Here is a 115,343-nt window from a genome sequence, read left to right as displayed (position 1 = left end):
TTTTGAAAATGAACACACAAATTACTTCACATCATGAAACGAGAAATCAATAATCAAAGATAGAGGTTGGGACATAATCAATTGTCTCAACCTTCTTTAACGTATTGGCAGTAGATGTCTGAATTGAAAGTGCGCTTATATCAAGCTTCTTTCAATCCTAGCCATCCTTGCCGGCGGGGCCCCAACATAGAGAATTTCTTAAAAAGAAATTTTACAAACAATGCAAGTTGGGAGAGAGACAACGAAAATAATTTTGATAAATTATATTTCTGTCTCACTCCCTCATACCTTAACAATACAAATTAAATCTCCGAAATAGCAAGCATAAGGAACTAATAATTAAATAAAACGTATGAATAGAGATGATCCAACAAATAAATGACAGTTAAAAAATGATCGCAACATGTGATAGAATATATGAAGAAGAGGAGGATCATGCATGGAAGTTACATTTTTCGGTACGAGTGCAGGGCTACCGACTAAAGAGAGAAATACACAATCCATCGCTTTAAACTTAGAACCATATTCAAATTCAGTATGGTTATTTGATGTGGGCGAAGGAACGCAACACCAAATCTTACATCATTCTATTAAGTTAGGAAAGGTAGACCATATCTTTATCACTCATATGCATGGCGATCATATATTTGGTCTTCCTGGATTATTAACAAGTCGTTCTTTCCAAGGTGGGGAGAATAAACCGCTAACTTTAATCGGACCTAAAGGAATTCAAAATTACATAGAAACTTCTTTAAAATTATCCGAATCACATCTCAATTATCCAATTACGTACATCGAAATAAATCAACAATTTACATATCATCATGAAGGGTTTACGGTTAAAGCCGAATTGCTTAATCATGGTATCACGTCATACGGTTATCGTATTGAAGCACCCACAACACCAGGTACCATTGATGTGGAAGCATTAAAAGCGATAGGATTAGATCCTGGACCTAAATATCAAGAAGTTAAGGTTCAAGATACTTTCGAACATAACGGTTTAATGTATCAATCATCAGATTTCAAAGGTGCAGCCAAACCAGGTCCTGTCGTAGCAATATTCGGTGATACGAAACCTTGCGACAATGAATATATTTTAGCTAAAGATGCTGATGTCATGATTCATGAATCAACTTACATTGAAGGTGAAAAGACACTCGCCAACAACTATCACCACAGTCATATAGATGATGTATTCGACTTAATCAAGAATGCGAATGTAAGAAAAAGTTTAATCACACACATTAGTAATCGTTATAACATTGAAGAAGTTGAATCTATTTATGAAGCATTAAATAATCAATCAGATGTACCAAATTTTTATTTTGTTAAAGATTTTGATACTTATAAAATATAAAACAAACGCTTTTCTCATCAAACCTTTATAATAGAGAGAAAAGCGTTTTTCTAATTTATTCTGATTCTTTTTTAGATAATTCAACGCTTCGATTTACGGCTGCTCCTAAACAATCTTCAAACATAGATACAATATCATATTGAGATAGGGCATCTAATCCTGCTTGTGTCGTACCACCTTTAGACGTGATATTCTTTCTCAATTGTTCCATGCTTAAATCAGAACGTTCAATCATCTTACTTGTACCGATAATTAAATTACGTATCGATTCTTCAACTTGATCTCTTTCTAAACCTAATTCAGTACCCGCTTTAACATATTGTTCAAAAACGTGATATAAGAATGCTGGTCCGCTTCCTGTAATCGCTGTTACTTGATGTAAATGGTCTTCAGAAACTTCAATCACAGAACCAAATGCGTTAACCAATTCATTCACTTCGTCTTTTGATTTAGGACCAAAGTTGTTAGAGAAACTAATACCTGTAACAGAATGACCAACTTGTGCATTCGTGTTCGGCATAATACGTGCTAAAGGATTATTAGTATTCAACTGTTCTCTAATATAATCAATAGAAAGTCCTGCCATAATTGAAATAAAGCGATTGTCTTCTGTAATGTCATCTCTAATTCTTTCCGCTAAAGCTTCGAAATCGTGAGGTTTTGTTCCTAAAAATACATAATCCGCATCTTTTAACAATTCTGCATCATCATAGCTATAATTCACACCTAATCGTTCCGCAAAATCTTTTAAAGCTTGTTCATTTGATTTATTCGTTAAATAAATATCGTCAGCACCTAAATTACTTGAATTAATAATTCCAGTAAAAATAGCTTGTGCCATATTACCTGCACCATAAAATACAAGTTTCATTTTAACCACATCACCTTCGTCATTTTTGATTATTGTTTTATCTTGCCTTAAGATTATAAGTACATATTAACACATATCTTAATCAAGTAATATCTCACGTTCAAGCCCTGATATTACTTGATTTTTCTAATAAAAATTAGCGCAATAAACATGAATTAAACATTTAAAAAGGACGATGAAAATGATTGGTAAACATTACATAGTTACAGGTGGTACGAGTGGGTTAGGATTAGACATAGTTAAACAACTTCTAAAAAGGGGCGCACATGTAACTGTTCTAGCTAGAAATATAGAAAAGTTTAATCAAATTGATTTTCAAAATGATCAGAAGAATGTAGAAGTCATTCAATGCAATTTACAACATAGGGAAGACATTTCGCAATTAGAAGGTAAAATCAAAACGCTTGTTGACGGGCTCATCTACAGTTCTGGATTAGGCTACTTCAAATCCATCGATAACTATTCTGCAGAGGAAATGATTGAAACGTATGATGTCAATCTGATTGGTTTTAATTTGTTATACAAAGTTTTACGACCTCAATTTATTCAACATGCACATATTATCGGAATATCCAGTCAAGCTGCGTTTGTAACACAAGCGAATGCGGCACATTACGGCGCATCTAAAGCAGCATTCAATGCCGTGTTAAATGCTTTACGCATTGAAGAGCCGCAATTTCATATCATGAGTGTCAATCCTGGTCCAATTGATACACCTTTCCATGAAAAGGCAGATCCGACACTTTCATTTTTTAACAAATATAAGTATATCATGATTGATTCAGAACAACTGGCTACACGTATAGTGGAAGGCATATTAAAGAACAAAGCGGAAATTAACCAACCTGCATGGATGCATCAATTATTGAAATTCTATCAACTTGCACCTCGAACACTTGAAAGGTTATTGCCTAAATTCTTCAAAACCAAAGAATAGGCGCACAATCACCGTTCTTAAAATATACAAAAAGCGAAGACGTTCTTATGTCATGTGCACACAAAAGTAATATTTTTAATTCTACTCAGTGCGTTCATAACGGAACATCTTCGCTTATTAATTTATCTATTTTAAATGTTGCGTATATTCTATATTTTTCACGCGGTCGCGTGCTGATTTGATTTGGTCTAAGCTCACATCTTTATTAAAATTACGCACATTTTCTTCTAATTGTTCAACACTGCTTGCGCCCACAATAATTGAACCAAGTGCATCGTGAGAAGTTAAATATTTGAAAGAAAGGGCACTTAAATTACTTTCAATTTCTTTAACAGATGCAATGACTTCACCTAACTCATCATGCGTATAATCAAAAATACCATCTTGGAATTTCTGGTCTAATGCATTCACACTATTAGATGTCAATAAACCTTTAAATACAGGTCCACGTGCAAGCACTTTAACTTGTTTCTCATGAACAGCATCTAAAAGATTTTCTGGTCGATTATCAATTAAATTAAATTGTGACATTAATGTTTCGATTTGACTATGCTTTAAATAGTAATCTATGACATTAGGTCGGATAGAAGAAATTCCATACGCACGAATGATACCTTCTTGTTTTAATTCATCAAATGCACTAATTGTTTCATCTAATGGATCATCAATAGTACCACCATGTAATTGGTATAAATCGATATGATCTAAACCTAATCGTTGAAGTGAACCTTTAACACCTTCTTTAATATGTTTCTTAGAAGGATCCCATGTTATGTTTCCATCGTCAGTTAGTCGATTGCCGACTTTCGTACCGATAACGATGTCATCACGATTTTGATATTTCTTTAATGCTTTTCCTACAATTTCTTCATTGATACCTTGATCATACATATCCGCTGTATCAAAATACGTGATTCCATTTTCAATTGCGCTTTCAATGATAGGTTGTGCTTTTTTATAATCTGTACCTAGACTCATACAACCTAATCCTAGTTCAGAAATTTCGATGCCACTTTTCAAAATATTTTTTTGCAAGTCCATTCTCCTTTCGATACACTTTAACTGACGCATTCAGTTTACCAATTAATAAATATAAATAAAAGGGACGTGTTTAAATATGAGATTAAATGAAAAAACGATTGATAGAACCGTAATATATAATGGGAAGATTATCGATTTAGAAGTACATGATGTTGAATTACCCGATGGCAGTACCTCTAAACGTGAATTAGTGTATCACAACGGTGCAGTTGCTGTATGCGCAGTTACACCTGAAAATGAAGTGCTCCTAGTCAAACAATTTAGAAAGCCTGCAGAAAAGCCTTTACTCGAAATACCAGCTGGCAAACTTGAAAAAGGCGAAGAACGAGAAGAAGCAGCAAAACGCGAACTACAAGAAGAAACGGGCTACATTGCATCTGATCTTGAATTCGTTACAGATATGTATGGTTCTCCAGGATTTTCAAGCGAAAAATTATCAATCTATTTCACAGATCAACTCACTGAAGGAGAAATGAATTTAGACGAAGATGAATTTGTAGAACTACATAAAGTGTCTATTGAGAATGTGAAAACAATGCTAGAAAACAAGGAACTTGAGGATGCTAAAACAATTATCGCTTTACAGCATCTATTATTAAATTATAATCATTCTAAATAAGTATCGTAATCTCTTGCTTTTTATTGAGAATATTGATATTTTATTTAGTGAATCATAGATTAAATTAAAATGATTATAATTCTTAGTAGAGGAGTGAGGCTTCCGTGGAAGAACGTTTAAATCGCGTGAAGCAACAATTACAGCAATCATCTTATAAATTAACTCCACAACGAGAGGCGACAGTTAGAGTATTAATTGAAAACGAGAAAGATCATCTTAGTGCTGAAGATGTCTATTTAAAAGTAAAAGATAAAGCACCTGAAATTGGTTTAGCTACTGTATATAGAACTTTAGAACTCTTAGCAGAACTTAAAGTTGTAGATAAAATCAATTTCGGTGACGGCGTGGCACGCTTCGATTTACGTAAAGAAGGGGCTAAACACTTCCATCATCATTTAGTTTGCATGGAATGTGGGAAAGTAGACGAAATCGATGAAGACCTTTTGCCTGAAGTTGAGAATCGTGTGGAGAATGAGTTTAATTTTAAAATTTTAGATCACCGACTCACTTTCCATGGTGTTTGTTCAGATTGCCAAGCGAAAGGTAAAGGCTAAGACCTTTCATTTTCATAATAAGCAATGCGTATTTAATTAAGTTTGAAAGAAGCCACCGCTTCAATAGAGGTGCTGACATGAATACAATTATCGAAGAATATTTAAATTTCATCCAAATCGAAAAGGGTTTGAGCAGTAATACGATTGGTGCGTACCGTAGAGATTTAAACAAATATAAAACGTATCTCGAGGAACGAAAGATTACACATATTGATTTCGTAGATCGCCAAGTGATTCAAGAATGTTTAGGTCATTTAATCGATTTAGGTCAATCGTCGAAATCATTAGCACGTTTTATCTCAACAATAAGAAGCTTTCACCAATTTGCATTAAGAGAAAAATATGCAGCGAAAGATCCTACAGTTCTTATTGAGACACCTAAATATGAGAAGAAACTTCCTGATGTGCTAGAAGTACAAGAAGTTTTAGATTTACTAGAAACACCTGATTTAACTAAGAATAATGGCTACCGTGATCGTACGATGTTAGAACTTTTATATGCGACAGGGATGCGAGTATCTGAAATTATTCAATTGGAAGTAGAAGACGTTAATCTAATGACGGGGTTCGTTAGAGTCTTCGGTAAAGGAAATAAAGAACGTATTGTTCCTTTAGGTGATGCTGTAATTGAATATTTAACAACTTATATCGAAACGGTTCGCCCTCAATTATTGAAACAAACAGTAACACATGTGTTATTTCTCAATATGCACGGTAAACCACTATCTCGTCAGGGTATTTGGAAAATGATTAAACAAAACGGTATCAAAGCCAATATTAATAAAACATTAACACCACATACATTACGACATTCGTTTGCTACGCATTTACTTGAAAATGGCGCAGATTTAAGAGCTGTACAAGAAATGTTAGGTCATTCCGATATTTCGACCACACAATTGTACACTCACGTCTCTAAATCACAAATTAGAAAAATGTATAATCAATTCCATCCAAGAGCATAGTCTTAATTTAAAAGACCAATAAACGTATTGATAACATCACATCATCAAACGTTTATTGGTCTTTTAATGTATGATAAGGTTGTTGCAATTTTTTATGACGAAGTTGTTTCGCTTCTTCCCGAGCTTGAATAACTTCAGAACGGTCTCTTTTCAAATGATGGTGAACAATATACGGCTCTGATATGACAAATGATGTAAAAATATAATTAGGATATACCTTTTTGATATATTGATTAAAGGATGTCTCTAAAGGCAACTTGACTGGGACAAATGGTTGATTTTCCCTTAAAGATGTTATTTGATGTCGAATTAAATTTTTATAATCGTGGATGTCGAGATGTAATTGTTCTGAATCTGCAGCATTGCTAATGACAGAAAGAGATTTTTCATAAGATTTCAAAGCACCTTTATGATTACCGCGTCGATAATGATAACAAGCTGTCGCAAAGAGGATTAAACTCACGACGGCGTCATTTTTAGAAAAAGAGGGATGCGATTTCCAAGCTTCTTCTAAAATATCATGACACAGAAAGTAATGTTGGTTCTTATGAAATTGATAATAAAAATGAATTAACGCATCTTCCATAATCATTCACCCATAATTTAAAAGTTATATGTATTCATGCTATAATATTTGTGTGAAATATGCACTTAAGATGCAACATGAGATAGAGGTAGATACGATGTATGAAGTAAAACTCGATGCATTTAATGGGCCGTTAGACTTGTTATTGCATTTGATTCAAAAATTTGAAATTGATATTTATGATATTCCTATGAAAGCTTTAACCGAACAATATATGCAATATGTACACGCGATGAATCAACTTGAAATTAATATTGCAAGTGAATATTTAGTCATGGCGTCTGAACTTTTAATGATTAAAAGTAAGTTATTACTGCCTCAAACAAGTGTAGAAGATGACATAGAAGAAGACCCGCGTGAAGATTTAGTAGGACGCTTAATCGAATATCAAAATTATAAGGAATATACAGAAATATTGAATAAGATGAAAAATGAACGTGATTGTTATTACACTAAGTATCCTACTGATTTATCTCATTTAGAAACAGATGAATCTTGGGATCCTAATCAAACGATTGATTTAACAGAACTCATCGTTGCATACCAAAGAGTAAAAAATAGAGTTGAGCTTAATACACCTAAATCGGTCGAGATAAAAAAAGAAACATTTACGATTCAACAAGCAACTGAACAAGTTACAAATCGTTTGAAAGAACATGAATCATTTAATTTCTTTAGTTTGTTCACGTTTCATGAACCTGTGGAACAAGTGGTCACACACTTTTTAGCCATTTTAGAAATGTCTAAATCTGGCATCGTTAATATTAATCAACAACATCAATTTGAAGACATCGATATCATTAGAGGAGTGAATTACAACATTGGATAACCAAGGAATATTAGAAGCATTACTTTATACTTCTGGTGACGAAGGATTAGACCAAAAACAATTAATGGAGATATTAGATGTAAATAAAAATGAACTTGAAAATTTAATTCAATCTTATCAATCTTCGGGTTTGGTTATCCAAAAATTCGGTACGACGTATGTTTTAACAACAAAAAAAGATGCTTCTTCATACATTGAACAATTAATTGAGCAAAAATCTAAAATGAAATTATCCCAAGCTGCAATGGAAACACTATCCATTATCGCTTATAACCAACCACTTACACGTAGCGATATTGAAATGATTAGAGGTATTAATTCTGACGGTGCAGTCAAGACGCTCATTGCAAGAGGATTAGTAGAAGCTAAAGATGTCGATCATTCTAGGAGTCATCATTTAATTACGACGGATTTATTCTTAAATGTTTTTGGAATAGAAAATCTTGAAGCATTACCAACTACTGAAGAGGATGATGAAGAAATGGACGAATTCTTCAGTAATTTAGTCAACCAAAAAGGAGATTCAAATGAGTAAAGAACAAGAGAGATTACAAAAGAGGATAGCGAATAGCGGGTATACGTCACGACGCAAAGCTGAAACACTCATCACTGAAGGAAAGGTTAGTGTTAACGGTCAAGTCGTTACTGAATTAGGAACAAAGGTCTCTAATTCAGATACTGTAGAAGTTGAAGGCATAAAAATAGAACAAGAAGATAAAATGTATATTCTATTTTATAAACCTACACAAGTCATCACGAGCGTTTCAGACGATCGTGGTCGCACGGTTGTAACAGATTATTTTGATGATATTGAAACACGTATTTATCCAGTAGGTCGTTTAGATTATGATACATCTGGAATTTTACTTTTAACTAACGATGGGGAATTTACAAATTTAATGACACATCCTCGTTATCACATCAAAAAGAAATATGTCGCTAAACTCAAAGGTTATTTAATGAGAGAAGATGTCAAAGAACTAGAAAAAGGTATCCAGTTAGAAGATGGATTTACACAACCTGCTCAAGTTAAAATCAAAAAGCAAGATAAAGAAAAGAATACAACCTTAGTTGAAATTACAATTAGCGAAGGAAGAAATAGACAAGTGCGTCGCATGTTCGAGCATTTTGGTCATCAAGTGAATAAATTAACACGTATTCAATTCGGGCCTTTAGATTTGAAAGGTTTAAATGCTGGTGAAGGACGCGTCTTAACCCCACACGAAGTAAAAACGTTAAGACATTTAGCGGAAAATGGTAAATAAACACAAATAATATGTTTTTACCAATAAGTTTGAGATTTTTTTCACAAAGTTTTATCTATCAATCACTTAATCTGTTCAACCTATGCTATAATAACAAATGAATTTGAACAGCATGTGTAGGAGGTATAAAGTATTATGGCTAACGAAATTTTAATCGTTGATGATGAAGACAGAATCAGAAGATTACTTAAATTATATTTAGAAAGAGAATCTTTTGAAATCCATGAAGCAAGTAATGGGAAAGAGGCTTATGAGCTTGCGATGGAGAATAACTATGCGTGCATTCTTTTAGATTTAATGCTTCCAGAAATGGATGGTATAGAAGTTGCTTCTAAACTAAGAGAACATAAAGAAACGCCTATTATTATGCTTACGGCTAAAGGTGAAGAGACAAATCGCGTTGAAGGATTTGAATCTGGTGCTGACGACTACATTGTTAAACCATTTTCACCACGAGAAGTCGTATTAAGAGTAAAAGCTTTATTAAGACGTACACAGTCCGCAAACTCTGAACAAAGCGAACCACATGCACGAGACATTATCGAATTTAATCATTTAGTTATTGATAATGACGCACATAGAGTACTTGCAGACAACGAACAGGTGAATTTAACACCTAAAGAATATGAATTATTAATTTATTTAGCTAAGACACCAAATAAAGTGTTTGATCGTGAACAATTACTTAAAGAGGTTTGGCATTATGAATTTTATGGCGACTTGCGAACAGTGGATACACACGTTAAGCGTTTGAGAGAAAAATTAAATCGTGTGTCTAACGATGCAGCTCAAATGATACAAACTGTTTGGGGCGTCGGTTATAAATTCGAGGTTAAAGCCAGTGATGAACCGACTAAATAGTGTAGTTATAAAACTGTGGTTAACTATTATTTTAATAGTGGCGACAGTTTTAATTTTATTAAGTGTATCCTTAATCACATTTATCCAATATTATTTCACGCAAGAAACTGAAAATTCTATCAAAGAAGATGCCAAAAGAATTAGTTCACTCGTAGAGAAATCAAAAAATAAATCTCTTGCCATTCAAAACTGTCAAAAGTTAATAGATGGGCCTGGTGGACTTATTATTATGAAAGATTTTAATGATAAGCCAGCATCATCGTATAATAATACTAAAATTCAAATGCTTAAAGAAATTAAGCATAACGATAATTTTAAAAAGGTCTTCCAAAAAGGTGAATTTGAAACTCAAAATGTCACTATAAAAAATCATGGTGATACTCAGTCTTATATTCTCCTAGGTTATCCGATGAAAGCTCAAAAAGACGCACACGGTAAACATAGTGGTGTATTTATCTATAAAGACTTAAAATCTATCGAAGATACGAATAATGCTATTACAATTATCATCTTAATTACAGCTATTATCTTTATTGCTGCAAGTACCATTTTCGCATTTTTCCTATCTAATAAAATTACGAAACCACTTCGCCAATTAAAAACACAGGCTCAAAAAGTTTCAGAAGGTGATTATAGCCATATCTCATCAGTCAAAACCAAAGATGAAATAGGTGATTTATCAAGAGCTTTTAATAATATGAATTATGAAATTCAAGAACATATCGAAGCATTATCATCTTCTAAAAATATTAGAGATAGCCTTATCAATTCCATGGTTGAAGGGGTACTAGGCATAAATGATCAACGTGATGTCATAATATCAAATAAAATGGCTGATGATATCATCCATAACATTGATGACTTTTCAAAAGAATTAATCGAAAAACAAATCGAACAAACGTTTAAATCTGAAGGTACAGAATTCCAAGAAATAGAAATTAATACGAGATATTACGTCTTTATCACAAGTTATATTAATCGTATTCAACCTAATGGCAGAAACGGTATCGTGGTGATTATCCGAGACATGACAAATGAACATAACTTGGATCAAATGAAGAAAGACTTTATCGCAAATGTCTCTCATGAATTACGTACACCCATATCATTGTTACAAGGTTACACTGAATCCATTGTTGATGGTGTTGTAACTGAACCAGACGAAATACGAGATTCTCTTGCTGTCGTGTTAGATGAATCTAAGCGTTTAAATCGTCTTGTCAACGAGTTACTCAACGTTGCACGCATGGATGCAGAAGGTTTATCAGTAGAGAAAGAAGTGCAACCTATTGATGACCTTTTAGATAAAATGAAAGCCAAATACCGAATGCAAGCTGAAGATTTAGATCTCACAATGGAATTTAATTCAGGCAATGATAATCAGTTGTGGGATTATGATATGGACCGCATGGACCAAGTTCTAACTAATCTGATTGACAATGCATCTAGATATACGCAACCTGGTGATACCATTGCAGTAACTACTGCCAAAGATAATCGTTATAACATCTTATATATTAGTGACACTGGAACGGGTATTGCACCCGAACATTTACAACAAGTCTTTGACCGCTTCTACAAAGTTGACGCTTCCCGTAAACGCGGTAAACAAGGTACAGGTTTAGGACTCTTTATTTGTAAAATGATTATCGAAGAACATGGGGGCAAAATTGAAGTTGAAAGTGAGCTAGGTAAAGGCACGACATTTATTATTAAATTACCTCAACCACACATTGAAAATAACTAAGCAGAGTCGTTGAGTTTATGGATTTTATCGTGTAATATAAATTTTAAATAAAATCATTATAAATATTCATCTTCGGGGTAGGGTGTAATTCCCAACCGGCAGTAATTTAAGCCTGCGACGAAGTGAAGTCAGAAACATATATTTTACTTCACTTCTTGATTCAGTGAAAATCTGAAGCCGACAGTATAGTCTGGATGGGAGAAGATGGAGGTTTTTTGTTGTGCAAATTTCCTCCTTTTCTGTGCAAGATGAATGGAAGGAGAAAATTGAATATGCAACAAAATAAACGTCTAATTACCATTAGTATGTTAAGTGCGGTTGCGTTTGTGTTAACTTTCATTAAGTTTCCAATACCTTTCTTACCACCGTATTTAACATTAGATTTTAGTGATGTTCCAACATTACTTGCTACATTCATTTTAGGACCGCTCGCAGGTGTGATCGTGGCTCTCATTAAAAACATCTTAAATTTTCTATTTAACATGAGTGACCCAGTAGGTCCAGTAGCGAATTTCTTAGCAGGTGTAAGTTTCTTGTTATCTGCTTACTATGTTTATGTGAGAAAACGTACCTCACGATCATTAATAAATGGATTAATTGTTGGTACCATTGTGATGACAATTGTATTAAGTATCCTCAATTATTTCGTGTTACTTCCTTTATATGGAATGATCTTCAATTTAGGTGACGTTGTGAAAAACGTCAAAATTGTGATTGTTTCTGGAGTGATTCCATTTAATATTATCAAAGGTATCGTCATTTCAGTTATCTTTGTTTTACTATATAGACGTCTTAAAAATATTTTTAAATAAAACGCATGCTCTCTATGCTAAGTTAAATCAACGTTTCTTAGTTTAGAGAGCATTCTTTATATACATATATTGATTACATCATCAGTAAGATAATAGATAAAATTTTTAATTAACTAAAAAAGCTCGAATCCTTAAACAAAATTAAGAATCCGAGCATATCTATTATTCAAATTTAAGCGCGTCACCATCAAATGGTTCGTCTTCAATTTTAATTGAGTCTGTTGGACAACCTTCTAATGCGTCTTCCATATCTTCGTACAACTCTTCTGGCACTTCTGCAGTACCTTGGTTATCATCAAGGATTACGAAAGCAATACCTTCGTCGTCGTAATCATAAATATCTGGAGCTGCTGCACCACATGCACCACATGCGATACATGTATCCATATCAACGATTGTATATTTAGCCATTTTCATTCGCCTCCTTTGATAAAAATGCTACACTAGTATTGCTAATACAATTGTAGACATCGACATTTTTCATTTCAATATATTCGTTTTATAGAGTGAGGTTTTAATTTGAACCATATATTATTTTATGCCATTAATCATGCATATAACTACAAAACAAATAAAAGCATTTATAATATTTTAATAGGCAAGAAGTCTCATCAAACGTTTTTTGATGCTTCGAGCCAACAACTTTTGTCATTATATCATAGTTTGCCCAATTTAAAATATCCTACTTTTGAGCGATTTATACTCCAAATGGATGATTTTGAAAGTAAATTTACAATTAAAACAAATTCTCGTTATACATATGATAGTTTAATTCAAACATTTAGTTGTATACAACTGCTTATTCAAACTTTATCACATACACGTAAACAATCTTTTAAATTTGTACCCGCAGTTCAAAACACTTTTATTCAACAAAAAGTTAAACAACTATATAGTCACATCAAGACAAATCATTTAGAAGAAGATTTGATCAAAGAAATTTACTTACTTTTCGAGACAATTCAAAAGAAGCACAACACGAATTATCTTCATTATTATTTACAAGGTTACGATGAACCTATGTATACAAGACAACAAATTAGTCTAATCGAAGAGATGAAGCAATCTGAACTATTTGAAATTGAAATGGTTCAACTTATTGATTTAATAGAAGAAATTGAACATGAGTTAAGATATCCAATACTGTCCCAAACTGTGATTTTACCACCATTGTTAAATCAAACCTATTTAAGTTATCAAAAACTGCGTACTGGAGTAACTATGAAAGAGATTGCTGAACGTCAAAATGTTAAAATTAATACAGTCGAAGACCATGTATTAGAAATTTTCATCAAAGGTTACCAAAAAGATTATTCTACTTATATAGAAGAAACGAGACTCAAACAGTTTGTGTCGTATTATAATAATCATAAAGGATTAAGATTAAGAGAATATAAGAACGAATTTGAAGATTTGACTTATTTTCAAATTAAATTAGTGATTGTAGGTATTGAGCGAGGCGATTTAAATGCTAGAGGATAAACTGAAAGACTGGTTTGGATTTAAAACTTTCAAGCCCGGCCAAAAAGACATTATACAAAGCGTCTTAGAAGGCAAACATACATTAGGCATACTTCCAACTGGCAGTGGGAAAAGTTTATGTTATCAATTCCCAACATATCTTATCGAAAAGCCAACGCTAGTCATCTCACCACTTATTTCACTGATGGATGATCAAGTGATGCAAATGAAGTTAAACGGTGAATCGCAAGTTGCCTATATACATTCTGGAATGGACGAAGTTGAAAAAAGAAATAATATCAAACGGCTTCCGCAAAGTCGCTTTATATATTTGAGTCCAGAATACATATTACAACCACAAAACTTTAAATTAATTTCCCGTATTGATTTTGGTCTTATTGTGTTAGATGAAGCACATTGCTTATCGGAATGGGGATATGATTTTAGACCTCATTATGCATTAATTGGTCAGATTATCTCACATTTTAAGCAAGCTCGTGTGCTTGCATTAACTGCAACTGCACCACCTCATCTAGATGAGGATTTAACTCAAATACTTAATGTGAAACTTAATGTGATTAAGACAAGTATGAGTCGCGAGAATATTTCTTTACAACATAGAAATTTTAATGATGATGATGAGAAAATAGAATGGCTTATTCCATTTTTAAATTATTCGGGCCCTACAATTATCTACATATCTTCTAAGAAAAAATGTTTAGAACTCGCAAATTTAATATATGATGCAGGATTTTTAACAGGGATTTATCACGGAGATTTAAGTTATCAAGAACGACAGACCGTACAACAACAGTTTTTAAACAATGACATACCCGTTATCGTCGCAACAAGTGCATTTGGAATGGGCATTAATAAAAAAGATATACGCACCGTGATTCATTTCCATCTTTCTTCAAGTCCATCAAACTATTTACAAGAAATTGGTCGTGCTGGGCGAGATGGTAAATTGAGTCAGGCCATAAGTTTATATCAACCTGATGATCGCTTTTTATTAGAAACTTTATTGTTTACAGATATGATTACTGATGAAGATATTTCAATGTTTGAATTAGGTGATTTCTTACCTCCTGATAAGAAAGAAATCTTGGAAACGTTGTATCGACAATTTTCTGTGAGTGAGCTTAGAAGTATTTTCAAAAAGTCATATCAACGTAAACGTTTAGGCTATATGCGTATGCTTGGATATAAAGATATAGACCAATGTCGTCGCCACTATTTACTGGAATTCTTTAATGAACATCCAGACAAACCAAATCAATGTTGTGATAATGATACCGATTTGGAGGAAATTAAAAATTTTAATCGTAAAAAAGTGAAAAGAAAAATGACTTATGAAGAAAAACTCAAAAATTTGTTTGAACCCTAGCTATCGCTTTACTTAAAGAAATTTATCAAGCTATAATTAATGTGTAATACCAATATAAATGTGTTAAATAATTTTAAAATTCATACATATTCACGTGATGACGTGGGTATAGAAATGGTAACGTTAATAATTTCATAAAACAAAGAAAGGATGATGCTTGTGTCTAACAATAATTTTAAAGATGATTTTGAAAAAAATCGTCAATCTATTGATCCAGAAGAACACAATAATCGTACAAATGAAGAACAACAAGATGAAACAAAAGAAAATGTAGAGGATAAATCAAATCAACATTTTCCTCCAAGAAACGCGCAACGTCGTAAAAGACGCAGAGATGTTGCAACAAATCATAACAAACATGAAGATGATAATAACGAACACTCACAAAATAGCAATAATTCATTAGATGACCGTTATGATGAAACTTCATTACATAATGGTGAAAATGATAATTACGACACAGCATCTCGTTCTAATGATAATGATGCGCACGCAAACCGTTCTAGTAACGATAAGCAAAACGAACAAGGCGCTCAAGATGATAGACTTGTTAGTGGTAAAGATGCAACAATTGCTGGAGGTGCTGCTGGAGCAGGAGCTACTGGAAAGGCTTCAAAAGAGGCTAACAAAAAATCTGGAGCTCGTCCTGGCCCGAAAGTAAATGAAGGCCATAATAATGACCTTACAGACGATCATGAACGTCGCTCTAATAATCATCACGAAAGTAGCGATGAAAACGCTACGCATGATTCAAAAGATGATAACCATTCTTCTAATAAAGGCAAAAAAGCTGCAGCAACTGGCGCAGGTGTAGCTGGCGCTGCAGGCGTGGCTGGTGCAGCTAAACATCATCATGATAAAAAAGAAGAAAATCATTCTGATAGAAATACGAGCCGTGAACAGCATCATGACAACGAAAATGACCGTTATAGAAATGATGAAACGACACATGATAATCATGAACATGATAAAAAGTCTGGCAAAGGTAAGAAAACTGCCGCTGTAGGTGCTGGGGCTGCAGGTGCTGCCGGAGCTGCTGGTTTAGCGAAGCATGAACATGATAAACACAAAAATGGTGACAAACGTGGTGATCATAGACAACACGATGATAGAAACCAACATAGAGATGAACAACGTCGTCAACATCATCACGAAGATAATCATGATGGTAAGAAAAAAGGTGGATTAATGAAAATATTATTACCACTTATCGCCGCTGTACTTATCCTTGGTGCCATTGCTATCTTTGGCGGTATGGCATTAAATAACCATAATGATAGTAAAAATGATGATAACAAAGTTTCTGATCAAAGTAAGAAAGATTCAGACAAGAAAGATAATGACAAAGATAAAGCAGCTAGTGACAAAGATAAAGACAAAAATAAAGATAAATCATCTTCAGATAACAATTCATCAAACTCAAATAGTAATGCATCTGGATCAGATGAAAATGGTAATAACTCAAATAGCGATAACCAAAACGGCACAACTAATAACCAAAACCAAGGTACTCAAAACCAAAACAATCAACAAAACAATGGTAATGCAGCACAAGGGAATAATGGCCAACAAAATAAACAAGGTCAACAATCACACACTGTAAATGGACAAGAAAATCTATATCGTATCGCAATCCAATATTATGGTAGTGGTACTCAAGAAAATGTTGACAAAATTAAACGTGCAAATGGATTAAACAGTAATAACATCCATAACGGTCAAACATTAGTTATTCCTCAATAAAACGATTTTAATCGATAATGATTAACGTCCTCTTAGTTCACGCTGAGAGGGCGTTTTTTATATTGCATGAAATTTTCCTGATTTTATACAATTCATGCTTAGCTAAATTAAGTAATAACTGATATAATGATTTGGTGATTAAAGGAGGGCAAATCATGCAAAGAGTTGAAAGCATTATTATTGGTGGTGGCCCATGTGGTTTAAGTGCTGCGATTGAGCAAAAGAAAAAAGGTATCGAAACGTTAGTTATTGAAAAAGGGAACGTTGTAGAATCAATCTACAATTATCCAACACATCAAACTTTCTTTTCATCAAGTGACAAATTAAGCATTGGTGATATTCCATTTATTGTTGAAGAAAGTAAACCAAGACGTAATCAAGCACTCGTTTATTACAGAGAAGTAGTGAAACATCATCAATTAAATATCCATCCATTCGAGGAAGTTTTAACAGTTAAAAAGATTGATAACAAATTTACAATCACTACGACAAAAGATGTCTATGAATGTAAATTTTTAACAGTTGCAACAGGTTATTATGGCCAACATAATACTTTAGAAGTTGAAGGTGCCGAATTACCAAAAGTATTCCATTACTTTAAAGAAGCACATCCTTACTTCAACCAAAATGTTGTAATCATTGGTGGTAAAAATTCTGCTGTAGATGCTGCACTAGAATTAGAAAAAGCAGGCGCAAACGTGACAGTCATTTATCGTGGAGAAAGATATCCCAAGGCAATTAAACCTTGGATATTACCAAATTTCGAGTCATTAGTTACTCATGAAAAGATTACAATGGAATTTAACGCGAACGTGACTCAGATTACTGAAGATACAGTCACTTATGAAAAGGATGGCCGTACAATTGAAATCGATAACGATTACGTGTTTGCAATGATAGGTTATCATCCTGATTATGAATTCTTAAAATCAATCGGAATTGAAATCAATACGAACGAATACGGTACAGCACCAGTTTACAATCGTGAGACGTATGAAACGAATGTAGAAAACTGTTATATTGCAGGTGTGATTGCTGCAGGAAATGATGCAAATACTATTTTCATTGAAAACGGTAAGTATCATGGTGGAATCATTACTCAAAGTATTCTTAGTAAGAAACAAACACCTCTAGAAACTTAAGTTAAATCATTTACACATATCAATTCGTTTAGGTATAACAAATCCCTCAGAAAGTTTTAATATTTTCTGAGGGATCATTTTTATTTATTCCATACATTTTATTATTATAGTTGCCATGATTTTTCGTAATTATACAAATTAGAATTTATTCTTCAAAGTATGCTTTAAGTTTCTGATGATTCATATCTTGACTTAAACCAACTAATAATTTAAGTCGTGCTTTAGGTCCGTTTAATCCATTTGAAAAGATGACTCCCTTTTCAAATAAATCAAAACCACCACCTTCATAAGCATATACTGGGCTAACAATACCATTAAATGATCTTGAAACAAGTACAATCGGGATGCCCTTATCAAGACAATGCTGAAGTCCAGATAAACATGTCGCAGGGAGATTTCCTTGTCCGAGTGCTTCAATAACTAAACCATCTATTTCTTGATTAGCATAGAAATCTAATAAGTCACTTTCCATTCCCATATAGGCTTTGATAAGTGGCACTTTAAGTTGATGATTAATTGATTTAAAGGAAGTTTGTCGATATGGATGATTATGAAATTGCACTCGGTCTTTTGTTAATACACCAAGCGGACCATGATTAGGACTTTGGAATGTATTAATATTTGAAGTATGCGTTTTCGTTACATTTCGCGCTGTATGAATTTCATCATTAAAGACGACCATGACTCCTTTTCCTAAAGCAGCATCTGAAGAGGCAACTCTAATTGCTGAAATAAAATTATATAAACCATCTGACCCAATTTCATTAGACGATCTCATTGCACCGGTAATAACTACAGGCTCATCAATATCTAATAATAGGTCTAATAAAAAGGCCGTTTCCTCGAGTGTATCCGTCCCATGAGTAACAACATAGCCATCATAATCATTATTATTCACGCATTGAATAATCGTTTCTCTAAGTCGTGTGACATTCTTTGTCGTCATGTGAGGAGAAGGCACATTGAGTAAATGTGTTTCTTCAACTTCAGCATATTGATTAATAATATCTTGATGTTGGGAAATAGGATTTTCCTCGTTGGTAACAACTTTGTTTGTAGCATCTTGTGACATACTAATTGTACCGCCAGTATGTATAACAAGGAGTCTTTTCATAATCTTTCCTCCTATTAATTTTTTACTTTTTTATGATAAAATAAGATTTACAAAACAACAAGGAAGGTTAATTAATAATGAGTTCAATCAATATTGCATTAGATGGACCAGCAGCTGCAGGTAAGAGCACAATTGCGAAACAAGTTGCCAGTCGTCTAACTATGATATATGTTGATACAGGAGCAATGTATCGTGCCATTACATATAAATATTTACAAAATGGCAAACCTGAAAATTTCGATGAATTAATTCAAAATACTGAATTAGAATTAACTTATGATAAAGAAAAAGGTCAAAGAATAATTTTAGACGGTCAAGATGTGACAGACTACTTAAGAGAGAATGACGTCACAAATCATGTTTCTTACGTTGCTTCAAAAGAACCTGTACGTTCGTTTGCAGTTAAAATTCAAAAAGATTTAGCTGCTAAAAAAGGAATAGTGATGGACGGCAGGGATATTGGTACTGTCGTGTTACCAAACGCCGAACTCAAAGTTTATATGATTGCATCAGTTGAAGAACGTGCTGAACGCCGTCAAAAGGAAAATGAGTTACGTGGTATTGATTCTAATTTAGAACAACTTAAACAAGAAATTGAAGATCGCGACCATTATGATATGAATCGCGAAATTTCTCCGCTGAAGAAAGCAGACGATGCAATTACTTTAGATACAACCGGGAAATCAATTGAAGAAGTTACAAACGAAATTTTAGAAATGGTTGAAAACTTAAAATAAATTTAAAGCTTAAAGACTATGATAGTGTATCTTATTGGTACGTCATCATAGTCTTTTTAAGCATATCGGTTTAATTAAGTATTAATATTATATATAATTAACTTGGAAAATAAGATTTGCATCTGTGATTAGTTACTAACTATATTTTTTCAAAATTATAATTTAACATATCTTAATAAGTGATGGTCATTCAAACTATATAGTCGAGTAAAATTACGTGTTTAAAAATGATGCATTTCAATTCGTTAATAAACTATATCAATTTTAGGTAATGAACCAAATGTTGACAGAAGCAATTTTAAGATAAAGTAAACCATGTTAAGATTGCCCGTTTGAAAGTAGAATTTCTTGACAATTCTGTCAGTTTATAAGATGTTATAATTATGTAGTGTTTAAGGAGGCAAACAAGATGACTGAAGAATTCAATGAATCAATGATTAATGACATTAAAGAGGGTGACAAAGTCACTGGTGAAGTTCAACAAGTTGAAGATAAACAAGTTGTTGTGCACATTAATGGAGGTAAGTTTAACGGTATCATCCCAATTAGCCAACTTTCTACTCACCACATCGAGAGCCCAAGTGAAGTAGTGAAAGTCGGCGATGAAGTTGAAGCTTACGTCACTAAAATTGAGTTCGATGAAGAAAATGACTCAGGTGCATACATTTTATCTAAAAGACAACTTGAAACTGAAAAATCATATGAATACTTACAAGAAAAACTTGATAATGATGAAGTGATTGAAGCTGAAGTTACTGAAGTAGTTAAAGGCGGCTTAGTCGTAGATGTTGGTCAAAGAGGATTCGTACCAGCTTCACTAATTTCAACTGATTTCATTGAAGATTTCTCTGTATTTGATGGACAAACAATCCGCATTAAAGTGGAAGAATTAGATCCTGAGAACAATAGAGTCATTTTAAGCCGTAAAGCTGTAGAACAAGCTGAAAACGATGTTAAAAAAGCATCGCTATTAGATTCACTTAGCGAAGGCGATGTGATTGATGGTAAAGTGGCTCGCCTAACTAACTTCGGTGCTTTCATTGATATTGGTGGTGTGGATGGTTTAGTTCACGTATCCGAATTATCTCATGAACATGTTCAATCACCAGAAGAAGTGGTATCAGTTGGTGACGAAGTAAAAGTTAAAGTTAAATCTGTTGAGAAAGATTCTGAACGTATTTCATTATCTATTAAAGATACTTTACCAACACCTTTTGAAAATATTAAAGGTAAATTCCACGAAGATGACGTGATTGAAGGTACTGTAGTACGTCTAGCTAACTTTGGTGCATTTGTAGAGATTGCACCTGCAGTACAAGGCTTAGTTCACATTTCTGAAATCGATCATAAACATATCGGTTCACCAAGTGAAAAATTAGAACCAGGTCAACAAGTAAATGTTAAAATTTTAGGTATTGATGAAGAAAATGAACGAATTTCATTATCTATCAAAGCAACATTACCTAAAGAAGATGTGATTGAAAGTGATGAATCCACAACTCAATCTTATCTAGACAACGATAACGATGAAGACAATCCAACTTTAGGTGATGTTTTCGGAGATAAATTTAAAGACCTTAAATTCTAATAGTAATAATTAAATTTCTTGTATAATGTATGTTACAAACTCCAATTAAGTCTTAGAACAATGAATGCGTTCTTTGAACATTAATTGGGGTTTTATTTTTTAAAATTTAAAAACAACAATATACATACTCACATATCATCAATGCGACTTACTCCAGTTTTGAATACGCGCATTCATGTGATAAAATTATAGAGATTAAGAAAGAGAGGAAGTTACCTTATGACTAAACCTATAGTGGCAATTGTGGGTAAACCTAACGTTGGGAAATCTACAATTTTTAATAGAGTGGTCGGTGAGCGTGTATCAATTGTTGAAGATACTCCAGGCGTAACACGAGACCGAATTTACTCGTCAGGTGAATGGTTAACTCATGAATTTAATATCATAGATACAGGTGGTATTGAAATTGGAGATGCACCTTTCCAAACACAAATACGTGCACAAGCAGAAATCGCGATTGATGAAGCGGATGTTATCATTTTTATGGTAAACGTAAGGGAAGGTCTGACTCAAAGTGATGAAATGGTTGCACAAATGTTGTATAAATCTAAGAAACCTGTAGTTCTAGCAGTGAATAAAGTCGACAATCCAGAAATGCGAAATGATATTTATGATTTCTATTCATTAGGTTTCGGAGATCCGTATCCCATTTCAGGCTCACACGGCCTAGGCCTTGGGGATTTATTAGATGCTGTGGTGGAGAACTTTGGCGAAGAAACTGAAGATCCATATGACGAAGATACAATTAGATTGTCTATTATTGGTAGACCTAATGTGGGAAAATCTAGTCTAGTTAATGCAATTTTAGGTGAAGAACGTGTTATCGTTTCTAATGTTGCAGGTACGACGAGAGATGCAGTCGATACAGAATATACATATGAAGATCAGGATTATGTATTAATTGATACTGCCGGTATGCGTAAGAAAGGTAAAGTTTATGAATCCACTGAAAAGTACTCCGTTTTACGCGCATTAAAAGCAATCGAACGATCAAATGTAGTCCTCGTTGTTATAGATGCTGAACAAGGGATTATCGAACAAGACAAACGTGTAGCAGGATATGCACACGAAGAAGGTAAAGCTATCGTCATTGTTGTAAATAAATGGGATACAGTTGAAAAAGATAGTAAAACGATGAAGAAGTTTACTGAAGACGTTAGAAATGAATTTCAATTCTTAGATTATGCTCAAATTGCATTCGTTTCTGCTAAAGAGAGCTTACGTTTGAGAACACTTTTCCCATATATCAAGGAAGCAAGTGAAAATCATAAGAAACGTGTACAAAGCTCAACACTTAACGAAGTGGTAACCGATGCAATCTCAATGAATCCAACACCTACTGATAAAGGTAGAAGATTAAATGTATTTTACACGACGCAAGTTGCGATCGAACCTCCAACATTTGTTGTGTTCGTCAACGATGTAGAATTAATGCACTTCTCTTACAAACGTTACTTAGAGAACCAAATTAGAGATGCATTTGGATTTGAAGGAACACCAATCCATATTATTCCTAGAAAAAGAAATTAATCAACAAAGGGGATTTAAAGATGACAAAGATTACAGTATTTGGTATGGGTAGTTTTGGTACTGCACTAGCTAATGTCTTAGCACAAAATGGTCACGATGTATTAATGTGGGGTAAAAATAACGATAGTGTAGAAGAATTAAATACACACCACATGAATAAGAACTATTTAAAAGAAGCAAAATTAGAAGAATCTATTCAAGCGACGACAGATCTTAAACAAGCTACACAATTCTCAGATATTTTTCTTATGGCATTACCTACAAAAGCAATGAGAGAAGTCGCTTCAAACATAGATGAAATGCTTGAATCGAAGAAAACATTTATCCATGTTGCTAAAGGTATTGAGAATGGGACGTTCAAACGTGTATCTGAGATGTTAGAAGATTCTATTTCACCAGAGCATAATGCTGGTATTGGAGTGCTTTCTGGTCCAAGTCACGCTGAAGAAGTTGTAATTAAACAACCAACAACTGTAGCAGCATCTTCTAAAGATGAGAAGATTAGTGCTTTGATTCAAGATTTATTTATGAATGACTATCTTAGAGTCTACACAAACAACGACCTTGTCGGCGTAGAACTTGGTGGTGCACTAAAAAATATTATTGCTGTCGCAAGTGGTATTGTTGCAGGTATGGGCTTTGGAGATAATGCTAAAGCCGCATTAATGACACGAGGTTTAGCAGAAATTAGTCGCTTAGGCGAAAAGTTAGGCGCTGACCCTATGACTTTCTTAGGCTTAGGGGGTATAGGCGATTTAATAGTTACATGTACGTCAACACATTCTCGAAATTTCACACTTGGTTATAAATTAGGCCAAGGTAAAACAATGGACGATGCATTAAAAGAAATGAACATGGTTGTTGAAGGGGTTTACACTACAAAATCTGTTTATCACTTAGCTAAAGAAGAAAATGTAGATATGCCAATTACAAGTGCATTGTATCGAGTATTATTCGAAGATGTACCTGTTAAAGATAGTGTTAAAGAATTAATGGGAAGAGATAAAAAAGCTGAATAATTAGTGTATTATTACTATTTTTGAGCGAATATTTATAAATTTAATTGCAAATCGCGTAAAATCAACGTTTCTGTTGTATAAATCGTTGCGATGACAGTAATCAGTGTGTTAAAGTCATAGCATAATGATATCAAGCATATCATTATAAAACCTCAGGAGGTGAATTCATAATGAATAAAACTGATTTAATTAATGCAGTTGCAGAACAAGCAGACTTAACTAAAAAAGAAGCTGGTTCAGCAGTTGACGCTGTTTTCGAATCAATCCAAAACTCACTTGCTAAAGGTGAAAAAGTACAATTAATCGGTTTCGGTAACTTCGAGGTACGTGAACGTGCTGCTCGTAAAGGCCGTAACCCTCAAACAGGTAAAGAAATTGACATCCCTGCAAGTAAAGTACCAGCATTCAAAGCTGGTAAAGCATTAAAAGATGCTGTTAAATAATTTTACTTACAAAAAGCCCCTCAGGGGCTTTTTTAATTATTTTAGAACGTCTAATTTTTAAAAATTTTAGGCGTTCTTATGCATTAGGCATCAGACTAATGTAATCCTTTTTACATTCTTTATATAGGCGTTCCAATTATATAACATTTAATCTGAACCTATGAAGGCCCACAATGTAATAGGTTCATTTTTTTACATAACTAAAGATAAATGTGATTTTTACAACCTAACATATAAATAGATGCGTAATTACTACAAAAGAACAACTCCTATAGATTTTATTTTCATACATATAATGTTACTATTAGTTATGATAATATCGTGAGGTGTGAACATGGAAACGACAATAAGCAAACTAAACAGACAAATAGAACATAAGCTTAAAGGGATTAATGATTATGAATCAATACATATTAATTCATCTTTAAGTGCTTTATTAGATTCATATCAAATTCCTGAGATAGCTAAACTTGCTTGCCTCACTATTGACACTTCAATGCGTCATTTAGATGATATTACTAAAAATAACTTATCAAAGAACGCAATTTTAATAGGTGATTTATTAAGTGCTCATTATTATACCTTGCTAGCAGAAATGGATGATCCTTCATATCAATTAAATATGAGTAAAGCTATAGTAAAAGTGAATGAGCTTAAATCTTCGCTTCATCAACACGCCCTGCCTAAACGAGACATGAATGAAGCTATCATCGATATTGAAGTGCTATTCCCATATATTACGATTTCTCATTTCAAAGATGACGTTGATAAATTCGTTTTATTTGAAGACTTAACTTCAAAATATGATGGTTATTATCCATCATATTTAAAACAATATACGAAAGATGCAATTGATCAATTTTTCAAAGATATTAATCAAAGCTATACAAAAAGAAGAGGTAATGAACATGGCTGAAAATCAAGCAAAAAAAGAACAAGTACATACAGTATTTCAAAATATTTCGCAAAAATACGATAGATTAAATAATATTATTAGCTTTGAACAGCACAAAGTTTGGAGAAAACATGTGATGAAAGACATGCGTGTCGAAGAAGGTAGCAAAGCCCTAGACGTATGTTGTGGCACAGCAGACTGGACAATTGCGCTAAGTAAAGCAGTAGGTGACAGCGGTCAAGTGACTGGTTTAGACTTCAGTGAAAATATGCTCGAAGTTGGTAAGGAAAAAACGGCTTCATTAAATAACGTTGAACTTGTACATGGTGATGCGATGAATTTACCATTTGAAGACAATACATTCGATTACGTGACTGTAGGATTTGGACTTAGAAACGTCCCTGATTATTTAGGCGCATTAAAGGAAATGCACCGTGTGCTTAAACCAGGCGGTAAGGTCGTATGTCTTGAAACAAGTCAACCAACATTACCAGTATTTAAACAAGTTTACAGTCTTTACTTTAAATTTGTTATGCCTATTTTCGGAAAAATGTTCGCAAAATCAAAAGAAGAGTATGAATGGTTACAACAATCGACATTTAATTTTCCTGATAAACAAACGTTGAAACGTTTATTCTTTGAAGCAGGATTCAACAATATCAAAGTACGTAGCTTTACAGGTGGCGTTGCTGCAATGCACCTTGGCTATAAAGAAAAAGATTCTACCAAAGGTGATTAACGTGGCAAAGTTAAACATTAATAACGAAATTAAAAAGGTTGAAGACCGTCTACAACATGCGATTAAAAGTTCTGATCAAACTTTAGAGGATGCTGCTTTCCATTTATTATCTTCAGGTGGTAAAAGGGTTAGACCTGTTTTTGTTATTTTAAGCAGTCAATTCGGTGATAGTAAAGACACTTCAGAGAATACGTATCGCGTTGCCGTAGCTTTAGAACTTATTCATATGGCGACTTTAGTTCACGACGATGTTATAGATAAGAGCGACAAGAGACGTGGACGTCCTACGATTTCTAAGAAATGGGATCAAACGACAGCCATTTTGACAGGTAACTTTTTACTTGCTTTAGGTCTTCAACATTTATCTGAAATTAAAGATAGCCGTGTACATAACATCATCTCTAAATCTATCGTTGATGTATGTAAGGGTGAATTGTTCCAATTCCAAGATCAATTTAATAGCGACCAAAATATCACTAATTATTTGCGACGTATCAACCGTAAAACTGCGTTGTTGATTCAACTAGCCACTGAAGTTGGCGCTCTAACTTCTAATGCTTCAGACGAAGTGGTTCGTAAATTAAAAATGATTGGTCATTATATTGGAATGAGTTTCCAAATCATTGATGACGTATTAGATTTCACAAGTTCTGAAAAGAAATTAGGCAAACCTGTAGGGAGTGACCTCATGAATGGTCATATTACTTTGCCTGTACTTTTAGAAATGAGAAAAGATCAAGCGTTCAAACAAAAAGTTGCTGATTTAAACCCTGAAAGCCCACAATCAGCATTTGATGAATGTATCGAAACGATCAGAACATCACAAAGCATTGAAGAGTCAAAAGTTATAAGCGAAAAATATTTAAATAAAGCAATTAAGCTTATTGACGAGTTAGAGGACAACCCAAATAAAGCACTATTTAGAAAATTAATTAAAAAAATGGGCAGTAGAAATAAGTAAGTTCTGTGACAAGAGTTGAAAGCGTTTTACTATCCTGTTACTATGGAAAGGTGGCAGGATAAATTGCTTATCTTGTTAAATAGGATTTATTACCTATACATATTTCGGTAAATGAATGAAACATATTCACAGGGGGAAGCACAAAGTGGAACGTACATTTTTAATGATTAAACCAGATGCAGTACAAAGAAATTTAATTGGAGAAATTGTTTCTAGAATTGAAAACAAAGGGCTAAAACTTGTAGGCGGTAAACTAATGCAAGTTCCTAAAGAATTAGCTGAAAAACACTACAGTGAACATGAAGGAAAACCTTTCTATGAAAAGTTAATTTCATTTATTACTTCAGCTCCTGTATTTGCAATGGTGGTAGAAGGTGAAGACGCTGTTGCAGTATCTCGTCACATTATCGGTAGTACAAATCCTTCTGAAGCAGCACCAGGCACTATTAGAGGTGATCTTGGTTTAACAGTAGGAAGAAATATTATTCACGGTTCTGATTCTGTTGAATCCGCACAACGTGAAATTAAATTATGGTTTAGCAGTAATGAAATTGCTGACTACACTTCACCAAGAGAAGATTGGTTATACGAATAAAAATTTATATAAATGAATTTCATTTTATCCACATAGAACTGATTTAACTTATGTTAAGTCAGTTCTTTTTGTGTTTTCTTTTGGAAAATATAATTGACGATGAGAACTTCCAAGACTTATGTTGTGTGAATGAATATGATAATATATTAAACATATTACAATTTAATGCAATAAAGAATAGAAAGGAGTGTGCGCTCATGAGATACCTCACTTCTGGTGAATCACATGGTCCACAACTTACAGTCATCATTGAAGGTGTACCAGCTAATTTAGAAATTAAAGCTGAAGATATTAATAAGGAAATGTTTAAACGTCAAGGCGGATACGGACGAGGACGACGCATGCAAATCGAAAAAGATGCAGTCGAAATTGTATCTGGTGTAAGAAACGGTTTTACACTTGGTAGTCCAATCACTTTGGTCGTCACTAATGATGATTTTACACATTGGAGAAAAATAATGGGCGCCGCACCAATCAGCGATGAAGAACGAGAAAACATGAAGCGTACAATCACGAAACCAAGACCTGGCCATGCCGATCTTGTTGGGGGAATGAAGTATAATCACCGTGATTTAAGAAATGTTTTAGAACGTTCATCCGCAAGAGAAACTGCAGCACGTGTTGCAGTCGGCGCTGTGTCTAAAATTTTACTAGAACAACTAGATATTCATATGTACAGTCGTGTTGTAGAAATCGGTGGTATTAAAGACGAAGGGCTATATGATACTGAGACGTTCAAAGCAAATATAGACAAAAATGATGTACGTGTGATTAATGAAGACATAGCACAACACATGCGCGACAAAATCGATGAAGCGAAGAAAGAAGGAGACTCCATCGGTGGCGTAGTCCAAGTCATGGCAGAGAATATGCCTGTAGGTGTGGGAAGTTACGTTCATTATGATCGTAAACTAGATGGCCGAATTGCACAGGGTGTCGTCAGTATTAATGCCTTTAAAGGGGTCAGTTTTGGTGAAGGATTTAAAGCAGCTGAAAAACCTGGTAGCGAAATACAAGATGAAATACATTATGATAGCGAGAAAGGTTACTATAGAGGCTCTAATCATCTCGGAGGATTTGAAGGCGGCATGAGTAACGGAATGCCTATTATCGTCAACGGGGTAATGAAACCAATTCCTACACTGTATAAACCTTTAAATTCTGTTGACATTAATACGAAAGAAGATTTCAAAGCGACAATAGAACGATCTGATAGCTGCGCTGTCCCTGCTGCAAGTGTAGTTTGTGAACATGTGGTTGCTTTCGAATTAGCGAAAGCTTTACTGGAAGAATTCCAATCTAATCATATCGACCAATTAAAAGCTCAAATTGAAGAACGTCGCCAATTGAACATTGAATTTTAACCCCACCATGCTAATAGAGGTGATAAGATGAAACTTGAAACAACTTATGAAAATAACAACTATCCAATTATAATAGAACATCATGCCATTAAATATCTGGACACATATATTAAAGATTATGACAAAGTATTCTTTATTATTGATGACAATGTGTATCATCAATTTTCCGAAAAAATCAATAGCCTGATTTCTAAACATCACGCAGAACACATCATCATACCTGCTGGTGAACAATCTAAAACATTTGCACAATATCAACAAACGATTGAATCATTATTAAGCAAACAGCTCACACGTAACACATGTATCATCGCATTAGGCGGCGGTGCAACAGGGGATTTCGCCGGATTTATTGCAGCTACATTATTGAGAGGTGTTGGATTTATCCAAGTTCCGACGACAATATTAGCGCACGATTCAAGTGTCGGAGGTAAGGTGGGCATTAACTCGCAGCACGGTAAAAATCTGATAGGCGCATTTTATCGTCCAAATGCCGTCATCTATGATTTAGATTTTCTAGAAACTTTGCCTTATAGCGAAATATTGAGTGGATATGCAGAAGTTTATAAGCACGCCTTACTGAATGGTAAGGAAGCAACCGCTCACATCGAGCACAACTTCAATACCCACGACGATTTATCATCTTTGAAGAACTTAGACGACTACCTATTCAAAGGCATTCAAACGAAATTAAACATTGTCGTTGAAGATGAAAAAGAAAAAGGTACAAGAAAATTCCTTAATTTAGGGCATACTTTTGGTCACGCAGTTGAATATGAACATAAAATACCACACGGTCATGCTGTAATGATTGGTATTTTATATCAATTTATCGTTGCAAATGAGTTATTGGGTACAAACTATGATGTTCAACACTTTATCAATTACATGCAACGTTTGGATTATCCTTTAGACATCATATCTCAACTTAATTTTGATGACACATATCGCTTCATGTTACTAGATAAAAAGAACAATAAAGAAGGTATCCAAATGGTTTTACTTCAAGATTGGGGTAAACCCACTGTTGTTCATGTTGATAAGGCAACACATATTAAAGCATTTCATGTATTACAATCATATATAAGGTAGGTGAACAACATGTCCACAAGCGAAATCATTGATATTCACGGCCCACTGAAAGGTGTAATTGAAGTTCCCGGCGATAAATCTATGACACATCGCGCGATAATGCTCGCCTCTCTAGCCACTGGACAAACAGCAATTTTTAAACCTTTGTTAGGCGAAGATTGTCGCAGAACCATGGAAATCTTTAAATTATTAGGCGTTTCTATCACTGAAAATGAGGACACAATCGTTATCGATTCACCTGGTTATCAACATTTTCATACGCCACATCAAGTGTTATATACTGGTAATTCTGGTACAACTACACGTTTACTCGCTGGGTTACTCAGCGGATTGGGTATCGAGAGCGTACTTTCAGGTGATGTTTCAATTGGTAAACGTCCAATGGATAGGGTGCTTAAACCACTATTAAAAATGAATGCACGTATATCAGGAGTAGAGGATAATTACACACCTTTAATTATTAAGCCATCAACCATTAAAGGTATCGATTACCAAATGGAGGTTGCGAGTGCTCAAGTAAAAAGTGCGATTCTATTTGCGAGTATCTTTTCAAAAGAAGCAACGACAGTAACTGAAATTGATATAAGTAGAAATCATACTGAAACAATGTTCGAGCATTTCAATATACCAATCAAAGTCAATGGCAAAACAATACAAACATCTCCAAACGCCATCCAACATATTAAAGCAAAGGATTTCCACGTCCCTGGAGATATCTCATCAGCGGCATTCTTTATTGTTGCAGCACTCATTACTCCAGGTAGCGACATCACAATTCATAATGTTGGCATTAACCCTACACGTTCAGGTATCATAGACATCGTTGAACAAATGGGAGGAAACATTGAACTCAGTCATGTCACTGAAGAAGCTGAACCCACAGCATCGATTCGCGTGAAATATACACCGAATTTAAAGCCATTGACGATTGAAGGCGATATCGTTCCAAGAGCGATCGACGAACTACCTGTAATTGCGTTATTGTGTACACAAGCTTCAGGTACATGTATCATCAAAGATGCAGAAGAATTAAAGGTCAAAGAAACGAATCGTATCGATACGACTGCAGATATGCTAGGTATGTTAGGATTTCGTTTGCAACCTACAAATGATGGTTTGATTATACATCCATCTGAATTTAAAGCGAGTGCAACAGTTGATAGTCAAACAGATCACCGTATTGGCATGATGTTAGCAGTTGCTTCACTTTTAAGTTCCGAGCCTTTAACCATTGAGCAATTTGATGTTGTCAATGTCTCATTCCCAGGTTTCTTACCAAAATTAAAGCTTTTAGAAAATGAGGGAAAATAAACCATGGAAGATATCTATAAATTAATAGACGATATCAATCTACAAAAATTAGACAATTTAGACTCTCGTGTGAATGAAGCATTAAGTTCTAACAACGACGATGCATTATTCATTCTTGGTGAAACCCTCTACAATTTCGGGTTAACACCTCAAGGTTTAGAAGTTTTTAGAACGTTGTATCATAAATATCCAGACGAAAGTGAGTTACTCATTTACTTTATCGAAGGACTCATGTCTGAGAATCAAACAGATGAAGCATTAGAATATTTAGCCGAAGTAGAAACTTCTACAGAGAAATTAATGCTCGAAGCTGATTTATACCAACAAATCAATATGTTAGAAGTCGCGATTGATAAACTTCAAGATGCATTAGAACTTGAACCAAACGATCCGATTATTCATTTTGCTTTAGCGGAATTACTTTATTACGATGGCCAATATTTACGAGCTACAACAGAATATGAAACTGTTTTAGAAACTGGTGAATATCAAGTCAATGGTGTAAATTTATTTTCAAGAATGGCTGATTGCAGTTTACAAAGTGGTAACTATACGGATGCCATTGGTTTATTCGATGAAATCAGTGAAGAGGAAATGGTTTCAGAAGATTATTTCAAGAAAGCTATTGCATATGAGAAGAATGACCTCACCCAAGAAGCAATTAAAATTATGAAGACTTTACTTTCTAAAGATCCAGACTTTATACAAGGGTACTTCTATCTTCAATCTCTCTACGAAAATGAAAAGAATTACCCTGATGCGATCGAAACTGGTAAAGAAGGGCTTCGACTTAGCCAATTCTATAAAGAACTGATGGTTTCTACAGGGAGCTTGGAAATTGAACATGGCGATGCCAATGAAGGTGTCGAATTATTAAAACAAGCATTAGAAGTTGACAATGCGTACCATGAACCGTTATTAATCTTAAGTGATTTATATCGCAGCGAAGAAGATTACGAAGCGATTATTGAACTTCTCACTTTCGTGGATGAAGAAGATTTAGACCCAGTATTTATGTGGCATTTAGCGTATGCATATGGTCAAGAAGAAAGAGACAAAGAAGCGCAACATTTCTTTGAACTCGCATATCCGACATTACAGACACAATCAGAATTCTTAGGTGACTATTACTTCTACTTATTAGAAATCGGTCACAAAGACGAAGCGAAAGCGATTTTAAATCAATTATTAGACATTGATCCTAGTAATGAAACTTGGCATGATGAAGCTATGAGAATGCAATCGTAAGTAGAGTGGGTGAATATAAATGAATGAATCGCTCATACGAATGAAACAAAGCTTTCTAGAATACCTGTTGTTTCATTATCGATTCAAATCGAGAATTACCGTTTGGGTGTTAAACTATTTGAAAGCCAATCATGATAAACTCAATTTGGTACATTTTGTAAATGACAAAATTAAACAGCATCATACATTAGAAATTGCAGAAGTGAACACACACGCTTCTGCAATTCAATTTACGACAGAAGATGAAACGTATATTAATACAAATGAAATCTTTGATTATATCGCAAACCATACTATTCGTTTAGATATTCAGATTCATTTTGCAAAAAATCACCAAGAACCACGTCTGGATGATTTAATATTAGCGCAACTCATGCATTCGCCTAGTTATTCTTCTTATGTGCAAGATTTATACGCCATTTCTATGAATCAAAGAAAGCAAACGTCACTAATTGAGAATATTCAAGATAATATCGATTTAAGTTTACAAATGAATGAACCTGAGCGGTTTTATCAGCTCACACAAATACTAAATGCCTTAAAAGCAAGACATGTGGATTCAACTTATGAGGAAGAGCGATGAATACGTACAAGTGGATATGGGAGACTAGCCTTTACCAAAGATGGATACTTATCATACTGCTCATATGTAATATATTAGGAACCATCTATGGATATGATTGGTATAGCGGACAACTATTTATCACTCCAAACTATTTCAAACCATTTGTACCAGATAGTCCTACAGCTTCACTATTTTTGTGTATATCCATACTCTTCATGCTTTTTAATAGAAATATAGCTATGATTGATGCTTTAGCATTTGTGACACTGTTTAAGTATGGTGTATGGGCTGTGATTATGAATATTTTAATGATTGCAGAACAAGGCGAAGCTACAATCAATGGTGTGATGCTGATACTTTCACATGGCATAATGGCGTGCGAGGCAATCTATTTTTATCCGAGATTTAAAGTGACTATTTTGGGTTTTATTGTTAGTTTTATATGGGTGTGCATCAACGATGTCATAGACTATGGTTACGGACAGTTCCCGTACTATGATTTTATTGCTTCACATACAGCACAAATCGGGGTATTATCAGTATGTCTCAGTTTCATTGCTTTAATTTTATATTTATTTTTAAAGCGATTTTTGAAAGTTAAAATATTTGATTAAACATTAATTTGACAGTAAAATAATACTAAAGGAGAGTGAGTTTATTGTCTTTAATATCTATGATTATATATTTCGTAATATTAATGGTCATCCCAATGTGGGCTCAACACAAAGTTAAATCTAATTATGAAAAGTACTCACAAGTGAGATCCACAAGTGGTAAAACTGGACGAGAAGTTGCTGAGGAAATTCTACATGCGAATGGCATTTACGATGTCGATGTAGTTAAAGGTGACGGATTCTTAACAGACCACTATGACCCTAGTAAAAAAGTTGTTTGTTTATCTCCTGCAAACTACGATAGACCTTCAGTTGCTGGTACAGCAATTGCAGCCCACGAAGTTGGACACGCAATTCAACATCAACAAGGTTATGCACCATTAAGATTTAGAAGTGCATTGGTACCTCTAGCAAATATCGGTAGTTCATTAAGCTACATTGTTATTATGTTAGGTATCGTGTTAACTGCATTCGGTAGTGTATTTGGTTCAACTGCACTTTGGATTGGTGCTGGGCTAATGTCACTTGCAGTATTATTCTCAATCGTGACATTACCTGTAGAGTTTAACGCAAGTTCTCGAGCTATGAAGCAAATTACTGCGTTAAATATCGTAAATGAGAAAGAATACAAACATGCTAAGAAAGTGCTTTCTGCCGCTGCAATGACTTATGTAGCTTCTACAGCAGTAGCATTAGCTGAACTTGCACGTATTATTTTACTTGCAAGATCAAGCGACTAATTAAATACGAACATTTCAACCTGGTTGAGTTTACATTCCGATGTAACACTTGCCAGGTTTTTTTATTTTTCAAAATAACAAATGATTCTAAATTGCACTTGAAATGCATCAGCCACTAAATTGTAATATACTATATGAGAAACGCATTAAAGGGGATTGTCATTTATGAAATCGATGGAGCAAATGCAAAGGGAAGTCGACGAATATATTAGTCAATTTAAAGCTGGTTATTTCTCACCACTCGCAAATCTTGCAAGAATGACAGAAGAAGTTGGAGAATTAGCGAGAGAAATTAATCATTATTACGGTGAAAAGAAAAAGAAAGATTCCGAAGCTGACAATTCAATTAAAGCAGAATTAGGTGATAACTTATTTGTATTATTATGTATCGCCAATTCACTAGGTATAGACATGACCGAAAGCTTTAATGAAACAATGGATAAATTTAATACACGTGATAAGAATCGTTTCGAAAGAAAATAAGTTAAGTTAAAGAAAGGATGGGCGCAAATGAAAATTGGTATTACTTGTTACCCGTCCATGGGAGGCTCTGGAATTATTGCTACAGAGCTAGGCATCAAATTGGCAGAACGCGGTCACGACATTCATTTTATTACTTCAAATATTCCTTTTAGAATTCGCAAGCCATTGCCAAATATTACTTTCCACCAGGTTGAAGTAAATCAGTACGCTGTTTTCCAATATCCACCTTATGATATTACTTTAAGTACGAAAATATCAGATGTTATCCAAGAGTATGATTTAGACATCTTACATATGCATTATGCTGTACCACATGCAGTTTGTGGTATTTTAGCGAAACAAATGTCAGGAAAAGATGTCAAGATAATGACGACACTTCATGGTACCGACATAACTGTTCTCGGTTACGATCATTCCTTGAAGAATGCCATTAAATTCGGTATTGAAGAAAGTGATATTGTAACAAGTGTAAGTCGTTCACTCGCACGACAAACCTATGAAATTATAGATACAGATAAAGAAATTGTACCGATATATAATTTCGTTCGTGAAAATGAATTTCCAACATGTCACAACGAAGAATTAAAAGAAAGTTATGGTATCGCACCTGAAGAAAAGGTCTTAATCCATGTTTCAAATTTCCGAAAGGTCAAACGTATCGATACCATTATTGAAACGTTTGCGAAAGTACGTGAACGTATACCAAGTAAATTAATTTTACTGGGTGATGGTCCAGAATTATTAGATATGCGTCAAAAAGCGCGCGATCTTGATGTAGAAGAACATGTGTTATTCTTAGGCAAACAAAATGATGTCAGCGCATTCTATCAATTATCTGATCTTGTGCTACTTTTAAGTGAAAAGGAAAGCTTTGGCCTTACATTATTAGAAGCAATGAAAACAGGTGTATTACCGATTGGTACAAATGCAGGCGGCATTAAAGAAGTGATTAAACATGAAGAAACTGGTTACATCGTGGATATTGGTGATAGTGAACAAGCAGCACAATATGCAATACGATTATTAGAAGATGAGGCACTCTATACAGAAATGCAATCACGTATGCTTGATGATATACGTGACCGCTTCGCTTCAGAATTGATTACTGATCAGTACGAGCACTATTATCAAAAAATGTTAGAACAAGGTGAAAACTGAGATGAGATACGAGTTATTTGAACGTGCTAAACCTATCTTAAATCAAATACAACAACACGGCTTTGATGCTTACTATGTTGGTGGGTCTGTGCGCGATTATTTAATGGGACGTGAAATTCATGACATAGATATCACGACCAGTGCTACGCCAGATGAGATTGAAGATATATTTGATAAGACGATACCTATCGGGAAAGAACATGGCACAATTAATGTCGTTTATAACGATGAAAATTATGAAGTAACCACGTTCCGTGCCGAAGAAGACTATGTCGATCATCGAAGACCAAGTGAAGTACATTTCGTACGTGATTTATATCAAGATGTTCAACGTCGCGACTTCACTATTAATGCCATCGCCATGGATGCGAATTACAAGACATATGATTACTTTAATGGGGAAGGCGATATCAAAGCAAAACAGATTCGTACTGTAGGGGTAGCCCGAGAACGCTTTGAAGAAGATGCACTTCGTATTATTCGAGGTCTTCGCTTTCAATCTCAGCTTAATTTTCAAATAGTTAATGAAACGTTTGAAGCAATGGCCACTCAAATCTCAGATATTCAATATTTATCAATCGAGCGAATTGTTGTTGAATTAAAAAAATTAATCAACGGAATCAATGTTTCTGAAAGTTTTAAAAATATGAAAGAGATTCAGGCATTTAATTATATTCCGTTTTTCAAGGCGTTCAATATGAATAAAGTGTTCATAAACGAACCGCTGTCCTTTGAAATCTGGATTGCATTGATGTTAGCACAACAACCAATTGAAGACTCACTCAAAGCACTTAAAATTAGTAATCAAGAAAAATCTAATATCCAAAATTTTGTCAATCTCATCAAAATCTTGCCAAAGGTAAAATCTAAACAAGATTTAATTACAGTCGTCTATGATTACAATCTGAGTGACATAGAATGCGTATTAACAGCAAATGACACATTAAAGGAAAACGGTTTAGAAATTGCCAATCCTTTAATAATCAATGCGACATCAATCAAGGAAACCGATGCACAATTACCAATCCACACTCGAAAGGAAATGGACGTCAATGGGGGAGATATCATCAAACACCTCCAAGTCAAATCAGGACCTTGGTTAAAAGATGTATTGAGACAAATAGAACTTGCGATTATTACACAACAAATGAATAACACTAAATTAGAAATACTGGAATGGGTGGATGCGAATGTCAAAGTATAGCCAAGATGTTGTAAGAATGTTATATGAGAATCAACCAAATCATATTTCCGGACAATATATCGCCGATCAGCTTCATATATCTAGAGCTGGCGTTAAGAAGATTATCGATCAATTAAAAAATGACGGTTGCGATATTCAATCTGTGAATCACAAAGGACACCAACTGAATGCCTTACCTGATCAATGGTACAGCGGTATTGTTCAACCAATTATTGAAGAATTAGATACCTTCGATCAAATTGAAGTGTATAGCACAGTAGATTCTACACAATTAAAAGCGAAACAAGCACTCGTTGGGAACAAAAATTCATTTTTAATCTTAAGTGATGAACAAACAGAAGGGCGAGGTCGCTTTAATCGCAATTGGAGTTCTTCAAAAGGAAAAGGATTGTGGATGTCCCTAGTATTACGACCTAATGTTCCATTTGCACTCATACCTAAATTCAATCTCTTTATTGCATTAGGCATTCGAGATGCGATTCAACAATTCTCTAATGATCGTGTGGCAATTAAATGGCCAAATGATATTTACATAGGCAATAAGAAAATTTGTGGTTTCTTAACTGAAATGGTTGCTAATTATGATGCTATAGAGGCCATTATTTGTGGTATAGGTATTAATATGAATCATGTTGAGGACGACTTTAATGAAGAGATTCGTCATAGAGCCACAAGTATGAGAATGCATGCTGACGATAAAATAAATCGGTATGATTTTCTTAAAACGTTACTTTATGAGATTAATAAACGTTACAATCAATTCCTAAATCAACCATTTGAGACGATTCGAGAAGAATACATTGCTGCGACAAATATGTGGAACCGTCAATTGCGCTTCACAGAAAATGACCATCAATTTATAGGTGAAGCCTTTGATATAGACCAAGACGGATTTTTACTTGTGAAAGATGATAAAGGTAACTTACATAGGTTAATGAGTGCAGATATAGATTTATAAATGATAAAGACAAGGAGAGAGCGCTATGGGAATAGCAACATATGCAGTTGTAGATTTAGAAACGACTGGTAATCAGTTAGATTATGATGAAATCATTCAAATCGGGATTACTTTCGTACGTAATCATCAAATTATTGATACGTATCATTCAATGATTCGCACTGATCTGGAAATCCCACCATTTATCCAAGCCTTAACATCGATTGAAGAGGAAATGCTTGCGCAAGCACCATATTTCAATGAAGTGGCTGAGGATATATACAACCAAATTAAAGATTGCATTTTCGTTGCTCATAACATTTCGTTCGATCTTAATTTTATTAAAAATGCGTTCGACAATTGCAACATTCAATTCAGACCTAAAAAGGTCATGGACACGCTTGAATTGTTTAAAATTGCATTCCCGACAGATAAAAGTTACCAATTGAGCGAACTCGCACAATCTCACAATATTCCATTAACCAATGCACATCGAGCTGATGAAGATGCAACGACGACAGCTAAACTGATGATTAAAGCATTTGAAAAATTTGAAAATTTGCCTTTAGATACGCAAAAGCAACTTTACTATCTAAGTAAAGATCTGAAGTATGATTTATACAATATTTTGTTTGAAATGGTTAGAAACAATCAATCCAAACCACTAGATGAGAAATTTGGGCAATTTGAACAAATTATCTATCGTAAACAAGTTGACTTGAAAGGGCCAGTCACACGTTTCGACGGTTCACTTAAGACGCTTTACACTAAAGCCATAAAGGCACTCGGTATGACATACAGACCTCAACAACTTTACTTATCTGAGATTATTCTTGATCAACTGATGCATAGTGATAAAGCAATGATTGAAGCACCACTAGGTAGCGGTAAATCACTGGCATATCTTCTTGCAGCACTCATGTACAATATAGAGACAGGCAGACATGTCATGATATCTACCAATACCAAGTTGCTACAAAGCCAATTACTTGAAAAGGATATCCCTGCACTTAATGACGCACTTAACTTTAAAATTAATGCATCACTAATCAAAAGTAAAAATGATTACATTTCATTAGGCCTAATTAGTCAAATACTTAAAGACGAAACAAGTAATTACGAAGTAAGTATTTTAAAAATGCAATTATTGATTTGGATCACAGAAACAGCGACAGGCGATATTCAAGAATTAAACTTAAAAGGCGGACAAAAAATGTACTTTGATCAGAAGATTGAAACGTATGTTCCAGTTCGCCATGACATTCATTATTATAACTTTATTAAGCGCAATGCTCAGAATATACAAATAGGTATTACAAACCATGCACATTTAATACATTCAGACGCTGAAAATTCTATTTATCAACTTTTTGATGATTGTATTATTGATGAAGCTCATCGCTTACCTGATTATGCACTTAACCAAGTTACAAACGAGTTGAATTATTCAGATATTAAATATCAATTAGGTTTAATTGGTAAAAATGAAAATGAAAAACTTCTTAAAGCTGTTGATAAACTTGAACAACAACGTATATTAGAGAAACTTGATATCGCACCAATTGACGTCTTCGGATTAAAGACAAATATCACTGAAATTCATGATTTAAACGAACAATTATTCAATACGATCTATGAAATCATTCAGTCTTCTGAAGTCTACGATGACGATGTTCATAAATACCATTATGTCTATCAATTTGAAACTGACAATATTTTAAAAGATTTACATGCGATTATTGATAAACTGAATAAGACGCTTGAAATTTTTAATGGTATTAGTCATAAAACAATCAAATCTATTCGTAAGCAATTGTTATATCTCAATGACCGATTTAAACAAATTGAACAAAGTTTAAAAGATAATCATACAAGTTATATTTCAATTAAAAACTTGTCTCAAAAGTCTACCATTCGCTTATTAGTCAAAGACTATGAAGTTAAAGATATTTTAACAAAGCAAGTGCTTGATAAATTTAATTCACTTACATTTATCTCAGGTACGTTAACATTTAATCATTCATTTGATGCCTTCAAAAATTGGTTTAATGATCATACAGAATTTAACACTTACGAAGTTTCAACTTCGATGACAGCAGCGAAAAATACCAACGTATTTATTCCTACTGATGTTGCATCATACAATTATAAGAACATCGAAGACTATGTTGCTTCAATTGTGGATTATCTAGTGGAATATGTATCCATCACCAATTCAAAATGTCTTGTCTTATTTACAAGTTATAAAATGATGCATATGGTACAAGACATGTTAAATGAATTACCTCCATTTGAAGACTACGTAGTACTAACTCAACAACAAAATCAAAATTATAAAATTGTTCAGCAATTTAACAACTTTGATAAAGCGATATTGCTAGGTACTTCAACATTTTTCGAAGGCTTTGATTTTCAAGCAAATGGTATCAAATGTGTCATGATTGCGAAATTACCATTTATGAATAAACATAATACGAAATATTGGCTTATGGACACTGAATTCACGTCGACATTCAAAGAATATGTGCTTCCAGATGCTGTGACACGCTTTAGACAAGGCTTAGGACGTCTGATTCGCCATGAAGATGACAAAGGACTTATTGTGTCATTTGATGATCGACTCGTGAATAGTAATTTCAAAAATTTCTTTGCCCAAACCTTGGAAAATTATCGTCAGAAAAAAGGGAATATCAAACAATTTAATAAATTAGTCGGACAAATCCAAAAGTCCATGAAAAAGAAAAAATAAATTTGAATTTCTATTGAGGCATACATTTTCAGCAAAAGATTCAAAAAGTCAACATGTAGAAGTTAAACGGAGATTTTGTTAAAATAAATGAGTATTAAAAAAGAATAGAAAAATAGGAGTTTAGTTATGAAGACTACGATTAAACAAGCAAAACAACATCTTAACCAAGAAGTGACAATTGGTGCTTGGTTAACAAATAAACGCTCTAGTGGTAAAATCGCGTTCTTACAATTACGTGATGGTACTGGATTTATGCAAGGCGTTGTAGTGAAATCTGAAGTGGATGAAGAAACATTCCAATTATCTAAAGATATTACGCAAGAATCTTCACTCTATGTGACAGGTACAATTACTGAAGATAATCGTTCAGATTTAGGATATGAAATGCAAGTGAAATCAATTGAAGTGATTCATGAAGCACATGACTATCCAATCACGCCTAAAAATCATGGTACTGAATTCTTAATGGATCATCGTCATTTATGGTTACGTTCTAAGAAACAACACGCCGTGATGAAAATTAGAAACGAAATTATTCGTGCTACTTATGAATTCTTTAATGAAAATGGCTTTACTAAAATTGATCCACCTATCTTAACAGCAAGCGCACCTGAAGGTACGAGCGAACTATTCCATACTAAATACTTTGATCAAGATGCATTCTTATCTCAAAGTGGTCAATTATATATGGAAGCAGCAGCCATGGCTCATGGACGTGTCTTCTCGTTTGGTCCGACTTTCCGTGCTGAGAAGTCCAAAACACGTCGTCACTTAATCGAATTCTGGATGATTGAACCAGAAATGGCATTTACAAATCATGCTGAAAGTCTTGAAATTCAAGAACAATATGTGACACATGTCGTACAATCTGTACTTAAAAATTGTGTTTTAGAACTTAAAGCATTAGATCGTGATACAACTAAATTGGAAAAGGTATCAACACCATTCCCAAGAATTTCTTATGATGATGCCATTGAATTCTTAAAACAAGAAGGCTTTGACGATATTGAGTGGGGCGAAGACTTTGGTGCACCTCATGAAACAGCTATCGCAAATCATTACGATTTACCAGTATTTATTACGAACTATCCAACGCGTATTAAACCATTCTACATGCAACCAAACCCAGATAACGAAGAAACTGTACTATGTGCAGATTTAATCGCACCAGAAGGTTATGGCGAAATTATTGGTGGTTCTGAACGTATTAATGACTTAGATTTACTAGAAGAACGTATTAAAGAACACGAATTAGACGAAGAAAGTTATAGCTATTACTTAGATCTTCGTCGTTATGGTAGTGTACCTCATAGTGGCTTTGGTCTTGGTTTAGAAAGAACAGTCGCTTGGATTTCAGGTGTCGAACATGTACGTGAAACGTCACCATTCCCACGATTATTAAATCGTTTATACCCATAATAGAAGCGAATTTTGCGCTTTATTTTAGAAGGATTAGCAGAAACGTCCAGTCAATTCATACGGCTGGGCGTTCATTTTAAATAGGAGGGAAACGCACTTGGATTTGTTTCAACTTAAAACGCGTCCTGTCGTTATTCGAAGAGAATTGTTGGATCACTATGCAGAATTAGGTATGGACGAACAAGATTTAGTCATCTTAATCAAACTCATTTATGCTTCAGAGACGTCTAATAAACAACCCTCTATAGAAACACTTCAACAAGGGTCTTCGATGCAACCGCGTCAAATCACTTCCGTCATCCAGAATTTAATTCAGCGTGAACTGTTGGAATTAAATGTGAGGAAAGATGAGGAAGGGAAATTCACAGAATATATGAATTTGGACCCATTTTATGAAAAGTTAAGTCAAATACTGAAAAAGCAAAATTTAGATCATCAAGAATCTGATAGTGTAGAACAATTTAAACAATTATTTCAATTGATGGAACAATCTTTCGGCAGACCACTTTCGCCATATGAAATAGAAACTTTAAATCAATGGATTGATGTAGACCAACACGATTTATCTGTGATTCAAGCAGCGTTAGACGAAGCACTTAGTCAGAATAAACTAAGCTTTAAATACATTGATCGTATCCTATTAAACTGGAAAAAGAACAATGTCAAAACAGTAGATGACTCAAAAAAAATAAGAGAACAATTTTATCAAAATCAACCCAAAATGAAACATGTTGTAAAAAAAGTACCTAAATTTGATTGGTTAAATGGAGAGAAGCCAGATGATAAGTAAGAAAAAAGGTTTAGAAATGATAGACGTCATCGCTGATATGTTTCCTGATGCTGAATGCGAATTAAAACACGGTAATGCATTTGAACTCACCATTGCTGTATTATTATCTGCTCAATGTACGGATAATCTAGTCAATCGTGTAACGCGCACGCTTTTTGAAAAGTATAAAACACCGGAAGATTATTTAAACGTCAGTGATGAAGAATTACAAAATGATATTCGTTCCATAGGTTTATATCGCAATAAAGCTAAAAATATTAAAAAGTTATGCCGTTCTTTACTAGATCAATTTGACGGAGAAATTCCTCAAACACATAAAGAATTGGAAAGTTTAGCTGGTGTAGGACGTAAAACTGCGAATGTAGTGATGAGCGTCGCATTTGGCGAACCCTCTTTAGCTGTCGATACACACGTAGAAAGAGTATCTAAACGTCTAGGTATTAACCGCTGGAAAGACAATGTAAGACAAGTTGAAGATCGTTTATGTGACATCATTCCTCGCGAACGATGGAATAAAAGTCATCATCAACTCATATTCTTTGGAAGATATCATTGCTTAGCCAGAAAGCCAAAATGTGATATTTGTCCTTTGTTAGATGATTGTCGCGAAGGGCAGAAACGTTATAAAGCAAGTTTGAAAGAAGCGTGATTCCATGATTGAAAAAAGTGATTTCGAACAACTTGAAACACAATTAGATGCATATGCAAGTCAGAAAAAATTAAAATCACAAGAAGCTCAACCAGTTATTGATGATTACTTTGAAATGATATTGAATTACTTTAAACAAATTAACGAAATTGACCACATCAACTTTGATAAGCTTAGCGAATATCCTGTAGTACCAATGAATTTTGACGAACGTTATCATTATATGGTCGCAAGAAAATATCATTTTATGGGGTATCGCCAGATGAAAACGTTAAAATCTGAGTTGATTAAAATGAATGCATCTTATCAAATAAGAAAGAAACGACAAAACAATAAATAGTAAATAAACCCTCACTTATGACTAAAAGGCATTAAGACCTATAAAGTGCATAAATGAGGGTTTTTGTATACAAAAAGAGGGAGAGGGACAGAAATATAATTTAGCTAAATTATTTTCGTTGTCCCTCTCCCAACTTTCATTGATTGTAGAATTTCTTATAAAGAAATTCTCTGTGTTGGGGCCCCGCCGGCAAGGATGGCTAGGATTGAGAGAAGCTTAATTTAAGCGCACTTTCAATTCAGACATCTACTGCCAATATGTTAAGAAGGCTAAGACAATTAATTATGTCCCAGCCTCCTTTTTAAATGAATTATGATGCTTTATCATCAAAAATTGCATTTAAGTTAAATAGTCGTGTCAGTGCATTACCTGAGCTACTTTGAGATGAGCCGTTAGTATTGCCTGAACTACTGTTAGAGCTTGATGATGAACCGTTGCTTGAACTTGAAGAAGAAGTATCGCTATCTCCGTGAACACTGCGGTTCGTAGTGTTATTGTCAGGGTGTCCTGCAACAGATAAGTTATCACCATCGCTACCATTAACATCTTTAGGTTTCTTGAAGTCTTCGCCATCTTTAGAAGAAATATCTGACATTACATCTTGGAAAAGATATTGTGGATATTCTTGTTGAGAGTGGCCGACAAATGAGTTAGTACCGTATTGTTTAACTTTATTGAAGCCCATCCATACTGACATTGTGTATTGAGGACTAAATCCGTTAATCCATACGTCTTTAGCTGCACTATCTGGTAGGTTATATTGTTGATAAATTTCAGCACCATACGTACCAGTACCAGTTTTCGCACCTAAATTAACTCCAGAAACACCGTGTCCATACGCTGAACCGTATGCTTTAAATGTACCTTTTAAGATTTCAGCTAACATGTAAGCTGTATAATCTTTCATCGCTTTGTGACTAGAATGATCATATTCAATCGTGTCACCATCGTGAGTAACAACTTTTTGAATAGAGTGGGCATTGTTATAAGTACCACCATTAGCAATTGCAGCGAATGCAGAAGCTAATTGAGTAGGTGAGAATTCAGAAGATGAACCACCGAGTACTTCTGATGGACCTATTTTACCACTATAATCTAAGCCAACTTTTGAAGCGAATTTCTTAGGTGCATCGTTTCCTGCTGATTTTTTAACTTGTTGCCAAGTTTTAAGGGCAGGAATGTTGAAACTTTGACGTAAAGCATCATAAGCAGATACATTACCATGACTCTTAGTGTCATAGTTTCTAAATTCTGAGCCATCAACCCAATATGATGATTCGTCTTGAATCGCATGGTTTGTAGCCCATTGCATGTTTTCAATAGCTGGTCCATAAGCTAAGAATGGTTTTAATGAAGAACCAGTAGGGTGTGCATCAGTAGCTTGGTTACGTTCAACTACGTTTTTGTAATTACGTCCACCAGATATAGCTACGAGTCCACCAGTTTTACTATCTAAGATAGTTGCACCGACTTGTTGGTCATCATTTTTATAGTAGTTAGAACCACCATTATCAATACGATCTTGAAGCGTTTTTTGAACATCTTTGTCCATGTTAGTGTAAATCTTAATACCACTTTGTAAGACATTACCTAAGTTTTTGTCTTTGAAGTATTTGTTGTTCATTAATTCTGATTGAACAAAGTTAACATATGAATCATACTCTGTATCTTTTTCATTACCGTTAACTTGACGTTCTTTCTTAGTACGTTCAACTAAGTTCGCTTTAAGATTGATCTTCTTAGCATCAGCATATTGCTTGTCACTAATTCTATGATGTTTATGCATTAAGTAAAGAACTGTATCTTTACGATCGTTAGCTTCTTTTGGATTGTTATAGATGTTATAAAGGTTTGGAACCTGTGGTAAACCTGCAAGATAAGCTTCTTCAGCTAAGTTTAAGTCCTTCAAGTCCTTGTTGAAGTAATACTTAGCAGCAGCTTTAACACCTGTTACACCGTCAGAATAGTAAATTTTATTCAAGTAAACTTGGAAAATTTCATCTTTACTATATTCTTGTTCAAGACGGTAGGAGAGGTAAGCTTCTTGAGCTTTACGACCGATAGATTTTTGTTGCGTTAAGAATGAGTCTTTAACAACTTGTTGTGTTAATGTTGACGCACCTTGAGCACCGAATCCACCAGTTAAGTTTTTCCCAACAGCACCAAATAAACGTTTATAATCTAGCGCACCATGATGATAGAATCGATTATCTTCTGTAGCTAAAACGGCGTATTTCATATTTTTAGGCACGTCTTTAATGTTGACGTGTTCATGACGTTGGCCGTTATCCAATGTTTTAACCAGATCTCCATTTTTATCGTAAATCTTAGCTGGAATTGGATCTTCTAATTTGGACTCGGTAAAAGCTGGTGCTTTCCATGCATAGTAAGCAAACAACAAGATACCAAGTAGCAACAGAACGAAAAAGGCGATAATCATAAAGCCAATGATCTTGATGATCGTTCTCTTAACATTCCTATTCTTTTTTCCGTCGGACTTCCCACCAGTTTTACTATTATTCTTTTTAGGTTGAGAAGACCCTTTATTTTCCGTCATACGCGGTCCTCACTTTCATCTAATATCAACTTATCAACTGCTTTGAGGTAATCCAATCTTGGTTGATATTGATAAGGAATATGGTAACCATTTTTCCGAATTTCTTCAACAGTAATCGATTTTTTAATTTCTTGGATGTATCTTTCCCAATAAAATTCAAATTTTGAATAAGGCAAAATATAGACTTCATCAAGCGTTTTAAAACGTATCATAAGAAAAACAATTCCCTTTTGAAGATATGTATTTTTCATATGTTCAACTTGATGCGAGTGAATATTATTTAATGGAAAAGAAGTTTTATTCTTCGTTTCCTTTGCCTCAAAATCGATATAATAACCATTATAAACACCGTTATAATCAGTTGTTGAAGGTGTACGAAAATAAGCTTCATTTATCACAGCCTTGCTTCGTTTAGGATAGTGAACATTCACTATTTGAACGGGGGTAGGCTTTTTATGAATGACTGCTATGCCACTCTTAAGATAATAAGCATTAGAGTGCTCAATATCTTTTTCCAGTGACATCCCGCGTCCACCGTATTCAATGTTACTTGAAAATGGCGATGGGTTGCGTCCGTCCAAAGACTTATTTTTAGAGTATGGTTTACCATTAGGATAATTCATTATATTCACCACACAAGTTTGATTAAAAAATAACTGCTATATAATAAGAAAAGATTCAATCAAACTCTAGTTTTTGAATGTATATGTCATTAAACAAACATACATCATTCACTATTTTAACGTGATTAAGTTATTCTGTCACGGTTTCTTTCACAAATGAAAGATAAATGTAACCTTTAAGTTATTCAATTTTTATAATTTAAATGACGCTCTCAATAATTTTTCAATTATCATTTTCCAACATCTATTAACATTCCATCGCAAAAGAAAACATTCAATGAAATTATTAATGAGTTTGTCGACATAATAAAATTAATTATATGGACTGATAGAGAACCTTATAAAACAAGAATTCGCCATTGCTTAACGGAGTATTGACGGCGACACGCCTGCAGGAATAGCATGTGTCTTGAGACAACTTGTTAGTCAGTTGATTTTTAAAAGACAGGCTACGCAGTAGCTGATTGATATTGAGCTCACAAAATGGCTCAACATCTAATCATCCTTGCGGGGGTGATAATACGAATTCTTAAATTCTAGAATTCTGTATCACTCCCAAGCCATGCCCGCGGCAAGGGAGCAAAGCAATACGAAGTATTGTTGTTTCAGCTTAGTCGACAAAAAAGATAATCAATAGTATTAGAATATATATTTACATGACTTACGCTTTCATGTTGTGTTAAATTAATTTTGTAGGAGGCATCCTTATGCAACATTTAATAGAACAACTCATCATAGAAATCACTGAAATGAATCATCGTTTTGAAAGAGTTAAATCATCAGAGATAGATTACGATTTTTACGACGTCGTACAACCTTACACCGAATCAATCGATAGCAAACTCGATGATTTAAAAAATTATGATAAACAGATAATTAATATGCCGTATATGACACCAACAAAATTCAATTTACTCATATCTAATATTCAATCTTTATCTGTAGAATGTCATTTTAAACGTACAAGTCGAAAACTTTTCACTGAGAAAATCAAAAGTGTACAGTACGATTTAAAAAATATTTTAACGCATCATGTTTAATGAGGGTGAATATGGTTAAAACTGTTTATGTTACTGGATACAAATCTTTTGAATTAAATATATTCAAAGATGATGCTCCAGAAGTTTCATATTTAAAGAAATTCATAGCACATAAATTAGAACAATTAATAGATGAAGGTCTAGAATGGGTTCTGATTCAAGGACAAATGGGTATTGAATTATGGACTGCTGAAGTTGTAATTGAACTTAAAGAGAGTTATCCAGAATTAAAGTTAGGAATTATTACTCCTTTTCTCGGCCATACGAATAGATGGAATGAACAGAATCAGGCCAAGTACACATCCATAGTGCAGCAAGCTGATTTTACGGAAAGCATTCATCATTCAGAATACCAAGGTCCATATCAGTTCAAACAAGCTGATCAATTTATGCTAGATCATACAGACTATACCATTCTAATTTATGACGAAGAACAAGAGGCCAGCCCAAAGTTCTTCAAAAGGATGTTAGTTGAATTTATGGAAAAAACAAACTATACTTGTGATATTGTGACGTTTGATGAACTCACTGACTTCATCAACGACTTGCAGTGGTCTCAAGATCAAAGTTTCGAATGAGGTGGAAAAAGATGTCAGATGTTTCATTAAAATTATCAGCAAAAGATATTTATGAGAAAGACTTCGAAAAAACTATGGCTCGTGGCTATAGAAGAGAAGAAGTAGACGCTTTTTTAGATGATATTATTACAGATTATCAAAAAATGGCAGACATGAATAATGAAGTTGTTAAACTATCAGAAGAAAATCATAAACTAAAAAAAGAACTTGAAGAATTAAGACTTCGTGTTGCTACAACAAGACCACAAGAAAATAAAAACTTTTCTTCTAACGGTGCCAATAACTCATCAAACAATGTAGATATTTTAAAACGTATTTCTAATTTAGAAAAAGCGGTATTCGGTAAATAATCAAATTTATTTACTTATCGACTTAAAATTGTGTTATAATCGCAAAAGTGATATTTCGGGTAATCGCTATAGCAATATAGAGGAAAGTCCATGCTCACACAGTCTGAGATGACTGTAGTGTTCGTGCTTGATGAAACAATAAATCAAGGCATTAATTTGACGGCAATGAAATAACCTAAGTCATTTGATATGGTTAGAATAGTTTGAAAGTGCCACAGTGACGTAGCTTTTATAGAAATATAAAAGGTGGAACGCGGTAAACCCCTCGAGTGAGCAATCCAAATTTGGTAGGAGCACTTGTTTAGCGGAATTCAACGTATAAACGAGACGACTTTCATACGAACGTGAAAGTATGTAGACAGATGGTTACCACCGACGTACCAGTGTAACTAGTACACGTTATGAGTACAACGGTACAGAACATGGCTTACAGAAATATTACGACTAGTTTAGCTCTCCCCATTGTGATGGAGAGCTTTTTTAATTTTAAAAATTACCATTAAACATCTCAACGACATCAATCAACGCAGACATTTTCCTAAATAACAGTAAAATGATTACAATAAATTGAAAGTATTAAAATTGATATATAAATTTGATAAAATACAGACAACACGTATAAAGGAGTAAAGACATGTTTCAATTATTAGCAGTGTGCCCAATGGGACTTGAAGCAGTTGTAGCTAAAGAAATACAAGAGCTTGGATATGATACACAAGTCGAAAATGGACGCATCTTCTTTGAAGGAGACGAAACAGCAATCGTCAAGTGCAACTTGTGGTTACGAACGGCTGACCGTATCAAAATTGTCATGGGCCGTTTTGATGCGAAAACATTTGACGACTTATTCGAACAAACTAAGGCGTTACCTTGGGAAACAATTATCGACAAAGAAGGTAACTTCCCAGTGCAAGGACGTAGCGTTAAATCAACATTACACAGTGTACCTGATTGCCAAGCCATTACTAAGAAGGCAATTGTGGAACGCCTTAAGAAAGCTTATCAAGAAAAAGGTTGGCTTAATGAAACTGGCGCCAAATATCCAGTTGAAGTAGCGATACTTAAAGACAATGTGTTATTAACAATTGACACATCAGGATCTGGACTCAATAAACGTGGCTACCGCTTGGCACAAGGTGAAGCTCCGATCAAAGAAACATTAGCTGCGAGTTTAATTCGTTTAGCAAATTGGAAGGGAGATACGCCACTTATCGATCCTTTCTGCGGTTCAGGTACCATCGCAATTGAAGCATGTTTAATTGCTCAAAACATTGCGCCAGGATTTAATAGAGACTTTGTATCAGAAGAGTGGAATATGATGCCACCAAATATTTACGATAAACTACGTGACGAAGCTGATCAAATGGCTGATTATGATAAAGAAATAGAAGTCTATGCTTCTGATATCGATCCAGAAATGATTGAAATTGCGAAACGTAACGCTGAAGAAGTAGGACTCAGTGACATTATTCAATTTTCAGTTAAAGATGTGAATACGTTAACCATTGATTCTGAAGGACCTGTAGCCCTAGTAGGAAATCCACCTTATGGTGAACGTATCGGCGACCGTGAAGAGGTTGAAGAAATGTATCGCTATATCGGAACGTTAATGAAAGAACATCCTTACTTATCTACTTATATTTTGACAAGTAATAAGGAATTTGAATATTTAGTCAATCGTAAAGCGACGAAACGCCGTAAATTATTTAATGGATATATTGAATGTACGTATTATCAATATTGGGGTAAAAAACCTGAATCTAAATCATAAGGTTTACATTTTGTTCTTTTCGTGTAATAGTAATAACCTTGAAAATCAATTCATTCGCACTCTTATCGCTACTGTAGTACAGTTGAATAAGAGTGTTTTAATTTTTTAAAAAATAATAATATAAAATAAATAAGACGACCAGAAAGGGGAATATCAATATGAAAACTGTATTAATTATCGGCGCTAACGGTAGAGTTTCTATCGAAGCTACTAAAATTTTTCTTGAAAACTCTAGCTTTAACGTAGACTTATTCTTAAGAAATGCACATCGTATCCCTGACTATGCTTCTAATAGAGTGACAGTGTATGAAGGAGATGCCAAAAATAAAGAAGATCTCGAAAAAGCTTTAAATGAAGTTGATGTTGTATTTGCAAGTTTATCCGGCTCTTTAGATAAACAAGCTGAAACAATTGTCCAAGCTATGGATAGTAAAAACGTTAAACGTTTAATTTTCGTTGCAGCACCTGGCATCTATGATGAATTACCAGAGTCATTTAATGAATGGAATAAACAACAATTTGGAGAAAAATTAAGTCTCTATCGTAAAGCTTCTGATATTATTGAAAGCTCAGATTTAGACTACACAATTATTCGTCCTGGTTGGTTAACTGATAAAAATGAAAATGTCTTTGAAATTACAACAAAAGACGAAACATTTAGAGGTACGGAAGTTTCAAGAAAAAGTATCGCATCATTAGCTGTTCAAATCGCTAAAAATCCAGAACTTCACTCAAAAGAAAACATCGGTGTGAATAAACCTGGAACAGAAGGCGATAAACCCGCATGGTTTGAATAATAAATCTAGCATTTTAACATAGGTTTTATTCAGCCTATGTGATAAAATTTAAAATATCATAACTTTTGAAAATTAGGGTTTGTCATTGAGACTAACCTAATTTTTTTAATTTTTTTCACTTAATAAACCAAGCGTTATCTTTTATCGATGGAACTAAAGGGGATTCAAACACATGGATAATACTGAACAATTAGACATTTTATATAAATTAAAAAAAGAAGTAGAGAAATCAAATAATGATGCATTAGTTAATACAATTAATCAGGTTATAAAAAAGGTATATCTCAATCAATTTACCGCTTCGTTTGTGGGGCACTTTTCAGCGGGCAAATCAACATTAATCAATTTATTACTTGAACAAAATATATTACCAAGTTCACCTGTACCAACGACAAGTAACACGGCGATTGTTTCAGTTGCTGACGAGCCAGGGATCATCGCAAATCTACCGCATCAACAATACACAAAATTAAAAACGTATGACGAAGTGAAACAAATGAATCGTCAAAATGTCGATGTAGAATCAGTTGAGATTAATTTCCCATCCGACAAATTTAACAATGGATTCACGCTTCAAGATACACCAGGTGTAGATTCCAACGTCGCAACACACCAATCTAGTACAGAACAATTTATGTACACAAGTAATATTTTATTTTACACAGTTGACTATAATCACGTGCAATCTGCATTAAATTTCAAATTTATGAAACGCATTAACGAAGTAGGGATTCCTGTCGTTTTCGTCATCAATCAGATTGATAAACACAATGAGGAAGAAATTACATTCGACACATTTAAAGCACGTGTTGAGAAATCAATCAATGATTGGGATATTCATCTTACTGATACATACTACGTCTCTAAATTTGATCATCCGGAGAATCAAATTGATGAATTATCCAACCATCTCGTTGAAATGGATAATAACCGTGAATCTGTAGAAGATTATGTTCATCGTACGGTCGAATTCATTACTGATGCGCAACTCGCTTATATTCAAAATGAAATCCAAGATATTCTCGACACATTGGACATCGAAGAAGAGGGTTTCGAGCAAGCCTACGTTAAGTTCCAACAGAATCAAGAAGTGAGCGAAGAAGCACAACTCTTAAATGATGACGATAAATTGCTCAATTATTTGAAACAAAAGCGTAAAGATATTCTAGAGAATGCGTATATTATGACACATGACATGCGCGAATCATTGAGATCTTACTTAGAAAGTAAGTCTGATGATTTTAAAGTTGGTGGACTGTTCAATAAGAAAAAGAAAAAAGAAGAAGAACAAGAACAGCGTTTAAATAAAGCCACTGATGAACTACAAGATAAAGTCGATCAACAAATTCGTCAGCCTCTTCGCGAAGATATGTCGTTCTTAACGCGATTCATCAATAGCAGTGAGGTCAATGAACATATTTTAAATCAGGATTATCGTATTCAACCCAAGCTTATTTCTGATTTATACCAACCGCAAACAAGTATTAGTAACACTTATGTTTTAACATTCTCAGATGAAGTGGTAAAAGCTTTAAATAAATTCATTGAAAATGAATCCAACCCAATCTTTAAAGAAGCAGTGAACCATGCGCACGCTAGCGAACTCACTACTGATGACAATGAAGATAAACAAGAATATGAAAAGTTCATCGAATTAAAAAACTTAAAAGAGTCGCTGACAACGAAGAACTATCAGCATTATTACATTCATTTAGATGATTCTCTTGATAGATTAATCGGAAGAACTGAAGCGAATTTCGAACTTAAAGAAGAAAACTCGACAGCTTATCATCAAAAGCATGAAAAAAGAGAACAAGTTGAGGCAGAAACAGCTAATCAAGTTGATATTCAAAATGCACTTGAAGTTGTCGAAGACGTTCCACTCTTCGATCGAACTAAAAAAGATATTAAAGATACGATGCATCGTCTCAATCACCAAATCACTAAAATTGGTGTGTTTGGTACATTTAGCGCAGGTAAAAGTAGCTTAATCAATGCATTACTCGGTGGACAATACTTAGTAAGTTCACCTAATCCAACAACTGCCGCTACTACAGAACTGTCATATGGCGATGAAAGTCAAATTACCCTAAAATCTGCCGACCAATTACTCGAAGAAATTAACAACGTACTAGAATATTATGATACATCGTTCGATTCTTTAGAAGCTTTCATTCATAGTGATTTGAAGAAATTAAAAGCACAACTTGAGAAGAATCAACTTGCATTTATAAATGCGGTTGAGCAGCATTACGATATGTATCTAGATATGCTTAATGAAGGCGAAGTTCACACCGTTTCTCAAGATGATGTTAAAAAATGGAGTGCCGAAGACGAATATGCGACATTCGTTAAGACCGTCCATCTTAATCTGCCACTCGAATGGCTCAAAGGTAAAATCGTCGTCGATTCGCTCGGTTTACATTCAAATAACCAACGTCATACTAATGAAACTGAACAAATTCTTACATCATCAGATTTAATTCTATATGTAAGTTATTTCAACCATTCATTCACTGATAATGACAAAGCCTTTATCGAACACATGAAAGATATGAATCAATTAAATGAGAATCAAGCCTTTAAGATGGTTATCAATGCGGTTGATTTAGCTGAAAATGAGGACGACCTTAACGCAGTACATGATTATGTTGCTGATGCACTAGGACAAGTGAATCTACATTCTGAAATATTTAACGTCTCAAGTCGTAAGGGGCTTAAAGAAGGCGATCAAGGCATAGACGATTTACGAAATAGTATCCAACGTTTCGCTGATGTAGAATCTAAAACCATTTTAGAACAACAAATGGTTCATCAAATTCAACAAATGAATGATTCATACAAAGAAATGATAGAAGAATTCCATAACAACAAAGATCAAATTGCAGCGAGACAAAATAAATTATCACAAATTAAAGATGAAGATAGACTCAATCAACAATTAATTAATACTACGTCACAACATACGTCTAATGAAGTGGAAGAACAAATTTACCATTTAAATGGTCGCTTAAAATTACAACTTCTAGATGAAGTTAAATCGGTTTACAACAGTCAAATGACTCAAAATAGTGACTTTAATGAAGAAAAGAAAATTTCATCTAAAACGTACTTAGACCAAATTCATCAACGTCTATATCTAGAACAATCATTAATTACTGAAAGAAATAAAAAATATTTTAATACACAATTAGAAGAACAAGTTGCTCCTATAATTAAGAAGTTGAATAATATTCACGTGTTAGTTAAGGCGGATTTCAATATAGAACCTGATGTAGAAGAAGCACCATTTTTAAGAATAGATTTAAACGAGATGGTCGACGCACTTCCGAAACAATTAACCAAACGTAAATTATTAAATCCAAATTCACAACGTGACATTCAAGAACAAATTTCAGATACGACATTGAAATTATTGCAAAATGGCATGAGCGCGTTTAAACAACAACTTGATAGTTATGTACATCAAATGTCTCGACAAGCCGAAGATCAATTTAAAGAATTAGAACAACATATTCAAGAACAAATTGATGAACTGTTATCATTCAAACTTGATGATTCACTGATTCAACAACTTGAAACAAAATCAAAACAACTAGACGAAATCTTATAAAGAAGAAAGAAGGACGCTTTAATGGAACAAAGAGTATTACTCGTAGATGGAATGGCGCTACTCTTTAGACATTTCTATGCGACAAGTTTACACAATCAATTTATGTACAACTCCAAAGGGATACCGACAAACGGCGTTCAAGGGTTCGTTAGACATATTTTTAGCGCGATTAAAGAAATCAACCCTACACACGTTGCAGTATGTTGGGATATGGGACAACAAACCTTCAGAAATGAAATGTTTGAAGGTTATAAACAAAATCGACCAGCTCCACCTGCAGAACTCATTCCTCAATTCGATTATGTCAAAGAAATCTCTCAACAATTCGGTTTCGTTAATGTGGGTGTCACTAATTATGAAGCGGACGATGTGATTGGCAGCCTTGCTAAAGAATACTCAGAACATAATAATGTTTATATCATCACTGGAGATAGAGACATTCTTCAATGTATTAATGATAACGTAGAAGTTTGGCTAACTAAAAAGGGATTCACGATTTACAATAGATATACGTTAAATCGTTTTAGAGAAGAATACGGATTAGAACCGAAACAATTAATAGATGTTAAAGCATTCATGGGAGATACAGCAGATGGGTATCCAGGTGTCAAAGGTATAGGAGAAAAGACAGCAATCAAATTAATTCAAAATCACCATACAGTTGAAAATGTAATCGAAAATATTTCAAAGTTAACACCTGCACAACAGAAAAAGATCAATGATAACATTGATAATCTCCATCTATCTAAATCATTAGCAGAAATCCATACACAAGTTCCTATTGAAACAGAAAAGTTATTCGAAGAGATGACATACGCACATGAATTAAATGATATCTTGTCGATTTGTAACGAACATGAGTTATACGTTTCTGGAAAATATTTAGCTAGCAATTTTTAAAATATAAACCAAATGATTCGTTGGAAATTTTTTCCGATGTATCATTTGGTTATTTTTTTACATTTTAATGCTAATCACCAACAACATTAACTTTTATTTTATAAAAGTTATGTGAATTAATTTCACAATCCTATATTAAAATGATATTATTATTTAGAACGAATAAAATATTGTTCCAGACGCTATTGTGATAAATGAGAGGGCATACCGATATCAAATTAATTTTGAAATGTCGTCAATTGCTCTTTTTTATTGAGCGCAATTTGAACGATATCATTTCATTTAAGCAACTTCGAAATACTCATATGCTCAGATTCGACTATCACATTAAACACCAAAGACAAAACATCAAGAAGAGGAGTGGACAATAGCTTTGAATAATCGAGACAAACTACAAAAATTTAGTATTCGTAAATACGCAATTGGAACATTTTCTACAGTCATTGCGACACTAGTGTTTGTTGGTTTCAATCCTGGACAAGCACATGCCAATGAAGTGAGCCAAAATCAAAAGGTAATCGAACAACAAGAAGACTCGCAAATTGATGAAGACAATTCAAATTCTAAAGCTCATCAATTATATAGCCAAGTTGACAATAATCAAAGTCGTTCCAGCGAAAACAATCAACCAAACGCACTTGATAAAACGACATTAACAAATAATGACGAAAATCAAAACGCAATACAACGTCTTGAATCAGAGCAAGCATCGACAAATAGCGATGAAAACAATATCAATAACCAATCTTTACTTTCTCAAGAAGATTTAAGAATTAACAAAGACGTGATTCATGCTAAGAAACAAGAAGAGGAAGAAAAAGAAAATCAAGATTCTTCTAAAAAAGATAACCATAAAATGATTAAGCAACAATTAGCTGAAAAACGTGCTAATAAAGATGATAAAAACAAAGATTCTGTTAAAAAGAAAGCAAAAAATAGACAAGCTCAATCACCAATTGATAGAAACAGTCTCCAAGCTTTATTAGACTTTTCATATCATGAATACAAAATGATTGATAGAGACAAAGCAAACGCAACTGAATTTAATAAAGTGAAAGCTACATTTGATAAAGTAAATGAATTATTAGGTAAGGAAGATAACGCTACATCAGATGAGCTTACTTTAGTATATCAAGAGTTAGTACAAGCAATAGAATTGGCACGTACATTACCACAACGTTCTATAGATAGTAATACTCTTAAACGTTCAACTCGAGGTGTCAACTCTGACAGAGCTGCAAGAGGTAGCGTCTCATACCAAAATGCCTACACTGAATATTATGTTTCTTCTGATGATGATGGTTCAGGCTATCCACCTGGAACATTTTTACATGCTTCAAATAAAGGTGCACCATATTATTTACCTACAACACCATATAATTTGTTGCATGCTTCAGACGTTAGAAACATTGCTTACATTACTACTAAAAGATTAAAAAGTGGCTATCAATGGGACGTATTATTTAACCTTGGACACTCTAACCATGAAAATATGATTTATTGGTTTGCGATACCTCGTGATCAAACACCTACGGGTCCAGTAACCTTAACAATTATAAATAAAGACGGACGTGCCACTTCATATGATGGCTCTGGTTCTGGGTCAGGTAAGCCTTTACCAAAATTTTGGGAAACTGCAGGTGGCATAAATCCTAGTGTGGCAAATTATTTTAGACATGGTGCAGCACACGGTTATCAATTTTACAACACTCCATATTATCAATTAAACAAATTCTGGGATTTCGCTCGGGGTAGTGATGAATTTGCGCCAAATTCATACTTCAACAGAAACGGCGCGTCTAGCACAGCTAAGTATTATGGTGATGAAAACTATGCTTTTCTTAATGGCGATAGACCTGAACAAGGACAAGGCTTAGATTCTATTTATTGTTTTATAGGTAAAGGAGATGTAAGTTATCGCATATCCTTTAAAACATCTGGATTGCCAACTGAACGTTTATATTATGCGGCAGGTGGACGTGCATTAGAATTTAATCAGCTTTATAACTATAATCAATTATATGTTGAACCAATGAATGTTTATCAAGAAAGAATTAAGTCTTTTGTAGAAGTTAAGAATCGTACAATGCATTTAGGTAACACTGAATATACTTATGATCCAACACTAGGTAAATATGCTAACCGAGCTATCTTGGATAGCGACGGAGATCATACAACTGATTATGCCGATGATCCGTTAAGTTACGTTAAAAATATTAGTGACACTATAATGGGATTCATGCCTCCAAACGCCCAATATAATAGTTATCGCGTATTCGGAGTCAATGATTTAAATCCAGTAGAAATTGAAAGCTTATTCGCACAAGATAAACTTGAAGAAGCTGCACGTACAGGAAACCCAATTAAATTGATGATTGGCTTTAATGCTCGAGACAGTTCTAGTAATCCTGAAACTTTAGTTCCAGTAAAACTATACGTTAAACCACAATTACAACAAAAGATTAGTTATTGGCATAACAACGAAGGTATGAGTATTGATACGTATAGTGAATCACGTAAAGTAGGACATCCTGTTTATCAAGTAATGGCAGGTGATATGCATAATAACTCTGTAGAACAACAAGAAATACGTATCAAACTTACAAGTAATGAACCGATAAAAGATAATGATTGGTTAATATATGGTTATCCACGTACATTAAGATTGGAGAAATCTACTGGAAGAAATAATAATGCAAAAGAGAAAAACTTCTCTTTAGTAGGAACTTTAGAGCCTGGCGATTACTTCATAACTGTAAAGTTAGGAGATAAAGAAGAACAATTTGAAGTAAGAGCTAAACCATATCCTCCAACTATAGTCACAACTGCCTTACAACTTAAAGGTAAGGCAGGACAAAAACCTGATATTGTAGTAACAAACGTTCCACCTCAAACGAACGCGAAAGTTTTATTAGTAGTAGGTGGCGTTAATGGTCGAACTGATGCTTATTCTGACCCATATACTAAACCTGAAGGGTACACTGTAATTGCTAGAGCAGACGCGACAAGTCATGGAACAGTTACAATTACATCTAAAGATTATTTGCAAGGACTTCCACGCTCTGGAGAAATTAAAGCAATAACTTACTTTGATGACAATGTTCAATCGAACTTCAGTAATGCCATTACGTTAATAACTGATGAAACACCACCTACAATTGGAGAACCTGTAGTTTTGAAAGATAAATATTATAGAGATAATCAAGTGCATTTCACTATTCCTGTTAGTGATAATCAAGATGGTTCTGGTGTAAATCAAGTGACAATAGAAGGTCTTCCTTCTGGATGGACACATTCCTTTGTCAAAGCTCAGAATGGTCAAAGTGGCACTTTAACAGTAAGTGGAACGATAAGTCACGCTCAAGCATTGAATAGTACTATTAGATTAAGATTGTCTGCTTCAGATATGGATAATAATGTTACAAAGGGCGATCAAATTAAAACGATTAATATCAATGTAAGTAGTTTAGCGGTTGATTTCCCTCCATTACCTTTAACTAATGGTAATAGAGTTGTTGTAGTTAATCCGACTATTATCAGTAATGATGAGAAAGCTATCGCGAAAGATCGTTTAGCTAGACAAAATGCAAGTAGAAATAATGTCTTAGCAGTAGCTAACACTTTCCAACCACAAGATAATGGTAATGTATTAGTAAATTATAAAGATGATTCTCAAGCAACGATGAATGAAGGTAATGTATATACTTACGAACCTATTCGCAAAAATCAGTTTTCCGAAAGTGGAATTACAGATAAAAAAATAGCAACGATTTACGTTGCTAAAGGAAGTAGATTTAATATTGGTAAAGACATGAGAAACTATTTCTCATTAAGTAATGGTCAAGATATACCTAATGTGCCATTTACTGTAATGACACCTGCTGATCCATTACCGACACCAGAACAAGTATCGCAATTCGGTGATGAACCTCATCAATATAGAGTTATGGCATTCAATGCTTATAACAAAAGTATAGAAAATTTATATATCCGTATAAAAGCAATTGACATCGTAGCACCAACCGGAAATCATAGAGTATTCCGTGTCAATCCTATTAAACTTAGCGATGAGGAAGTACAAGCAGTTAAACAAGCCTTTGTAGATGCCAATCCTAAATTACATTTACAAACATCAGATATTGATGTTTCGAATCCTACAAACGGGACTGGTGTGAGCACTGTAACTGTATCTGTTCATAAAGACCAATATACTAAGACATTTACTTCTTCAGCTAACGACATGAATTTCTTAAGATGGCCTAATATCAGAGAAGATTATTCAATATCTTGGTCTAGTGATAAACTACCAAACCGAAACACTGATGGCGGCTTTTCTTGGTCACCTGATCATAAATCAATAATTTATCGTTACGATGCAACAAAAGGAATTGCAATCAATACAAACCAAGTATTAAATTTATTTACTGCAACGACTACAGTTCCAGGGTTGAGAAATAACATTACTGGTAACGAAAAGATTTTAGCAGAAGAAGGTGGCACACCAAGTTACAAACCGAACGGTTATTCATCACAAATTAATAGTGATGATAGACAACGTAGCTTCACTAAAGATGGACAATTTATTCAAGTTTTAGATTTAGTCCAAACAGGAACAGGATTCGGCAATGCCGTTGTCAACCATTCTAATATTGTTTATAACCAAAGTAATTCTCAAGTTGTAAATGGAGAAGTTCCTGCAGCAAACGGGGCAGCTGCTTTTCAATTAGAAAAAGTAATAAAATCGAATTATGTATCAGAAGGTATTATGGGTGTTGTATATAAAACGCATCTATTTTTAACACCATATGGCGCTAAACAATATATCGAACGCACTGGCAGTACAATGGATACCACTACTAATGTCTACGATGTATATTTTGTACCTAGCGATAATGTTAAACCTACAATCACGTTTGGGGATTATTCTCATAATGAAGTATATTCAGGCGAAACATTTAAAAATACAATGAGCGTCTCTGACAATTACGGCGTTCAGTCGGTATCTATTCCAAACGACAGCGGAATAAGAGTGACTATATCTAACAACAATACTCAAGTGAGTGGCACAGCGCCTAATGTAACTTCAGTTACAAATAAATTAGTAAAAGTTACTGCTATAGATAAAAGTAATAACCAAACTACTGAACAATTTAATGTTCTGTTAAAGCCTTTAAAAGACAAATATCGTTTAAGTACAAGTTCAACAAACCAACATCCAGTTAGATTAAATAATATTCAAAACGGCGCAACACTATCACCAGCAGAGAGACAATCCGTAATAGATTCTGTATCAGTGAACAATATCGCGCCAAGAAGAAGCTATATCACCGAACCAGCTAATGAAGTTCAATCAAAAGAAGTTAGTAATGTAATTAGACCGAGAAATGATGCTACAGTTACTGTAACAGTGACATACAAAGACGGTACAACAAGTCAAATATCTGTACCTGTTAAGCACGTTTTACCAGAAGTCGTATCAGAATCAAGATACACGGTTAAGGGTCAAAATTTCCCACAAGGTAAAGGAGCAGAACCTAGAGATTTCTTTAGATTACAAAATGGAAACACATTTAACGCAAGAGTAAACTGGGTTGGAAACAATGCTCCAAACATTAATAGCAATCAAATCGGTGTTGATATTCCATTACATGCTGAGATTTGGTTTGATGGTGAAACTACGCCAATAGTGAAACAGACGAGTTATAAAATAGTTAAATCTGAGCCAAAGAAAATTTTCGAAACCACTATCAATGGTCAATTTGTTAATTCTAATGACAATCCAGGTAACGCAGGTTCATATATAAAATCTATTAATAACTCATGGCCAAACGGTATGTATTTCGATTGGGCTCAAGGCTCAAGTGCTCCAACTTCAAATACACCAGGAGCTTTTGTAAGAACTGCAACAGCTATTTATCCAAATGGTGAAAGAGAAGATGTGAAGATTCTTTTTAAAGTCCAACCTAGTAAGCCACAAATAGATGCTAATAGTGTCATTGCTAAAGGTGGATTATCTAATCAACAGGTCATCGTAAGAAACGTGCAAGATAATGTAGATGTAAAACTTTATCAAGCAAACGGTAGCGTTATACCTAATACTACGTCTGTAATAGCAAATGGTACGGCAACTATAACAGTTCAAGGAACTCTACCAACAGGTAATATTTACGCTAAGTCTTCTATTACAACTAATAATCTAACTTATGCAAAAAGAACAAATAATGATGTTTCAGATACAACTGAAAACGTTACTGTAACTTCAGAGAATAGCGATCAGGTTAATGTAACTGTTGCAATGGAAGCCAAAAACGGTGGTATAAAATTAGTTAAAGGTATAGATTTTAACTTTAATAATTTTAATAATTTTATTAGTAATGCACCTGCTAACTCTCGTTTTGCATGGGCTCAAAGTCCTGATACATGGAAAGGTAATATTGGACAATCGAATAAAACAGTCAATGTCACATTGCCTAATAACCAAGGAACAAGAACTGTAGATATACCAGTCATGATTTATCCATCTGTGACTGCTAAAGCTCCAGTAAGAGATAAAATAGGTCAAAATTTAGAACGTGGTACAGATGTCTATAATTACATTGAATTCGAAGATGGCAAACGATATAACGGAACGGCTACCTGGAAAGATAATCGACAACCAGATAAAAACGTAGCTGGGGTTCAAAATTTAACTGCGCTTATTAATTATCCTGGAATTACAACTCCAGTAGAAGTTCCAGTCAAAGTATGGGTTTATAACTTTGATTTCGCTCAACCAGTTAACATAATAGAAGTTGGTGATACTTTCCCTAAAGGTACAAGTGCTGCAATGTACAAACATTTAGAAAATGGCGAAGGTTTGCCAATGGATGGATTTAAATTTTATTGGAATCCAGAAACTGGTACTAGCTCAAACCAATGGCAATCACTAGCATATACAAGCACTCCATTCGTTAAAACAGGAAGATATGATGTGCTTGATTCAGGTAATCGTGATTTCCAAACATCGCAACCAGGTAAATTCATTGTAAAAAATGGCACTCCTAATCCACCTATTATTACTGAATCTAATGCAGGTGAAATTACAATCACGCCAGGAGCGGTCAGACAAATCCCGATTAAGGGTAGTGGCTATTATGCTCAATCAAATGCTGATAAAATCGTAATTAATAGAAATGGCAGAAAATTAACTACTTTCATTAAAAATCAAGACGGACGATGGGAACTTTTAACAGGTGAACCAGATATTAGAGGCCTATCGGCAAAAGATGACGGAAGCGCCATTTTAATAAATCGAACTGCTATCTCTGAAGGCGATACAATCCAAGCTATTGCGACTGAAGGTTCAGGGGAGATAATCAGTAGTCCTGCAGATAGTGGACCGTTTATTGTTAAAGCACCACAACCAGAGAAAGCTACTGCTAAGATTTGGCAGAACGGAACTTTTGAAGTCACACCTGATAATGCTACAAATACTTTTAACCCAACAAAAAGGATAGAAGTTAGCTACACAGAAAAAATAGGTAATAATGAAGCAAACAAAACGTTTACTATCACTAAAAATAATAATGGTAGCTGGTCTATTAATAACAAACCAAGCTATGTAACATTTAACCAAAGTAACGGTAAAGTTATCTTTGATGCTAATACTATTAAACCTGACTCACAAGTTACTATTACTTCTAAAGCAGGTAATGGTAATACGGAAAGTACAAATCCAAATATAGTTTCTGCGCCAGCGTCCCATTCTGTGACTATCAGAGAAATTATAAAAGAACAAGGACAAAGTGTAACTAATGCAGATGTTAATAACGCTGTTCAAGTCGAAAATAAACGTATAGCAAGTATTAAATCAGGTACAGCATTACCTTCAAATCTAGCTGGTGGTAGTACAACACATATTCCAGTAGTGATTACCTATAATGATGGAAGCACTCAGGAAATCACTGAAACTATTAAAACAAAAGTAAATAAAACTGAATTAATTAATGCTCGCAACCATTTGGACGATACTATAAGTAAAGATAATAAAACGCCTGCAAGTATAAGTAACTTTGAACAGGCAATGGAAAGAGCGAAAGCACAAATAAATCAAGCGAAAGCTGAAGCGGATACTGTGATTAACACTGAATTTGCTACACCGCAACAAGTAGCTGAAGCATTAAATCGAGTTAAAGCAGCTCAAGCTAAAATTAATGAAGCTAAAAACTTATTACAAACTAGAGCTGATAATAGTCAATTAATAAGAGCAAAAGATCAATTGCAACAGACACTTCAACCAGCTGCCTCAACAGAAGGTATGACTCAACAAAGTGCTCAAAACTATAATTCAAAACGACAATCTGCTGAACAAGCAATTCAAAATGCTAATTCTGTAATCAACAATGGAGATGCAACTTCTCAACAAATTACTGAGGCTAAAAATAAAGTAGAGCAAGCTCAAAGAGAATATGTTGAAGCTAAAAATGGTTTAAGAGCGGATAAATCTCAATTAGAAACGGCATATCATCGATTAACGCAAAATGTAATCTTAACAGATAAGAAACCAGCATCTGTAACTCGTTATAATCAATCATTAGCAGGATTTAGAAACGAATTAGATACTGCTAAAAACGAGGCTAATAGCGTTCTACAAAATACTAATCCTTCTGTAGAACAAGTGAGAAATGCGTTAAATAAAGTTAATGCAGTACAACCAAAAGTTAATCAAGCTATAGCTTTATTACAACCAAAAGAAAATAACTCTGCTTTGGTTCATGCTAAAAATCAATTACAAAATGCTGTGAATGAATCTGACCCTACTCGTGGCATGACATCTACCACTGCAAATAATTACAATACTAAGAAACGAGAAGCTCAAGCCGAAATTCAAAAAGCTGATCAAATCATTGCAGACGGAGATGCAACTGCTAAACAAATTTCTGATGAAAAAAATAAAGTTGAACAAGCATTGCAAGCTTTAAATAATGCTAAAAGAGATTTGCGTGCTGATAAGTCACAATTACAAAATGCTTACAATAAGTTAACAGAACAAGTGAGCACTAACGGCAAAACACCTTCAAGTATTAAAAAATATGAAGCAGCGCGTAAAGCGATTGAAACTCAATATAATGATGCTAAAAATGAAGCTGAGCAAGTGCTCAGAAATAACAATCCAAGCGTAAACGAAGTTACTCAAACTCTTGAAAAAGTGAATAATATTCAATCTAGAGTAAATGAAGCCGTTCACATGCTTCAAAACAAAGAAAATAATAGCGAGCTAGTAAGAGCAAAAGAACAATTGCAACAAGCTATTAACAATCAACCTTCAACTACTGGCATGACTCAAGATTCTATAAGTAATTACAATTCTAAACGTCAAGAAGCTCAAAATGCAGTATCTCATGCAGAAACTGTAATCAATAACGGCGATGCTACTGCTCAACAAATCTCAACTGAAAAATCTAAAGTCGAACAAGCTTTAACGGCTTTAAATGATGCAAAACATCAACTAACTGCTGACACGACAGCTTTACAAACAGCAGTCAATCGTTTAGACAGAAGAGGCGACACTAACAATAAGAAACCGAGTAGCATAAGAGCTTATAATAATGCTATTCAATCAATACAATCACAACTGGATAATGCTAAAAATAATGCAAATGCTGTGATTCAAAAACCTATTCGCACAGTGAATGAAGTGGACAATGCATTACAAGAAGTTAACCGAGTTGAACGTGAATTAAGTCAAGCTATCAATCAACTTCAACCTTTAGCTAATAATGAGGCACTTAAAGCAGCAAGAACTCAACTTGAAAATAAAATAAATCAAGCAGTTCAAACTGATGGAATGACGCAACAATCAGTCAATGCATATAATCATGCTAAACAAGAAGCGCAAAGCGAATCTAATACAGCTCAAACGTTAATCAATAACGGCGATGCTACTGATCAAGAAATTTCTTCAGAAACTGAAAAAGTAAATCAAAAATTTAAAAATTTAGAGAACGCCATAAATGGATTAACTGTCAATAAAGCTCCGTTAGAAATCGCAAGAAATAATATTCAGTATAATATTATCCATGCGTCAAGCACTGAAGGTATGACATCACAGTCTGCTCAAGCATATAGACAAAAGCTCCAAGAAGCTAGAAATGAAATTACTAGAATTAATCATGTGCTTGATAATCATCCTGATGTCAATGCAATTAGAACTAATGTAGCTTCAGCAGAACGAATGAAGAATGAATTAATACAAGCTAAAAACAATTTACAAGTAGATACTCAACCTTTAGAAAATGCTCAAAGAAATATCCAAAGTGTTATCGATCAAGGTTCTAATACAGATGGAATGACAGCGGATTCTGTAAATGATTTTAATGACGCATTAGCAGCTGCTATAATCGAAAAAACTAAAATCAATAAGTTACTTAAAAATAAAGATTCGATTACTGTAGATAAAGTTAAACAAGCTGTAGCTGAAGCTAACGACGTAATTAAAAACTTAAAAGACGCACGTGCTTCACTACTTCCAGATAAAAGTGATCTTGAAGCTGCTAAACAAGCGCTTGAAAATAGTATTAATCATCCTACAGACACAGAAGGCATGACGCAAGAATCATTACACAACTATAACGAGAAACTAAATGCTGCTCGAGAAGAACTAAATAAAGTGAAAGGTATTTTAAATAATAACCCTACAGTAGCAGTTATTAGATCTACTACTAATGAAGCAAATAACGTTAAAGCGGCTTTAGATGAGGCAAGAACTCAGTTAGTTTTGGATAGACAACCATTTATTAATCATATTAATAGTGAGGATAGTCTTAATACGCCTCAAAAAGAGAACTATAAAAATCAAATTAATAGTGCAACGAATCACCGCGAGTTAGTAAGTATCCAAAGTAACGCTGATACGCTTAATCAAGCTATGAAAAAGTTAAAAGAAAGTATTGCCGATTACGAACAAGAAAAATTAAAAGAAAACTATATAGATGCTTCAGATAACAAACGTCAAGCGTATGATAATGCTGTAAATGCAGCTAAAGGAATTATCAACCAAACTCAAAGTCCAACTATGAGTAGTGATACTATTAATCAAAAAGCGAACGACGTTAAACAAACTAAAGATGCTTTAGATGGTAACCAAAGATTAACAGCCGCGAAACAAGAAGCAGTACGTCATCTAAACGACTTACATGATTTAAACGAGGCACAACGTCATGCGCTTACTACTGAGATTAATAATTCTAATAATATTGCAGCTGTAAACCAAGCTAAAGATAAAGCTAACACTGTAAACACTGCAATGACCGGATTAAAACATAGCATTGCTGATAATGAACAAGAGCTTCGAAATGGCAATTATATTAATGCTGATAAAGACAAACAAGATGCCTACAATAGTTCAGTAAATAGCGCTAAACAAGTTATTAATCAATCAAATAACGATTCAGCACAACTTGATCCAGCTGAAATTAATAAACTTACACAAAAAGTTAATGCATCTAAACAAGAATTGAATGGGAATGAAAAATTAGCAGAAGCAAAACGAGAAGCTAACACTACAATCGACGGATTAACTTATCTCAATGATGCACAACGTGCGAAAGCTAAACAAAATGTTGGCAACGCTACAACAAGAACAGACATTGCTAGTCAATTAGGAAATTACACTAAATTAAACAATGCGATGAAAGAATTACGCGATAGTGTTCAAAACGTTAACCAAGTAAAAACAGGTAGCAATTATATTAATGAAGACAATGGTCCTAAAGAATCATATAATCAAGCAGTAACAAATGCTCAAAACATAATCAATGCTCAATCTAATCCTGAAATGAGTTCGGATGCTATTAAGCAAAAAGCGCAAGCAGTGACTACTGCTCAAAATAATTTACACGGTCAACAAAAATTAGAAGAAGCTCAACGTAATGCAAATAGGGAAATAGATAACTTATCTAACTTAACTACTGCTCAAAAATCAGCCGAAAAAACATTAATTAATAGCAAACAAACAAGAACAGAAGTTCAGAACCAACTTAATGATGCTAAAGCTTTAAATGGTTCAATGGGTACATTAAAAGAACTAGTGAATAAACAATCAGAAGTTCAAGGATCAAGTAACTACATTAATGAGGATGAATCAGAAAAAAATGCGTATAACAATGCAATTTCAACGGGGCAAACAATCATTAATAAAACGAATGATCCAGTACTCGATAAGAATAATGTTGATGAAGCAATTAGAGATATTAATAATAAAAAATCTGCACTTCACGGTGAACAAAAATTACAAACAGCTAAAACAAATGCAACAAATGCAATTAACACATTGTCAGATCTCAATAAACCGCAAAAAGATGCTTTAAAAAATGAAATTAATGCTTCTAATACACGAACACAAGTAACTTCAGAACAAACAAAAGCGAATGGCATTAATGAAGCCATGCATAAATTAAGACAAAACATTGCTGACAACGAAAATGAAATAACTCAAAGTAGTTACATTAACGCAGAACCTGAGAAACAAAACGCTTATACAAATGCTGTGAACGCCGCAAACGCGATTATTAATGAGCAAAATCCAACTTTAGATGCAAGTACAATAAATCAAAAAGCGCAAGAAGTATTAACAACGAAAAACGCTTTAGACGGAGAAGCACAACTTCGCAAAGCGAAAGAGAACGCTACTCGTGAAATTGATGGCTTAAATCAACTTACACAAGCTCAAAAAAATAAAGAAAAATCATTAGTTAACGAAGCACAAACGAGACCAGCAGTTGCAACGCAGTTAAGTGAAGCTAAAGAACTAAATAAGGTTATGGGGCAATTAAATAGCTTAATTAATAATCAAAATGAAATTAAAGGTAGTAGTAAATACATTAATGAAGATTCCGCTCAACGAAATGCTTATACAAATGCGATTTCACACGCTGAATCACTAAAAAACAGAACGCAAACTCCAGAATTAGATAAATCTGTAATTCAAGGTGCGATTAATAATATTAATACAGCTATTAATAATTTAGATGGGGAAGCTAAACTTGCTAAAGCTAAACAAGATGCCAAAGCAACAGTTAATGGACTAAGCGGTTTAACAAACGCTCAAAAAACAAATGAAAATAATTCCATTGGTAGTGCAACAACTCGAGATCAAGTCGCAACTATTTTAAATAATGCTCAAGCGTTAGACCAAACAATGCAAACATTACGAGGACTTGTGAATGCCAAAAATCAAGTTCATTCAACAAGTGACTTTATTAATGAAGATAGTCAACAACAAAATGCTTATAACAGTGCTATTGCAAATGGTGAAGCAATCATTAGTGGTCCACAAAATCCTACAATGGACAAATCAACAATTGAACAAGCCATTAATCAAATTAATGCTGCTAAAAATAATTTACATGGTGTCACTAAACTTCAAAATGATAAAAATGCTGCTAATCAAGCAATTGCTCAATTAGGATCTTTAAATAATCCACAAAGAACTGGCGAAGAAGCGTTAGTAAATGGTGCTCAAACTAGAAATGACGTTACAGCTCACCTCAATAATGCTAAAGCGTTAAACGAAGCTATGAAAAAGCTTAAAGAAAAAGTTGCGGAAAAAACTAATGTTAAACAAAATAGTGATTACATTAACGGTTCATCTGAACATCAAAACGCATACAATCAAGCATTACAGAATGCCGAAGCAATCATTTATCAAAATAGTAATCCTACATTAGATAAATCAGAAGTTGAACAAAAATTACAAAGTTTAACTCAAGCTCAAAATGCACTTGACGGTGTACAACAATTGGCTAATGCCAAACACTCGGCGACTCAAGATGTGAATGGTTTAACAAGTCTCAACGATGGCCAAAAACGTGAGTTAAATAAATTAATCAATGCTGCGGACACACGCACTAAAGTTCAAGAAGAATTAACCAAAGCTACTGATTTAAATAGTGCTATGAAAGCTCTAAGAGATAGTATTCAAAACGTCAATGAAGTTAAACAAGGTAGTAATTATGTAAATGAAGATCAAACTGAACAACGTAATTATGATAACGCTGTTACTAGTGCTCAAGGCGCTATAAATAACAATAGCAATCCTGTGTTAGATAAAGGTTTAACTCAAACTGTTCACAACACTAAAGATGCCTTACATGGTGCTAATAAATTAAGCCATGATCAACAAGCAGCAGAAACTGAAATTCGTGGTTTATCTAATCTTAATAAACCTCAAAAAGACGCTGAAATAGCCAAAGTTAAAGCAGCATCAACTCGTGATAGCGTAAGAAATATTCTTCAAGATGCTAAAACTTTAGACACAGCTATGCACGGTTTAAGAGAAAGTATTAAAGATAAATCTGATATTAAAAATAGTAGTAAGTATATAAATGAAGACCAAGAAGAGAAACAAGCTTATGACAATGCTGTTAATAACGCTCAAAAAATTATTGATGAAACAACAGCTACATTAAGTCCTGATACAATTAATAATTTAACTCGTGCAGTAACTCAAGCTAAATCTGATCTTAATGGTGATACTAAACTTCAACAAGAGAAAGACCAAGCTAAACGAACAATTGCGCAGTTACAAAACTTAAATGATGCACAAAAACATATGGAAGACGCATTAATCGATAACCAACAAACACGTGTTGAGGTCAAACATGATTTAGCCGAAGCTCAAGCTTTGAATGGTTTAATGGGAACATTAAAAGAAAGCATAAAAGATTATTCAACAATTACTGGTGATGGTAACTACATCAATGCTGATCCAGCTAAAAAACAAGCATATGATAATGCGGTTAAAAAAGCTCAAAAAATTATAAATGGAACAAACCAACCAACTATAAATAAAGACGATGTCTCTAACGCAACTCAATCAGTAAAAACTACAAAAGATGCTTTAGATGGTAATCACAGATTAGAAGAAAATAAACAAAATGCAAATCGCGAAATAGATAATTTATCTAACTTAACTCCTGCTCAGAAAACAGCTGAAAAAGCATTAATTAATAATAAACAAACACTAACAGAAGTACAGTCTCAACTTGATAAAGCTAAAGCTTTAGATGGTTCAATGGGCACATTAAAAGCATTAGTGAACAAACAATCAGAAATTCAAAGAACAAGTAATTATATTAATGAAGACCAACCAGAGCAATCTGCGTATAATAACTCAATATCAATGGGACAAACAATCATTGATAAAACGACCGATCCAGTACTTGATAAGAATAATGTTGATGAAGCAATTAATAATATTAATACTAAAGAATCTGCACTACATGGTGAACAAAAATTACAAACTGCTAAAACAAACGCAACAAATGCAGTTAATACTTTAGCAAATCTCAACAAACCTCAAAGAGATGCTTTGAAAAATGCTATTAATGCTTCTAATACACGAACTCAAGTAAGTGCAGAACAGGCAAAAGCGACTGCCATTAATGATGCTATGCAGACATTAAGACAAAATATTGCTGACAACGAAAATGTAAAAACTCAAAGTAATTACATTAATGCAGAACCTGAGAAACAAAACGCTTATACAAATGCTGTGAACGCTGCAAATACGATTATTAATGAACAAAACCCAACTTTAGATGCGAGTACAATAAAACAAAAAGCGCAAGCAGTACTAACAACTAAAAATGCTTTAGACGGTGAAGGACAACTTCGCAAAGCTAAAGAGGACGCTAATCGTGAGATTGATGGTTTAAGTCAACTTACACAAGCTCAAAAAAATAAAGAAAAATCATTAGTTAACGAAGCACAAACGAGAACAGCAGTAACAACACAATTAGACAAAGCTAAAGAACTTAATAAAGTGATGGAGCAATTAAATAACTTAATTAATGGTCAAAATGCAATTAAAGGTAGCAGTAAATACATTAATGAAGACCAAGCTCAACAAAATGCTTATACTAATGCGATTACTAACGCTGAAGCACTTAAAAATAGAACGCAAAATCCAGAAATAGATAAATCTGCGATTCAGACTGCGATTAATACTATTAATACAGCTATCAATAATTTAAACGGTGAAACTAAACTTTCTAAAGCTAAACAAGATGCTCAGGCAAAAGTTAACAATCTTAATGGTTTAACAAACGAACAAAAAACAAGTGAAAATAGCTCTATTGGCAACGCAACAACTCGAGATCAAGTCACAAATATTCTCAACGGTGCTCAATTGTTAGACCAAACGATGCAAAGATTACGAGAATTAGTAAATGCTAAAGACCAAGTTCATACAACAAGTGACTATATCAATGAGGATGCTCAACAACAAAATGACTACAATAGCGCTATCGCAAACGGCGAGGCAATTATCAGTGGTCAACAAAATCCTACAATGGACAAATCAACAATTGAACAAGCCATTAATCAAATTAATGCTGCTAAAAATAATTTACATGGTGCTAGTAAGTTACAACGAGATAAAAACCAAGCTAATCAGGAAATTGCTCAATTAGGATCTTTAAATGATGCACAAAAATCTGGCGAAGAAGCATTAGTGAATGGTTCTAATACAAGATCAGATGTAGCTACACAGCTCGATAAAGCTAAAGCATTAAATGATGCTATGAAAGAACTTCGAAACAAAGTTGCTGAAAAAACATCTGTCAAACAAAGTAGTGATTACATTAACGATTCATCTCAACATCAAAATGCATACAATCAAGCATTAAAAGATGCCGAAGCAATCATTAACCAAAACGGTAGTCCTACATTAGATAAATCAGAAGTTGAACAAAAATTACAAAGTTTAACTCAAGCTCAAAATGCATTACAAGGTTCACATCTACTTGAAAATGCTAAGAATAACGCTGTTACTGAAATCAACAAATTAACAGCTTTAAACGATGCACAACGTCAAAAAGCGATTCAAAATGTTCAAGCACAAACTACAATTCCAAACGTTAACCAACAATTAACGACTGTTAAAGAATTGAATAGTGCAATGCAAGCATTAAGAGATGCAGTTGGACAACAAAATGACGTGCATCAACAAAGTAATTATTTCAATGAAGATCAACAACCTAAACAAAATTACGATACCGCTATTCAATCAGGTCAAGAAATCATCAACAAATCTCAAGACCCAGTAATGAATAAAACTGAAATTGAACAAGCGACTAATCGCATTAATTCAACTAAAGATGCTTTAGATGGCGCTAATAAGTTACACAGCGATCAAGAAAGTGCTAATAGACAAATAGATGGATTATCTAGCCTTAACCCAGCTCAAATCACAGCTGAGAAACAATTAATTAACCAAGCGACAACTCGTACAGATGTGGCTCAAAAATTAGCAGCAGCTAAAGAATTAAATGATGCTATGAAAGCTTTAAGAGATGGCATTCATAATAAAGATGACATTAAACGAAGTAGTGCTTATGTCAATGCAGATCCAACAAAAATTTCTGCATATGACCAAGCTTTACAAAATGCTGAAAATATAATCAACGCTACACCTCAAGCAGAACTTAATAGATCAACAATTGAACAAGCATTAACTAGAGTTCAACAAGCTCAAAATGCACTTGACGGTGTACAACAATTGGCTAATGCCAAACAAGCAGCGACTCAAAACGTCAATGGTTTAACAAGTCTCAACAATGGCCAAAAACGTGAGTTAAATCAATTAATCTATGCTGCAAACACACGTACTAAAGTTAAAGAAGAATTAGCTAAAGCTACTGCTTTGAATAATGCTATGAAAGCTTTAAGAGATAGTATTCAAAATGTTGATGAAGTTAAACGAGGTAGTAATTATGTAAATGAAGATCAAACTGAACAACATAATTACGATAACGCTGTTACTGGTGCTCAAACTACTATCGATAATAACAACAAACCTGTGTTGGATAAAAATACAATCGAAAGTTTAACTCAAACTGTTAACAACTCTAGAGATGCTTTACATGGGTCTAGTAAATTAAGTCGTGATCAACAAAATGCAGAAAATGAAATTCGTGATTTAACGAGCCTAAATGAACCTCAAAAAAATGCAGAAATAGCTAAAGTAAAAGCTGCAACTACACGCACTGATGTAAAAAATATTCTTCAAGATGCTAAAACTTTAGACACTGCTATGCACGGATTAAGAGAAAGTATTAAAGATAAATCTGAAATAAAAAATAGTAGTAAATATATAAACGAAGACCAACCAGAGAAACAAGCTTATGACAATGCTGTTAATAACGCTCAACAAGTTATTGACGAAACAACAGCTACATTAAGTCCAGATACGATTAATAATTTAACTAACACTGTGACACAAGCTAAATCAAATCTTCATGGTGATACTAAACTTCAACAAGAGAAAGTTCAAGCTAAGCAAACAATTGCTCAATTACAAAACTTGAATAATGCTCAAAAAGGCTTGGAAGATACTATGATTGATGGCGAGTCAACGCGTACTCAAGTACAACATGATTTAGCCGAAGCACAAGCTTTAGACGGTTTAATGGGAGCATTAAAAGAAAGCATAAAAGATCATTCTAAAGTAACTGGTAATGGTAATTACATCAATGCTGATCCAGCTAAAAAACAAGCATATGATAATGCGATTCAAAACGCTCAAAATATTATAAACGGAACAAATCAACCAACTATAAATAAAGGCAATGTATCTAACGCAACTCAATCAGTGAAATCTACAAAAGATGCTTTAGATGGGGATCATAGATTAGAAGAAGCGAAAAATCATGCTAACCAAGAGATTACGAACTTACAAAACTTGAATAATGCTCAAAAAGAAGCTGAGAAAAATGCGGTTAACACTTCACCAACACTCGAACAAGTTCAACAAAACTTACAAACTGCACAAAATTTAGATAGTGCGATGGGCGCTTTAAAACAAAGTATTGCTAATAAAGATCAAGTAAAATCTGAAAGTAAATATCTCAACGAAGACCCAACTATAAAAGCTAACTATGACAATGCAGTTCAACGTGCCGAAAGCATTATTAACGCAACTCATGACCCTGAATTAAATAAAGCTAACATTGAACAAGCAACACAAGCTGTTCAACAAGCCGAACAAGCACTTCACGGTGTTGAAAAATTAACTCATGATAAAACAACTGCATCAAACGAATTAGACGGTTTAACGAACTTAACTGATGCGCAACGTGAAAAGTTAAAAGAACAAATTAACAATTCTACTAGTCGCGATGATATCAAACAAAAAATTGAACAAGCTAAACAACTTAATAATTTAATGGATCAACTTAAACAACAAGTTGGTCACAAAGACGACGTTCATTCAAATAGTAATTATTTCAATGAAGATCCTGATAAGAAAAAAGCTTATGATGATGCGATTAAACGTGCAGAAGAGATCATTAAAAATTCAACTGATCCTAATTTGAATCCACAAGATATCACAAATGCACTTAATCAAATTAAACAAGCAAAAGATAATCTTCACGGTGATGATTTGCTTCAACATCAAAAAGATACTTCAAATCAATCAATTGATAACTTAAATCATCTTAACCAACCTCAAAAAGATGCATTAAAACAAGCTATCAATGGCGCTACAACAAGAGAACAAGTAGCAGAAAAATTAAAAGAAGCACAAGCACTTGATGAAGCAATGAAACAACTTGAAAACCAAGTAAGCAAGGATCCTTCAATTACTTCAGGAAGTCCATTTGTCAATGAAGATACTGACAAACAAAAAGCTTATAATGATGCAGTACAAGCAGCTAAAGATTTAATAAATCAAACTTCTAATCCTACTTTAGACAAACAAAAGGTAGAAGAAGCACTACAAAAAATTCAAAATGCTGTAAACGAATTAAAAGGTGAGCAAAAATTAACTCAATCTAAACAAGATGCGAATGGTCAACTCTCTCATTTTAATAATCTGACTGATGAGCAAAAGGCGCATTTCAAACCATTAATCGATAATGCTCAAACTAGAGGAGAAGTAGACAAACAAATCGCTTTAGCTAAACAGTTAAATGATGATATGGGTACCGTTAAAGGACAAATCTCATACAAAGATAAAGTTCATCAATCAAGCGATTATATTAATGCTGATCAATCTAAAAAAGAAGCTTTCGATAACGCTATCAAAGAAGCAGAAGATTTACTTCATAATAATCCTGGAATATTAGATCATAATACGCTTCAAAACATCATTAATAAAATTGAAGAAGCTCAAAATGCATTAAATGGACAAGCGAAATTTGACCAAGCACAAAAAGAAGCTCTAAAAGAACTAGGTCATTTAAATAGTCTAAATGCACCTCAACGTGAAACAGTTAAAACGAATATCAATCAAGCAACTACGTTAGATGGATTAGCTCAAGAATTACAAAAAGCCAAAGATCTTAATAACGCTATGAAAGCGATGAGAGATAGCATTGCTAACCAAGAACAAGTTCGTCAAGGTAGTAATTATACAAATGAGGATCATACGCAACAGCAAGCATATGATGATGCAGTAAATAACATCAACCGTATTATTACAGAATCTAATGCTACGATGGATCCTCAAGCAATCAATCAGGCTACTCAAACGTTAACTGACGCGAAACAAGGTTTACACGGTGATCAAAAACTTCAAGACGATAAAAATAATGCGAAACAAGAAATTGACAACTTAACTGGTTTAACAAATGCTCAAAAACAAACGCTTAATGACGCTATCAACCAGTTGACCAATAGACCTGATGTAAAACGAAAATTAAGTGAAGCTAAATATCTAAACGGCAAAATGGAAGAGTTAAAAGCTATTGTGGCGAAAGCTCCTTCAGTTAGACAAAATAGCAATTATATCAATGAAGATCCTGCTGAAAAAGAAGCTTATGATAATGCAATTAATAAAGGTCAAAAAGTTATTGATGCAGCGAACAATCCAACTACGGATTCAGTTGTTATCAGTAAAATCATTCAAGAAATAAATAGTGTTGAACAAGGTCTCAACGGAGCTCAGAAACTTAGACAAGATCAAGCAGATGCTATCAACAAAGTTTATGGTTTAGATACTCTGAACCCAGCACAAAAATCTAAAGAAGTACAAGATATACAAGCTGCTACAACTAGACCTGCTGTCACTCAACAATTGGAAGATGCGAAAGCCTTAAATCAGGCTATGGAACAACTTAAACAAAGTATTGCTGATAAGAATAAAACGCTAAACTCTAGCAATTATATTAATGAAGATCCTGAGAAAAAATTGGCTTACGATAATGCACTAAGCAAAGCAGAGCAGCTACTAAATCAACAAAACGATCCAACAATGGATAAAAATGAGATCAATGCTGCAACTCAAAAAGTTAAAGAAGCCAAAGACGCACTTCATGGCGCTGAGAAATTAGCTCAAAATCAAACTGAGTCTAATGCTACTGTTAATCAATTACCAAACTTAAACGATAAACAAAAACAAGCTTTAAATGACTTAATTAACAGCGCGCCTAACAAACAAAAAGTTGCTGAAATCATTGCACAAGCAAATGAACTCAATAATGCAATGAAGAAACTAAAAGATTTAGTAGATGAGCAACCTCATGTTCATCAACAAAGCAATTACTCTAATGAAGATCCTAATGTTCAAAACGTTTATGATAATGCGATTCAAAATGGTCAAAATATTATTGATGGAACAACAGGCGAACCTTTAAATAAAAATCAAATCGATAACGCAATTCAAAATATCGAACTTGCTAAAGGCGATCTTCACGGAGAACAAAAATTACAACATGCTCAACAAGATGCGAATAATGAAATTGATCATCTTTCAAATCTAAATAATGCACAAAGACAAGGCGAACATAACGAAATCAACACTGCACCATCAAGAACTGAAGTAGCCAACGATTTAAATAATGCTAAAGCGCTAAACGAAGCAATGCGTCAATTAGAAAGCGAAGTTAACCATGCAAATAATATTAAACAATCAAGTGACTTCATTAATGAAGATGAAGGCCCACAAAATGCATACAATAACGCACTTCAAAAAGCGAAAGATATTATCAATGCAGTACCAGATGGTACTTTAGATAAAGCTAGAATTGAACAAGCATTAACAGAATTACAGCATGCAAGAGAAGCTTTACACGGAGAACAAAAACTTCAAGAAGCAAAAGATCAAGCCAACGCTCAAATTGACGGATTAAATGCGCTAAACTCTGGTCAAACTCTTGCAGAGAAAGACTTGGTTAATCAAGCTAAGACTAAACCTGCAGTTCAAGAAGCGCTTGAAAAAGCTAAAGAACTCAATGAGGCGATGAAAGCATTAAGATCAGAAATTGCTAAAAAAGATCAAGTTAAAGGCGAAAGTAAATACATTAACGCTGATAATAATAAGCAATCAACGTATGATAGTGCACTTAATCGCGGTTCACAAATCATCACAACAACTCAACCGCCAGAACTTGATAAAGACGCAATTAATAGAGCAACTCAAGCTATTACCAACGCTGAAAATGAGTTAAACGGTCAAGCTAAATTAACAGAAGCAATTTCTAACGGTAAGCAAGAAGTTAATAACTTACATGGCTTAACACAAGCTCAAAAAGACAAAGAACATGAATTAATCAATCAAGCACCAACTAAATCACAAGTAGCAGAAATCATTAATAATGCTAAACAATTAGATAATGCTATGAATCAATTACAACAAGCCATAAATAATGCAAATCCAACCAAACAAAGTGGTAATTATATCAACGAAGATCCTGCCCAAAAAGAAGCGTACAACCAAGCGATTCAAAAAGCTAAAGATCTAATCAATAAACAACCACCTACAATGGATAAACACGAAATTGATCAAGCATTAGATAATATTAACCAAGCTCAAAATAACTTGAATGGTAATAAGAAACTATTCAATGAACAAAATGAAAAAACAGATCAATTAACAAATCTTAATAGCCTTACAAACGGTCAACACGATGCATTAGTTAATGACATTTTCAATGCGCCAACGAGAGAAGAAGTTGCAAAACGCTTTGAAAAAGCTGAACAATTAAATAACACGATGAAAGCATTGAGAGATGCTATCAAAGATAATCAACAAGTGCTTCAAAGCAGTAATTATAAAAATGAAGACCCTGCTCAACAAAATGCTTACAATCAAGCAGTAGCTAAAGCCTTAGATATTGTCAATGATAGACCTACGCCAACTTTATCAAATGAAACTGTTCAAAAAGTTGTGGATGAAGTGACTCAAGCTAAACAAAACTTACGTGGCGAACAAAAACTGGCAGACGATAAAGCAAATGCAGAAAGAACATTGAATCAATTAACGCATCTCAATCCTGCACAACGTGAAGACTTAGAAAATCAAATTCACAATGCGACGATTCGACCAGAAGTTCAAGATGCAGTTAACTTAGCTAACCAGCTTAATGATGCAATGAAGAAATTAAAAGATGCGCTTGATGGTAATGAAACGCTTAAACAATCTAGTGATTACATTAATGAAGATACAAATGAAAGAGGCAACTACGATCACAATGTTGAAAAAGGTAAAGAAATAGTTGACCAACAAACAAACCCAACGATGTCACCAAGCTATATTAATGAAATTACAGATAAAATTAATAACGCTAAAAACGATTTACATGGTTCTCAAAAACTTGAAAAAGATAAACAACAAGCAACTGAAAATATCAATCAAATGACAGGTTTAAATCAAGCTCAAAAAGATCAATTAAATAAAGAAATCCAACAAGCTCAGACTAGACCTGACGTTGAACGTGTCATCATTAAAGCAAAACCATTAAATCAATCAATGGAGAATTTACGTCAAAGCATTAAAGATGTGGATAATGTAAAACAAACAAGTAATTACATTAATGAAACTCCAAGCGTTCAAAACAATTACACTAGCGCTGTAGATCAAGCGAAACAAATCATTGATCAAACGTCTAACCCAACGATGAACCCATTAGATATTAATCGTGCTATAGCTAAGGTTCAAACAACCAAAGATGATCTTCATGGCGAACGTAAACTCGACAATGATAAACATACGCAAACGTATGCAGTTAATCATTTAGATCATCTTAACCAAGCACAAAAAGATGCTTTGGCACATGAAATAAATCAAGCAACTACCGTCACTGATGTAGATAATATTTACAACAAAGCTAAAGCGTTAGATGATGAAATGAAGAAACTTAAAGACATCGTTGCACAACAAAATAGCGTAAGACAATCAAGCAACTATATCAACGAGGATAGCGCTCCTCAACAAGCATATAATGACGCTATTAACGATGCACAAGCTATCATTGATCAAACGACTAATCCAACAATGTCTCATGATGACATTGAAAATGCGATTAATAAAATAAAAGAAAAAGTTGCAGCATTAGATGGAGAACATAAATTACAACAAGCAAAAGAAAATGCAAATAACCTCATCGATAGCTTAAATAATTTAAATACACCACAGAAAAATGCTGAAAAAGCACTCATCAATAATGCAAAAACAAGAGACAAAGTGACTGAACAAACTCAAGTGGCACAAGAGCTCAATAATGCAATGGGCGGTTTAAGAAACAGTATTCAAGATCAAGGATCTGTGAGACAAGATAGTAAATATGTCAATGAAAATTACGACAAACAACAAGCATATAATAGTGCTGTACGTGATGCAGAATCTGTCATCAATGAACAAACTGCAACATTAAACAAAGATACGATTACACAGTTAACTCAAGCTGTTAACAAGGCCAAAGACGCATTAAACGGTGTTGAATTGCTCAATGCAGATAAACAAGCTGCACAACAATCACTACCTAAATTGAGTCATTTAAATCAAGCGCAACAAGATGCTTTCAATACTCAAATCAACAATGCACATACACGCTCTGAAGTTCAGCAAATCATTGGTCAGGCTCAAAACCTAAATAATACGATGAAATCATTAGAAGATAGCATCCAAGATAAAGACCAAGTGAAAAAATCTGGTAACTATATCAACGAAGATCCTAATGAACAACAGGCTTACGATAATGCAGTGACTCAAATTGAGAATATTCTTCACCAAACATCTCAACCAACAATGTCCGTTGATGATATTAAAAATGCGATTAATCATATCAAAAACGCTAAAGACCAACTTGCAGGACAAAGTAAACTTGATAAAGCAAAAGATCAAGCAGATAAAGAATTAAGTAAGCTTGTCGATTTAACTTCATACCAAAGCAGTAACGTAGGAAATCAAATTTACACTGCTAAGACAAGAACTGAAGTTGCTCAAGCATTAGAAAAAGCAAAAACTTTAAATGATGCAATGAAAGCTCTAAATGACGTATATAAACAAACATCTAAAGTCATCCATAGCAGTCAATTCATTAATGAAGATCAACCAGAGAAAGATGCATACAAACAAGCGATTAAAGATGTTGAGGCAGTCATTTATAAACAAACAAATCCAGAAATGGATCCGACAGTTATAAATAATTTGACTCACCAACTTGAAAATGCACAAAACAATCTCCATGGTGATCAAAAACTTGCCCAAGCAAAACAAAATGCTACCGACACAATAAATGGTTTAACACATTTAAATGAAGCTCAACGCGAAGCAATCATTAACCAAAATACAAACGCAACAACACGTGAACAAGTGAAGAAAAACTTAGATAATGCGAAAGCACTCGATCAAGCAATGGCATCAGTGGATAATGTAGTTGCAAATAAAAACAACGTTTTAAATAGTAGTAAATATTTAAACGAAGATCCTAAGTACCAACAACCTTACGATCAAACGATTGCGGCTGCCGAACAGTTAGTCAACCAAACTACTAACCCAACACTTGACCCTAATCAAGTTGAAATCATTAAGAATAGAGTACTCACTGCTGAAGATAATTTACATGGAGTTAAAAAGTTAGATTCTGATAAAGCTATGGCGAAATATGACATTGCTGACATGAAAAATCTTAATGCCGCTCAAAAACAAGCAATCACTCAATCAATTAATAACGCGACATTAAGAACAGAAGTTAAACAGCTTCTACAACAGGCTAAAGATCTTAATTCAGTAATGAAAGACCTAAAAGACAAAACGAAACAAACTGAGGCTGATAAAACTTCACCAAACTATACTGAGGCCTCAGATGATAGAAAAGAAGCGCTAAATCAAGCACTCGCTGATGCGAAAGCAATAATTGATAAAGCACATGGATCAAATGCTACGCATGACGAAGTTCAACAAGTTCTAGACAAGCTTACTCAAGCGAATCAAAATCTCAATGGTAATCAACGTGTAGCTGAAGCTAAAACTGATGCAAGTAACACTATCGATCAACTTAAACATTTAAATCCGAGCCAACAACAAACTGCCAAAGATAATGTAGAACAGGCAACGAAACTTGCTGAAATTGATACAGCTAAAGCCAATGCTCAAGTATTAAACAAATCAATGGGTCAATTACAACAATTTATCAATGATGCTCAATCAGTTGAAAACAGCGATAATTACAAACAAGCAGACGATAGTAAAATTTCAGCTTATGACGATGCTCTAGAACAAGCTCAAGCTATAGTTCAAAAGAACGCAACTGAAGATGAAGTTAAACAAGCAATTCATCAAATAAGTCAAGCTAAAAATAACTTAAATGGTATTGCAAGACTCGATGAAGCTAGACCTAAAGCATTAGATTATATAAACTCACTTGATAAAATAAATAATGCTCAAAAAGCTGCCTTAATCGATAAGGTTAACCAATCACACGACCTTATAGAAATAAACCATCTCGTTGATGATGGAACGAACTTAAACGATATAATGCATGATTTAGCACAAGCAATCATCGATAATTACGCACCAACAAAAGCGAGCATTAATTACATTAATGCTGATAGCCAACTTAAAGATAACTTTAATCAAGCGATCAATAACGCTCGTGACGTACTTAATAAAGCAAAAGGTCAAAATCTAAACTTTGAAACAGTAGATTCACTTAAAGATGCTATTTCAGAGACGAAAGATGCGCTTAATGGTATAGAACGACTCAAAGCTGCTAAAGCTAAAGCGGACAAATTCATCGAAAGTCTCGCACATATCAATCAAGCTCAACTTGCACATGCACTCAAAGAAATCGCTAATTCAGATACATTAACGAAATTAGCTCGCATCGTCGATAAAGCAAATGTTTTAAATGAAGCTATGCAAGCACTGAAAGACGAAACCACTCGGAATGCAGCTCCTGTTCAATCTAGCTTAAATTACATTAATGCTGATGAGGATCTCAAAGATCAATTCGACCATGCATTAAGTAATGCTAGAAAAGCGCTCGCCAAAGCTACAGGTAAAAACTTAGATGAAACTGAAATTGAAGGGCTTAAACAAGCGATTGAAGATACTAAAGATACACTTAACGGGGAACAACGTTTTGCTGAGGCTAAAGCGAAAGGTCAACAGTACCTACAAACTTTAACTCATTTAAATGATGCGCAACGTAATATTGCTGAAAATGAAATAAAAACATCAGAAGACCTCACTTCATTAGCTGAGACAATTTCAAACACTACTAACTTAGATGAAGCAATGAAAGATTTACATGAAACATTAGTAAATAATGCTACACCTGTTCATGCGAGTGTTAATTACGTCAATGCTGACGATGATTTAAAACAACAATTTGACACAGCACTTCAACAAGCTAGAAATACGCTTGCTAAAGCTACAGGTGAACCAGCTTCAATCGATGAAGTTCGTGGACTTTCACAAACAATTGAAGACACTAGAGATGCACTAAATGGGGAACAACGTTTGGCTGAGGCTAAAGTTAAAGCTGAAAAGGTACTAAACACATTTAAAGACCTAAATAATGCGCAACGCGAAAGCTCTATGTCTCAAATGAAAGCTACAGATAATCTACAAGATTTAACGCAAATTGTTGCGACAGCTTCTGATTTAAATGATGCTATGAGAGATTTAAGAGATAAATTAAAATCTACAGTTAATCCGGTTAAAGCAAGCATCAATTATGTCAATGCTGACTATAACTTGAAACGTCAATTTAACAAAGCAGTTAAAGATGCAAGAGAAGCACTAAGTAAAACAAAAGGCGAAAATCTTAACGAAAGAGATATACAAGGCTTATCACAAGCGATTGATGACACAAAACAAGCATTAAACGGTGAACAACGTCTTACTGAAGCTAAAACAAAAGCGGACATATTCATTAAACAACTTGATGCGCTAAATGATGCGCAAACTGACGCTTTAACTCATGATGTTAATGCTTCTGACAACATTAAAGATATTACTCAAATTGTTAATGACGCTTCAGATTTAAATGAAGCTATGAAGACTTTACAAGATACTGTAAATCAACTAGATCAACCTACAAAGGACAGTATCAATTATCAAAACGCTGACGAAGACTTAAAATTACAATTCGATCATGCTATACAAGTCGCTCATGATGTACTGAACAAAAAAGATGGTTCTAACTTAGATATCGATATTATCAATGGAATGACTCAGGCAATTAAAGATGCTAAGGAAGCTCTAAACGGTGAACAACGCCTTAACGATGCTCAAACTAAAGCGCACAAAGCCATTGACGATACACTCAAACATCAACTTGATGAAATTAACAAAGCAAATGCGACTGACGAGTCTAAAGCACAAGCTAAGAAAGTAGCTGAAGATGCAGCTAAAGAAGCGCATACAAATATTGATCATGCAAATTCTAACAATGCTGTTCAAACCGCTAAAAATGACGGCACAATAGCTATTAACAATACGCATGCTGATGAATTACCTAAAGCTAAAATTGATGCGAATAATGAAATTGATCAAAAAGTAAAAGATATTTTAAATAATATAGATCAAAATCCTAATTTAACTGCTAAAGAAAAAGACAAACTTAAAGCTGATTTAGAACATGCAGTTAACGACATCAAAAAACGTATTGACCAAGCAACTGATAAACAAACGATTTCAGACGAAAAAGCTAAAGTCGATCAATTGCTTAAAGATACACAAGCAATCATCACTGCAAAAGAACAAGCGAAACAAGCAATTAAAGAGTTAGCACAACACAAACGTGACGCTATCAAAAACAACCCTGACTTAACAGATGTTCAAAAGGCACACGCACTCGCCGAAATTGATAAAGCAGAGCAAGAGGCACTTAAACAAATTGAACAAGCAAATTCTGTCGATAATATTAAACAAACCAAAGATGACGGTCTCAATAACATTGCTCAAATTACAATTTGGGATACTGACCAAGCACCATTAACACTTCATCGATCAGAGTTAAGCCTACAAGATGCACTCGTCACAGGAAATGTTGTTGTCCATAGAGATGAAACGATTACGATGAATGACATTAAACACGCATTAACTTTAACTGACGATCTCAAAGTGAAAATTATTTCACTACCAAATACTGATAAAGTTGCCAATGATTTAACTGCAAAAGTTGAAATTACACTTGCCAATGGTTCACAAGTGATTGTCGATGTTCCAGTAAATGTAATCGAAAAAGAACTTCAAGTTGCTAAAAATGAAGCATCTCAACAAATCAACCAAGTTACACAACAAAAACTTGATGAAATTGATAAAGATCAATCATTAACTGAAAAACAAAAAGAACAAGCAAAAGCGGAAGTTCAAAAACTTAAAGAACAGGCACTTAACAACATCAATCAGTCTACAACCGTAGCAGATGTTGAGAAAATCCAACAAAAAGATAAAGATGACATTCACCATTTTGATTCTAAACAATTTATTTTAGACAAAGCTAAAAAGGACAATAAAGCTAATGTTCAGAAAGCAACTGAAGAAGGCGTTAAAGAAATTAAACACATTACAGATTTAACACCAGATGAACAAGCGAAGTTTGTAAAACAATTACAAGAACTTCAAACTAAAGTGAATGATAAGATTAAAAATGCTAAAGATTTAGATGAATTAAAACAAATCATCAAAGATTTCAATACACAACGTGATCAAATCATTGCTCAAGCTCATTTGTTAGGTGAAAAACATAAAGCAGACCGTAAATTAGATAATGTTGTAAATAATAGAACACAACAAATCTTAGACAATATGTCTGCTACTCAATACCAAAAACAATTAGCTATTAGTCGCATCAAACAAATTCAACTTGATACAATGAATGCAATTCACAAAGCTAAAACAATTGCAGAAGTTCAAGAAGCTTTATTAAATGGTATTCGACGTATCTTAGCTGTAGGATTTGATAATTCATTCGATTCTATATCTAATCAAACAAATGCGCTATCTCATAGAAATCTGTTTGACGTTAGATTGAAAGACCAAGATGTACAAAGCCATATTGGTCAAACTGAAACTTATAAAGAAGTATTAAGTGGTGCCGGCGTTGAACCAGGTAAGAAAAAACATAAAGAAGATGGACCTAAACATGTTAATCATCATGATGATAGTTTCATCGACAGAATAATCGATGATTTCGGTAAAGCTGTAGGATTTATAACTCTCACTGGTTTACTTTCTGGATTCTGGTTAGTATTTGCTAAAAGACGTAAAAAAGAAGAAGAGGAAGAAGAACTTAGAGATAACAAAGATTATCAAATTTCTGATTCTGAAAAAACAACACCACTCGTAGTAGCTAAACGTAAAAAAGATAAAAATGAAGAAACACAAATAGATGAAGATGATAAAAAGGGCATTCCTGTTGCAAAACGCAAAAAAGACAATAAACAGGAAAATAAAGAAGTAAAACAACAAACAAAGAAAAAAGTTCAAACTTCACAACCTAAATCCAAATCTTCTTCATGCACTTCATCCAAAGGTAAAACGACTAAAAAAGCTACAAACCAAGCTACGAAAAAAGGTGCGAAAAAAAACTCAAAAAAATAAAACTAAATAACAGAGAGAAATAAATAAACAGGTTATAGGGAGTCATTCCTATAGCCTGTTTTTTATGCTTATTTAGTTAATTTATATAACGCTTGTTGTGCATATTGATTCGCTTCTTTATTTTGTTCTCTAGGCACCCACTTAACAAACATTAACTCAAAACTTTGCTCTAAAATTTCCATATTATCAAAATAAGGTTTAAATTTAGCATTTTTAACGCGACCACTATTCACGCTATCCTCAATTAATTTAGAATCTGTATAAAGTAAGGCATTAATAACATTTAATTCTCTAGCATGTTCCAGCGCATGCAACATCGCTGCCCATTCTGCACTGTGATTATCCATTTCTCCTAAATCATGGGTGAAAACATGTCGTTCTGATTCTTCCTTCACAACGATTGCGCATGCACTTCGTCCTGGATTACCTTTCGTTGCAGCATCAAAATATATTTTTGCCATCTCGTTTACACCTTCATTCCATAAATTTATTTTTATTGTAGCAAATCTTCAAATGATAGAGTCAAAAGATAATCATTAAAGCCATACGAAATATAGCATCATCACGAGATTACGCATTATCTTTCTCCCACGTTCCGTTTACTCTTTTTAATTTAAAAAATAAAAACTGTCGACTAAGTTATAAAACAAAGTCAACAGTTATTTTTAATAGCCTTTATCAAGTTTTTGAATCTTACCTTTGCGATAGAAAGATTTAGCAATGTATCCAAACGGTACATTGAATATAGTTGAAATAAGTTTTAATAGGTAAGTAGTTATAAATATTTCGAATACTGCTATGCCAGGTAATGTACCCGCAAATGCAATAATAACGAATAATGCTGTATCAATAATCGAACTTAACATTGTACTTCCGTAAGCTCTGATGATAAACGTTTTATCTGAACTAAATATCTTTTTAATCAGTGAAAAGATAAATACATCAACATGTTGACCGATGATATACGCAACAATAGAACCTAGAGCAATTCTTGGAACTAAATCAAATATTGTCTTAAGCGCACCCTGCGCAGTATCTTCAGGTGCTGGAATAAAATGTAATGACATTTGCATAACAATAATCATCACTAATGTTGATGAAAATCCTAACCATACAGCACGTTTAGCAACTTTTCTACCATAAATATCATTTAAAATATCAGTTGCTAAATATATGGAAGCGAACATGACATTCCCAAGTGTCGCTGAAATTCCGAATATATGAATCGTTTTAATAACTTGAATGTTAGCTATAATCGTTCCCATTGCGACCCAAGCAATTAAACCGTGTTTCCCAAAACATCGATACATGAGAACCATTAAGATAAATGTAACAATAAATGAAGCTACACCAAAAATTTCATTAAACATCTTACTTCCTCCTAAATTTTGTTAAAGCGGGTGTTTAGAAACCGCAAAAAAACAACTTACTTAGTTTACTCGAAATATAAAAAATATGCAATAGGGTAACAAAAAATTACAAAATACAAACTTCTATGCTTTCATATGAACCCTATCTGAATTTCGTTTCAAAACGAATCATTAAATACGAATTGATTATTTCAAATTACCACACTTTCAATGCTATAATACAACCATGCAAAATATGTGATGAATCATTTAAAAAGTTTATAGCTAAAGGAAGTGGAAGCTATACTCACTTATTCAGAACAAAAAGCGATTAACAAAATTGATCGACTAATGAACACTTATTGCTATCAATGTCCATTAAAGTCTCATAATAGAAAGACTGAAGGTAAGACACAGGCACATCATTTTTGCATTAATGAGTGTTCAGTAGGTAAACAAATTAAACAAATCGGGAACGAGCTACAATAGGAGGACATCTTTATGGAAATCGTAGCAATTTCAGAAACACCTAATCACAATACAATGAAAATTTCTTTGAGCGAACCACGCCAAGATAATTCATCAACAACATATACTTCTGCGAAAGAAGGCCAACCAGATTTCATCAATCGATTATTTGAAATTGACGGCGTTAAATCCATCTTTTATGTGATGGACTTCATCTCAGTTGATAAAGAAGATGACGCAAATTGGGATGATTTACTACCGCAAATTCAAGACGCTTTCAACGAATAATAGTTTGTTTTAATCAAAAAGGGGGCCATACAGATGGAAATTGTTCGTGTAGAGCCTACGCCCAGTCCCAACACAATGAAAGTTGTATTATCTGAAAAGCGTGAAGATAATCAATCGAACACCTATACTGAAGTACAAAATCATCAGCCACAATTTATTAATGATTTACTTCAATTAGAAGGTGTAAAATCCATTTTTTACGTGATGGATTTTTTAGCAATAGATAAACAACCTAAAGCAGATTGGGAAAGTGTACTACCGCAAATTACATCTACACTCAACAACGAGTCTAATTTAGAACAGGAAACTCAACCAGATGAACATTATGGTGAAGTTCGTGCAGAAGTATTGATGTTTAAAGGAATTCCTTATCAAATCAAACTCACAACTGGTAAAGAAGAGAAACGTCAACAGTTACCAGAAATTTATATCGATAAAATGTTAGAAGCTCAAAAAAACAATGATAATGTCGTTTTCTTAAGAAAGTGGGAAGATTTCGGTATTAGATACGGGGATTTATCAGAAGTGATGGATGATGTGTATGAAGAAGTGATTGCACTTTATCCTGAAGAGCGATTAAATGAACTCGTAAAAGTTGCACTTGAAACTGACATCGTCGTACCTGAACAACATTATCAACACGTGACATTAGATGAATATAATAAAGCTGAAGATTGGAAAGCTCGTTTAAGAATGCTTAAATCCTTTCCAACACCAACATTTGATGACATACCTTTATTAGAAACTGCTTTAAACGAAGATAAAATCCCTTTAAGACGTGAGGCAATCGTTCTATTAGGTATGATAGAGGATGAAGATATTTTACCTTATATTTATCGAGGACTTCATGATAAAAGTCCAGCCGTACGCCGAACAGCAGGCGACTGCTTAAGTGACTTAGGTTTCAAAGCAGCTTTACCCGAAATGGAGAAAGCACTTGATGATCCACAAAAAATTGTCAGATGGCGTGCTGCTATGTTTATATTTGATGAAGGAAATGAAAATCAATTATCTTCTCTTAAAGCTCATGCAGACGACCCTGCATACGAAGTTAAATTACAAATTGAAATGGCAATTTCTAGAATTGAAAATGGTGATGAAGCACTAGGCTCAGTCTGGAAACAAATCGCCAATCGCGAAAGATAATGCATTAAGGAGTGTTTATATGAACGGTTACGAATCTTATATGAGAGAATTAGCACAGCAAATGCGTGCAGAGCTCACTGAAAATGGATTCAAAAGCTTAGAAACAAGCGATGACGTCCAACAATATATGAAAGATTTAAACGAAAACGAAACAACTTTCGTAGTAATTAATTCAACATGTGGCTGTGCTGCAGGATTAGCTAGACCAGCTGCCGTAGCAGTCGCAGAACAAAATGAAGCCAAACCAACACATAAAGTGACGGTTTTTGCTGGACAAGATAAAGAAGCCACACAAACTATGCGTGATTACATCCAACAAGTACCTTCAAGTCCATCTTACGCTTTATTTAAAGGTCAAAACTTAGTTCACTTCATTCCACGTGAACATATAGAAGGTCGTGACATCAATGATATTGCCATGGACTTAAAAGATGCTTTTGATGATCATTGCCAATAAATGAAATCCATTATACCGAGTACACATGTGATAGCTGTGTAGCTCGGTTTTTTTATACAAAATAGGAAATTTGTAATCTTAAATGGCTCTCCCTATAAACAGTTAACGATTTCTAGTATAATATTCAGTAATATCATTTATCATAATTCATTTTAAAAACGTTATTCACATAAAGGAGCTGTACACATGCATAATCCATTCGATGAAGCATATCATAGCTTATGCGAAGAAGTATTAGAAATAGGAAACCAACGTGATGATCGTACACATACAGGTACAATTTCTAAATTCGGACATCAACTCAGATTTGACCTTTCAAAGGGGTTTCCATTACTCACAACTAAGAAGGTTTCATTCAAATTAATAGCCACTGAATTGTTATGGTTTATTAAAGGTGATACAAATATTCAATATTTACTTAAATATAATAATAATATTTGGAATGAATGGGCCTTTGAAAATTATATTCAATCCGACGACTATCAAGGACCAGATATGACGGACTTTGGTCATCGTTCTCAACAAGATCCTGAATTTAATGAACTGTATAAGGAAGAAATGAAAAAATTTAAACAACGTATACTGAATGATGACGATTTCGCACGTCAATATGGTGATTTAGGTAATGTATACGGTAAACAATGGAGAGATTGGGAAGACAAAGACGGTCGTCATTTTGACCAACTTAAAACAGTGATCGATCAAATTAAGACAAATCCTAATTCTCGACGTCATATTGTGTCTGCTTGGAATCCTACAGAAATCGATACAATGGCCTTACCACCATGTCATACAATGTTTCAGTTTTACGTACAAGATGGCAAGTTGAGTTGTCAGTTATACCAACGTAGTGCAGATATTTTCTTAGGCGTACCATTTAATATTGCAAGCTACGCATTACTTACACATTTAATTGCGAAAGAATGTCATCTTGAAGTAGGAGAATTCATTCATACGTTTGGTGATGCGCACATTTATTCTAATCATATTGATGCAATTGAGACGCAACTCGCACGAGAAAGTTATCAAGCACCAACACTGAAGATTAATACAGACAAATCTATTTTCGATATTAATTATGAAGATTTAGAAGTCGTTGATTATGAATCCCATCCTGCGATCAAAGCACCTATTGCAGTTTAATTTTACTAACAATGATCCACTAGCAATTCATAATGAGAAAGGGGGAGGACGATGACTTTATCAATCCTCGTCGCACATGATAAACAAAGAGTTATCGGTTACAAGAACCAATTACCTTGGCACTTACCAAGTGATTTGAAACATGTTAAAAAGTTATCAACAGGGCATACTCTAGTTATGGGAAGAAAAACATTTGATTCAATCGGCAAACCTTTACCTAATAGACGTAATGTTGTACTTACGAATAACCCATCATTTCAACATGAAGGTGTAGATGTCATTCACTCAATTGATGATATTTATAACCTTCCTGGCCAAGTTTTTATATTCGGTGGACAAACACTTTTTGAGGAAATGATAGATAAAGTAGATGATATGTACATCACAGTCGTTGATGGAAAGTTCCAAGGCGACACATTTTTCCCACCTTATACTTTCGAAGAATGGGAAGTCGATTCTTCCGTCGAAGGTCAGTTAGATGATAAAAATACGATTCCGCATACGTTTTTACATTTAGTGCGAAGAAGTAACCAATAGGAGGGGAATTATGACTAAACAAATTATTGTCACAGACTCAACCTCTGACTTACCACACGAGTATTTGTCTGAACACAACATTCATGTCATACCATTAAGCATTACAGTTAACGGCAAGGCTTATACAGACCAAGTCGATATTACCTCTAAGGAATATATTGAATATATAGAAGCAGATGCTGACGTCAAGACAAGCCAACCTCCTATTGGTAGATTTATCGAGAAATACGAAGAACTCGCCAAAGAAGATGTTGAGGTCATTAGTATCCATATGTCATCAGGTTTAAGTGGCACATTCAATACAGCTCTTCAAGCGAGCCACATGGTCGAAGGTAGTAACATCACAGTCATCGATTCGAAATCCATCTCCTATGGCTTAGGTTATCAAATTCAGCATATTGTTGATTTAATTGAAAAGGGTACACCAACATCTGACATCGTTGAAAGTGTCACGCAACTACGTGAGAATATCCAATTATTTGTTGTCATTGGTCAACTCAATCAATTAATTAAAGGTGGTCGCATTAGTAAAACGAAAGGTTTAATTGGTAATATCATGAAAATTAAACCAATTGGTACATTAAACGATGGTAGATTAGAACTTGTTCATAATTCCAGAACACAAAATTCGAGCGTTCAATACTTGAAAAAGGAAGTTGCAGAATTCACTAAAAATCATCGAATTAAATCTATTGGGATACCACATGCCAATGTTATAGAATTCGTGGATAAAGTTAAAAAATCATTCAGTGAAGCATTTCATTTTAATCAATTCGACGTTAACGTCACCACACCTGTTATTTCGACGCATACAGGACAAGGTGCCATTGGACTCATCGTTTTAAGAGATTAATCCCTTGTGAGACCCTTAACGCTCCAACTTAGATATACAATGTTGAGTAAAACACTTTAAATTCAATGACGTATAGCGTAAATTATTAAAAAAGAGACAACAAAAGGAGGTAATATGATGGCATATGCAACATTAGCAGGAGGTTGTTTCTGGTGTATGGTTAAACCATTTTCATCTTATCCAGGAATAAAATCTGTCGTTTCAGGATACAGTGGTGGTCATGTCGAGAACCCAACATACGAGCAAGTATGTACAAATCAAACGGGGCATGTCGAAGCCGTACAAATCGAATACGATTCTGAAATTACTTCCTTTGAAAATATACTAGATGTGTATTTCAAAACTTTTGATCCTACTGACGATGGTGGACAATTCTTTGATAGAGGGGAAAGTTATCAACCTGTCATCTTTTATCATGATGAAGAACAGAAAAAGGCAGCAGAGTTAAAGAAACAACAAATTAATGAGCAAGGCATTTTTAATAAACCTGTCATCACACCGATTAAACCATATAAAAACTTTTATCCTGCTGAAACGTATCATCAAGATTATTATAAGAAAAATCCTATGCATTACGAACAATACCAACGTGGATCTGGCAGAAAGGCATTTATAGAATCACATTGGGGGTCACAAAATGATTAAAAAAAGCAAAGATGAATTGAATGATATGGAGTATCTTGTTACTCAAGAAAACGGTACAGAACCTCCATTTCAAAACGAGTATTGGAATCACTTTGATAAAGGCATTTATGTCGATAAGTTATCAGGCAAACCTTTATTTACATCAGAAGAGAAATTTGAATCCAATTGTGGTTGGCCAAGTTTCTCTAAAGCTTTAGACGATGATGAAATTGTTGAACTTGTCGATAAATCTTTTGGTATGATTAGAACTGAAGTACGTTCCGAAGATGCGAATAGCCATTTAGGACACGTATTTAATGATGGTTCTAAAGAAACTGGCGGATTACGTTATTGTATCAACTCAGCTGCTATCCAATTTATTCCATATGAGAAGTTAGAAGAACTTGGATACGGTGATTTAATTCCACACTTTGAAAAATAGGAGTGAACAACTATATGTTTAAGAAATTATTTGGTAAAGGCAAAGAAGTAAATAAGAATATTAAAATTTATGCACCTTTAACAGGTGAATATGTCAAAATTGAAGACATTCCAGATCCTGTCTTCGCACAAAAAATGATGGGCGAAGGTTTCGGCATTAACCCTACAGAGGGAGAAGTCGTGTCACCGATTGAAGGTAAAGTCGATAACGTATTCCCTACAAAGCACGCTGTCGGTTTAAAGGCAGATAATGGTTTAGAATTATTAGTTCATATCGGTTTAGACACTGTTCAACTCGACGGAGAAGGCTTTAAAGTGCTTGTTGAAAGCGGAGATACAGTCAATGTAGGCGACCCACTTATCCGTTTTGATTTAGAATATATTAAAAATAATGCTAAATCTGTAATTTCACCAATCATTATTACAAACTCAGATCAAACGGAATCACTACATTTAGAAGATGTAGAAGCAGTAGTTAAAGGTGAAACAGAAGTCATTGATGTGACTGTAAGCTAATGGTTAAAAATTACTCATTCTATCAATTTGTAATGACTGTTCGAGGACGTAAGGACGACAAAGGCAAATTGGCTGAACAAATATTCGATGATCTCGCGTTTCCGAAACATGAAGATGACTTTAATGTACTTTCTGAATACATTGAAACGCAAAGCGAATTTACTGTGCCTATGTCTGTCTTTGACGATTTATACGAAGAATATACTGAATGGTTAAAATTTTAACACGCAACAAATGAATGATTAAGCTATGGCGGGAGTGAATTGATGAATTCAACTTTTAGTATTGAATCTGATTCACTCCCACATTTGTGCTTATTTTGCGCGTCATAAGGACGTATAATTGAATTGATTGCGTTGAATCATTTAATTTTATAATTTAAGAATACGTCTTCCGACTCATGAATCTTAACTTCAGTTATTGAATAATGGTAATGACGCCATCTATTATAATTCATTTTCTGAAAATGAAGTTCTACAAATTACATAGAGTATACGTTAAATTTAGCAAATATAAGGGATGTGATATAGTGAGTGAATATTTAGGACACAACGTAGAATCACACCATGGTGATGGAAACAATTCGTCGCCTCACGGTAAAAACAAACAAGTGAAACTAAAATTATGGCAACTCATATTACTACTTCTGGCAGTCATTATATTAACAGCTGGAATAACCGTTGCAGCGACAATATTGATTAGCCATAAAGTAAGCGGCCTTACCAAAGATCAACGTGCCGACTTAAAAAAGATAGAATATGTATATAAAACATTAAATAAAGACTATTACAAGAAACAAAGTTCAGATAAATTGACACAATCAGCCATTGATGGAATGGTCAAGGAATTAAAAGATCCTTATTCAGAATACATGACAGCAGATGAAACGAAACAATTTAATGAGGGTGTGTCAGGAGATTTCGTCGGTATAGGCGCTGAAATGCAGAAGAAAAATGATCAAATCAGTATTACTAGCCCTATGAAAGACTCGCCAGCTGAAAAAGCAGGCATTCGCCCTAAAGACGTGGTAACCAAAGTGAATGGTAAATCCGTTGTAGGCAAACCTCTCGATGAAGTCGTTAAATTAGTGAGAGGTAAAAAAGGTACAACCGTTACTTTAACAATTAAACGTGGTTCTCAAGAAAAAGACATTAAAATCAAACGTGGTACGATTCATGTTAAAAGTGTTGAATATGAGAAAAAAGGTAACGTTGGCGTAATGACGATTAATAAATTCCAAAGTAACACGTCAGGAGAGTTAAAATCTGCAATTATTAAAGCGCATAAACAAGGTGTACGTAAAATCGTACTAGATTTACGTAACAATCCTGGTGGTTTACTTGATGAAGCAGTCAAAATGGCTAACATTTTCATAGATAAAGGCAAAACTGTAGTACAACTGGAAAAAGGTGACGACAAAGAGCAGCTTAAGACTTCTAACGATGCTTTGAAACAAGCCAAAGATATGGACGTGTCAATCTTAGTTAATGAAGGTTCGGCAAGTGCCTCTGAAGTATTTACAGGTGCGATGAAAGATTATCATAAAGCAAAAGTCTATGGCTCAAAAACATTTGGTAAAGGAATTGTTCAAACAACTCGTGAATTCGATGATGGTTCATTACTGAAATACACAGAAATGAAATGGTTAACACCAGATAACCATTATATTCATGGGAAAGGGATTCAACCAGATGTGAAAATACCGACACCTAAATATCAATCTCTTAACGTGATTCCAAATAATAAGACATATCAGTTGGGTGACGACAATAAAAATGTTAAAACTATGAAAATAGGACTGACTGCTTTAGGTTATAAAGTAGATAATGAGTCCAATAAATTTGATTCAGATTTAGAATCTGCAATTAAATCATTCCAACAAGACAATCATCTAGATGTTACTGGTCAATTTGATAAAAAGACAAACGACAAATTCACCCAAGAATTAGTTGAAAAGTCCAACAAACACGACACAGTATTAGACAAATTACTAGATAAGCTAAAATAGAATTTATATTACTTTGTGAAAAGTGACTGTCGCAATCGTAGTACTAAGCGGACTGGGACGAAAGCATCATTTTGTGTCATTATTTTCATTGTCCCAGTCTTATGCGATTGCAAAATGCAAAAGACTTTTCTGAAAATTGTAAGTTTAAAATACGCCTCATTTGTTAAATTATATAAGAAATGAGGCGTTTCATTTTTATTCACTATTTTAAAAAAGAGGTGTTTTGGTAAGATGATCAGATTAGCAACTAAAAAAGATTTACCTGTTATTGAGCAACTTGTTGATGAAGCTAAAGAGAAAATGAAAGAATTCAACCATAATCAGTGGGATGATAAATATCCTGTAACTGAACACTTTGAAGAAGACATTGAAACCGAAACACTTTACGTATTAGATGTAGACGATAAAATTTGTGGATTTATTGTTATCGACCAAAATCAATCAGAGTGGTATGATGACATTGAATGGCCAGTAAATCGAGAAGGTGCATATGTGATTCATCGATTAGCTGGATCTAAAGATTATAAAGGGGCTGCGACGGAACTTTTCCAATTTGCAGTCGAATTAACAGAAGAACATGGCATTCATGTGATTCTCACAGACACATTTGCGTTAAATAAACCCGCTCAAAATCTATTTGAGAAATTTGGTTTTACAAAAGTAGGCGAAGCTGAAATTGATTACCATCCATTTAATAGAGGAGCACCATTTTACGCTTATTATAAAAACATATAAGAATAGAGGTTGTCATTTATGTCTAAAATTGCATTTACCGGTGGCGGAACAGTAGGGCACGTTTCAGTGAACCTAAGTCTTATTCCCACTGCTATAGAAAAGGGACACGAAGCGTTTTATATCGGGTCTAAACAAGGGATTGAAAGAGAAATGATTGAGTCTCAACTTCCAGATATAAAATATTATCCGATTTCTAGTGGTAAATTGCGTCGCTATTTATCATTTGAAAATGCGAAAGATGTTTTCAAAGTATTGAAAGGAATCTTAGACGCACGTAAAATACTCAAACAACAAAAGCCTGATTTACTATTCTCTAAGGGTGGCTTCGTCAGCGTTCCAGTCGTCATCGCTGCGCGCTCATTAAATATCCCAACCATTATCCATGAATCAGATTTAACACCAGGTTTAGCCAATAAAATTGCACTGAAATTCGCTAAGAAAATTTATACAACGTTTGAAGATACACTTAACTATCTTCCGAAAGAAAAAGCTGATTTCGTAGGTGCAACTGTTCGAGAAGATTTAAAACAAGGTAACAAAGATCGCGGTTATCAATTAACTGGCTTCAACTCTAATAAGAAAGTTTTACTTATCATGGGTGGAAGTCTTGGAAGTAAAAAACTTAATGAAACAATCCGTGAAAATTTAGAATCTTTACTTCACGAATATCAAATTATTCATTTAACTGGTAAAGGTTTAGTCGATGATTCTATTAATAAAGAGGGCTACGTCCAATACGAATTTGTTACAGATGACTTAACCGATTTACTTGCTATTACAGATACGGTAGTAAGTCGTGCAGGAGCAAATGCGATTTATGAGTTCTTAACTTTAAGAATACCTATGCTATTAATACCATTAGGTTTAGATCAATCTCGTGGAGACCAAATTGATAACGCTAAGAACTTTGAATCTAAAGGTTACGGTCGTCACATACTTGAAGATAAACTCACTCAAGTTGGGTTAATACAAGAATTAAATGATATAGAATCCAATCGCGAAGCTATTATTAATCAAATGAAAACATATAAAGAAAGTTACACGAAAGAAGATTTATTTGATAAAATTGTACATGATGCATTAAACAAGTAGGAGGCACCAGGCATGAATCGTTGGACACGCATTTCGTTACTCATTGTCTTTACACTTATATTCGGGATTATCGCCTTTTTCCATGAATCGCGTCTTGGAAAGTGGATTGATAATGAAGTGTATGAATTTATTTATTCGTCAGAAAGTTTTATCACCACATCTATTATGCTTGGTGCGACAAAACTAGGTGAAGTGTGGGCAATGTTATGTTTATCTCTTACATTAGTCGCATATTTAATGCTTAAACGCTATCAAATCGAAACATTATTTTTCGTCATTGCAATGGGATTATCAAGTGTACTTAATCCTGTTTTGAAAAATATCTTCGATAGAGAACGTCCAACACTCTTACGTTTAATTGATATTTCAGGATTTAGCTTTCCAAGCGGCCATGCAATGGGCGCAACCTCTTTCTTCGGAAGTGCTATATATGTAATTAACCGTCATGATTCTGGTATCTCTAAAGGCGTGTTAATCGGTTTATGCGCGCTTTTCATTTTATTAATATCAACTTCTAGAGTGTATCTAGGCGTTCATTATCCTACAGATATTATTGCTGGCATTATTGGTGGCGCCTTCTGCATTGTTTTATCAACGTTAATATTGAAGAAACAACTCGTCGTATAAATAAGCTCGATTGGAATTTTAAATTAAATAGCAGTTGACCTAACCACTGAAATGATTGTGATTCAACAATGATTTTAGTGGTTTATTTAGTATATTCAAATCGGCGTTTTTAAATAAATACGATTTGTAATCTCAATGTTAATAATATTTATCTTATATTAATTTCTTTGTTTTCATTTTTGTTAATAAAAGACTGAAAATGTTGTTCTATCAACGTTTTTAGTCTTTTTATTTTTGAAAAATTACAAACAAAAAATTTTGATTTACGAAAACTTAAATTTGAAAAAAGTTTACTTTAATAGTGATTACTTATACTGAACTTGTGATTAAATCTTCAAAGGAGCAAAGACATGATACAAATCAAGGATTTAAACAAAGTTTACGACAATGGTAGTCACGCAGTTAAAGATTTCAATCTAGATATTGAGGACAATGAATTTGTAGTATTTGTAGGACCTTCGGGATGTGGGAAATCAACAACGTTACGTATGATTGCAGGACTTGAAGACGTAAGCAAGGGGACAATTAGTATCAACGATAAAGTGATTAACGATTTACAACCTAAAGATCGTAATATTGCTATGGTCTTTCAAAATTATGCCTTATATCCACACATGACAGTTTATAAAAATTTAGCTTTTGGCTTAAAAATGCGAGGAATCAAAAAGAAAATTTACGACGAAAAAATTCAACATGCAGCTCAAATATTAGAAATTGAAAACCTTCTCGACCGCAAACCTAAAGCTTTATCTGGAGGACAACGTCAACGTGTGGCACTTGGAAGAGCTATCGTCAGAGAAGCTCAAATCTTTCTCATGGATGAACCACTTTCTAATTTAGACGCTAAATTACGAAGTAATATGAGAAGTGAAATCATAAAAATACATAAACAAATGAAAGCAACAACGATTTACGTGACACACGACCAAACTGAAGCAATGACAATGGCATCACGTATTGTCATTTTAAATCAAGGTGAAATACAACAAATTGGTACACCTGAAGAAATTTATCGTCATCCTGTCAATGAATTTGTTGCCACTTTCATTGGTAGCCCATCAATGAATATGATTCCAATGACCTATCACTTAGATGCTTGGTACTTCGATGGACAAAAAGTGGCTGATGCTTCATCACTTCAACTTGCATCACATGCACAATACAGACTTGGTATACGACCTGAAGACTTACATCTTGTTGAGGATAACGAAATAAGTCATTATCCAATCCAACTGTCTCAATTTACTGTAGATTTGGTTGAGTTAACGGGTTCATACAAATTACTTCACTGTCATCACAACGAACATAAAATTGTAGCAGCTGTAGATAGTAATTTGGATTTCGAATTAGGCCAAACAGTTTCCTTCGGTATAAAAACTAAAGATGCACACTTTTTCGATTCTGATTCAGGCGAAAGAGTACAAGAGGAGGTTTTATCGTGAGTAAAATCAAAAAACAAAGCCTTCAATCCACTCATCAAAAACCTTTGTTAAAAAGAATGTGGGAACATAAAGTACTTTACTTAATGATTTTACCTTGTTTACTCTTTTTCTTGATTTTCAACTATATTCCAATGACAAGTCTTGTTCTGGCATTCAAAGATTTCCGCTTCGATACTGGTATCATCGGCGGTGATTGGAAAGGATTATACTATTTCAAACGATTTTTCTCTGACCCTCGCTGTATTCAAATTATTATGAATACACTAATTATAAGTGGTATGAAATTGATTTTAGCTCTACCATTTCCAATTATTTTAGCCATTATGTTTAACGAAATTAAAGATTCTAAATTAGGTAAGATCAGAGGTCTATTTCAAGGTGTGCTTTATATTCCTCACTTTTTATCATGGGTTGTGGTCATCGGTATTTTCAAGAAATTACTCGCTCCTGATGATGGACTTATGAATCAACTGATCCATCAATTTGGTGGCGACGGGTCGACTTACTTTATGATGAATCCTGAGTATTTCCACACCATCATGTTTTCTAGTTATATTTGGAAGAATGTAGGTTGGGATTCCATTATTTATTTTGCAGCAATTATGAGTATTAATCCTGAAATTTATGAATCAGCTGCAATTGATGGCGCAAATCGTTTCAAACAAATTATACATATTACCTTACCTATGTTAACGCCAACAATTGTTATCTTATTCATCATTTCTCTAGGCGATATTTTAAAAGCAGGGTTCGATCAAATCTACCTACTCAAAACACCAGGTAACGCTAACGTCTCGGAAATACTTGATACATTTGTTATTCGTACTGGTATTGAGCAAGGCGATTTTAGTTACGCAATCGCTATTGGTCTATTACAAGGCGTAATAGGACTTATCGCTGTCGTCATTATTAATAAATTCGCAGATAAGAAGCTGGATACATCACTATATTAAGGAGAATGTACATGTTTAGAAAATCTATGCTCATCTTAATGATTGCAGTCATTTTATTCGTAACAGCATGTAGCAAAGATAAAACGCAAGATGAAGCGAAAAGAAAAGCAGATGCTAAAGGTAAACCAGATACATGGATTGCAGATAGAAAACTAAAAGGACTTGTGTTTCAAAGTGATAACGATGCCTCACCTAAAATGAATAAAGAAGTTGCTCAAGAACTTAAGAAAAAGACTGGCATTACGTTAGAGCTCCAAACCGTTTCTAATGAAGATTCCACAGAAGCATTAACGTCAGGACTCGCTTCAGGAGATTTACCCGATTTCATCGTTTATTACTTAGACGATAGTGGACGTCCTGAAATGAAAGTACTAAATAAAGCAGCGAAACAAGGTCGACTCACAGACTTAACAAAAATGCTTAAAAACACAAAAATTTATAGTAAGTATTTCAAAAAAGGATATCTACCAAAGGATACGAAAGATAACATCATGTTTAATAAAGAACAGGATGGGACGTACCTTGTACATATGGGGATTAACCGTCATCCAGGGCAAGAAGAACGTCGTACTGTAGGTGGTCCTTATGTCAGAAAAGATATCATGGATAAACTTCATATCAACCCTGCATCTATCAAGACATCAAAAGATGTTGAAAAACTTGCTGAGAAGATGAAAGAACACCACTTCAAAGATGATAATGGTAAAGAAATCACACCTATTGGCCCAACAGCATGGGGCGGTGACGATCGTACTAAATTCTATAATGACCTTGTTTGGACTGGTCAGTCTGATGAGAAATTTTTAAATAAAGGTAAGAAAATTGTACATGAATCACAAACTGATTATCCGCTTAAACGTGTACATTACGTTAAAGACCTTATGAAAAAGGGCTTAATGACGAAAGAGTTCTATACAATGGAAGAAAATAAAGCAAAAGAAGGACTAGTTAATGGTTCATGGGGCATTGTTTCAGATTTACATAACTACGTTACTGAAAACCAAAGTATGAAATACGTTCCACTTGGACCACTCAACACAGTCAAAGGTAAATTTAGAGTTGAAAAGCCATATAAATCAGGCGCAAACGGTTGGGCTGTACCAAGTACGACTGAACATCCTGAAGACGTCGTTAAACTCGCTGATTTCCTTGCAAGTCGTGAAGGTAAATTACTCGGTCAATACGGTATTAAAGGACGTGACTATACTTTAGATAAGAAAGGTAACCCTCATGTTAAACCTGAAGTTTTAAAAGAAGTGGAAAATAATCCAGACGAAGCTAAAAAACGTGGTTTTAGAGGTGCAGGTTCTTATTGGGCAGATCATCTTGGTTATACCGATATCGATAATAAAGCTGATTTTGGTGAAACTGAATACGGAGATAATACAAAAACGAAAAAAACTACTCCTGAAAAGATTGCTGATATGTGGCATTACGATGAAAAACAGAAACACGCCAAAATCGTAAACGGACTCACAGTAAAATCGTTCCTATCTAAATATGAATATGGAGAAGATTTAGAAGTTGCACTCGATGATTATAGTGACGCTATTAAACGTGCATATTATTCTCAATCAGACAAAGAAGCAAAACAAATTATTGATAGTGCTAAGCAACGTTTAGAAGAGGCAGGCTTAAATCAATTTGAAAGATACGTTGAAAATCAAAGAGATAAAAAAGGAACTCAAATCATTTATTAAGAGGTGGCATAGACAATGAAAGTTTCACAAGATAAAAGTGCAATTGTCATTCGTATTATCTCATTAATCATTATTATTGGCTTAGTGATCACAATTATCCTACCGATGATTAATATCTTTGCCTTAGCATTTAACTCTGGGGTAGATGCTCAAAAAGGTGGCATCACTTTCTACCCGCGTAAATTTTCGCTAGATAATTTTAAGGAGATATTCAAACAAGGTACGTTATTAAACGCATTATTCATTAGTATCGCGAAGACAGTCATAGGAACAATATTAAGTGTGATATTAACGGCTATGGCGGCATACGTTCTAACAATCAAAAGTTTACCATTTCGAAGAATCATCTCATTCTTCCTAGTATTTACGATGTTATTCAGTGCCGGTGTTGTACCACTTTATATCCTATTAAATCAACTACATTTAACAGATACATTCTGGGTATACATTTTACCGTCACTTTATAGCGTTTATAACATTTTAATTATGCGTACATTCTTCAATCAGTTACCTAGTAGTGTAATTGAAGCCGCTAGAGTAGATGGTTGTAATGACTTTCAAATCTTTTGGAAAATTGTCTTACCCATGAGCAAACCCGTGGTAGCATCCATTACATTATTTAACGCGGTGAGTCAATGGAATGATTGGTTTACAGGTGCATTCTTCGTACGTAATCCAAATCTCAAACCGTTAGCTACTGTTTTACAAGATATGTTAACGAAACAAGCCGCCATTGCAGATGCTTTAAAACAAAAGTCAGGTTCATATGCAATGTTAGACAAGTTGACAATTACAGGTGACTCAATGCAGATGGCCATGATTGTACTATTAACAATTCCAGTACTATTCCTCTTCCCATTCGTTCAGAAGCATTTTGTAAAAGGTATCAATATCGGTTCGACAAAAGAGTAAAGGAGACGAAACAATGACTACAATTCTACAATTAAGTGATTTACATATTGGGCCACACAATGATGAAAAAGATCAAAAAACTTACGATTTAATTCATCATATGATGACACACTATCAACCTGACATAACAGTATTAACAGGTGACCAAATTTGGTCTGAAGGCGTCATTGATTCGGGGCGTGTTTACAAGGAATTAATGGAGTATTTAAATCAATATGATACGCAAATTGCAACGACATTTGGTAATCACGATACCGAGGGACACCTCAAACGTTCAGACTTACGCGATATTGAGGACCAATATTCTACTAACTACGTACAGAAAAATCATAGCCTCATTGTTGATGATAAAGAAGCTTATACAATAGAAGTTAAAAGCAATGACACAGTCACACATGTACTTTATGTCATTGACGGTGGAGACTATAATCCATTTGGCATAGGTGATTATGATTTTATAAGACCTGAACATGTGAATTGGCTTAGAGAAACACACCAAACATATCAAACTCAATTTCAACACAACTTTCAACATAACTTATTATTTACGCATATTCCGTTACAAGAATATAAAGAAGTTGAGAATATTGCTGAATATCATGGCATTTTCAATGAACCCATTGCGTGCTCAAAAATTAATTCCGGATTATTCAGCCAGATGTTATTAAATGGAGATATTGAAGGTGTGTTCTGCGGTCATGACCATGACAATGATTTTACGATTAATTTATATGGCATTCGCCTTAGCTTTGGTCGTGTTGGTGGTTACAATACTTATGGTGATTTACAACGTGGGGCAAGATTAATTGAGTTGCAACCTGACGCTATATATAAATCGAAAGTGTTAGAATTTGATGATCGTTTCTAAAAGAACATTTCGGGCATTATACATTCCTATTTTAATAGAACAACTTTTCATACTCATCATGGGACAAGCTGATACATTGATGTTAAACAGCTATAGCACTGATGCCGTTGCTGCTTCGGGAATGATAAGCCAAATACTCATGCTCATCACGTTTCTAATTACAATCATTCATGTGGGTACAAATATACGTATTGTTCACTTGAAGGAACATCAACCATCAAGTATTTCACAAGAGATTTATCATAATTTGTTATTCAATATCATAGTATCTATCATATTTACGATTGTGATTGGACTCGCATTTGAACCTATCCTACGACTTTTTCAAGTACCTCAAGATATATTCAAACTGACCTATCAATTTGGACTGATTATATTGAGTGTACTCACTTTAACGACTTGTCAAATGTACATTGGTACCGTATTACGTGTCATGAATCATGCAGCATCAGCGACACGCATTACTATCATTAGTAATGTGACTAATATCATTCTAAATGGTGTTGTACTCTTTATTATTCCAGAGTATGTAGGTAACCCTGTATTAGGTGTCGCGGTGGCAACAGCGCTCAGTCGTTTATTGGGATGTATTTTAGCTTTGATTGCACTGATACAAATTTTCCGTCCACTCAAGCACTACTTCAAGCTGAGCTGGAAGACAATATACCAGGTTTCGACATTAGGTATCCCAACAGCAGGTGAACAAATTTCTTATAATTTTGCGCAGACATTTACAACTGCATTTATTGCGATGTTAGGCACTCAAGTCATCGCTGCGAAATCTGTTTCCACTGTACTAAGCGGCCTGTCCTTTAGTTGCGCTATGGCATTTAGTGCCGCTAGCCAAATTTATTTAGGAAAATTTATATCTCGACGTCGTTACCGCACTTTAAAGAAAGTTGTTGTAAAAAGTATTTGGTTTAACATCATACAATCCTTCATGATTATGACGTGTGTACTTATAGGATTTATTGTGTGTGGACGTTGGATAACACACGACTTACAAACCTATCATTTAATCATCTACTATCTTGTTATACTTTTTGGATTAGAACCGATACGTGCAATGAATAATTTAATTGTAGATTTATTAAACGTGGCAGGGGATGTACGTTATCCAGTCACAGTGAGTATTGTCACCACTTGGCTGTTATTATTACCTGGAAGTTATCTATTAGGGATTCATTGGGGATTTGGCTATACAGGAATTATTTTAGTGAGTATTGCAGATGAAGCGCTGAGATTTATCATTATGTATCTTAGATGGCGTAAAGATCGATGGCAAGCACGTATGAAGCAGATTGGAGTTTAGATAATTATGTATAAAAGAAATGAACGTTTGAATCTCATTCGTAAACGTGTTGATCAGTACGGGCAGGTGGCCGTAAAAGATTTAGCTATCTTTTTACAAGTGACGCCTGAAACCGTGAGAAAGGATTTAGAAACCTTAGAAAATGATAAACTGATTACACGTACACATGGAGGTGCGATTCAATACAATCATATTAATAAAGAGAAATCATATGCGAATAAGTGGCAGAAACAATCACAAGTAAAAGAACGTATTGCTAAGAAAGCTGCTTTACAAATACAGTCTGGAGAAATTATTGTCATCGATGGTGGGACAACAACAGGGCGAATTCCTCAATATCTCAATGATATTACTCAGACAACGATTGTGACGAATTCTTTGAAGATTGCGGATGAATTGAATCGTGCTATCGAGGAGCAACGAATTCAAGCAGAAGTGATTATGCTCGCTGGAAAGACGAATACTGAACAAGATGTTGTGCGCGGTCATATGACGAATGAGTTACTACAACGTTTTAAATTTGATAAAGCTTTTATTTCTTGTGGTTCGTTTGATACGAGTGATTGTTATGAATTTGATTTGGAAGAAGCCCATGCGAGTCACATCATGATTCAACAAAGTCAACTGAGTTATCTCTTAGCAGATAGTAGTAAACGAGATGCGCATGCGTCGTATCGTATTGATGGGTTTAGCGAAATTGATTATATGATTTCTGATTATGCTAAACCACAGAATATGGAATATTTTAACCAGAAGCATTGGTTGCAGATTTAACTTATTGAAAATGAAGCCTGAGACTTCGTCTTTATTAAATGAAAGATGACGTCTCAGGCTTTATTTAATTTTATCAATGGTAACATATCTGTTTAACATTCACAGTATAGTTTTTTACCAATACTACGTATTGCTTTAGCTCCCTTGCCGCGGGCATGGCTTGGGAGTGATACAGAATTCTAGAATTTAAGAATTCGTATTATCACCCCCGCAAGGATGATTAGATGTTGAGCCATTTTGTGAGCTCAATATCAATCAGCTACTGCGTAGCCTGTCTTTTAAAAATCAACTGACTAACAAGTAGTCTCAAGACGCATGCTATTCCTGCAGGCGTGTCGCTATCAATACTTCGTTATCTGTTAATTATAAAACTTTCACCTTATTATTTAAATATTACTATAAAACAGTTATAGTAGTAACACTTGAGGCTTTGCTCAAGTATAAGTGCCACTAGCAACGAAGGTTAGAAGAATAGTTATTTATCTCAGTCTTCTTTAATATATGGGCAGTAGATGTCTGAATTGAAAGTGCGCTTAAATTAAGCTTCTCTCAATCCTAGCCATCCTTGCCGGGGCGGGACAACGAAAATAATTTAGCTAAATTATATTTCTGTCCCGCTCCCACTAAAAAAGCAGTAAACCTCAAGTGTCAAAGGTCTACTGCTTTTATTGAAACGTTGTTTCTCAACGTTAGTCTTTTACGGGCATATAAAAGGGGATAATTGAAAATGACCAATCCAATAAGAACGAAATATATGTGGGGGGGAATGTTCTAGTCGGTATTGATAATCATTTTCAACTAGTATTATACATGACTGAGAATCGTTGTCAATTAGAATCACAAACTTTTTTGATAAATTTCATCTAACATACTATAAATGTTGTCATATCAATACTTCATAGATTTTTAATTTTCCAAACTAAACTTTCATTAATGATAAAATCATTGAGAATGAATTGTGATAAAATAGATAAAGCAAATAAAGAGAAATTATTAACAAATTCATAACAATTAAAGAATACATCTTTTTCATTCATATGCTATTAGGTAAGATGTATCATGAGGTGCAAATATGACAAATATTTTAATCGTAGAAGATGAGCAAAACCTTGCTCGATTTATAGAACTTGAACTCACACATGAGAATTACAATGTAGATATAGAAAATGATGGTCGCACAGGTTTAGATAAAGCATTAAATAAATCATATGATCTGATCATTCTTGACTTAATGTTACCTAACATTAACGGCCTAGAGATTTGTAGACAAATTCGTCAAGAATATTCAACGCCAATTATCATTATCACCGCTAAAGGTGAAACATATGATAAAGTTGCTGGACTCGATTATGGCGCCGATGATTACATCGTTAAACCTTTCGATATTGAGGAACTGCTCGCTCGAATTAGAGCGATCTTACGTAGACAGCCTCAGAAAGATGTCATTGACATTAACGGAATTATCATTGATAAAGATGCTTTCAAAGTTACAGTTGACGGTACACAGCTTGAATTGACGAAAACAGAGTATGATTTGCTATATGTTTTAGCTGAAAATAGAAATCACGTTATGCAACGTGAACAAATTTTAGACCACGTGTGGGGTTTCAATAGTGAAGTTGAAACAAATGTCGTAGATGTTTATATCAGATATTTACGTAATAAATTAAAACCTTTTAATAAGGAAAAATCGATTGAAACCGTTCGTGGTGTAGGGTATGTGATTCGATGATTAAACGTCGTAAGTTAAAATATAAATGGATGATGATTACGACACTCATTACATTTACGACAATATTGTTATTTTGTTTGATTATCATTTTCTTCTTAAAGGATACATTGAGAAATAGTGAATTAGACGAAGCTGAGAGAAGTTCGAGTGATATTGCAAATTTGTTTCATTCTAAATCTTTAGATCAAATATCACCGCTCGATTTAAATGCTTCGTTAGAGAACTTTCAAGAGGTCATCATTTTTGATGATAGAGGTAAAAAATTAATACAAACATCTAATGAAAATGCCATCAATTACGACAAAAAGGTTGATATCAATCATCCTGAACGTATTCACATCCATAAAAGTCATGGTATCAACTACTTAATTATTACTGAACCAATACATTCAAAAGACTTTTCCGGATATAGCGTATTAATCCATTCACTACAAAATTACGATAATCTAGTGCGATCACTTTATATTGTAGCCTTAGCATTTGGACTCATCGCTACCATCATTACAGCAGGAATTAGTTATATCTTCTCATCACAAATTACAAAGCCCATTGTGACAATGTCCAACAAAATGAATCAAATCCGACGTGATGGTTTCCAGAATAAACTTGAATTAACCACAAATTATGAAGAAACAGATAATCTTATCGTGACTTTCAATGATATGATGTATCAAATTGAAGAATCCTTCAATCAACAGCGCCAATTCGTTGAAGATGCCTCTCACGAATTAAGAACACCTTTACAAATCATTCAAGGCCATCTTAATTTAATTCAACGGTGGGGTAAAAAAGACCCAGAAGTTCTAGAAGAGTCACTGGATATATCTATTGAAGAGGTAAACCGAATTACTAAACTTGTTGAAGAATTACTGATGTTAACCAAAGATAGAGTGAACAGTAATGTACTTGAATGTGAAAATGTAGATGTGAATAATGAAATTCAAACCCGCGTCAAATCACTTAAACAACTACATCCTAATTATACATTTGAAACAGAGTTAACATCTAAACCTATTCACTTGAAGATCAACCGACATCAATTCGAACAATTATTACTTATCTTCTTAGATAATGCAATGAAGTATGATACTGATAACAAATATATAACGATCACTACACAGTTAAAGAATAAACTTGTTAGTATCGAAATTACTGATCATGGTATGGGCATTCCTAAAGCAGATTTAGAGTTTATCTTTGACAGATTTTATCGTGTGGACAAATCACGTGCGCGAAGCCAAGGCGGTAATGGGTTAGGTTTATCGATTGCCCAAAAAATCGTACAATTAAATGGTGGAACAATTGAAGTAAGCAGTGAAGTTCAATCGTTTACTACTTTCAAAATTCAGTTTCCATTACAAAATTAGGTAACTAAATATAATTTTTTGGATAGCTCCATTGCGTCTTTGAACCGCATCGACGAAGCAACTCATTCCATTTTTTAAAATAACGCAGAACCAATCTATATTTGGTTCTGCTTTTTGTATATAAATAGGTAAATTGACTTTAACAAAATTTGAAATAATGCTATTATTATCTTGTAAGCGTTTCAACATTTTTGTGGAGGGTGTAAAAATGACAAAGGACAAAAAGGAAGTTACAGAGGCGCCTGTAAACTTCGGTGCAAATCTCGGCTTAATGCTAGATTTGTATGATGATTACCTACAAGATCCATCATCAGTTCCAGAAGATTTACAAGTTCTATTTAGTACAATTAAAACAGGGGAAGCTCATATCGAGGCTAAACCGACCACTGGTTCAAGTGGTTCACAAGCGGGAGACAGCACGATTAAACGTGTGATGCGCTTAATCGATAATATACGTCAATACGGACACTTAAAAGCAGGCATTTATCCAGTTAATCCTCCAGAGCGTAAACATGTCCCTAAATTAGGAATTGAAGACTTTGATTTAGACCAAGAAACTTTGGAACAAATTTCAGCTGGTATTGTATCAGAACACTTTGAAGATATTTATGACAATGCCTATGAAGCGATCGTCCGTATGGAAAAACGCTATAAAGGACCAATTGCTTTTGAATATACACATATTAATAATAGTAAAGAGCGCGTTTGGTTAAAAAGACGTATAGAAACGCCTTATAAAGCGAATTTAAACAATAATCAGAAAAAAGAACTTTTCAAAAAATTAGCGCATGTTGAAGGATTTGAAAAATACTTACACAAAAACTTCGTTGGTGCAAAACGTTTCTCTATTGAAGGGGTAGACACGTTAGTACCAATGCTTCAACATACTATTACTTTAGCGGGTAATGAGGGAATTAAGAATATTCAAATCGGTATGGCTCACCGAGGACGATTAAACGTATTAACACATGTGCTTGAAAAACCATATGAAATGATGATTTCAGAATTCATGCACACAGATCCTATGAAATTCTTACCTGAAGACGGTAGTTTAGAATTAACTTCAGGTTGGACAGGCGATGTTAAGTACCACTTAGGTGGCGTTAAAACGACTGACTCATACGGTACTGAACAACGTATTTCTCTAGCTAATAACCCAAGCCACTTGGAAATTGTAGCACCCGTTGTTGAAGGTAGAACACGTGCTGCACAAGATGAAACACATCAAGCTGGTTCACCATCAACTGACTTCCATAAAGCAATGCCAATTATCATTCATGGTGATGCGGCTTATCCAGGTCAAGGTATTAACTTTGAAACAATGAACCTAGGTAGCTTACAGGGTTATACTACTGGCGGTTCACTTCACATCATTACAAATAATAGAATTGGATTCACAACTGAACCTGTTGATGGACGTTCAACAACTTATTCAACAGACGTTGCTAAAGGTTACGATGTTCCAATTTTACACGTTAATGCAGATGATGTAGAAGCAACAATTGAAGCCATCGATATCGCAATGGAATTCCGCAAAGAGTTCCACAAAGATGTCGTTATCGATTTAGTAGGATATCGTCGTTATGGGCATAATGAAATGGATGAACCTTCTATCACAAACCCTGTTCCATATCATAATATTCGTAAACATGAATCAGTCGAAATTTTATATGGTAAGAAATTAGTAGAAGACGGTATCATTTCAGAAGACGAAATGAATGAAATAATTGATAATGTTCAAAAAGAAATGCGTGCAGCGCATGACAAAATCGATAAATCAGATAAGATGGATAATCCAGATATGGAAAAACCTGAGTCACTTCAATTACCATTACAAAGTGACGAGAAAGATTTCACATTTGATCATCTTAAAGAAATCAATGATGCAATGCTCACATATCCTGAAGATTTCCATGTACTTAAAAAGCTAAATAAAGTACTCGAAAAACGTAGAGAACCATTTGAAAAAGATGGCGGATTAGTTGATTGGGCTCAAGCAGAGCAACTTGCTTTCGCCACTATTTTACAAGATGGAACTTCAGTTCGTTTAACTGGTCAAGATAGTGAACGTGGTACTTTCAGTCATAGACATGCTGTTCTACATGACGAAGAAAATGGTGATACTTACACACCATTGCATCATGTACCTGATCAAAAAGCGACTTTTGAAATTCACAACTCACCATTATCTGAAGCTGCTGTTGTTGGTTTCGAATATGGTTACAACGTTGAGAACAAAGGAAGTTTCAACATTTGGGAAGCTCAATACGGAGATTTCTCTAACATGGCACAAATGATTTTTGATAACTTCTTATCAAGTTCTCGTGCTAAATGGGGAGAACGTTCAGGTCTAACATTATTCTTACCTCATTCTTATGAAGGTCAAGGTGCTGAGCACTCATCTGCTCGTTTAGAAAGATTCTTGCAACTTGCTGCTGAAAATAATAGCACAGTAGTAAACTTATCTAGTTCAAGTAACTACTTCCACTTATTACGAGCACAAGCAGCAAGCTTAGATTCTCAAGAAATGAGACCATTAATCGTAATGTCACCGAAAAGTTTATTACGAAATAAAACAGTTGCTAAACCAATCGATGAATTTACTTCTGGTGGTTTCAAACCTATCATTACTGAAGAACACGATGCAGAAAAAGTTAAAAAAGTTATTTTAGCTTCAGGAAAAATGTTTATCGATTTAAAAGAACATTTAGATAAAAACCCTGATGAATCTACTTTACTTGTTGCAGTAGAGAGATTATATCCATTCCCTGAAGAAGAAATTAAAGAAGTTCTAGAATCACTACCAAATCTAGAAAAAGTATCATGGGTTCAAGAAGAACCTAAAAACCAAGGCGCTTGGTTATTTGTTTATCCTTATCTTAAAGCACTTGTTGCTGATAGATATGATCTTAGCTATCATGGTAGAATTCAAAGGGCAGCACCTGCTGAAGGTGATGGAGAAATTCATAAACTTGTTCAAAATCGAATTATTGAAAGTAGCATTAATAATTAACTAGGGGGAAATTAAGTATGCCAGAGGTAAAAGTTCCAGAATTAGCAGAATCAATCACAGAAGGTACCATTGCAGAGTGGTTAAAGAACGTTGGAGATAGCGTAGATAAAGGTGAAGCTATCTTAGAATTAGAAACAGATAAAGTAAACGTTGAAGTTGTTTCTGAGGAAGCAGGCGTACTATCTGAACAATTAGCCGAAGAAGGCGACACAGTTGAAGTAGGTCAAGCTGTAGCTGTTGTAGGCGAAGGTAGTGGTAATGCATCAAATGGTTCATCAGAAGACACTCCACAAAAAGATGAATCTAAAGATGCAGGACAAACTGAAGATAAATCAGAACAAAAACAAGCTTCTTCAGATAATAAACAAGATAGCCAAGATACTAACAATCAACGTGTCAATGCTACGCCATCTGCACGTAGACATGCACGTGAAAATGGCGTTAACTTAAGCGAAGTTTCTGGTAAAGGAAATGACGTATTAAGAAAAGATGACGTTGATAATAGTCAAAAACAAGCAAGTCAACCAGCTAAAAGTGAAAGCAAATCACAAGACAGTGGTTCTAAAAAATCTAATGACAATCCATCTAAACCAGTTATTCGTGAAAAAATGTCACGTCGTAAGAAAACAGCTGCTAAAAAATTATTAGAAGTATCTAATCAAACAGCAATGTTAACAACATTCAACGAAGTAGACATGACAAATGTTATGGAATTACGTAAACGTAAAAAAGAACAATTCATGAAAGATCATGATGGAACAAAACTTGGTTTCATGTCATTCTTCACTAAAGCAGCAGTAGCAGCACTTAAGAAATATCCTGAAGTAAATGCTGAAATCGACGGCGAAGATATGATTACTAAGCAATTCTATGATATCGGTATTGCTGTTTCTACAGATGATGGTTTATTAGTTCCATTCGTTAGAGACTGCGATAAGAAAAACTTTGCTGAAATTGAACAAGAAATTGCTAACTTAGCTGTCAAAGCACGTGATAAAAAATTAGGCTTAGATGACATGGTTAACGGTTCATTCACAATTACGAATGGCGGTATCTTCGGTTCAATGATGAGTACACCAATCATTAACGGTAGCCAAGCTGCTATCTTAGGTATGCACTCAATCATTACTCGTCCAATCGCAATCGATAAAGATACAATTGAAAACCGTCCAATGATGTACTTAGCTCTAAGCTATGATCACAGAATCATTGATGGTAAAGAAGCAGTAGGATTCTTAAAAACAATCAAAGAATTAATTGAAAATCCAGAAGATTTATTACTAGAATCATAATTCTGAACTAAATATACTCTATAAATACTGATACAGCGGCGTTCGACGTCGCTGTATTTTTTATGTGAAAAATTAAGTAAAGTTATCTTAATCATCACGCGTTTACACATAGATATTTTTTTATATTATAAATTAAATATTGTTTATAAATATACTTAGTGATAAAATTTATCGAATCATATAT

General features: G+C 34.1%; 82 protein-coding genes, 1 other RNA gene, 2 pseudogenes and 1 riboswitch. Of the genes and pseudogenes, 76 read left to right on the top strand and 9 right to left on the bottom strand.

All coding sequences use genetic code 11. The annotated features are described in order from the left end of the window. Positions 1 to 439: 439 nt before the first annotated feature. Positions 440 to 1,360 carry a ribonuclease Z gene (gene rnz, locus CD155_RS05860; RefSeq protein WP_070831195.1) on the top strand — a complete coding sequence of 307 codons (921 nt, stop codon included), beginning with the start codon at positions 440 to 442 and terminating at the stop codon, positions 1,358 to 1,360. A gap of 55 nt (positions 1,361 to 1,415) precedes the next feature. Here the strand turns inward: rnz and proC are convergent, their stop codons facing one another. Then, positions 1,416 to 2,231 (bottom strand): pyrroline-5-carboxylate reductase, encoded by an 816-nt coding sequence (proC, locus tag CD155_RS05855; protein WP_070831199.1) that lies wholly within the window; start codon positions 2,229 to 2,231, stop codon positions 1,416 to 1,418. A 181-nt stretch (positions 2,232 to 2,412) separates the two neighbouring features. Between proC and CD155_RS05850 the strand changes: the two genes are divergently transcribed. Continuing rightward, positions 2,413 to 3,168 (top strand): SDR family NAD(P)-dependent oxidoreductase, encoded by a 756-nt coding sequence (locus CD155_RS05850; protein ID WP_103212789.1) that lies wholly within the window; start codon positions 2,413 to 2,415, stop codon positions 3,166 to 3,168. 126 nt (positions 3,169 to 3,294) lie between these two features. On the opposite strand, the gene CD155_RS05845 is transcribed toward CD155_RS05850, so the two are convergent. After that, positions 3,295 to 4,203, bottom strand: coding sequence for an aldo/keto reductase (locus CD155_RS05845; RefSeq protein WP_070831205.1), 909 nt, complete (start codon positions 4,201 to 4,203; stop codon positions 3,295 to 3,297). A gap of 82 nt (positions 4,204 to 4,285) precedes the next feature. Between CD155_RS05845 and CD155_RS05840 the strand changes: the two genes are divergently transcribed. From CD155_RS05840 to xerD, 3 genes are all read left to right on the top strand, one after another. Continuing rightward, the gene (locus tag CD155_RS05840; RefSeq protein ID WP_070831208.1) at positions 4,286 to 4,828 is read left to right on the top strand and encodes an NUDIX domain-containing protein; all 543 of its coding nucleotides are present in this window, start codon (positions 4,286 to 4,288) and stop codon (positions 4,826 to 4,828) included. A 104-nt stretch (positions 4,829 to 4,932) separates the two neighbouring features. Beyond that, positions 4,933 to 5,382: a ferric iron uptake transcriptional regulator gene (gene fur, locus CD155_RS05835; RefSeq protein ID WP_002433885.1), complete on the top strand. Its 450-nt coding sequence runs from the start codon at positions 4,933 to 4,935 to the stop codon at positions 5,380 to 5,382. Between the two features lie 77 nt (positions 5,383 to 5,459). Continuing rightward, positions 5,460 to 6,347, top strand: a complete 888-nt coding sequence (gene xerD / locus CD155_RS05830) for a site-specific tyrosine recombinase XerD (protein ID WP_103212788.1) — start codon at positions 5,460 to 5,462, stop codon at positions 6,345 to 6,347. A 52-nt stretch (positions 6,348 to 6,399) separates the two neighbouring features. Here xerD and CD155_RS05825 read toward each other — a convergent pair whose 3' ends face one another. After that, positions 6,400 to 6,933: a DUF309 domain-containing protein gene (locus CD155_RS05825; RefSeq protein ID WP_103212787.1), complete on the bottom strand. Its 534-nt coding sequence runs from the start codon at positions 6,931 to 6,933 to the stop codon at positions 6,400 to 6,402. Between the two features lie 97 nt (positions 6,934 to 7,030). Here CD155_RS05825 and CD155_RS05820 point away from each other — a divergent pair, with 97 nt between their 5' ends. From CD155_RS05820 to CD155_RS05795, 6 genes are all read left to right on the top strand, one after another. Further along, positions 7,031 to 7,762 (top strand): segregation and condensation protein A, encoded by a 732-nt coding sequence (locus CD155_RS05820; protein ID WP_172605825.1) that lies wholly within the window; start codon positions 7,031 to 7,033, stop codon positions 7,760 to 7,762. Continuing rightward, positions 7,755 to 8,297 carry an SMC-Scp complex subunit ScpB gene (gene scpB, locus CD155_RS05815; RefSeq protein WP_103212785.1) on the top strand — a complete coding sequence of 181 codons (543 nt, stop codon included), beginning with the start codon at positions 7,755 to 7,757 and terminating at the stop codon, positions 8,295 to 8,297. The genes CD155_RS05820 and scpB overlap by 8 nt, the downstream gene beginning before the upstream one ends. Next, entirely contained in the window at positions 8,290 to 9,027 is a 738-nt protein-coding gene (locus tag CD155_RS05810; protein ID WP_103212784.1) for a pseudouridine synthase, read from the top strand. The genes scpB and CD155_RS05810 overlap by 8 nt, the downstream gene beginning before the upstream one ends. Before the next feature lie 135 nt (positions 9,028 to 9,162). Continuing rightward, positions 9,163 to 9,888: a response regulator transcription factor gene (locus CD155_RS05805; protein WP_002442993.1), complete on the top strand. Its 726-nt coding sequence runs from the start codon at positions 9,163 to 9,165 to the stop codon at positions 9,886 to 9,888. Next, entirely contained in the window at positions 9,872 to 11,635 is a 1,764-nt protein-coding gene (locus tag CD155_RS05800; RefSeq protein WP_103212783.1) for an ATP-binding protein, read from the top strand. Before CD155_RS05805 ends, CD155_RS05800 begins: the two co-directional genes overlap by 17 nt. Positions 11,636 to 11,699: 64 nt before the next feature. Continuing rightward, positions 11,700 to 11,845, top strand: a riboswitch (FMN riboswitch). A 62-nt stretch (positions 11,846 to 11,907) separates the two neighbouring features. Beyond that, positions 11,908 to 12,447, top strand: a complete 540-nt coding sequence (locus tag CD155_RS05795) for an ECF transporter S component (RefSeq protein ID WP_103212782.1) — start codon at positions 11,908 to 11,910, stop codon at positions 12,445 to 12,447. Positions 12,448 to 12,609: 162 nt separating this feature from the next. On the opposite strand, the gene CD155_RS05790 is transcribed toward CD155_RS05795, so the two are convergent. Then, positions 12,610 to 12,858, bottom strand: coding sequence for a ferredoxin (locus CD155_RS05790; protein WP_002433578.1), 249 nt, complete (start codon positions 12,856 to 12,858; stop codon positions 12,610 to 12,612). A gap of 108 nt (positions 12,859 to 12,966) precedes the next feature. Between CD155_RS05790 and CD155_RS05785 the strand changes: the two genes are divergently transcribed. From CD155_RS05785 to ypdA, 4 genes are all read left to right on the top strand, one after another. After that, positions 12,967 to 13,929, top strand: coding sequence for a YpbB family protein (locus tag CD155_RS05785; RefSeq protein WP_103212781.1), 963 nt, complete (start codon positions 12,967 to 12,969; stop codon positions 13,927 to 13,929). Continuing rightward, positions 13,916 to 15,295: a RecQ family ATP-dependent DNA helicase gene (locus CD155_RS05780; RefSeq protein ID WP_103212780.1), complete on the top strand. Its 1,380-nt coding sequence runs from the start codon at positions 13,916 to 13,918 to the stop codon at positions 15,293 to 15,295. Before CD155_RS05785 ends, CD155_RS05780 begins: the two co-directional genes overlap by 14 nt. Before the next feature lie 159 nt (positions 15,296 to 15,454). Then, complete coding sequence (gene ebpS, locus CD155_RS05775) at positions 15,455 to 17,038, top strand: elastin-binding protein EbpS (protein ID WP_103212779.1); 1,584 nt, start codon at positions 15,455 to 15,457, stop codon at positions 17,036 to 17,038. 155 nt (positions 17,039 to 17,193) lie between these two features. Then, positions 17,194 to 18,180: a bacillithiol disulfide reductase YpdA gene (ypdA, locus tag CD155_RS05770; protein ID WP_037541459.1), complete on the top strand. Its 987-nt coding sequence runs from the start codon at positions 17,194 to 17,196 to the stop codon at positions 18,178 to 18,180. A 145-nt stretch (positions 18,181 to 18,325) separates the two neighbouring features. Here ypdA and CD155_RS05765 read toward each other — a convergent pair whose 3' ends face one another. After that, a complete protein-coding gene (locus CD155_RS05765) occupies positions 18,326 to 19,294 on the bottom strand; it encodes an asparaginase (protein ID WP_002442978.1) in 969 nt (322 codons plus the stop codon). Positions 19,295 to 19,371: 77 nt separating this feature from the next. On the opposite strand from CD155_RS05765, the gene cmk reads away from it, so the two are divergent. The 25 genes from cmk to CD155_RS05640 all read left to right on the top strand — a co-directional run bounded on the left by cmk (position 19,372) and on the right by CD155_RS05640 (position 44,464). Then, a complete protein-coding gene (gene cmk, locus CD155_RS05760; RefSeq protein ID WP_002442977.1) occupies positions 19,372 to 20,031 on the top strand; it encodes a (d)CMP kinase in 660 nt (219 codons plus the stop codon). Between the two features lie 409 nt (positions 20,032 to 20,440). Continuing rightward, positions 20,441 to 21,619 carry a 30S ribosomal protein S1 gene (gene rpsA, locus CD155_RS05755; protein WP_037541457.1) on the top strand — a complete coding sequence of 393 codons (1,179 nt, stop codon included), beginning with the start codon at positions 20,441 to 20,443 and terminating at the stop codon, positions 21,617 to 21,619. A 219-nt stretch (positions 21,620 to 21,838) separates the two neighbouring features. Further along, a complete protein-coding gene (gene der / locus CD155_RS05750; protein WP_002442974.1) occupies positions 21,839 to 23,149 on the top strand; it encodes a ribosome biogenesis GTPase Der in 1,311 nt (436 codons plus the stop codon). Between the two features lie 20 nt (positions 23,150 to 23,169). Next, entirely contained in the window at positions 23,170 to 24,168 is a 999-nt protein-coding gene (locus CD155_RS05745) for an NAD(P)H-dependent glycerol-3-phosphate dehydrogenase (protein ID WP_103212778.1), read from the top strand. Positions 24,169 to 24,338: 170 nt separating this feature from the next. Next, positions 24,339 to 24,611, top strand: a complete 273-nt coding sequence (gene hbs / locus CD155_RS05740; protein WP_001043863.1) for a non-specific DNA-binding protein Hbs — start codon at positions 24,339 to 24,341, stop codon at positions 24,609 to 24,611. A gap of 334 nt (positions 24,612 to 24,945) precedes the next feature. Further along, a complete protein-coding gene (locus CD155_RS05735) occupies positions 24,946 to 25,527 on the top strand; it encodes a hypothetical protein (RefSeq protein WP_002442970.1) in 582 nt (193 codons plus the stop codon). Then, on the top strand, positions 25,520 to 26,245 hold the full coding sequence (locus tag CD155_RS05730; protein ID WP_256605060.1) for a demethylmenaquinone methyltransferase: 726 nt from the start codon (positions 25,520 to 25,522) through the stop codon (positions 26,243 to 26,245). Before CD155_RS05735 ends, CD155_RS05730 begins: the two co-directional genes overlap by 8 nt. Before the next feature lies 1 nt (position 26,246). Further along, positions 26,247 to 27,206 carry a heptaprenyl diphosphate synthase component 1 gene (locus CD155_RS05725; RefSeq protein WP_037541455.1) on the top strand — a complete coding sequence of 320 codons (960 nt, stop codon included), beginning with the start codon at positions 26,247 to 26,249 and terminating at the stop codon, positions 27,204 to 27,206. A 145-nt stretch (positions 27,207 to 27,351) separates the two neighbouring features. Further along, positions 27,352 to 27,801 carry a nucleoside-diphosphate kinase gene (gene ndk, locus CD155_RS05720; RefSeq protein WP_037541453.1) on the top strand — a complete coding sequence of 150 codons (450 nt, stop codon included), beginning with the start codon at positions 27,352 to 27,354 and terminating at the stop codon, positions 27,799 to 27,801. Positions 27,802 to 27,998: 197 nt separating this feature from the next. Beyond that, positions 27,999 to 29,165: a chorismate synthase gene (gene aroC / locus CD155_RS05715; RefSeq protein WP_103212776.1), complete on the top strand. Its 1,167-nt coding sequence runs from the start codon at positions 27,999 to 28,001 to the stop codon at positions 29,163 to 29,165. A 27-nt stretch (positions 29,166 to 29,192) separates the two neighbouring features. Continuing rightward, a complete protein-coding gene (aroB, locus tag CD155_RS05710) occupies positions 29,193 to 30,257 on the top strand; it encodes a 3-dehydroquinate synthase (RefSeq protein ID WP_103212775.1) in 1,065 nt (354 codons plus the stop codon). Between the two features lie 9 nt (positions 30,258 to 30,266). After that, the gene (gene aroA / locus CD155_RS05705) at positions 30,267 to 31,568 is read left to right on the top strand and encodes a 3-phosphoshikimate 1-carboxyvinyltransferase (RefSeq protein ID WP_103212774.1); all 1,302 of its coding nucleotides are present in this window, start codon (positions 30,267 to 30,269) and stop codon (positions 31,566 to 31,568) included. A gap of 3 nt (positions 31,569 to 31,571) precedes the next feature. After that, positions 31,572 to 32,816, top strand: coding sequence for a tetratricopeptide repeat protein (locus CD155_RS05700; protein WP_070831272.1), 1,245 nt, complete (start codon positions 31,572 to 31,574; stop codon positions 32,814 to 32,816). Between the two features lie 19 nt (positions 32,817 to 32,835). After that, positions 32,836 to 33,399, top strand: a complete 564-nt coding sequence (locus tag CD155_RS05695; protein ID WP_070831275.1) for a YpiB family protein — start codon at positions 32,836 to 32,838, stop codon at positions 33,397 to 33,399. Beyond that, positions 33,396 to 33,995, top strand: coding sequence for a DUF1405 domain-containing protein (locus tag CD155_RS05690; protein WP_103212773.1), 600 nt, complete (start codon positions 33,396 to 33,398; stop codon positions 33,993 to 33,995). The genes CD155_RS05695 and CD155_RS05690 overlap by 4 nt, the downstream gene beginning before the upstream one ends. A 44-nt stretch (positions 33,996 to 34,039) precedes the next feature. After that, on the top strand, positions 34,040 to 34,735 hold the full coding sequence (locus CD155_RS05685; protein WP_002442948.1) for a zinc metallopeptidase: 696 nt from the start codon (positions 34,040 to 34,042) through the stop codon (positions 34,733 to 34,735). Between the two features lie 165 nt (positions 34,736 to 34,900). After that, positions 34,901 to 35,218 (top strand): nucleotide pyrophosphohydrolase, encoded by a 318-nt coding sequence (locus CD155_RS05680; RefSeq protein WP_002442946.1) that lies wholly within the window; start codon positions 34,901 to 34,903, stop codon positions 35,216 to 35,218. Positions 35,219 to 35,245: 27 nt separating this feature from the next. After that, positions 35,246 to 36,376, top strand: a complete 1,131-nt coding sequence (gene bshA / locus CD155_RS05675; protein ID WP_103212772.1) for an N-acetyl-alpha-D-glucosaminyl L-malate synthase BshA — start codon at positions 35,246 to 35,248, stop codon at positions 36,374 to 36,376. A gap of 1 nt (position 36,377) precedes the next feature. Continuing rightward, a complete protein-coding gene (locus tag CD155_RS05670) occupies positions 36,378 to 37,580 on the top strand; it encodes a CCA tRNA nucleotidyltransferase (RefSeq protein ID WP_103212771.1) in 1,203 nt (400 codons plus the stop codon). Continuing rightward, positions 37,567 to 38,538: a biotin--[acetyl-CoA-carboxylase] ligase gene (locus CD155_RS05665; RefSeq protein WP_103212770.1), complete on the top strand. Its 972-nt coding sequence runs from the start codon at positions 37,567 to 37,569 to the stop codon at positions 38,536 to 38,538. The genes CD155_RS05670 and CD155_RS05665 overlap by 14 nt, the downstream gene beginning before the upstream one ends. Before the next feature lie 25 nt (positions 38,539 to 38,563). Then, positions 38,564 to 41,266, top strand: coding sequence for a helicase C-terminal domain-containing protein (locus tag CD155_RS05660; protein ID WP_103212769.1), 2,703 nt, complete (start codon positions 38,564 to 38,566; stop codon positions 41,264 to 41,266). Between the two features lie 126 nt (positions 41,267 to 41,392). Then, positions 41,393 to 42,685: an asparagine--tRNA ligase gene (gene asnS / locus CD155_RS05655; RefSeq protein ID WP_103212768.1), complete on the top strand. Its 1,293-nt coding sequence runs from the start codon at positions 41,393 to 41,395 to the stop codon at positions 42,683 to 42,685. A 97-nt stretch (positions 42,686 to 42,782) separates the two neighbouring features. Next, the gene (locus CD155_RS05650; protein ID WP_103212767.1) at positions 42,783 to 43,475 is read left to right on the top strand and encodes a DnaD domain-containing protein; all 693 of its coding nucleotides are present in this window, start codon (positions 42,783 to 42,785) and stop codon (positions 43,473 to 43,475) included. Then, a complete protein-coding gene (gene nth / locus CD155_RS05645) occupies positions 43,465 to 44,124 on the top strand; it encodes an endonuclease III (RefSeq protein WP_103212766.1) in 660 nt (219 codons plus the stop codon). Before CD155_RS05650 ends, nth begins: the two co-directional genes overlap by 11 nt. Before the next feature lie 4 nt (positions 44,125 to 44,128). Next, positions 44,129 to 44,464 (top strand): YpoC family protein, encoded by a 336-nt coding sequence (locus CD155_RS05640; RefSeq protein WP_103212765.1) that lies wholly within the window; start codon positions 44,129 to 44,131, stop codon positions 44,462 to 44,464. Between the two features lie 310 nt (positions 44,465 to 44,774). Here CD155_RS05640 and CD155_RS05635 read toward each other — a convergent pair whose 3' ends face one another. Both CD155_RS05635 and recU read right to left on the bottom strand, forming a co-directional pair. After that, the gene (locus tag CD155_RS05635) at positions 44,775 to 47,021 is read right to left on the bottom strand and encodes a transglycosylase domain-containing protein (protein ID WP_002442931.1); all 2,247 of its coding nucleotides are present in this window, start codon (positions 47,019 to 47,021) and stop codon (positions 44,775 to 44,777) included. After that, complete coding sequence (recU, locus tag CD155_RS05630) at positions 47,018 to 47,644, bottom strand: Holliday junction resolvase RecU (protein WP_002442930.1); 627 nt, start codon at positions 47,642 to 47,644, stop codon at positions 47,018 to 47,020. The genes CD155_RS05635 and recU overlap by 4 nt, the downstream gene beginning before the upstream one ends. A 707-nt stretch (positions 47,645 to 48,351) precedes the next feature. Here recU and CD155_RS05625 point away from each other — a divergent pair. From CD155_RS05625 to ebh, 9 genes are all read left to right on the top strand, one after another. Beyond that, positions 48,352 to 48,684 carry a DUF1798 family protein gene (locus tag CD155_RS05625; protein ID WP_070831298.1) on the top strand — a complete coding sequence of 111 codons (333 nt, stop codon included), beginning with the start codon at positions 48,352 to 48,354 and terminating at the stop codon, positions 48,682 to 48,684. A gap of 11 nt (positions 48,685 to 48,695) precedes the next feature. Next, positions 48,696 to 49,262 carry an SLOG family protein gene (locus CD155_RS05620; protein WP_103212764.1) on the top strand — a complete coding sequence of 189 codons (567 nt, stop codon included), beginning with the start codon at positions 48,696 to 48,698 and terminating at the stop codon, positions 49,260 to 49,262. A gap of 11 nt (positions 49,263 to 49,273) precedes the next feature. Next, positions 49,274 to 49,612 carry a cell division regulator GpsB gene (gene gpsB, locus CD155_RS05615; protein ID WP_037541446.1) on the top strand — a complete coding sequence of 113 codons (339 nt, stop codon included), beginning with the start codon at positions 49,274 to 49,276 and terminating at the stop codon, positions 49,610 to 49,612. A gap of 51 nt (positions 49,613 to 49,663) precedes the next feature. Then, positions 49,664 to 50,047: RNase P RNA component class B (gene rnpB, locus CD155_RS05610), an RNA gene on the top strand. A 199-nt stretch (positions 50,048 to 50,246) separates the two neighbouring features. Further along, positions 50,247 to 51,383 carry a THUMP domain-containing class I SAM-dependent RNA methyltransferase gene (locus tag CD155_RS05605; RefSeq protein ID WP_103212763.1) on the top strand — a complete coding sequence of 379 codons (1,137 nt, stop codon included), beginning with the start codon at positions 50,247 to 50,249 and terminating at the stop codon, positions 51,381 to 51,383. A 152-nt stretch (positions 51,384 to 51,535) separates the two neighbouring features. After that, entirely contained in the window at positions 51,536 to 52,180 is a 645-nt protein-coding gene (locus CD155_RS05600) for an SDR family oxidoreductase (RefSeq protein ID WP_256323980.1), read from the top strand. A gap of 172 nt (positions 52,181 to 52,352) precedes the next feature. After that, the gene (locus CD155_RS05595) at positions 52,353 to 55,793 is read left to right on the top strand and encodes a dynamin family protein (RefSeq protein WP_103212762.1); all 3,441 of its coding nucleotides are present in this window, start codon (positions 52,353 to 52,355) and stop codon (positions 55,791 to 55,793) included. A gap of 21 nt (positions 55,794 to 55,814) precedes the next feature. Then, entirely contained in the window at positions 55,815 to 56,693 is an 879-nt protein-coding gene (locus CD155_RS05590; protein WP_103212761.1) for a 5'-3' exonuclease, read from the top strand. Positions 56,694 to 57,066: 373 nt separating this feature from the next. Continuing rightward, positions 57,067 to 87,510, top strand: a complete 30,444-nt coding sequence (gene ebh, locus CD155_RS05585) for a hyperosmolarity resistance protein Ebh (RefSeq protein WP_103212760.1) — start codon at positions 57,067 to 57,069, stop codon at positions 87,508 to 87,510. Positions 87,511 to 87,578: 68 nt separating this feature from the next. Here the strand turns inward: ebh and CD155_RS05580 are convergent, their stop codons facing one another. After that, entirely contained in the window at positions 87,579 to 87,971 is a 393-nt protein-coding gene (locus tag CD155_RS05580; protein ID WP_002442902.1) for a ribonuclease HI family protein, read from the bottom strand. 204 nt (positions 87,972 to 88,175) lie between these two features. Continuing rightward, entirely contained in the window at positions 88,176 to 88,880 is a 705-nt protein-coding gene (locus CD155_RS05575) for a queuosine precursor transporter (RefSeq protein ID WP_103212759.1), read from the bottom strand. A 273-nt stretch (positions 88,881 to 89,153) separates the two neighbouring features. Here CD155_RS05575 and CD155_RS05570 point away from each other — a divergent pair, with 273 nt between their 5' ends. The 27 genes and pseudogenes from CD155_RS05570 to sucB all read left to right on the top strand — a co-directional run bounded on the left by CD155_RS05570 (position 89,154) and on the right by sucB (position 115,159). Continuing rightward, positions 89,154 to 89,348 (top strand): zinc-finger domain-containing protein, encoded by a 195-nt coding sequence (locus CD155_RS05570; protein WP_002442900.1) that lies wholly within the window; start codon positions 89,154 to 89,156, stop codon positions 89,346 to 89,348. 12 nt (positions 89,349 to 89,360) lie between these two features. After that, positions 89,361 to 89,615, top strand: a complete 255-nt coding sequence (locus CD155_RS05565; protein ID WP_002442899.1) for a NifU N-terminal domain-containing protein — start codon at positions 89,361 to 89,363, stop codon at positions 89,613 to 89,615. Between the two features lie 33 nt (positions 89,616 to 89,648). Next, positions 89,649 to 90,761 carry a conserved virulence factor C family protein gene (locus CD155_RS05560; protein ID WP_103212758.1) on the top strand — a complete coding sequence of 371 codons (1,113 nt, stop codon included), beginning with the start codon at positions 89,649 to 89,651 and terminating at the stop codon, positions 90,759 to 90,761. Positions 90,762 to 90,780: 19 nt separating this feature from the next. Then, complete coding sequence (brxA, locus tag CD155_RS05555) at positions 90,781 to 91,218, top strand: bacilliredoxin BrxA (RefSeq protein ID WP_103212757.1); 438 nt, start codon at positions 90,781 to 90,783, stop codon at positions 91,216 to 91,218. A gap of 186 nt (positions 91,219 to 91,404) precedes the next feature. Next, positions 91,405 to 92,361 (top strand): thymidylate synthase, encoded by a 957-nt coding sequence (locus tag CD155_RS05550; RefSeq protein WP_103212756.1) that lies wholly within the window; start codon positions 91,405 to 91,407, stop codon positions 92,359 to 92,361. 51 nt (positions 92,362 to 92,412) lie between these two features. Then, positions 92,413 to 92,898 (top strand): dihydrofolate reductase, encoded by a 486-nt coding sequence (locus CD155_RS05545; RefSeq protein ID WP_002442893.1) that lies wholly within the window; start codon positions 92,413 to 92,415, stop codon positions 92,896 to 92,898. A gap of 10 nt (positions 92,899 to 92,908) precedes the next feature. After that, the gene (gene fakB / locus CD155_RS05540; protein WP_103212755.1) at positions 92,909 to 93,751 is read left to right on the top strand and encodes a DegV family protein; all 843 of its coding nucleotides are present in this window, start codon (positions 92,909 to 92,911) and stop codon (positions 93,749 to 93,751) included. 117 nt (positions 93,752 to 93,868) lie between these two features. Next, positions 93,869 to 94,396 carry a peptide-methionine (S)-S-oxide reductase MsrA gene (gene msrA / locus CD155_RS05535; protein WP_037541445.1) on the top strand — a complete coding sequence of 176 codons (528 nt, stop codon included), beginning with the start codon at positions 93,869 to 93,871 and terminating at the stop codon, positions 94,394 to 94,396. Beyond that, positions 94,389 to 94,817, top strand: a complete 429-nt coding sequence (msrB, locus tag CD155_RS05530; protein ID WP_103212754.1) for a peptide-methionine (R)-S-oxide reductase MsrB — start codon at positions 94,389 to 94,391, stop codon at positions 94,815 to 94,817. The genes msrA and msrB overlap by 8 nt, the downstream gene beginning before the upstream one ends. Before the next feature lie 14 nt (positions 94,818 to 94,831). Continuing rightward, entirely contained in the window at positions 94,832 to 95,332 is a 501-nt protein-coding gene (locus tag CD155_RS05525; protein WP_002442884.1) for a PTS sugar transporter subunit IIA, read from the top strand. Continuing rightward, on the top strand, positions 95,332 to 95,556 hold the full coding sequence (locus CD155_RS05520; protein WP_070831331.1) for a YozE family protein: 225 nt from the start codon (positions 95,332 to 95,334) through the stop codon (positions 95,554 to 95,556). The genes CD155_RS05525 and CD155_RS05520 overlap by 1 nt, the downstream gene beginning before the upstream one ends. A gap of 380 nt (positions 95,557 to 95,936) precedes the next feature. Next, positions 95,937 to 97,340, top strand: a pseudogene (locus CD155_RS05515) (S41 family peptidase); the annotation flags it as partial. Between the two features lie 231 nt (positions 97,341 to 97,571). Beyond that, positions 97,572 to 98,075: a GNAT family N-acetyltransferase gene (locus tag CD155_RS05510; protein ID WP_002442879.1), complete on the top strand. Its 504-nt coding sequence runs from the start codon at positions 97,572 to 97,574 to the stop codon at positions 98,073 to 98,075. A gap of 18 nt (positions 98,076 to 98,093) precedes the next feature. Then, positions 98,094 to 99,167 carry an undecaprenyldiphospho-muramoylpentapeptide beta-N-acetylglucosaminyltransferase gene (gene murG / locus CD155_RS05505; protein WP_002442878.1) on the top strand — a complete coding sequence of 358 codons (1,074 nt, stop codon included), beginning with the start codon at positions 98,094 to 98,096 and terminating at the stop codon, positions 99,165 to 99,167. 12 nt (positions 99,168 to 99,179) lie between these two features. Further along, a complete protein-coding gene (locus tag CD155_RS05500; RefSeq protein ID WP_002442877.1) occupies positions 99,180 to 99,794 on the top strand; it encodes a phosphatase PAP2 family protein in 615 nt (204 codons plus the stop codon). Between the two features lie 350 nt (positions 99,795 to 100,144). Continuing rightward, positions 100,145 to 101,236 carry an ABC transporter ATP-binding protein gene (locus tag CD155_RS05495; protein WP_103212752.1) on the top strand — a complete coding sequence of 364 codons (1,092 nt, stop codon included), beginning with the start codon at positions 100,145 to 100,147 and terminating at the stop codon, positions 101,234 to 101,236. After that, positions 101,233 to 102,189, top strand: a complete 957-nt coding sequence (locus CD155_RS05490; RefSeq protein ID WP_002442868.1) for an ABC transporter permease — start codon at positions 101,233 to 101,235, stop codon at positions 102,187 to 102,189. The genes CD155_RS05495 and CD155_RS05490 overlap by 4 nt, the downstream gene beginning before the upstream one ends. An 11-nt stretch (positions 102,190 to 102,200) precedes the next feature. Further along, positions 102,201 to 103,889: an extracellular solute-binding protein gene (locus tag CD155_RS05485; RefSeq protein ID WP_172605826.1), complete on the top strand. Its 1,689-nt coding sequence runs from the start codon at positions 102,201 to 102,203 to the stop codon at positions 103,887 to 103,889. Positions 103,890 to 103,904: 15 nt separating this feature from the next. Beyond that, entirely contained in the window at positions 103,905 to 104,801 is an 897-nt protein-coding gene (locus tag CD155_RS05480) for a carbohydrate ABC transporter permease (RefSeq protein ID WP_002442864.1), read from the top strand. Between the two features lie 13 nt (positions 104,802 to 104,814). Continuing rightward, positions 104,815 to 105,669, top strand: coding sequence for a metallophosphoesterase family protein (locus CD155_RS05475; protein WP_070831347.1), 855 nt, complete (start codon positions 104,815 to 104,817; stop codon positions 105,667 to 105,669). Further along, complete coding sequence (locus CD155_RS05470; RefSeq protein ID WP_103212750.1) at positions 105,656 to 106,981, top strand: MATE family efflux transporter; 1,326 nt, start codon at positions 105,656 to 105,658, stop codon at positions 106,979 to 106,981. The genes CD155_RS05475 and CD155_RS05470 overlap by 14 nt, the downstream gene beginning before the upstream one ends. A 6-nt stretch (positions 106,982 to 106,987) precedes the next feature. Further along, the gene (locus CD155_RS05465; protein WP_002442858.1) at positions 106,988 to 107,755 is read left to right on the top strand and encodes a DeoR/GlpR family DNA-binding transcription regulator; all 768 of its coding nucleotides are present in this window, start codon (positions 106,988 to 106,990) and stop codon (positions 107,753 to 107,755) included. Positions 107,756 to 108,482: 727 nt separating this feature from the next. Then, positions 108,483 to 108,619, top strand: a pseudogene (locus CD155_RS13090) (hypothetical protein); the annotation flags it as partial. Between the two features lie 208 nt (positions 108,620 to 108,827). Then, a complete protein-coding gene (locus CD155_RS05460) occupies positions 108,828 to 109,487 on the top strand; it encodes a response regulator transcription factor (RefSeq protein WP_002442853.1) in 660 nt (219 codons plus the stop codon). Next, a complete protein-coding gene (locus CD155_RS05455; RefSeq protein WP_103212749.1) occupies positions 109,484 to 110,854 on the top strand; it encodes a HAMP domain-containing sensor histidine kinase in 1,371 nt (456 codons plus the stop codon). The genes CD155_RS05460 and CD155_RS05455 overlap by 4 nt, the downstream gene beginning before the upstream one ends. Positions 110,855 to 111,062: 208 nt before the next feature. Beyond that, positions 111,063 to 113,867, top strand: coding sequence for a 2-oxoglutarate dehydrogenase E1 component (locus tag CD155_RS05445; RefSeq protein WP_103212748.1), 2,805 nt, complete (start codon positions 111,063 to 111,065; stop codon positions 113,865 to 113,867). A 17-nt stretch (positions 113,868 to 113,884) separates the two neighbouring features. Continuing rightward, entirely contained in the window at positions 113,885 to 115,159 is a 1,275-nt protein-coding gene (sucB, locus tag CD155_RS05440) for a dihydrolipoyllysine-residue succinyltransferase (RefSeq protein ID WP_103212747.1), read from the top strand. Positions 115,160 to 115,343 lie beyond the last annotated feature (184 nt).

This window comes from Staphylococcus caprae (assembly GCF_002902725.1).
Classification (GTDB): Bacteria; Bacillota; Bacilli; order Staphylococcales; family Staphylococcaceae; genus Staphylococcus; species Staphylococcus caprae.
This window is presented reverse-complemented; position numbering and strand designations above follow the sequence as displayed.

Excerpts from the sequence above, each read along its gene's own strand:
- gpsB (WP_037541446.1), top strand. The coding sequence starts at position 49,274 with ATGTCAGATGTTTCATTAAAATTATCAGCAAAAGATATTTATGAGAAA.
- msrA (WP_037541445.1), top strand. The coding sequence starts at position 93,869 with ATGGCATATGCAACATTAGCAGGAGGTTGTTTCTGGTGTATGGTTAAA.
- CD155_RS05805 (WP_002442993.1), top strand. The coding sequence starts at position 9,163 with ATGGCTAACGAAATTTTAATCGTTGATGATGAAGACAGAATCAGAAGA.
- CD155_RS05660 (WP_103212769.1), top strand. The coding sequence starts at position 38,564 with ATGGGAATAGCAACATATGCAGTTGTAGATTTAGAAACGACTGGTAAT.
- rnz (WP_070831195.1), top strand. The coding sequence starts at position 440 with ATGGAAGTTACATTTTTCGGTACGAGTGCAGGGCTACCGACTAAAGAG.
- CD155_RS05810 (WP_103212784.1), top strand. The coding sequence starts at position 8,290 with ATGAGTAAAGAACAAGAGAGATTACAAAAGAGGATAGCGAATAGCGGG.
- CD155_RS05745 (WP_103212778.1), top strand. The coding sequence starts at position 23,170 with ATGACAAAGATTACAGTATTTGGTATGGGTAGTTTTGGTACTGCACTA.
- aroB (WP_103212775.1), top strand. The coding sequence starts at position 29,193 with ATGAAACTTGAAACAACTTATGAAAATAACAACTATCCAATTATAATA.
- CD155_RS05575 (WP_103212759.1), bottom strand. The coding sequence starts at position 88,880 with ATGTTTAATGAAATTTTTGGTGTAGCTTCATTTATTGTTACATTTATC.
- CD155_RS05565 (WP_002442899.1), top strand. The coding sequence starts at position 89,361 with ATGGAAATCGTAGCAATTTCAGAAACACCTAATCACAATACAATGAAA.
- CD155_RS05825 (WP_103212787.1), bottom strand. The coding sequence starts at position 6,933 with ATGGAAGATGCGTTAATTCATTTTTATTATCAATTTCATAAGAACCAA.
- CD155_RS05765 (WP_002442978.1), bottom strand. The coding sequence starts at position 19,294 with ATGAAAAGACTCCTTGTTATACATACTGGCGGTACAATTAGTATGTCA.
- nth (WP_103212766.1), top strand. The coding sequence starts at position 43,465 with ATGATAAGTAAGAAAAAAGGTTTAGAAATGATAGACGTCATCGCTGAT.
- ypdA (WP_037541459.1), top strand. The coding sequence starts at position 17,194 with ATGCAAAGAGTTGAAAGCATTATTATTGGTGGTGGCCCATGTGGTTTA.
- CD155_RS05510 (WP_002442879.1), top strand. The coding sequence starts at position 97,572 with ATGATCAGATTAGCAACTAAAAAAGATTTACCTGTTATTGAGCAACTT.
- bshA (WP_103212772.1), top strand. The coding sequence starts at position 35,246 with ATGAAAATTGGTATTACTTGTTACCCGTCCATGGGAGGCTCTGGAATT.
- aroA (WP_103212774.1), top strand. The coding sequence starts at position 30,267 with ATGTCCACAAGCGAAATCATTGATATTCACGGCCCACTGAAAGGTGTA.
- CD155_RS05545 (WP_002442893.1), top strand. The coding sequence starts at position 92,413 with ATGACTTTATCAATCCTCGTCGCACATGATAAACAAAGAGTTATCGGT.
- asnS (WP_103212768.1), top strand. The coding sequence starts at position 41,393 with ATGAAGACTACGATTAAACAAGCAAAACAACATCTTAACCAAGAAGTG.
- CD155_RS05730 (WP_256605060.1), top strand. The coding sequence starts at position 25,520 with ATGGCTGAAAATCAAGCAAAAAAAGAACAAGTACATACAGTATTTCAA.
- CD155_RS05470 (WP_103212750.1), top strand. The coding sequence starts at position 105,656 with ATGATCGTTTCTAAAAGAACATTTCGGGCATTATACATTCCTATTTTA.
- CD155_RS05680 (WP_002442946.1), top strand. The coding sequence starts at position 34,901 with ATGAAATCGATGGAGCAAATGCAAAGGGAAGTCGACGAATATATTAGT.
- CD155_RS05500 (WP_002442877.1), top strand. The coding sequence starts at position 99,180 with ATGAATCGTTGGACACGCATTTCGTTACTCATTGTCTTTACACTTATA.
- CD155_RS05620 (WP_103212764.1), top strand. The coding sequence starts at position 48,696 with ATGGTTAAAACTGTTTATGTTACTGGATACAAATCTTTTGAATTAAAT.
- CD155_RS05580 (WP_002442902.1), bottom strand. The coding sequence starts at position 87,971 with ATGGCAAAAATATATTTTGATGCTGCAACGAAAGGTAATCCAGGACGA.
- proC (WP_070831199.1), bottom strand. The coding sequence starts at position 2,231 with ATGAAACTTGTATTTTATGGTGCAGGTAATATGGCACAAGCTATTTTT.
- CD155_RS05665 (WP_103212770.1), top strand. The coding sequence starts at position 37,567 with ATGTCAAAGTATAGCCAAGATGTTGTAAGAATGTTATATGAGAATCAA.
- CD155_RS05525 (WP_002442884.1), top strand. The coding sequence starts at position 94,832 with ATGTTTAAGAAATTATTTGGTAAAGGCAAAGAAGTAAATAAGAATATT.
- msrB (WP_103212754.1), top strand. The coding sequence starts at position 94,389 with ATGATTAAAAAAAGCAAAGATGAATTGAATGATATGGAGTATCTTGTT.
- fakB (WP_103212755.1), top strand. The coding sequence starts at position 92,909 with ATGACTAAACAAATTATTGTCACAGACTCAACCTCTGACTTACCACAC.
- brxA (WP_103212757.1), top strand. The coding sequence starts at position 90,781 with ATGAACGGTTACGAATCTTATATGAGAGAATTAGCACAGCAAATGCGT.
- murG (WP_002442878.1), top strand. The coding sequence starts at position 98,094 with ATGTCTAAAATTGCATTTACCGGTGGCGGAACAGTAGGGCACGTTTCA.
- CD155_RS05445 (WP_103212748.1), top strand. The coding sequence starts at position 111,063 with ATGACAAAGGACAAAAAGGAAGTTACAGAGGCGCCTGTAAACTTCGGT.
- CD155_RS05795 (WP_103212782.1), top strand. The coding sequence starts at position 11,908 with ATGCAACAAAATAAACGTCTAATTACCATTAGTATGTTAAGTGCGGTT.
- CD155_RS05850 (WP_103212789.1), top strand. The coding sequence starts at position 2,413 with ATGATTGGTAAACATTACATAGTTACAGGTGGTACGAGTGGGTTAGGA.
- hbs (WP_001043863.1), top strand. The coding sequence starts at position 24,339 with ATGAATAAAACTGATTTAATTAATGCAGTTGCAGAACAAGCAGACTTA.
- CD155_RS05460 (WP_002442853.1), top strand. The coding sequence starts at position 108,828 with ATGACAAATATTTTAATCGTAGAAGATGAGCAAAACCTTGCTCGATTT.
- CD155_RS05840 (WP_070831208.1), top strand. The coding sequence starts at position 4,286 with ATGAGATTAAATGAAAAAACGATTGATAGAACCGTAATATATAATGGG.
- CD155_RS05695 (WP_070831275.1), top strand. The coding sequence starts at position 32,836 with ATGAATGAATCGCTCATACGAATGAAACAAAGCTTTCTAGAATACCTG.
- CD155_RS05700 (WP_070831272.1), top strand. The coding sequence starts at position 31,572 with ATGGAAGATATCTATAAATTAATAGACGATATCAATCTACAAAAATTA.
- CD155_RS05640 (WP_103212765.1), top strand. The coding sequence starts at position 44,129 with ATGATTGAAAAAAGTGATTTCGAACAACTTGAAACACAATTAGATGCA.
- CD155_RS05780 (WP_103212780.1), top strand. The coding sequence starts at position 13,916 with ATGCTAGAGGATAAACTGAAAGACTGGTTTGGATTTAAAACTTTCAAG.
- CD155_RS05820 (WP_172605825.1), top strand. The coding sequence starts at position 7,031 with ATGTATGAAGTAAAACTCGATGCATTTAATGGGCCGTTAGACTTGTTA.
- CD155_RS05735 (WP_002442970.1), top strand. The coding sequence starts at position 24,946 with ATGGAAACGACAATAAGCAAACTAAACAGACAAATAGAACATAAGCTT.
- CD155_RS05790 (WP_002433578.1), bottom strand. The coding sequence starts at position 12,858 with ATGGCTAAATATACAATCGTTGATATGGATACATGTATCGCATGTGGT.
- der (WP_002442974.1), top strand. The coding sequence starts at position 21,839 with ATGACTAAACCTATAGTGGCAATTGTGGGTAAACCTAACGTTGGGAAA.
- CD155_RS05590 (WP_103212761.1), top strand. The coding sequence starts at position 55,815 with ATGGAACAAAGAGTATTACTCGTAGATGGAATGGCGCTACTCTTTAGA.
- CD155_RS05495 (WP_103212752.1), top strand. The coding sequence starts at position 100,145 with ATGATACAAATCAAGGATTTAAACAAAGTTTACGACAATGGTAGTCAC.
- CD155_RS05605 (WP_103212763.1), top strand. The coding sequence starts at position 50,247 with ATGTTTCAATTATTAGCAGTGTGCCCAATGGGACTTGAAGCAGTTGTA.
- CD155_RS05800 (WP_103212783.1), top strand. The coding sequence starts at position 9,872 with ATGAACCGACTAAATAGTGTAGTTATAAAACTGTGGTTAACTATTATT.
- CD155_RS05520 (WP_070831331.1), top strand. The coding sequence starts at position 95,332 with ATGGTTAAAAATTACTCATTCTATCAATTTGTAATGACTGTTCGAGGA.
- CD155_RS05690 (WP_103212773.1), top strand. The coding sequence starts at position 33,396 with ATGAATACGTACAAGTGGATATGGGAGACTAGCCTTTACCAAAGATGG.
- CD155_RS05485 (WP_172605826.1), top strand. The coding sequence starts at position 102,201 with ATGTTTAGAAAATCTATGCTCATCTTAATGATTGCAGTCATTTTATTC.
- CD155_RS05635 (WP_002442931.1), bottom strand. The coding sequence starts at position 47,021 with ATGACGGAAAATAAAGGGTCTTCTCAACCTAAAAAGAATAATAGTAAA.
- CD155_RS05465 (WP_002442858.1), top strand. The coding sequence starts at position 106,988 with ATGTATAAAAGAAATGAACGTTTGAATCTCATTCGTAAACGTGTTGAT.
- xerD (WP_103212788.1), top strand. The coding sequence starts at position 5,460 with ATGAATACAATTATCGAAGAATATTTAAATTTCATCCAAATCGAAAAG.
- CD155_RS05455 (WP_103212749.1), top strand. The coding sequence starts at position 109,484 with ATGATTAAACGTCGTAAGTTAAAATATAAATGGATGATGATTACGACA.
- CD155_RS05625 (WP_070831298.1), top strand. The coding sequence starts at position 48,352 with ATGCAACATTTAATAGAACAACTCATCATAGAAATCACTGAAATGAAT.
- cmk (WP_002442977.1), top strand. The coding sequence starts at position 19,372 with ATGAGTTCAATCAATATTGCATTAGATGGACCAGCAGCTGCAGGTAAG.
- sucB (WP_103212747.1), top strand. The coding sequence starts at position 113,885 with ATGCCAGAGGTAAAAGTTCCAGAATTAGCAGAATCAATCACAGAAGGT.
- CD155_RS05480 (WP_002442864.1), top strand. The coding sequence starts at position 103,905 with ATGAAAGTTTCACAAGATAAAAGTGCAATTGTCATTCGTATTATCTCA.
- rpsA (WP_037541457.1), top strand. The coding sequence starts at position 20,441 with ATGACTGAAGAATTCAATGAATCAATGATTAATGACATTAAAGAGGGT.
- CD155_RS05670 (WP_103212771.1), top strand. The coding sequence starts at position 36,378 with ATGAGATACGAGTTATTTGAACGTGCTAAACCTATCTTAAATCAAATA.
- CD155_RS05550 (WP_103212756.1), top strand. The coding sequence starts at position 91,405 with ATGCATAATCCATTCGATGAAGCATATCATAGCTTATGCGAAGAAGTA.
- CD155_RS05560 (WP_103212758.1), top strand. The coding sequence starts at position 89,649 with ATGGAAATTGTTCGTGTAGAGCCTACGCCCAGTCCCAACACAATGAAA.
- CD155_RS05475 (WP_070831347.1), top strand. The coding sequence starts at position 104,815 with ATGACTACAATTCTACAATTAAGTGATTTACATATTGGGCCACACAAT.
- aroC (WP_103212776.1), top strand. The coding sequence starts at position 27,999 with ATGAGATACCTCACTTCTGGTGAATCACATGGTCCACAACTTACAGTC.
- recU (WP_002442930.1), bottom strand. The coding sequence starts at position 47,644 with ATGAATTATCCTAATGGTAAACCATACTCTAAAAATAAGTCTTTGGAC.
- CD155_RS05595 (WP_103212762.1), top strand. The coding sequence starts at position 52,353 with ATGGATAATACTGAACAATTAGACATTTTATATAAATTAAAAAAAGAA.